We start from the raw sequence: 114484 nt of genomic DNA on the forward strand, positions 1-114484 counted from the left end.
CATCCCCTGAGCTGGGGTGTTGCGACGATCACTAGAACTCAAGAAGCCGGGAGGGGCCGTTGAGGTCGGTGCGCTTCGTGCTTCAGTGCGAGCTGAGCACCGCCGGGCGCCGTGCCGCGATGACCCTCTTCGCCAGCGACTTCGGGCTGGTCAGGAAGCCCCAGCCCCAGCACATGTGCATGGTGGCCAGGGCCACCGGGATCTGCAGCCGGGCCTTCAGGGGCAGCCCCTTGCCCGCCGGGACGGAGCCCGCGGCGATGGCCGCCAGATAGCCTGCGGGGACGACGAGGCCCCACGGGGTGAGCGCCGCGCCGGCCACGATCCCGGCCGCCATCGCGCAGACCGCCGTCGGCGGGGCGAGGTAGCGCAGGTTGATGGAGCCGGAGTGGTAGCGGGCCACGACGTGCCGCCAGCGGCCGTAGTCCTTGTACTGCTTGGCCAGCGCCCGCACCGAGGGCCGCGGCCGGTACGACACCCGCAGCTCGGGCGAGAACCAGACGAGTCCGCCCGCCTCCCTGATCCGGAAGTTCAGCTCCCAGTCCTGGGCGCGGATGAACTCCTCGTTGTAGCCGCCCTGTTGCTCCAGGGCCTCGCGGCGAAACACGCCGAGGTAGACGGTCTCGGCCGGGCCCGCCTCGCCACCTGTGTGGAAGGCGGCGTTGCCGACACCGATCTTCGAGGTCATCGCGGCGGCGACCGCGTGCTCCCAGTCGTTCTCGCCCTCGGCGTGCATGATGCCGCCGACGTTCTGCGCGCCCGTCTCCGTGAGGAGCCGGACAGCGGTGGCGATGTAGTTCGGCGAGAGCATGCCATGGCCGTCGACGCGGACCACGATCGGGTGCCGGGAGGCCTTGATCGCGGCGTTCAGCGCGGCGGGCGTGCGGCCGGAGGGATTCGGGACGGTGTGGACGCGCTTGCTCTTGTCGGATGCGGTTTCGTGCACCAGCTCGGCCGCGATCTCGTCCGTGCGGTCCGTGGACGGACCGAGGGCGATGACGACCTCCAGCTCGCCGGCGTACTCCTGCGCGAGGATCGCTTGGACGGCCCCGCGCAGGTGCCGCTCCTCGTTGAGAACGGGCATGATCACGGATACAGCGGGGAGCCGCACGTCGGGCTTGGCGTTCATAGGGGGCCCACGTTACCGCGAACGGGGGACACCGGTGCGCGCCGCCGGGGCGTAGCCCCGGGCTGGAGATCGTATCGGCCTACGGTGCTCACGGATCCCACGTACGGCCTCGTCCGGAGGTGTCCTTCTTGGCCAGCCCGCCCCGGTCCCCCGCGCGTCCGCAGCGCCGACCGCAGCCGCCCCGCCGTGTGCCGCGCCCGCCCGCGCGGCCGGCGCGGTCCGTACGACCGCCGCGGCGGCCCCGCTGGGCGATGCGGGCGTTGACCACGCTGTCCGTGCTGGTGCTCGCCTCCGCCGGGATCGGGCACGCGGTGATCAGCAGCCTGGACGCGGGCATCGCCCGGGTCGACGCCTTCAAGGACATGAAGAACCGGCCCAGCGCGGGCCACGGCACGAACGTGCTGCTGGTCGGCACCGACGGCCGCGACAAGATCACCGAGCAGGAGCGGCGGCAGTTCCGGCTGGGCGGGGTGCCCTGCCACTGCACGGACACGATGATGATCGTGCACATCTCCGAGAACCGGGACCGGGCCACCGTGGTGAGCCTGCCGCGCGACTCCTTCGCCGAGGTGCCCGAGCGCACCGACGACACCTCCGCGGAGCCGCACGCATCGCATCCGATCAGGCTCAACGCGGCCTATGCCGAGGGCGGCCCCGGGCTGACGATCCGTACGGTCGAGAACATGACCCATGTGAAGATCGACCACTATCTGGAGGTCGACTTCAACAGTTTCATGAAGACCGTGGACGTCCTCGGCGGGGTGAAGATCTGTACGGCGACCCCGCTGAAGGACTCCTACACCGGCCTCGACCTCGCCCCCGGCACCCACACCCTCACCGGCGGGCAGGCCCTGCAGTACGTGCGGGCCCGGCACATCGACGGAGCGAGCGACCTGGGCCGGATGAAGCGGCAGCAGCAGTTCCTGGCCGCGCTGATCGAGCGGGCCACCTCCTCCGGGGTGCTGCTGAACCCGATGCGGTTCCGCGACGTCACCCGGGCGGTGCTCGGCTCGGTCCGCGCCGACGAGGGCTTCGGCGCGGACGAGCTGCTCGACCTCGGCCGGGCCATGCGGGACTTCTCCCCGTCCTCCTCCGAGTTCACCACCGTGCCCATCGCGCAGATGAACTACGACGTCAAGGGCATCGGCTCGACCCTGAAGTGGGACCAGGCCAAGGCGGACCAGCTCTTCACGGCCCTGCGCGACGACAAGCCGCTCACCGCGGACCAGCCGCACCACCCCCACACCCCCGCGCCGGCGTCGGTGGACGTGGACCCGCGGCAGATCCGGGTCCAGGTGGCGAACGGCACCGGTACGGTCGGCCTCGCGGGGCGCGTCGACGCGGCGCTCGCGGCGACCGGCTTCGCCACGACCCGCCAGCCGGTGACCGCCCCCGCCCATGTGCCGCACTCAGTGATCTTCTACGACCCCCGCTGGGACCGCTCCGCCCGCGCCCTGGCCGCCGCCCTGCCGGGCAGCGAACTGCACCCGGCCCCGGGCCAGGGCCCCTTGCTGAAGGTGACCGCCGGAGCCGACTTCAAGGACGTCCACAAGGTCCGCTTCGACGACCCGGCACAACCCCAGCAGAACGTGCTGCGCGGCGACGAAGTGCTCTGCTGAACGCTTCGCTGTGAGTGCCGCGATGTCCGTCGATCGTCTGCGGCACCGTCGTGGCAGGTCGCGCAGTTCCCCGCGCCCCTTCCCGGCGCTGCCCCTCGGGGTGCTTAGTCCTGAAGCCCCTCCGCCGCCCTCTTCTCGCGCAGCTCGCGAATGGCGCGGCGGCGGGCCAGGCGGTGGGTGCGGCGGATCTGGGCCTCCTGGTTGCGGCGGCGGTCGCGGTCGGTCTCCGGGACGACCGGCGGCACCGGGCGCGGCTTGCCGTCGGCGTCGACGGCGGCGAAGACCAGGTAGGCGGAGCCGACCTGGGTGGCCGGGGTCGACTCGTTCCAGCGCTCGGCGAGGACCCGTACGCCGACCTCCATGGAGGTCCGTCCGGTCCAGTTGACCTGCGCCTTCACATGAACCAGATCACCGACGCGGACCGGCTCCAGGAAGGCCATCTCGTCCATGGACGCGGTGACGGCGGGGCCGCCGGAGTGCCGGCCCGCCACGGCGCCCGCCGCGTCGTCGACCAGCTTCATGATCACCCCGCCGTGCACCGTCCCCAGGAGGTTGGTGTCGTTGTGGGTCATGATGTGGCTGAGGGTGGTGCGCGAGGCGGACGTCGGCTTGCCGGGGATGTCCGGTTCCGGGTCCGTGACCTGGTCTGTCATGCCCTCCACCTTATGCCGATGTGACAATCGCGGAATTTGTGTTGGCTTCGCAACAGCGCCGCTCCTATTTTCCGACAGCCCTTGTACGGCACACGGCCGAGCCCTGCACACTAAGGCGCATGAATGACTGGCCCGAGGGATGGTCCGACAACAATGGCGGACCCCGGTACGGACGCGGAAGCGCCGGCGCGCAGCCGGAGGGTGCGCGCGCGATGCGTCAGGTGCGGCGCGGCCCGGCGGTACCGCCCGGGCAGCGCTCGTACGGCGACCCCGGCCCGGCGGCACCGCCGTACGGGACCGCTGTTCCGCAGCAGCCGTCGTACGTGGACGGCCAGGGATACGGCGAGGGCGCCGACTACGACAGCGGCTACAACACCGGGCAGGTGTACGGCGGCGGCCGCCGCGGCGGCGGTGGCTTCGTGCCCAACGACAACGACCCGGACCCGGAGCTCGCCCAGTACCGGCCGCGCCCGAACTGGCGGCGCCGGATCAAGTGGACCGTGATCACGCTGGCGACCGTGCTCATCGTCACATCCGTCGCGACCTACTTCTGGGCCGACTCCAAGCTGCGCCGCGAGGTCGACCTGTCTCAGGTCATCGACCGGCCGGCCTCAGGCTCCGGCACCAACTACCTGATCGTCGGCTCGGACAGCCGCGAGGGCATGTCCAAGGCGGACGAGCAGCGGCTGCACACCGGTTCCGCCGAGGGCAAGCGCACCGACTCGATGATGATCCTGCACGTCGGTGACAACGGCGACACCCTGGTCTCGCTGCCGCGCGACTCGAACGTGACCGTCCCGTCGTACAAGGGCTCCACGTCCGGGAAGATCTTCCCGGCGCGGGGCCGGCAGGAGAAGCTCAACGCGACCTACGCCGAGGACGGCCCGACGCTGCTGGTCCGCACGATCGAGGCCAACACCGGTCTGCACATCGACCACTATGTGGAGATCGGCTTCCAGGGCTTCGCGAACATCGTGGACGCGGTCGGCGGTGTCGACATCAACATCGACAAGGGCTTCAAGGACAAGTGGTCCGGCGCCGACTTCCAGGCGGGCGAGCAGACCCTGAACGGCCAGCAGGCCCTCGCCTTCGTCCGCACCCGGCACGCGTTCGCCGCGTCCGACCTGCAGCGCACCAAGAACCAGCAGAAGTTCCTGTCGGCGCTGGCCCACCAGGTGGCCACCCCGTCGACGGTCCTCAACCCCTTCACCTTCTACCCGGTGATGGGCGCGGGCCTGGACTCCCTGATCGTCGACAAGGACATGTCCCTGTGGGACCTGGCCTCGATGTTCTGGGCCATGAAGGGTGTCCAGGGCGGTGACGGCACGTCCCTGAACATGCCGATCTCCGGCTCCGTCGGCGGCAACCTCGTCTGGGACAAGGCGAAGGTCAAGACGCTGGTGGACGAGCTGAACAACGACCAGAAGGTCACCGTCTCGGGCAACTGACGGACACCGGCGAAACCGACGTCGAGGGCACCCGCGCGGGTGCCCTCGCTCGCGTCCGGGCAGGCTTCACATCTTGGCGCCCGCCATGGCGCGGCACATCTCCGCCGCACGGCGACACGCCTCCGCGCAGCGCATCATCTGCGGGTCGTCCGGCATCGCCATACACGCGTCGGCACACATGTCGCAGGCCTTGGCACACATCGCGCACATGTCGCCCGACATGGGCGAGCGGCGCATCATCATGTCGGCGCACATACGGGTCGTCTCCGAGCAGTCCATGAGCGCGCGCATGATCTGCATCTGGGCCTGGCCGCCCTTGTGCATGCAGGAACTCATGGTCTCCTCGCACATGGTGTGCGCGGCCATGCAGGCGTTGACGCAGTCCTGCATCTGCTGGGTCATGGGCGTCATCGTTCCGGGCTGGGTCATGGCTCCTCCTCGGAGGCGGGGACCCGGGACGGGTCCCGTGTGCTTCCGTCCTACGTCCCCGCAGCCCGCCCCGCATGTGACCGACCGGTCGGCAGGTGTGCCCGGCCAGCGGAAAGGCGCCCCGGAGGGCGCCTTTCGACGAGCGGGTGACTCCCTTGCCGCTACGGCAGGTTGCGGGCCATGACGATCCGCTGGACCTGGTTGGTGCCCTCGTAGATCTGGGTGCTTTACAGGTCATATGGCGTTGACCTGCACGAACATACCCCTCAGCAGGTACTCCCCCAGCATTTCCCCATGATCACCACCGAGGGGTGCACCGACATCGCTTGTCACGTGAGGGAGGCCACCGCATCCGCTATCAGGGAACGTGCCGCTGCTCCCCTCGCGGCCACCTGCGAGAGCCGGTCAAAGGCTCGGGCGTACAACTCGACCTGGCTGGGCTGCGTGAGGGTGGCAGCAGCATCCAGCGTGTCCGCGTGCACCCTGGTGTCGTCGAAGATCGTGAAGGTGGGCATCGGCCACATAGTCCGCTGGGTCGAGAACGGGACGATCCCCACGGCAACGTTCTGGAGATCCATGACCCCGAGCAGATGACCAAGCTGCGCTGCCATCGTCTCTGCGCTGCACAGCCGGTACCGCAACACCGACTCCTCCAGTACAAATGAGAACCGGCGTGTGCCATTGCTCAGCACCCCGTTACGCCTCATGCGGGCCGCCACAGCGTCACTCACGTCATCCGGGGTTCCTCGGAAGTCTGCGATGGATGACAGCAGCGCAGTGGCGTATCCGGGCGTCTGGAGGAATCCGGGAATCACGTCGGAGACGTAGATCCGGAATAGCTTGGTTTGTTGGTACAGATCGCCTGTCGACTCTTGCAGGCGACGTAGGCCGCTCCGCTGGAGTCGTTTCCACTGCACGTGAGCATCAGCGGACTGTCTGTTAGCCGCGATCAAGTCGGGGACCTGATCATCAGCGGCGCAGGCTCGGCACCACGCTCTGATGTCCCTATCGGAGGGAGGCGTCTTCGCGTTCTCGATCCTGGATGACTTCGACTCTGACCAACCGCACCTGACGGCCAGCTCCCGCCCGCTGATCCCCGCATCCTTCCGAATCTCACGCAGACGGCCGGCCAGCTCTTCGCGGGCCTGCTGAACGCGTGAAGACGGGTGTGTGGGCACGGAGCTGGCTTTCGTCAGACCTTGTACAGGTGGTGCGGGATCGCTCGCTCCCAGACTGCTTCGAAGGCGGCGGAGCACAGCTTCACGGCTTCTGAGTCCGCCGTAATCTCGTCCTCCACCACCGCACCGTCACCTGAGAAGTGGTGCACCCGGAGCAGCGCACCATCGAACAGCCAGAAGTCGTTCCCTGGCAGAGGGATGCTCGTGGCCCGTCGCCGGGGCAACCACCGCACTTCCTCACCGGCCGTGATGTTGGCGCGAGTGACGTAGTGCTCCCAACGGATGTAATCCGATACCGGCTCGGAGACCACCCGGGCTCGGCGAATGGTCACGCCTCGGGCCACGGTGTCCGTGATCAATTGGTCGTAGGGGTGCCACCAGGATTCGCGGTCCTCCCAGTTGATCCGCTCGCCCCGCTTCCATGCCTCGAACCGATCCGTTGGTGCGTAGGCGTCACGCAGCTCCAGGTGGGCAGCGGACCGCTCGCACTGGCCAAGCAGCTCAGCGAAGCTGGGCACGCTCGACGGCATCACACGCCTCCCTGATCATCGGGATCATCCGGGCCGGAATCCTCACGATGGCTTCGTTCTCGGGCACCGGACCGTTCGCGGGGCTGATTGCCTCGCAGTCCGCCTGAGTCTCCGTGCTCGGTTTCCACCCCTGCAACAAGATCTCCTGAGCTTCGGCGTCTGCCCACACGGTGGGGCAGTGGTCCCGGTCCGTGTCGGGGTCGATTCCGATGAACTCTACGGCCATGGCTGGCTCCCTGGTCTAGGTGCTTGCTCGGGCTTGCATCAGCTTCGTTGACCTGTGGAGACAGCGTCAATATGGCTACTAGCCACGAGAATTGGCGTGCAAGCTCGTGCAAGTTTGTGGAGCCCGGCAGTCGTCACTTCCTACGGTCGGCACATCGACGCGGAAACGATCGGGAGGGCGCGGTGTGATGGGCGAAAGCAGGGCGCGGGGCACCGAACCGGCTGATCATCTGGGCAGTAGTGAGGCCCGACAGTTCCTATCCCGTCTCTCCGATGCATTCGGCGTAGGCGGCGTGCTCATGGTGCACAAGGCCGATCCTGGCCCCGAAGGCACCGACATGGCGCCCAGTTCGGCCTTGCGCTGGCCCCGGTGTGAGTGCGGGAGCCCGAAGTGTCCTGACTACAAGACCCCGCCGTAGGGGCCGGCTGTGAGCATCAGAACGGCCATGCGGTACGTGATGCACAGGATCACCGAGCACCCGGATACGGACGTGACCTTTGAGGCTGAATGCCTGCACTGCAAGTGGAAGGCGACACCTTCCACCGAGTCGGCATCCGTCGATGTGGAGTGCATGAGCCACACGGGCCGCTCTGGTCACGCCGGTTTCCGACGTATCAGGACCTCGTTCGCCATGGTCGTTCGCGCCGAGTAGAGCCCCTGCCGCAGTTGTGGGGGACCTGGACTCCCGCCCGCTACGGGCGGCGGCGGTCAGTCATGGCCGCGATTAGTTGAGCCGTATGCGACAGCCTCAGTTGAACTGACGCTATCCGGCTCCGAGACAGGCTCAACAACCGTCACGGGCTCAGGTTCATTCGGTGTGATCTGACTCTCAGACGGAGCGCCCAACGCATCGCAGAGGTAACGACCGAATGTGACGTCGTGCTCCAAGCACAGATGCCACGTGTCTTTGCCCAGCGTCAGAGATGACGTGGCCTCTACCTCAGAACCGTCACGCGCAATGTGCGCATCGCAAAAGGTGTACTCGACCGGGACAAGAACCGTTTTGCGCATGACGAATAACCCCCAGGAATAGATACGACTGGATAGAAGCAGTCAGGCCCGCTGGAATCAGTCCATCAGCGCGACCACCGCTCCGCATTTCATTCCCTGCGAAGCGATGTATCCACCTTATCAAATACGGGAGTGAATTCCGAGAATACCAATAACGTTCCGATAGCTTGAATTCTCGGTGGCGAGAGAAATCGGAGAGTAATGAAAGATGCATCGTCGCAGGTCATAGGCATGACTGGTGGCCAGTCAGCACCTGGGGGTAATATCTTGAATTCCTTTTTGAGGACCCGACGGGGGCGCCATCCTTCGACCGCGTTTGCCAATCAAAATGTGGGGCTTGATGCGCTAGCTTTGCCAAAGAAGGCATCCATGATGTCATCGAAGTCACTCGATGATCGAGTCCAACGGATTGGATCCGTGGTGAAGTCTCGACTGTGAGCTTCCCGGAGCTGATCGGTGTATGACAGACGCAAATCACGAATTTGCTCTCGATTGTCAGGGGCGCGCTTACCCGGGAAGGATTGGACAAACCATCGGCGGCGTTCCGGGGCGGCCAGCTCTTGGCAGACGGCTTCAACGCGCCGAATGGTCCTGACGCACTCCTGGTGTGCGTCCTGGTAGCTCTCCAGAAGCCGTATCTCTCCGAGCGGAGTTCCTCTCCGGTAGGTGATCTTCTGAAACTCCCTGCGCATGATCCATTGCGGGAGGGGGGCATCTGACTTGCTTTGGTTGCAGTCGTCGCAGGCTGGCACGAGGTTCTGCGTGCTGTGCTTGCCTCCGCCTGCGAGCGGGATCACGTGGTCCATCACTTCGGACTCTGCGCCGCAGTAGACACAGCGGCCGTTGTGGGCTGTGAGAACCATCATGTGTACCCAGAGATAGAACGACTTCCGTGCCACTTTTCCCCTCCCACGATCTCGGAGCGGACCCTATCTCTGGGCACTGACACTCAGTTGGCTACTCCCTCTGACACTCGAAGCACCGAGAGGGCACGTGGTGGTGGTCGTCGTCCTCCCACGGGCGGTCCTTGCCGGTCGCCAGCCAGGCAATGTCCACGGAGAACTCCAGGAGGCAGCTAGGGCACTGAGGGTCGACCCAAGGGCACTGGACACCGGGCCTGTGCTGGCCGTCGTGCGCGGTGGCTGCCCCAGCCTTGGTGGCTCGCCGGGCACTCACTGAGCATCTCCCTCGAAGGCCCAGCCGAGGCGCTTCATGCCCTCTGCGGTGAGGCCTAGGGCCCCGGCAAGGTGACGGAACTCCATCTGATGAGTGCTGGTGGCAGTGCCATCAAGGATGGTGCCGAAGTAGGTGAGCATCACAGCCACGGTCGGGATGAACGACTCGTCCCACATGGCGGCTTGCGGAGACTCCCACCACTGCCGCCACTGATCCCGTTCAGCCTCCGTCCAGTCCCGGACAGCCGGCATGTCCGGCACGGGAAGCCCGTGGCCGGAAGGCAGCTCCACCACACCCCTATATCTGGAATGGGGACTATTCGGGTTTCGGAACTTCGGCATCTCATCACCTCTCAAGCAAAACAAAGGCCCCCTGCTACATGCAGGGGGCCGGTTCAACAGCGATTGTCAGACGGCATCTTCCTCAGGCGTTGCGACGAAGTCTCCGAACTCAGCCCGTTGCCTCGATACGGATCGATGAGCCCCAAATCCTTGGCGCTCTCGAAGGTGAGTCGGCCGTCTGACGTGGTCCGCCAGGCATTCACCTCTTCCCCAAGAGCCCCCGAGAATCCACGCCACTTCGGTCGGGTCAGCTCACCCGCAGTTGTGGCCCACAGAAACCGGCTGACGCTACCTGCCAACTGTGCGCGGGCCGCTTCTGCCTTGGTGATTGCTGCCCGGTACTGCTTCAGCGCACGCTCAGACTGCTCGAACCCCTGGCGGGCCAGTTCCGGCAGTTCCTTCGCAATGGCGTCTGTTACTGCGGATTCGGCCTGCTCCACAGCACGGGCCAGGGCAGGCTCTACCCGCTCATACTCCTTGCCCCTGGAACGGACCTCGGCCAGATACTCATCCCGATCGGGAAGCGGTCTGCCGTCAGCTACGGCCTGCATCTCCTGCTCCCTGAGTTCCTTATCCGCCTTGCGCAATGCGGGAACGTAGTAATCACGAGTAGTGCGGCCGTGGCTGTCATCGATGTACTGGCGAGCGCAGTCCGCATTCACCATTCTGTACTCGCGGTGGCGTTCCTCCAGCTCGTCGCGCTTGCGAATCAATTCCAGAGTCTCGTCAGACAGCTGGAATGCAGACAGGTCAAATCCCCTGTGAATGATGGGCATCGGGTCTCCTCGAATTTCAGTTACGGCCGAACAGTAGGTCGTCAAAATGGCCCTCGCGTCGGGCCTGGGCAATCTGCTTCGGCGACATATGGGCGAGATCGTCCCGCGTGTACTGCGCGGGCCCTAGCCTCTTGCATCGCCTTCAAGATCTCGTCTCGGATCATTGCGCGCATCGGGTCATCGTTCATCGTTCTTCTCCTTGGCTATTCGGTAAATCCCGGGGTATTCACTCTCACGATCCTTCAGCTCTGGCGGCCGGCATGGCCTCGGAAAAGGTTCTGCGTCGCTCATTGCGACACCCCCTAGAGAACTTAACGAGAGAAGAAGATGTAGTAGAGAGAAGGGCCGCTCTCAGGCCGCCCTATAACTCACAACAGGACAACGTAAGAGAAGACAGGTCCCTTACCCCGCACATTTACTTCACAGGGTGTGGGACTGACTCTGTGTTGTCACTGCTGTGTCTCACAGGCAGGTATCCGCAGAGCTGCATTCGAGCACCTTCACAACATGCTCTGGACTTCAGACAGGCCCGGACTCTCGTCCGCGTCGACGGTTCACCGCCCAGTGAACGCCAACTCCAAGGGAAAGCTCCCTCACTCCTATAAAAAATCGGACAGGCCCCGTCCTCACTCGCCGATGACGAACGGTTCCATGCGTTCCACGGGTCCCCTCGTGCACAGGAGTGTCCCAGGCCGGTTCGCCTCTCTCCAAGGGCGAGCAGAACCGATGACGGCTATCTTCCGATCCCGTCTCGCTGTCTGGCCCAGGTAGTCCCCTATCTTGGCGGCCCGACTGTCCTGAAACCATCTCTCTACTGCCTTCCGGTCTTCCTCGTTTGAGTACATAAAAGTGCTGTCTACGTCGGTCTTGTCATCGCTCCGCCACTCGTCCCAGAGGTAACGATGATTTCCCTCATGGAGATCTGTCGACGGGCAACTGCGCCACCAAGGTCGTTCGACAACATCCTGTCGGACGGATTCTTCCTGCACTGTCAGGTTGTCCGCTGCGGCCGGTGGGCGGATGTTCCACGCTTCGTAGGCGATTCCCTGACGCTCTTGCTGGCGACGGATAGCGCGGTTCTGGTTCTGTCGCTTCACTCCGCACTGGGGGTGATTTGGATTCGTCACCGGGTTTGCCCCACGCCTCCCTTTGGGGCGGAGGAACGTCCATTCCTCCTTGCACCATGCGCAGATCAATTGAACGCGCTTCGTTTCTACTGCTGCCATTCCATCCTCGCGTCGGAAACAGAAAAGCCCCCGGTTTGCCTCGGGGGCATTCACTTCTCGCGGTTCTTCAGTTCTGGTCGTCCAGCCACTTTTCCAAGTCGACCGGTCGGCAGCGGAGGGACTGCCCTACCTTCCGGAACGGGATCTGTTCGGCCTTCCAGTTCCCGTACACCCAGGAACGAGGCTTGTTGAGATAGTCGGCTACGTCATCAACGGTCATCAGCTTGGCTAGCGTCATCCGTCCTCCAAGAAACAAGAAAGCCCCCGAAGACCCTCGGGGGCTCATGCGTATGAAGTGCTAGGTAGTTCAGCCGCCTTGGCTACCTGCTTCAGCCATTTCCTCAAGTACTGCTGTGGCCTTGTCCGTCAACTCTCCACCCGCCTTACCGGCAACTGTGGTCAGGAAGCCGTCCCTTCTGGCCCGCTTCAGGTGATCCTTCACCGTCTCAGGTCGCCGACCGATGAGCCGTGCCAGCCACGGAATGGGCGCAGGAGCCCCAAAATCCGCCATGGCGGTGTACGTGGCAACAAGCAAGGCCAAGTACCGCCCTGAGACGCCTTCTCCCTCCAGGGCGAGCCCCGCCGCCTCTCCCATCCCATTCAGCTTCCCTGCCACCTCCTCCAACGTCCGCTGGGCTTCGGGAGCCTGCTTGGCCAACTCCAAGGCTGCGGCTACATCGAGCCTGCGCAGGACGGTGGTCGAGATGCCCCGCGCCAGCTCACGAGCAGGGGCATCTTCGGCCGGCTCGATGGTGATCCGCTGTGGTCCCCCGTTGACCGGCCCCACTGGCCACCACATGCGGACCACCCAGGCGCCTTGCTGCTGAGTGATCTCGAACCCGCCGTCATCCGCTTCCATATCGCTCAAGTTAGCACACCCAGGGGGTTCCACCCTGTGTTGACAACCCAGGGTGGCCCATGGCCAAACTTGAAACGCCGGGGAGTGACCGGCGCGACGACGGGGCGGGCCCGTACGTCGGCAGCAGCAGGAGGGGGCCGCTTCAGTGGCAAGGGCTTGGGTTGCGCGGTCAAAGGACGACCCGAAGAAGTGGACGACGTTCTGGTACGACCCGGACGGCAAGCAACGACAGAAGACGTTCGAGACCAAGAAGCGGGCTGACGACCAGCGCAAGCGCAAGGAGCAGGAACTCGACGCCGGGACCTACCTGGACGACCGCTTGGGCAAGCAGCCCTTGACGGCCGTGTGGGAGCAGTGGACGAATCAAAGGAAGCTGGAGAACAGCACCAAGAAGCAGTACCGGTCGATCCTCAACACGACCATTGAGCCGTTCTTCAAGGCCCGTTCCATCGTGTCCCTGAAGGTCGCTGATGTTGAGCAGTGGCTCTTGTGGATGGAGCAGGACCGGAAGCTGTCCGCCCGCACACGGCGTCAGCGGTTCTCGTTCTTCTCCGGGATGATGGACTGGGCTGTCGTCAACGAGATCGTCGGCCGGAACCCGTGCAAGAAGGTCAAGGGCGCGGGCAGCCGCGCCAAGGAGATCCGGGAGCAGAAGAGCACCGCAAGGCGGCTCACAACGCGGGAAGTTCTGGCGATGCTGGATGCCGCTCCTCCGCGATACCGCGCGATGCTGTGGCTCATGGCCGGGTGCGGCCTGCGGTTGGGTGAGGCCATGGCAGTGTCCCGCGATCAGATCGACTTCAAGGCCGAGACGCTTCGGGTCGACTTCCAGATTGCGGAGGACGGAGACACCGAGTCGGGCAAGAACAGCGCGATCCAGCGTCGGCACATCAAGGCTCGTGACGAAGGCGAGCCAGGGCGTTCCGTCCCCCTCCCGCCGAACGTCGCCTTCGAGCTTCGGCGGCACATCAAGAACCACGGCGTATGGGGGCCGGAGCGGCTTCTCTTCCCCAACGTGACGCGGACCGGCTACCTCTACGCGTCGTACTTCTACCCGAAGATCTGGATGGAGGCTCTGGGCAAGGGACAGGTGAAGTACTGCAAGGCGCACTCACTCCGGCACTACTACGGGTCGCGGCTGCTGTACGCCGGAGTCCCCGAGAACGATGTGGCCGACTGGATGGGCCACAGCAGTACGGACGTGCTGAGGGAGCACTACCACTACATCTTCGAAGGGGCCGAGCAGCGCGGTCGGGCCGCCATCGCGACGATGTTGACGCCCGGCGCCGACGACCCGACGGAGGCATCAGAGGTCGCCTGATACGCGTACGACAACAGCCCCCGGCGTCGCGCCGGGGGCTGTGTTGTTTGTGCAGGTCAGTGGCTGTTTTCAGTCCGGCATCTGCCCAGGATTCCCCCAGCATGACGCCCAGGAACGGCCCTGATCGGGCCGCAACGGGCAGAAAGCCGAGGGGGTCCCTCCGGACCTTCGAAACAGCTTCTGACCTGCAAAAACCCTGCTAGGGAAGGTTCCTTGCCATCACGATCCGCTGAACTTGGTTCGTGCCCTCATAAATCTGGGTGATCTTGGCGTCGCGCATCATGCGCTCCACCGGGTAGTCACGGGTGTAGCCGTAGCCGCCGAGCAGCTGGACGGCGTCCGTGGTGACCTCCATCGCCACGTCCGAGGCGAAACACTTGGCGGCGGCCCCCAGGTAGGTGAGGTCGGCATCGCCGCGCTCGGAGGCGGCGGCGGCCTGGTAGGTGAGGGCGCGGGCCGCCGAGATCTTCATCGACATGTCGGCGAGCATGAACTGGATGCCCTGGAAGTCGGCGATCGCCTTGCCGAACTGCTTGCGCTCGTGGACATAGCCCTTGGCGTAGTCGAAGGCGCCCTGCGCGACACCGAGCGCCTGCGCGGCGATGGTGATGCGGGTGTGGTCCAGGGTCTTCATGGCCGTCATGAAGCCCGTGCCCTCCTCGCCGATCATGCGGTCGGCGGGGATGCGGACGTTGTCGAAGTAGACCTCGCGGGTCGGGGAGCCCTTGATGCCGAGCTTCTTCTCCGGGGCGCCGAAGGAGACGCCCTCGTCCGACTTCTCGACGACGAAGGCGGAGATCCCCTTGGAGCGCTTCTCCGGGTCGGTCACGGCCATGACCGTGTAGTACTCGGAGACGCCGGCGTTGGTGATCCAGCGCTTGACGCCGTTGAGGATCCAGTGGTCGCCGTCGCGGACGGCCTTGGTCTTCATGCCGGCCGCGTCGGAGCCCGCCTCCGGCTCGGAGAGGCAGTACGAGAACATCGCGTCGCCCTTGGCGAGCGGGGTCAGGTACTTCTTCTTCAGTTCCTCGCCGCCGGAGAGGATCACCGGGAGCGAGCCCAGCTTGTTCACGGCCGGGATCAGGGAGGAGGAGACGCAGGCGCGGGCCACCTCCTCGATCACGATGACCGTGGCGAGCGCGTCGGCGCCGGCGCCGCCGTACTCCTCGGGGACGTGTACCGCGTGCAGGTCGCCCGCGACGAGGGCGTCGAGGGCCTCCTGCGGGAAGCGGGCCTCCTCATCCACGGCCGCGGCGTACGGCGCGATCTTCGCCTCGACCAGGGAGCGGACGGCGTCGCGGAGCATGTCGTGCTCCTCGGACGGGCGGTACAGGTCGAAGTCAGCCGATCCGGCCACGGTGTCTCACGCTCCAAAGACGCAGTGATAGTGACGCTAATTACCGTTAAGTAACTCAAATTTTAGAGGCCAGCCCGCAGCACGCCTACGTGAGCTACGCGACAGCGGGGAAATTGCCCGGTGGACGGCCCGACTATGCTCGGCTCCGCATCACCGACGTACCCGATCTGGAGCACATCCATGAGCCTGAAGATCACCGTGATCGGCACCGGTTACCTGGGCGCCACGCACGCCGCGGCCATGGCCGAGCTGGGCTTCGAGGTGCTGGGGCTCGATGTCGTACCGGAGAAGATCGCCATGCTGGAGCGCGGCGAGACCCCGATGTACGAGCCGGGTCTCGAAGAGCTGCTGCGCAGGCATGTCGCCGGTTTCGAGGGGTCCACGGGACGGCTGCGCTTCACCACCGACTGGGCCGAGGTCGGCGCGTTCGGCGATGTGCACTTCGTCTGCGTCAACACCCCGCAGAAGCACGGCGAGTACGCCTGCGACATGTCGTACGTCGACTCCGCGATCTCCTCGCTCGCCCCGCATCTGCACGGTCCGGCCCTGGTCGTCGGCAAGTCGACCGTGCCGGTCGGCTCGGCCGATCGCCTCGCCGCCTACCTGTCCGAGCACGCGCCGGCGGGCAGCGACGCCGAGCTGGCCTGGAACCCGGAGTTCCTGCGCGAGGGGTTCGCCGTCCAGGACACCCTGCACCCGGACCGGATCGTGGCGGGCGTGCGCGGCGAGCGCGCCGAGAAGCTGCTGCGGGAGGTGTACGCGACCCCGATCGGCGAGGGCACGCCGTTCGTCGTCACCGACTTCCCGACCGCCGAGCTGGTGAAGACGGCCGCGAACTCCTTTCTCGCCACGAAGATCTCCTTCATCAACGCGATGGCGGAGGTGTGCGAGGCCGGCGGCGGTGACGTGGCGAAGCTGGCGGAGGCCATCGGGCACGACGACCGGATCGGGGCGAAGTTCCTGCGCGCGGGGATCGGCTTCGGCGGCGGCTGTCTGCCGAAGGACATCCGGGCGTTCATGGCGCGGGCGGGCGAGCTGGGCGCGGACCAGGCGCTGACCTTCCTGCGCGAGATCGACTCCATCAACATGCGCCGGCGTGGCCAGATGGTGGAGATGACCCGGGAGGCGCTCGGCGGCGGCTCCTTCCTCGGCAAGCGGGTCGCGGTGCTCGGCGCCACGTTCAAGCCCGACTCGGACGACGTCCGCGACTCGCCCGCGCTGAACGTGGCCGGCCAGATCCACCTGCAGGGCGGCCAGGTCACCGTGTACGACCCGAAGGGCATGGCCAACGCCCGCAAGGTCTTCCCGACCCTCGGCTACGCCGACTCGGCGCTGGAGGCGGTACGCGGCGCCGACGCCGTCCTCCACCTCACCGAGTGGCGGGAGTTCCGCGAGCTGGACCCGGCGGCGCTCGGCGAGGTCGCGTCGGCCCGCCTGATCCTGGACGGCCGCAACGCCCTCGACCCCGAGCTGTGGCGGCGGGCGAGCTGGACGTACCGGGCGATGGGCCGTCCGACGGCATAACCGCGGTACGGACGACGCCGGTTCGGCCGAGGCTCAGTCGGCCGAACCGGCGTCTTTCCGCATTCTGCACCACCGGACACGGGCGCGGCCGCCGAACTGCCTGTGTCTTACCCCTCCTTGGCCCGGTATCGCCGCATCTTCGCCCGCGCCCCGCACACCTGCATCGAGCACCAGCGACCGCGTCCGGCCGGGCTGCGGTCGTAGTACGCCCAGTGGCAGTCGTCGGCCTCGCAGGCCTTCAGCCGCATCCATGTGCCTTCCGCCAGTCCCTCGGCGACGGCCGCGGCGACACGGGAGAGCAGCGGGGCGTCCGGGGCGGGGGCGAGGGCCGCGGAGCCGTCGCGCTCGTCGACGGTGACGTACAGCGGCGCACGGGACAGCAGCTCGCCGAGCGGGGTCACCTCGCGGTGCGGCGGGTGCCCGGCGTGCGCGAGCAGCGCGGCCCGCAGCGACTCCCGCAGCTCCCGCGCCTCGGCCAGTTCCTCGGCGGCGACCCCGAGGCGCGCCCGGCCGTCCGCCGTGGCGAGCGAGTCATGGCTCGTCTCGATGTCCAGCGTGTTGACCAGGGACTCGACCAGCGCCAGCGCTCCGGGGGCGGCCGATCTCTCATTCATGCTTGCGACGTTACCTCCAGTGCGGGAGCATGCAGTAACCGTTACCGGTTGCCCGCCGCTATGGGTAACCCGAGGAGGTAGTCATGGCTCTCGCCAAGCTCGGTGTCGTGGTGCTGGACTGTCCCGATCCCCGTGCGCTGGCCGGTTTCTACGCCGGGGTGCTGGGCGGCACGGTGGAGGGAGACGGTGGGTGGGTGGACCTGGCGGTGCCCGGGGGGCCGGCGCTGGCCTTCCAGCGGGCGCCGGGGTATGTGCCGCCGAAGTGGCCCGCACCGCTGGAGTCCCAGCAGTTCCATCTGGACCTGACGGTGGAGGACCTGGACGCGGCCGAGAAGGGCGTGCTGGAGCTGGGGGCGCGGCCGCTGGACGCCGAGGACCGGGAGCGGACCTTCCGTGTGTACGCCGACCCCGCGGGGCACCCGTTCTGCCTCTGTGCCTGCTGAGCCGACCCGGAGGAGGACATCATGACGCCGGTCGCCCGTTTTCGTAACGTCGTGCTCGACTGCCCCGATCCGCATGCGCTGGCCGCCTTCTACGCGGCGGTGGCCGGGGGCAGCCCGCAGGCCGAGGACGACGAGTGGGTCGTGCTGCAGGTGCCGGACGGGCCGCGGCTGGGCTTCCAGCGGGTCGAGGGGTACACCCCGCCGGAGTGGCCCCGCGCGGACCGCAACGGCCAGCAGTTCCATGTCGACTTCGACGCGGGCCCGACCTGGGCGGATGTCGACGCGGCCCATGAGCGGGTGCTCGCGCTGGGGGCGCGGCCGCTGGACCTGGAGGACCGGGAGACCAAGGACTTCCAGGTGTACGCGGATCCGGCCGGGCATCCGTTCTGTCTGTGCCGGATCGAGTAGCCGGAAGGACTCGCCCAGGGCCTGTCCGGCTCCGCGGTCGTCAGGCCTCCCGGGCTGTCCGGATCACCTCGTCCAAGGTCTCCCGGGAGCGTCTGAGGTCGGCGATCATGCGGTCGATGCGGTCGCGTTCGGCGGTGAGGTCGGCGACCAGCCGGGGGGTCGCGACCGAGGAGGGTCCGCCGTCGCGGTCGCGCATGCAGGGCAGCAGCTGCCGGATCTTCTCGCTGTGCAGCCCGGCCGCGTACAGCTCCTGGATCCGGATGACCCGGTCGACGGCGCGCTCCGGGTAGTCGCGATGGCCGCCCGGGGTGCGCTCGGCGGTGAGCAGCCCCTGGGCCTCGTAGTAGCGCAGCGAGCGCTCGCTCACGCCGGTGCGCCGGGCCAGTTCACCGATCCGCATGTCCGTCTCCGCCGGGAAGAGGGCTTGAATCTGACATCAGTGTCAAGTTCTACCGTGCCGGCATGACGCAGACAACGCACTCCACGGACTTCCTGTCTCCCGCCCGGCTCGGCCGGTTCGATCTCCCCCACCGTCTGGTGATGGCCCCGCTCACCCGGAACCGCGCCGAGGCCGACGGCACCCCGACCGATCTGATGGTGACCCACTACGCCCAGCGCGCCTCGGCCGGGCTGATCATCGCCGAGGGCTCCACGCCGAACCCGGTCGGGCAGACGTACCCGGACATCACCGCGATCCACACCGACCGGCATCAAGAAGGCTGGCGGCGGGTCACCGACGCGGTGCGGGCGGGCGGCGGGCGGATGTTCCTCCAGCTTCAGCACGGCGGGCGGGTCAGCCATCCGGCGACCACGGGACTCACCCCGGTCGCCCCGTCCCCTGTGCCACTGCCGGAGACGATCTTCACGCCCGGCGGGCACCAGCCGGCCGTCGTCCCACGGGAGATGACGGCGGACGACATCCGCGCCACGATCGCCGACTTCTCCGCCGCCGCGCGCCGGGCCGTCGAGGCGGGCTTCGAGGGCGTGGAGGTGCACTCGGCGAACGGGATGCTGCTGCACCAGTTCCTCGCGGACAACACCAACCGTCGTACGGACGCCTACGGCGGCTCTGTCGAGCGGCGGGTGCGGTTCGCGGCGGAGGTGACCGAGGCGGTGGCCGACGCGATCGGCGCGGACCGGGTGGGCATCCGCGTCTCCCCCGCCTCGACCGTCAACGGTGTCCGCGAGGACGACACCGACGGCCTGTACGCCGCGCTCCTCGACCGGCTGAAGGGGCTGGACCTCGCCTATCTTCACCTGGTGCGCTCCGACCCGGCCACCGGCTGGTACCGGCGGATCCGCGCCGACTGGCCGGGCGTCCTGATCGGCAACCCGGACCTGACCGACCTGACCACCGAGGCCGTCACCCACGCCGTACGGGAGCTGCTGGCGGCCGGTGCCGACCTGGTGGCGCTCGGCCGGCCGTTCCTCGCCAACCCGGACCTGGTCGAGCGGCTGCGCCTCGGCGCACCCCTCAACCCGGTCCGGGACCGGTACTTCATGTACGTGGGCGGGGCCGCCGGTTACAACGACTACCCCGCCCTCGGCGGTCAGGCGGCGCCGCTGTCGAGTGACTCGATGGTGGCGTTGGACGGCGCGCGCGTGGCCTGAAGATCACGGGCCACGTCCTCCGCCGCGCCCAGCACCCGCACCGCGTTCTGCCAGGTCAGCTTGGCCAGATCGGCCCTGGACCAGCCGCGGTCCAGCAGCTCGGCGAGCAGGTTCGGGTAGCCGGAGACGTCGCTGAGGCCGTCCGGGGTGAACGCGGTGCCGTCGTAGTCGCCGCCGATGCCCAGGTGGTCGATGCCGGCCACCTCGCGCATGTGGTCCAGATGGTCCGCCACCGTCGACACCGTGGCGATCGGACGCGGAGTGCGCTCCTCGAACGCGTGGTGCACCTTCATCGCCTCGGCGCTGGTGTCGAGGTGGTGGAAGCCGTGGGCGCGCATGTTCTCGTCGGCCGCCGTCGTCCACGCGACGGCCGCCTGGAGCACGAACTTCGGCACGAACGTCACCATCGCCACACCACCGTTAGCGGGCAGCCGCTCCAGCACGTCGTCAGGGATGTTGCGCGGGTGGTCGCACACCGCGCGGGCGGAGGAGTGCGAGAAGATCACCGGCGCGGACGTGGCGTCCAGCGCGGCGCGCATCGTCGTGGGCGCCACATGGGACAGGTCGACCAGCATGCCGAGGCGGTTCATCTCCCGGACCACCTCGCGGCCGAAGGCCGACAGGCCGCCCACCTTCGGCTCGTCGGTCGCCGAGTCCGCCCAGTCGTTGTTGTCGTTGTGGGTGAGCGTCATGTAGCGCACGCCCAGCTCGTACAGACCGCGCAGGGTGCCGAGGGAGTTGTCGATCGAGTGCCCGCCCTCCGCGCCCATCAGGGAGGCGATACGGCCCTCCGCCCGCGCCGCCTCCATGTCGGCGGCGGTCAGCGCGGCCCGCAGGTCGGCGGGGTTACGGGCGATCAACTGCCGTACGCAGTCGATCTGTTCGAGGGTCGCCGGCACCGCTCCCGGAAGGTCCGAGCGCACATACACCGACCAGTACTGCGCCCCGACCCCGCCCTCGCGCAGCCGCGGGATGTCGGTGTGCAGATGGGCGTCCTGGTGTCCGGAGATGTCGCGGGCGTCGAGGTCGTAGCGGACCTGTTCGCGCAGCGCCCACGGCAGGTCGTTGTGGCCGTCGACCACCGGGAACTCGCGCAGCAGGGACCGTGCTTCGTCCAGTGAGGTCATTACGTCTTACTTCCCGAAGCCGAAGCCGCTCGACCCCTCGACCTTGGCGCGCAGCCGCTTGCCCTTCTCGGTGGCCTGGTCGTTGAGGTCCTGCTGGAAGTCGCGCATCTTGTGCAGCAGTTCCTCGTCGTGCGTGGCGAGGATACGGGCCGCGAGCAGGCCCGCGTTGCGGGCACCGGCGACGGAGACCGTGGCGACCGGCACACCGGCCGGCATCTGCACGATGGACAGCAGCGAGTCCATGCCGTCGAGGTACTTCAGCGGCACCGGCACACCGATGACCGGCAGCGGGGTCACCGAGGCCAGCATGCCCGGCAGATGGGCGGCGCCGCCCGCACCGGCGATGATCACCTTCAGACCGCGGTCGGCGGCCTGCTCGCCGTACGTGACCATCTCACGGGGCATGCGGTGCGCGGAGACGACGTCGACCTCGTAGGCGATCTCGAACTCGTCCAGCGCCTTGGCGGCGGCCTCCATGACGGGCCAGTCGGAGTCCGACCCCATGACGATGCCAACAACAGGGCTCATTCGGTGATCGTGCCTCTCAGATAGCCGGCTGCGTGACGGGCGCGCTCCAGCACGTCGTCCAGGTCGTCGCCGTAGGTGTTGACGTGTCCGACCTTGCGGCCGGGCTTCACGTCCTTGCCGTACATGTGGATCTTGAGCTGGGGGTCGCGGGCCATGCAGTGCAAGTAGGCCGAGTACATGTCCGGGTAGTCGCCGCCGAGGACGTTGACCATCACGGTCCACCTGGCGCGCGGGCGCGGGTCGCCGAGCGGGAGGTCGAGGACCGCGCGGACATGGTTGGCGAACTGCGAGGTGATCGCGCCGTCCTGGGTCCAGTGACCGGAGTTGTGCGGGCGCATGGCGAGTTCGTTGACGAGGATGCGGCCGTCGAGGGTCTGGAACAGCTCGACCGCGAGATGCCCGACGACGTCGAGCTCCTTGGCGATGGTAAGGGCCATCCGCTCGGCCTGCAGCGCGAGGGAGTCGTCCAGGTCCGGGGCCGGGGCTATGACCGTGTCACAGACGCCGTCGACCTGCCGGGACTCCACCACCGGGTAGGCGACGGCCTGGCCGTGCGGGGACCGTACGACGTTGGCGGCCAGCTCCCGGACGTAGTCGATCTTCTCCTCGGCCAGGACCGGGACGCCGGCCCGGAACGGGTCGGTCGCTTCCTCGGGGGTCTCCACGACCCACACGCCCTTGCCGTCGTAGCCGCCGCGGACGGTCTTCAGCACGACCGGGAAGCCGTCCCCCTCGGCCGCGAACCGGACCACGTCCTCCGGGTCGGTGACGATCCGGTGCCGCGGGCACGGGATGCCGATCGCGTCGAGCTTCGCCCGCATCACGCCCTTGTCCTGGGCGTGCACCAGCGCGTCGGGCCCCGGGCGCACGGGGATGCCGTCCGCCTCCAGGGCCCTGAGGTGCTCGGTCGGCACATGCTCGTGATCGAAGGTGATCACGTCACAGCCGCGCGCGAAATCCCGCAGCGTGTCCAGATCGCGATAGTCGCCGATGACGACATCGCTCACGACCTGCGCCGCGGAATCCTGAGGGGTGTCACTGAGGAGCTTGAACCTGATGCCCAACGGGATGCCCGCCTCGTGCGTCATACGCGCGAGCTGCCCCCCGCCGACCATGCCGACTACCGGGAACGTCACACCCCTAGCGTATCGGCCACGCCGAGGGGACCGGATCACGTCCCTCGGACGATCTCTTACCCGCCACTTTCCACGCTCTTTCCGACCTGTTTCCGGGTTATGACCCAGTCCGGAGGCGTCGGCTACTCCGTCTGGTTAGCATGGCGGGGCTGACAAAACCTACCGACGGGAGCTGCACGGCCATGGAACCTCGTTCCTCGGGGCTGCGACGGCTCGGACGCGAGGTGGCCAAGTTCGGCACCGTCGGCGTTGCGGGCATCTTCGTCAATCTCGGCGTGTTCAACCTGGTACGCCACGTGTCCGACCTGCCGGTCGTGCGCGCAAGCATCATCGCGACGGTGGTCGCGATCGCGTTCAACTACGTGGGCTTCCGCTACTGGACGTACCGGGACCGCGAGAAGAGCGGCCGCACCAAGGAACTCACGCTGTTCCTCCTCTTCAGCGCGATCGGCCTGGTGATCGAGAACGGCGTGCTGTACCTGGCGACCTACGGTCTCGGCTTGGACAGCTCGCTGCAGAGCAACATCTCCAAGTTCGCCGGCATCGGCATCGCGACCCTGTTCCGTTTCTGGTCGTACCGCACCTGGGTGTTCCGTGTGCAGCCGGCGCAGGAGGCGGAGTCCATCCTGGTGGCCGAGTCGAAGAGGCCGCACTCCGAGCCCGAGCCGAAGTCCCAGCGCGTTCCGTAACCGGCACTTCGTGGGAGGACCGGCTCAGCGAACCGTTGGCCGGTCCTCCTCCGCTTTGCGGGTCGGCGGTGTACGCGAGAGGAACAGGCCGAAGACCGGCGGCTGGGCCTGGAGGAGTTCCAGGCGACCGCCGTCGGCCTCGGCGAGATCCCGGGCGACGGCCAGGCCGATCCCTGTGGAGTTCCGTCCGCTGATCGTCCGCTCGAAGATCCGCGCGCCGAGGTCGGCCGGGACACCGGGACCCTCGTCGGTGACCTCGACCACGGCCTGGTTGCCGGTGACCCGGGTGCGCAGCGCGACCGTGCCGCCACCGTGCATCAGGGAGTTCTCGATCAGCGCGGCCAGTACCTGGGCGACCGCCCCCGGCGTGCCGACGGCCTGCAGATGCCGCTTGCCGGAGCTGACGATGGCCCGGCCGGAGCTGCGGTAGGCGGGCCGCCACTCGGCGAGCTGCTGCTGGATGACCTCGTCCAGGTCGAAGGTGACGGCGGAGCCGGTGCGCGGGTCGCGGGAGTTCGTCAGCAGCCGCTCGACCACGTCCGTGAGCCGCTCGACCTGGGTGAGCGCGACGTTCGCCTCTTCCTTCACGATGTCCGGGTCGTCGGTGAGGGTGATCTCCTCAAGCCGCATGGACAGCGCGGTCAGCGGGGTGCGCAGCTGGTGGGAGGCATCGGCGGCCAGCCGCCGCTCGGCCGTCAGCATGCGGCCGATGCGCTCGGCGGAGGAGTCCAGCACATCGGCGACCCGGTCCAGCTCGGGGACGCCGTACCGCTTGTGCCGGGGGCGGGGGTCGCCGGAGCCGAGCCGCTCGGCGGTCTCCGCGAGGTCGGTCAGCGGGGAGGCGAGCCGATTGGCCTGCCGTACCGCGAGCAGGACGGCAGCGACCACCGCGAGCAGCGCCACCAGACCGATGACCAGCAGGGTCCGGCCGACCTCGCGGGTCACCGCGGAGCGCGGCTCCTGCACGCTGACCGTCTCGCCCTCCTCGCCCTGCTGGGTGGCGTGAATCACGTCACCCTGTGGCTTGGTGCCGATCTCGATCGGGTCATGGCCCGGCATGCGGATCACCGCGTACTGGTCCTTGCTGACCGGGTTGCGCAGCACCTCCGCGTTGACGTTCTCCGCGGCGAGGATCCTGCTGTCCACGATGCTGGCCAGCCGTACCGCCTCGGAATCCACCCGCTCCTGAGCGCTGTTGCTGATCGTCCGCGACTCGACGATCACCAGCGAGATGCCGAAGACGCCGATCACGACGAGGACGACGGCGAGGGTGGACTGGATGAGACGTCGACGCATGTTCCGTTACCTGGGGTGATCGCTGGGCCCCGGGGGAGGGGCTCAGCTCTTTTCGAAGCGGAAGCCCACGCCGCGGACCGTCGCGATGTACCGGGGGTTCGCCGCGTCGTCGCCGAGCTTCTTGCGCAGCCACGAGATGTGCATGTCGAGGGTCTTCGTGGACGACCACCACGTGGTGTCCCAGACCTCGCGCATCAGCTGGTCGCGGGTCACGACCCGGCCGGCGTCCCGCACCAGCACCCGCAGCAGGTCGAACTCCTTGGCGGTGAGCTGCAGTTCCTCGTCGCCCATCCACGCCCGGTGCGACTCGACGTCGATCCGCACTCCGTGCGTGGCCGGCGGCTGCTGCGGCTCCGCGGCGCCGCGCCGGAGCAGCGCCCGCACCCGGGCGAGCAGTTCGGCGAGCCGGAAGGGCTTGGTGACGTAGTCGTCGGCGCCCGCGTCGAGGCCGACGACGGTGTCCACCTCGTCGGCCCGCGCGGTCAGGATGAGGATCGGCACGGTGTGGCCGTCGGCCCGCAGCCGGCGGGCGACCTCCAGGCCGTCCATGCCGGGCAGGCCCAGGTCCAGTACGACCAGATCGACGCCGCCCTGCATTCCGGCGTCGAGCGCGCTGGGTCCGTCCTCGCGCACCTCGACCTCGTAACCTTCCCGGCGCAGGGCGCGAGCCAGCGGCTCCGAGATGGACGCGTCGTCCTCGGCGAGCAGTACACGGGTCATGAGGTGATGGTAGACCGCCCGCGTACGGTGCTGGGGTGTGATCGCTTACAGGAACTCTTACCTTCGTACGCTGCTGGTACGAACCATTGCTCTGGGGATGCGATCGTAGGAAGGACCTTCGAATGCGGTCCTGCGGTTCCGCCGACACCTGTGATCCGCGTCTCAAGTCCTTCCATATCCGGCGGTGTCCTGCCGTATGGTGACCTGAACGCCTGTAGCACACCGGGGACCTTTGGCGAGCAGTTGACGCTGAGGGTCTCTTTTGTGTGCGGGCTGATCACGATCAGCCTTGAAAGGAATGACCTCTGGCCGGGCTCCGGACGCATCGACGCGTCACGTGGCGTGGATCCCGGTGGTCGCCGTCCACCGCCTCCGCGATCCGGAGACGGACTCCCCCTGGGCGTGGGGGTGGATGACCGACCTGCCGGTGCCGGCCACACCCCCACCGGGCGCGCCACGCTCCAGCAGCGCGTCCCGACCAGCAAGGAACGACCATGGCGTCCAGCCTGACGAAGGACTCGGTCCGCCCGGGCACCCCCGGCTCCGAGAAGACCTTCTTCGGCCACCCCCGCGGCCTGGCCACTCTCTTCATGACCGAGATGTGGGAGCGGTTCAGCTTCTACGGCATGAGGGCTCTGCTCGTCCTGTACTTGGTCGCCCCGGCGTCCAAGGGCGGGCTCGCCTTCGCCGCCGCCACCGGCGCGGCGATCTACTCGGTGTACAACGCCACCGTCTACCTGCTGGCCATGCCGGGCGGCTGGATCGGTGACCGGCTCTGGGGTCCGCGCAAGACCGTGGCGATCGCCGGCACGATCATCATGATCGGCCACTTCCTGCTCGCCGTGCCGGTCAAGGCGTCCTTCTTCGTCGGCCTGGTCTTCATCGCCGTCGGCTCGGGTCTGCTGAAGGCCAACATCTCCACGATGGTCGGCCACCTCTACCCGGACCGGAACGACGCGCGCCGCGACGGCGCCTTCACGGTCTTCTACATGGGCATCAACCTGGGCGCCTTCGTCGCCCCGCTGCTCATCGGCTGGGTCGCCGACGCCACCAACTGGCACTTCGGCTTCGCGCTGGCGGGTGTGGGCATGGCGCTGGGCCTGACCCAGTACGTGCTCGGCACGCGCCACCTGAGCCCGATCAGCAGCGAGGTGCCGCAGCCGGTGGACGCCGCCGAGCGGTCCGCCCTGCTGAAGAAGGCGGGTCTGTGGGCCGCGGCCGCTGCGGTCTTCTACGGCGTCGTGGTCGCCACCGGCTCCTTCACGATCGACTGGGTCCTGTGGCCGCTGTCCCTGGCGGGTCTGGCGCTGCCGGCCTTCTACTTCACCCGGATGCGCCGGGACAAGGACCTCACGGCGGACGACAAGTCCAAGATCACCGGCTACGTCTGGTTCTTCGTCGTCGCCGCGGTCTTCTGGATGATCTACGACCAGTCCGGCTCGACGCTGAACCTGTTCGCCAGCGACCACACCGCGAACAAGCTGTGGAGCTTCGGCTTCCCGGCCAGTTGGTTCCAGTCGCTGAACCCGCTCTTCGTCATGGCCCTCGCTCCCGTGATCGCGGCCCTGTGGATCAAGCTGGGCCGGCGCAACCCGAGCACCACGGTCAAGTTCGCCCTCGGTCTCTTCGGCATCGGTGTCTCCTTCGGCGTGATGATGCTGGCCATGGCCTCCGCCTCCGGCAATGCGAAGGTCACCCCGCTGTGGCTGTGCTCCGTCTACCTGATCCAGACGGTGGCCGAGCTGTGCCTGTCCCCCGTCGGCCTGTCGGTCACCACCAAGCTGGCGCCGCAGAAGTACGCGAGCCAGATGATGGGTCTGTGGTTCCTGGCGGTCACCGCCGGCGACTGCCTGGCCGCGCTGACCCAGCTCGCCATCGGGGACTCGTTCCTGTCGACGACGTCCTTCGCGATCCAGGGCGTGATCGCCGCCGTGGGTGGCCTGGGCTTCATCGCCTACCGCAAGAAGGTCATCAGGCTCATGGGCGACGTGCACTGATCTCCGTGCGCTGACACCACAACGGCACACAACGAAGGCTGCCCGGGAACATCTCCCGGGCAGCCTTCGTGTTGGTCAGCGCCTGAACGCGGTCAGCGCTTCAGCCGCACTTCACGCCCCACAGGGCGGCGACGGCGCAGCCGAGGGCGTAACCGCCCTGACCGCTCTGCCACTTGCCCGGCGAGTTCTCACCGTATCCGGCAGCGCTGGCCGTGCCCGCGCTGCCGAGGGCGATGGCACCGGCCAGGGTCAGAGCTGCGAGAGCCCCCGTGAACTTCTTGCGCATGATTCTCCCCATAAGAGCCGGACTGCCCGCTGATGCACCTCTGGTCAGGAGATCACGGAAGGACAGCCGGATTTACCTTGTCCGGAAACAGCCGCTGAATGGCTTGTTCCGGGATGGAAACCTAGCCTCATACGGGATCAGCATGCCAGTCGAAGTCGGCGTTCTGAGCAACATTTGAGGTCCGTTTCCCGAGGTCAGCGCGTCGGTCGCCGCGGCATGAACGTGAACACCGCCGCTCCCAGCAGGATCGCCGTGCCCGACACCAGACCGAGGGCCTCCAGAGCGCCGTGGTCGCTCGCACCGGTCTGGGCGAGGCCGCCGGAGCCGCTGCTGCTGCCGCCCGTGCCGCTGCCGCCGGTCGTGCCACCGGAGGTGGACGTTCCGCCGGACGAGCCGCCCGGCTGCCCGCTGGTGTCCAGGGTGAGCGAGACTGCGGTCTTGGTCGGTGTGCAGGTCGTGGTCGTGCCGAGCGCCTTGACCGTCAGGACGCCCGGGGACAGGGTCGAACTGCCGCTCGCGCCGGGCTTGTAGGTGCCGGTGAGATCCGGGATCTCGATCGGGTCGCCGGACTTGATGGGCTTGGCGTTCGTCGGCCCCTCCACATGCACGGTGCCCTTGTCGGCGCCGCCCAGCACCACCTCCATGGACGGCTTCACGGAGTTCGCCGGGATGTCGGCGGGGCTGTTCATCACCGACTTCTTGAACTGCACGGTGACGCCGAAGTCCCCGCCGTTCTTCCTGGCGTTGATCTGCACCGGCGAGGTCGCGTTCTTGTCGCCGATCGGGGTCCTGCAGGCGTAGGGGATCTGCACCTCCTTGCCGGTGAAGTCGGTCTGGCCGCCGCTGCCGCCGGAGGACGTGGCCGTGGGGGTGGCCGAACCGGTGGGCGTGCTCGACTGGGTCGGGGTGGTCGTCGGGGTCTGGGTCGGCGTCGTGGTGGGTGTGCCGCCGCCACCGCCCGTCACCTGGACCGTCGCCGCCTTCTGCACGGTCTCCTTGGGCGTGCACTTGGTGTCCGTGGACATCGCGTTGACGGTGTACGCGTCCGGGGTCAGCGTCACCTCGCCGGCCGTCGTCAGCTTGATGCTGCCCTTCATGTCGGACAGCACCATGTCGCCGCCCTTGGGGATCGCCGGGTTCTGCCGCGGCCCCTGCATCGCGATGTCGGCGACCTGCGCGCCGGCCGCCTTGAGCACGCCGGACGGCTGGACCGAGTTCGCGGGCAGGTCGATGATGTCGGGGTTCTTGGACGCGGCCTGGACGAACTTCCAGACGACGTTCACGGTGTCGCCCACCTTCGCCGTGGCCGGCGCGGTGATCTCGACCTTGGTGGTGCCGTCGACGGGGCTGATGCCCGCCGGCGGCACACAGTGGGTGGCGAACGCCACCTCGGCCGCCTGCGCGGGGGCCGCGGCGAGGCCCAGCAGGACGCCCGCACCGCTCAGCGCCAGCGCGGCGCCCGCGGCCGTACCTCTCCTTCGGATGCTCACGTGGGTCGTCCCTTCCTGGTGGGAGTCGTAGGACTCGTCGGGCTGTCGGGGTGCGGTGCGGAGAGCCGGCCGGCCGGGTCGCCCGGGACGGAGTCCTGGGCGAACCACGGCAGGGTCGGGGTCGAGGGGGGCGGTTCAGCGGTGCGAGAGCGCGGCAGCGACAGCGGCAGCCGCAGGGCGGGCCGGCGCAGTCGCCGGTGGGCACTGCGGGAAGCGCCGCCCGGGCGGCGGGGCCGTACCCGGTCCACCACGGCCATGCCGATACGGAACAGCGCGGCCGGTACGACCACGCAGAGCAGGAGCCAGAACAGCGTCACGCCCCAGGGGCGGCCCACGCCCCACGGCTGTTCGGCGAGGACCTTGCCGTCGTACTTCAGGGAGACGGTGTAGTCGCCGTGGGCCCCGGCGGACAGCTCGACGGGCAGGCTGACCTCGGCCTTCCTGCCGGGCGCCAGGGTGCCGTGCCACTGCCGGTCGTCCCACTGCGGGGCGAAGACGCCGTGCGCGGAGCCGACCTGGAAGAGGGGGTCCTTGATCGTGCCGGTGCCGGAGTTGCCCACGGTGAAGACCAGGGCGCGGCTCGGCGGGGCGCCGAACCAGGTCAGCAGGGAGCCGGAGCCGGTCAGCCGGGTGTCGGACAGGACCGACAGCCGGCCGTCGGTGTTCTCGGCGGGCAGCGGGGCGACGGGATGCCCGGCGACGTCGAGCACGGCATCCGCCTCCGCCTTCGCGCCGGTGACCGTGGCCACGTGCACCACACAGGGGCAGGGCACGGGCGGTTCGGCGACCGGGAGTTCCTTGCTGAAGGCGCCCTTGGCATCGGTGGTCACGGCCCGGCCGTCGCCGTTGGCACAGGAGTTGGTGCCGCCGATGACACCCCGGGACGGTGTGGCCTGCCCACACACCAACAGCATCAGCAGCGTGTGCGGCCGCCAACCAGTGCCGGTGGCGGTGATCGAGCCGCCGGTCCCGGCCTGGGCCGCCGACAGCTTCACGACCGGCCCGTCCACGGCGGTCGCCGGGCCCGCGAGCGGCAACAGCAGCAGCGCGAACGCCGCCACCAATGCCGCCGAAACCCGCAAGATCCTTGCCTTCCCGCTCACTTCACCGCGCCTTCCGTGAACGCACCACCGGGCCACAGATCCTCGGCAGCGACAGCGCCGTCGCAAGGGCCACCTGCCGTCGCACCGTCTGATGCCGGAACACCGGACGCCGATCCGGCTGATGCCGGGCCCTCCGGCGTCGGGTCGCCTGACCGTGCGCCGCGTCGGCGGCGGACAGCGAGCAGCGCGGCCGTCCCGGTGAGCAGGGCGGCGGCCGCGCCCGTCACCGTCGGCCACGGTATGAATCGGACCGACGCGGTTGCCGTGTCGTGGGCACCACCGGGGGCCGTGACCGTCAGCCGTACGTCGACGGCGTCCAGCGCGGGGCGATCGGGCCAGGGCTCGGTGAGCTTCAGCCGGACACCCGGGCGCAGGTGAACGGGAAGGGTGCGGGGCGCGCGGTCCAGGACCCGGCCGAGCACGCCGTCCGCGCGCACCGCGAGCCTCGGCACAAGGACGGTCGTACCCCGGTTGACCAGCTCGTACGTGATGTGGTCGGCGTGTACGGCGAGGTGCTCGACGGTCAGCGCGGCGAGCGCCGGGCCACCGACGCGCAGCCGGATCGGGACGGTCTCCGTACGTCCCCGCGTGTCCCGCGCGACGACGGCACCGGAACGATCGCCGGGCGCGGCCCCGTTCGGCACCGTCACCGTGAACGGCACCTCGGCGCGGGTGCGGGCCGGGACGCGTATCCCGTTCCCGGCCTTCTCGGCGAAGACCGTCCGCAGGCCGGTGCCGGACAGCCGTACGACGACGGGGGCCCGCCCGGGGTTGGTGACGGACACCGTGTCCTGCAGGACCGTTCCGGGCGGACCCTCGGCGTAGAAGGACGGGCGGCCGCCGCCCGCGGGCGCGACCGACCAGCCCGTGGCGGCATGGGCGCGGGGTGCGGAGCCCAGCACAGCCCACAGCGCGGCGCACAGGCACAGGGCCGCGGGCAGGGCGGCGCGGGCCGGGAGCGGTGCGCGGGCCCGGGACGGGCGCCGGTGGCGGGTCAGGGCGCGGGCGGCGACGGACGGCATGGGCGGCTCCAGCGGGTGGCCTGGGGTTCGGCGAGGACCGACGGCCGAAGGCCGTAGGCCCGGGTTCAGCGAAGGCCGGGGGTCGGGGGTCGGCGGTCCGCGGGCGGCGGTCCGGGGGCGGCGGCCATCGGTCCGGGGAGCGGCGAAGGCCGAGGGCCGGTGGCCCGTGGGCCGGTGGGCCGTGGGCCGGTGGGCCGTGGGCCGGTGGGCCGTGGGCCGGTGGGCCGTGGGCCGGTGGGCCGTGGGCCGTGGCCCGAAGGTCGTGGGCCGTGGCCCGAAGGTCGTGGGCCGTGGCCCGAAGGTCGTGGGCCGTGGCCCGAAGGTCGTGGGCCGTGAGCCGTGAGCCGATGGCCCGAGGGTCGTGGGCCGTGGGCCGGTGGCCGGTGGCCCGAGAGCCGTAGGCCCGTGGCCCGGGGGCCGTTAGCCGGTGACCCGAGGCCCGAGGGCCGTGACCCGAGAGCCGTGGGCCGGTGGCCCGAGGCCCGGGGGCCGTGAGCCGGTGACCCGAGGCCCGAGGCCCGGGGGCCGTGACCCGAGGCCCGGGGGCCGAGGGCTGTGGGCCGGTGGCCCGGTGGCCGGCGGTCGGCGGTCGGCGGTCGGCGGTCCGGGGTCAGCGGCGGGCCGGCTGGCCGCGCCGGGTCAGCCAGAGTGCGCCCGCCGCACCGGCGAGGAGCACCGTGCCGCCGAGGGTGCCGAGGGCGATCGCGGAGTCCTCCGGGCCGGTCTGCGGAAGCTGGCCGCCCGAGGACGACGACGAGGAGGAACCACCGCCCGAGGACGACGAGCCGCCGCCTGCCGCGGTCACGTCCAGGGTCAGCCCCGGTTTCGGGTCGTTGGTCGGCGTGCACGTCGTCGTCGTACCGAGCGCCTTGATGATGAGCGTGCCCGGCGTGAAGGTGACCTTGCCGGTCTTCTTCGGCGTGTACGTGCCGCTCAGGTCACTGATCTTGATGGGCGTGTTGGCGGGGATCGCGGCCGCGTTGGGAGGACCGCTGACCGGCAGCGTGCCGCTGTCGGCGCCGCCCAGTTCGATACTGGCGCTCGGGGTCATCGCGCCCTTGCCCAGCTCGACGGGGCTGGAGGAGACGCCCTTCTGCCAGGACATGGTGATCTTGTAGCCGCTGCCGCTCCTGACGCCCTGCATGTCGATGGGCGAGACGGCGCTCTTGACACCGATCGGGGTCTGACAGCGGTAGTTGACGTCGACGACATCGGCGTGGGCCGCCGGCGCGGCCAGCAGCACCGCCGCGCCGGCCAGGGCCGCGGCGGACGCGAGCGCGGCGGTTCGTTTCGGGTACGACACGTTCGGTCCACCCCATTCATTCCCGACGACAGTTCCTGACGGCGGCGCCGTCCAGCATTCCTGACGACACATCAGATTTGGCCGTCAAGGTACGCCGGGGGTCGTGAGGAAGGAAGACGCGTCACACGCCGGAGTTGTGGCGATCCGGCGTGCGCGGCGAGATGCCGGAGTGGAGACGGGGGGCCCGGGAGTCGGCCCGGCCCCCACGAGCTCCCGAGCCCCGGGACCTCACGGCCTGCGCAGCACCTCCGGCAGCCCCCAGCGCCGCAGCACCTCGGGCACGGCGACGGTGCCGTCGGGCCGCTGGTGCTGCTCCAGCAGCGCCGGCACCAGCCGGCTGGTGGCCAGGCCCGAGGCGTTGAGGGTGTGGACGTACGCCGCCCTGCCGCCGCCGGCCGGGCGGTACCGGATGCCGCCGCGCCGGGCCTGGTAGTCACGGGCGTTCGACACCGAGCTGACCTCGGCGTAGGCGCCCAGGCTGGGCAGCCAGACCTCGACGTCGTACGTCTTGGCCTGCGCGGCACTGGTGTCCCCGGCGGCGAGCCGGGTGACGCGGTAGTGCAGACCCAGCCCGGCGACCAGCTCCTCCGCCCGGGCGAGGAGTTCCAGCTGGGCCGCGTCCGAGTCGGCCGGCCGGGTGAGCTGGAACAGTTCGACCTTGTTGAACTGGTGGCCGCGCAGGGTGCCCCGCTCGGCGGTGCGGTAGCCGCCGACCTCCTTGCGGTAACAGGGCGTGTAGGCCACGTACTTGAGCGGCAGCTCGTGCTCGTCGAGGGTCTCGCCGTGGTGCAGGGCGGCGAGCGCGGTCTCGGCGGTGGGCAGCAGGAAGCGTTCGGGACGGCCGTCGGCCGCGCGGTCCGTGACGAAGACGTCGTCCGCGAACTTCGGGAACTGTCCCGCGGTGTAGCCGGTCTGCCAGCTGAGCAGGTGCGGCGGCAGCACGAAGGTGTAACCCGCCCGGCGATGGCTGTCCAGGAAGTGGTTGAGCAGCGCCCACTCCAGCGCCGCGCCCTCGCCCCGGTAGACCCAGTGCCCGCTGCCGGCGAGCGCGGCACCGCGCCGGTGGTCGACCAGTCCGAGCTCCTGGGTGAGCCGCACATGGTCCCGGGGCGCGCATCCGGGCTCCGGGCGGGTGCCCTCGGTGCGGACGACCTCGTTGCACTCCTTGCCGCCGGCGGGCACGTCCGGGTCGGGCAGGTTGGGCAGCGCGTCGAGGAACTCGCGGTGTTCCGCCTCCAGTCGGGTGTGCGCGGCGGTGGCCTCGGTGACCGCGTCGGCCAGGTCCGCGGCCAGGGCGAGCGGTTCGTCCGCCGGTTCACCCGCCCTGCGCCGGGCCGCGATGTCCGCCGAGACGCGGCGCCGCTCGGCGCGCAGCCGCTCCAGGGCCGTACGGGCCTCGCGCAGCCGTGCATCGAGGTCGAGGAAGTCGTCGAGGTCCACGTCCAGGCCGCGTTTGCGCAGTCCGGCGCGGACCTGTTCGGGATGCTGTCGGATGAGGGTGACGTCGAGCATGGCGCTCTGCTCCGTGTGTGCGGCGGGGCGGCAGCGTCCGCCCCGGGGTCGTCCCTCGGGGCGTGGGCGAGAGGGTGCTCGCGGTGCCACCACGCCTTCGCCGTCGTACGACGGCCTCGTCGGGCCCGATGACGGGGGCCGGCCGGCGGGGCATGGGGGCCGCCATGACGCGGCGGTCCGTTCCTCCCCGCACTCGGGAGGGGATTCACATCGGGGTGCGAGGCCGCCTTCACAGCGGCTGGCGGCTCTCTCGGCTCGCTGGTCCCGGGCTACTCGTCTCCGTCAGCGCATTGCGCACAGCGTACGGAGTGCCGCAGCCTGCGCAAAGTGAATTTCCGCGCGCCGCCTCCGGACAGGAAGCGGCAGGACACGGTCGGACTACCCCGGGGCGCCCAGCTCCGCCCACACCGTCTTGCCCGGCCGGCCCGTGGGGCGGACGACACCCCAGTCCAGGCACAGCCGCTGCACGATGAACATGCCGTGGCCACCGGGGCGCCCGGCGCGGTGCGGGGTGCGCGGGGCCGGCTGGCCGGCGCCGCAGTCCGACACCTCCACCCGGATCACCTTGTTGTCGCAGGCCAGGAGCAGTTCGTCGGGGCCCTCGGCATGCAGGCAGGCGTTGGTGACGAGTTCGGAGACGACGAGCAGTACGTCCTCGGCGGCGGCCCGCTGGTCGGCGCCGGCGGCGGGCAGCCAGCCCCATGCGTACAGCGCCTGGCGGGTGAAGTCGCGCGCGAGCGGGACGACCCCGCTCTCCCCCTGCAGGCGGATTCTGCGGACCTGCGGCCCGCCGATGTCCTGGGTGCCACCGGGGGTCCCGGACGGCACGGACGGCGCGGCTGCCCCCGCGGGCACGCCTGCCGTCGGCGCACCCCCCTCGGACGCCCCGGAAGCGCCGCTGGGCTCCGGGCCGCGGTCGCCCGGCGAGTAAGGCCGGGTGGTGCTCATCAGCGCTTCACCTCACCGATTCACCAGTTCACGATTCAAAGGTCCGGCTCCGGTCCGTGCCGGCCGGTCCGTACGCCGTCTGTATGTCTTCCGCACACGGTGCGTACGTCCGCCCCGCGGTCCACGCGGGATGTGCAGCTCGCCCGTCCGTCGCACGTACGTCCGTCCAGTCGTCGCGCCGGTCCCGGGGCGGTCCGGACCGGCTGTCGTCGGGATGTGTCCCGCTTCCCCTGCCCTCTCCTGCCCGGCCGATCCGGCACAACACCCCTGTTTTCGGCGTGACGGACGAGGGCGCCCGTGGCCGGCGGCGCGGTAAAGGGCGGGGGCGGCGGACTCAGTCGGCGCCGTCGGGCAGGGCCGCCTCCACGGAGTCGTGCACGGTGAAGACCGCCTCGGCTCCCGTGATCTCGAACACACGGGCCACCACCGGCTGCATGCCGGCCAGGTGGACCCCGCCTCCGGCGGCCTCGGCCTTCAGCCGGGCGCCGAGCAGGACGTTCAGACCCGTGGAGTCGCAGAACTCCAGGCGCGTGCAGTCCACGACCAGGCGTGAGAAGCCCTTGGCCAGAAGATCGTCGAGGGGTTCACGCAAAAGATCGGCGGTGTGGTGATCCAGCTCACCCGCAGGTGCCACAACGGCACTGGAGCCCGCTTCCCGCACCTCCACCAGAAGCCGGCCCGACTGTGCGCTGCCGACCGTCCCGTGGTCCATGCCGTCTCTCTCCTGAGGTCGTGGACGCTGACTGCTCTCGAACATTACGCCTTCTATGCGCCCTCCGGCACCCGAAGAACCTCACAGAATCGGACATACCTGAACAGAACGCACTTGCGATCGCCTCGGTCGAGCGGGTAGGCAGGTAAGGACACCTGCCCCTACACGCCGGCTTCGGAGGCGCCGCACACCGCAGTGCACGAATTTGGCTTCGGCAGCCATATGCCGAGAACGATGGAGGACACCCATGTCACCCCGGCTCGACGCAGCGCATACCCGGACCGCGACAACGCACACCCGGACCGCGACGTCGACACCCCCACCGGAACCGCTGGATCATGCCATCGACCCCCTCGACCCCTTCGAGGGACTCCCGGAGATCCCCCCGTACGACGAGATCGGCCCGGTCGATGCGCGGGCCCTGTCCAAGACCCTCTTCGAGCGCCTCACGACGCTGGAGGAGGGGACGCACGAATACTCGTACGTCCGCAACACCCTCGTCGAGCTGAACCTCGCGCTCGTGAAGTTCGCCGCCTCCCGCTTTCGCTCCCGCAGCGAGCCGATGGAGGACATCATCCAGGTCGGCACCATCGGCCTGATCAAGGCGATCGACCGCTTCGAGCTCGCCCGCGGCGTCGAGTTCCCGACCTTCGCGATGCCGACGATCATCGGCGAGATCAAGCGGTTCTTCCGCGACACCTCGTGGTCCGTGCGCGTGCCGCGCCGGCTGCAGGAGCTGCGCCTGGACCTGGCCAAGGCCGGGGACGAGCTGGCCCAGCGGCTGGACCGTGCCCCGACCGTCCCGGAGCTGGCCGAAAAGCTCGGCATCTCCAACGACGAGGTCGTCGAGGGCATGGCCGCGTCGAACGCCTACACCGCCTCCTCGCTGGACGCCCAGCCCGAGGAGGACGAGACGGAGGGCGCGCTCGCGGACCGCATAGGGTACGAGGACCACGGGCTGGAGGGCATCGAGTACATCGAGTCGCTCAAGCCGTTGATCGCCGAACTCCCGCCCCGGGACCGGAAGATCCTCTCCCTGCGCTTCGTGGCGAACATGACCCAGTCGGAGATCGGCGAGGAACTCGGCATCTCCCAGATGCATGTGTCCCGGCTGCTCTCCCGCACACTGGTACGGCTACGCAAGGCGCTGACCGTCGAGGAGTGACCTCAGCGCTCCCGCCGCGGTGACACCTCCGGGCGGCCCGGCCACCGGTGCCGGGCCGCTCCAGTGTCGCCCGTCATCCCGCTTGTCTGCCTTGTCCGCGGGCTGTCGTCCCGCTTTTCCGCCGGCCGTCGCCCCGTGTGCTCAACCGTTATGCGGTTACTCACGGTAACCTCTTTTCCGGCCCGGTCCCCTGGACCACTATGGCCCCCCGTACCGGCTGGTATGCCGGACGGCCGGGGCCGCAACGGTGCGGCTCGGCCGGGGCGCGAGGAGGCGGCACGATGGCTCAGGGGGACGGGGCCGGCACGGGAGGATTCGAGACCGGCGAGGCGGAGTCAGGCGGGGCCGAGGCGGGTGGGTCGTACGAGGACGTGCCGGACGCCCGGCTGATCGACCTGCTGCGCTCCCCCGCGCCGACGGCGTACCCCGCCCTCCAGGAACTGCGCCGCCGGCACCACCCGGCGGTCCTGGCCTACGCCCGGCTGTGCGCGGCGAGCGAGTCAGCCGCGCACCGGCTCGCGGCCGAGGTCGTGACCACGGCGGCCCGCGAGTCGGCCCGGGGCGTCGACCCGGCCGTCCCGCTGCGCCACCGGCTCCTGCTGCTGACCGCCAGGCTGGCGGCGACCTGGGCACGCGACGAGCGCGCCACCGGCCTCGACCCCGCGCTGCTGCTCGTCCTGAACACGTCCCACCTGCCCGACGGCCCCACCCCGCCCCTCCTCTCCGCGTTCCGCTCACTGCCGTCCCGCACCCAGGGCCTGATCTGGTACGGCGTACTGGAGGAGGAACCCCAGGAGCGGACCGCCACCCTCCTCGGACTGAGCCGCACGGACGTGGCGTACGGCACCCCGCAGGCCCTCAAGGCCCTGACCCAGGCCTGCCTCCGCGAACTCCCCCAAGGGGGACCCCCAGCCGCCTCGGACGACCCGCCCTGCACCGGGTACCGCAGGCTGATCGAGGAGGCGGTACGGCCGGACGGCCCGCGCCACAGCGCCGACCTGGACGCCCACATGGCCCGCTGTCCGCACTGCACGGCCGCGTTCCAGGAACTGCGGGCCCTGCGGGACGCACCCCGGCGGACGCTGGCGGAGGGCTTGCTGCCGTGGAGCGGAACGGCGTACATACGCGCCGACGAGCCCCGTCCGCCGGTCCTCGATCCCACGGCCGTGGGCATGAGCTGGCCGCCCCGCCACCGCATCCTGCTGGCCTCGACGGCCCTGGCCGTGGCTCTCACCCCGCTCCTGGTGTTCCTGCTCACGCCGGCGCACACCGACGACCAGCAGCCGGCGGCCGCGACCCCGGCACCCCCACCGGTGACGGTGACGGCGACGGTCTCCGTCACCCCGTCCCAGTCCCCCTCCCCCACCCGCTCTCTGCCGAACTCCACCTCCCCGCAGCCGAGTTCACCCCACCCCACGACCACTCCCTCGCCGTCCCCGCACCCCACGCCCGATCCGACGCCCTCGTTCGCCCCTCCCGGCGCCTCCTTCTCCCAGCTGGTGAACCTGGCGACGGGCCGCTGTCTGGACATCCGCGACGGTGACCTGTCGGAGGGCAACGACGTCGTCACGGCCCCGTGCTCCTCCGCCCAAACCCAGCGCTGGCGGGTCGACACCTACCTGGGCGTGCTGCGCTCGGCGGCCGACGACCGCTTCTGCCTGGACAGCCGGGGCTCGGTCGACCGGGGCGTCGGCATCTGGGACTGCGACTCGGTCTACGGCGACAACGGCGACAACCTGCGCTTCACCGTCGGCCCCGACGGCACGATCCGCCCGAACATCGCCATCGATACGGCGGTGGCTCCGGACGGCCGGCACGAGGTGGCCCTGGATCCACTGGACGGCGAGCCGGATCAGAGGTGGCGGGCGGGGGCCCGGTAACCGCTGACCCGTCAGGGTTCGCCAGTTTCCACGGGGTTCGGGCATCGCAGGCGGGGTGTACGCCGACTCGGGCGCCCACCTGCCGACGACTACGCTGTCCGAGCCCGGTGACCTGCCGCTGGGCGACGACCGCCGCACGCGCCCGGTGCCCGTCCCCTTCGTGGCACCGTCGTCCCCGGTTCCGCAGAGGAGTGCCCATGACCGTCGCCGCGGCCCGCAGCGGCCGGCTGACCGATCTTCCCGTCCTGCTGGTCGCGGTGGTGTGGGGCTCCAGTTATCTGGCCGCCAAGGGTGTCACCACAGAACAGACCGTGCCGGCCGTGCTGGTGCTCCGGTTCGCCGTGGTGCTGCCGGTGCTGGTCGCCGCAGGCTGGCGGCGGCTGCGCGCCCTGAGCGCCGTGCAGTTGCGCGGGGCCGGGCTGCTGGGACTGATCCTCGCCGGGATCTTCCTGCTGGAGACCTACGGCGTGGTGCACACCTCGGCGACCAACGCCGGGCTGATCATCAGCCTCACCATGGTGTTCACCCCGCTGGCCGAGAGCCGGGTGCGCGGCACCCGGCTGCCGCGCGCCTTCATGGCGGCCGCCGGGCTGTCGGTGCTCGGCGTGGCGCTGCTCACCCAGGGCGCCGGTTTCACCGCGCCGAACGGCGGCGACCTGCTGATGCTGGGAGCCGCCGTCGCCCGTACCGTGCACGTCCTCGCCATGTCCCGCATGGAGTCGGTGCGCGGAGCGGACACGCTGTCGCTGACCACCGTCCAACTGGGCGGGGCGGTCGTCGTGTTCACCGCGCTGGTGGCGCTGCCGGGCACCGGTGCCTCGCCCTGGGCGGCCGCGGCCGGCTTCGGCGCCGGGGACTGGCTCGGGCTGCTCTACCTGTCCGCGTTCTGCACCCTGTTCGCGTTCTTCGTGCAGATGTGGGCCGTGCGCCGTACCTCCCCGTCCCGGGTGAGCCTGCTGCTCGGCACGGAGCCGGTGTGGGCCGCGGCGGTCGGCATCGCCGTCGGCGGGGACCGGCCCGGCCGGCTGGGTCTGCTCGGCGCGGTCCTGGTGCTCGCCGGCACGGCATGGGGGCGGTCGGTGGCGGACCGGGAGCGGGGGCCTGGAAAGACCATGGAGGTGGCGACCGCGGGGACGGGAGCCGAGGCCGCGGGGTCTGGGGCCTGTCCGGCGGATCGGGTCGCGGGACAGTGACGGCGCCTCATCAGCGCTGGTGAGCGGGGCCGGTGCGGTCAGCCGCCCGGCAGAGGAGGGCGGCGACGCGATGGGGTGCCACCGCGTCCGCGACAGGATCCGCCGGACAGGCCCTGAGGCCGCGGGGTCAGATCAGGCGCCCGGGCGTTCGGTGAGCTCGATCCGGGCCGTGACCTGGGAGGACCCCCCTGACCGTCCCGCACGCCCGGGCGGTCCGGCTCCCGCTCAGACGACCCGTACGCCGCTGCGCCACACCCCGCTGACCAGCGGCACCCCCGGCCGGTACGCCAGGTGGACGTGGCTCGGGGCGTCCAGCAGGGTCAGGTCGGCTCGGGCACCGGGGGTGAGGTGGCCGATGTCGGTGCGGCGCAGGGCCGCCGCGCCGCCCGCCGTTGCCGACCAGACCGCCTCGTCCGGGGTCATCCGCATGTCGCGGACGGCCAGGGCGATGCAGAAGGGGACGGAGGAGGTGAAGGACGAGCCGGGGTTGCAGTCGGTGGAGAGGGCGACCGTGACGCCTGCGTCGAGGAGGCGGCGGGCGTCCGGCCACTGCGCGCGGGTGGAGAATTCCGCGCCGGGGAGGAGCGTGGCCACCGTACGGCTGTTGGCCAGGGCGTCCACGTCCTCGTCCGTGAGGTGGGTGCAGTGGTCGGCGCTGGCCGCGTCCAGTTCGACGGCCAGTTGGACGCCGGGGCCGTAGGAGAGCTGGTTGGCGTGGATGCGGGGGTGCAGGCCCTTCGCCTTGCCCGCCGTGAGGATCGCGCGGGCCTGGTCGCCGTCGAAGGCGCCCTTCTCGCAGAACACGTCGATCCAGCGGGCGTGCGGCGCGCAGGCGTCCAGCATCTCGCCGGTGACCAGGGCGACATAGGCGGCCGGGTCGTCGGTGCAGTCGGGCGGGACGATGTGCGCGCCGAGGTATGTCACCTCGTCGGTGTGCCGCGCCGCGATGCGCAGGGCGCGGGACTCGTCCTCGACGGTCAGGCCGTAGCCCGACTTCGTCTCGAAGGTGGTGGTGCCCTGGCGGAGGGCCTCCGCCAGGTAATGGGTCAGGTTCGCCTCCAGTTCCGCGTCGGTCGCGGCCCGGGTGGCGGCGACCGTGGTGCGGATGCCGCCCGCCGTGTAGGAGCGGCCGGACATGCGGGCGTTGAACTCCTGCGTGCGGTCGCCGGCGAAGACCAGGTGCGAGTGCGAGTCCACGAAGCCCGGCAGCACCGCCCGGCCGCCCCCGTCGACCCGGTTGTCAGTGGCGGGTGCTTTGCTGGATTCACCGGTCCACACGACATGGTCGCCGTCGATGACGACTGCCGCGTCCTGGATCAGTCCGAGGGGGGATCCCCGTTCCAGGGAGGGGTCGTTGGTGACCAGCGTGGCGATGTTGGTGATGACGGTGCTGCTGCTCATGGTCCCGTCCTTGTGGGGGGCGATGGGGTTCAGCCGCGCAGGGCTTCGACGGCGGCCGACAGCGCCTGCGGCACGTCCGGTACGAGGGTGTGCGCCCCGTCGCGTACGACCTGCCGGCCGCCCACGACGGTGTGCCGTACGTCCGCCGCGGTCGCCGCGAATACGGCTGTCTCGGCGGCCAGCCTGGGCAGCGGCCCCGCTGTCCTGACCGAGTCGAGGGCGATCGTCGTGAAGTCGGCGAGGGCGCCGGCCTTCAGGGTGCCCGCCTCGTCCCAGCCGAGGGCGGCGTGGCCGTCGGCCGTGGCGGCCCGCAGCAGGGCGGCGGCCGTCCAGTGGCCCCGGGTGCGGGTGCGCAGCCGCTCGTTCAGCTCCATCGCGCGCGCCTCTTCGAGCAGGTCGATGACGGCGTGGCTGTCGGAACCGAGGGAGAGCGGGGAGCCGGCCCGCTGGAGGGCGACGGCCGGGCCGATGCCGTCGGCCAGGTCCCGCTCGGTGGTCGGGCACATACAGGTGCCGGTGCCGGAGCCGCCGAGCAGGGCGATGTCCTCGTCCGTGAGGTGGGTGTTGTGCACACCGGTGGTGCGCGGCCCGAGGACGCCGTGGTCGGCGAGCAGCCGGGTGGGTGTGCGGCCGTGGGCGGCGAGGCAGGCGTCGTTCTCGGCGGTCTGCTCCGATAGGTGCACATGCAGCGGGGCCCGCCGCCGCTCCGCCCACCCGGCCACGGTCGCCAACTGGTCCGCCGGCACGGCCCGTACGGAGTGAATCGCCGCCCCGATCCGCGCGTGATCCCGCTCCTTGAGAACTGCACAGCGTTCGGCCCAGGCCTCCGCGCTGCCGTCGGAGAACCGCAGCTGGTGGATGTCGGGGGCCTCGCCGAAGCCGGAGGACAGGTAACAGGTGTCGAGGAGGGTGATCCGGACACCGGCTTCGGCGGCGGCCGCGATCAGCGCCTCGCCCATCGCGTTGGGGTCGGCGTAGGGGGTGCCGCCGTGCGCGTGGTGCACGTAGTGGAACTCGCCGACACAGGTGATGCCGGCCAGGGCCATCTCGGCGTACACCGCGCGGGCCAGGGCGTGGTAGGTCTCGGGGGTCAGGTGGTCGGCGACGGAGTACATCGCCTCGCGCCAGGTCCAGAAGGTGCCGCTGCCGACCTGGACGGTGCCGCGCAGCGCCCGGTGGAAGGCATGGCTGTGGGCGTTGGCGAGCCCCGGGAGTGTGAGCCCGCGCAGCACCTCGGCGCCGGGCGGCGGGGTGGGGACGCCGGTGCGGACGGCGCTGATCCGCCCGTCCTCGACGGCGAGGGCGACGCCCGGCTCGACGTTCGTGCCGAGCCAGGCGTGTTCCAACCAGTAGGTCCGCGTGGTCACCTGCAGGCCAGCCCTTCCAGTACGTCGGCGAGCGCGTGCACCCCGGCCACGCAGTCGTCCTCGGCGGCGAACTCGGCCGGGGAGTGCGAGACACCGGAGGGGTTGCGCACGAACAGCATGGCGGTCGGAATGCTGCCGGAGAGAATTCCGGCGTCGTGTCCGGCCCCGGTCCCGAGGACGGGCACCGTCAGGTCGGTGCCCTTGCCGAGGATGCGGCCGAGTTCGTCGCGCAGGGCGTGGTCGAACTCGACGACCGGGGTGAAGGACTCCCGGACGACGTCCAGGTCGACGCCGTGGGCGTCGGCGTACTCCCGGGCCGCCTTCTCGATACCGCCGACCACCGTGTCCAGGGTGTCCTGGTCGGCGGCGCGGGAGTCGAGCCAGCCGCGCACGAGGGAGGGGATCGCGTTGACCCCGTTGGGCTCCACGGCGATCTTGCCGAAGGTGGCCACGGCGCCCGCGAGCCGGGCCTCGCGGCGGGCGGCGAGCACGGTCTCGGCGTAGGACAGCATCGGGTCACGCCGGTCGACCAGCCGGGTGGTGCCGGCGTGGTTGGCCTCGCCCCGGAAGTCGAACCGCCAGCGTCCGTGCGGCCAGATGGCACTGGCGATGCCGACCCGGTCGCCGGACAGGTCCAGCGCACGGCCCTGTTCGACGTGCAGCTCGACGAAGGCACCGATCCGGGCCAGCCGCTCCGGATCGGCCCCGATGCCCTCGGGGTCGTACCCGGCGGCCTCCATGGCCTGCGGGAGCGTGACCCCGTCCCCGTCGGTGAGCCGATGCGCCTGCTCGACGGTCAGCTGCCCCGCGGTGAGCCGTGAGCCGACGCAGGCGAGCCCGAACCGGGCGCCCTCCTCGTCACCGAAGTTGACGATGGCCAGCGGCCTGCTGAACCGCACGTCCCTGCCGCGCAGTTCGTCCAGGGCGGCGAAGGAGGACACAACTCCGAGAGGCCCGTCGAAGGCCCCGCCGTCCGGCACGGAGTCCAGATGCGACCCCGTGACGACGGCATCCCCGGCGGCCGGATCCCCGAGCCAGGCCCACTGATTCCCGTTCCGGTCGACCTCGTACGCCAGCCCGCGGTCCTCGGCCTGCTGCTTGAACCAGGCCCGGCATTCGCCATCGGCCCCGGTCCAGGCGTAACGCCGGTAGCCGCCGGAGTCGGAGTGCCGACCGATGGGAAGCAGCTCACGCCACATCTCCTGGAACGAGGCACCAGGTACAGGCTGTGGGCAGTCGTTCCGAAGCCGAGACCGGGGGCGGGTGGGCACAGCCGAACCGGCACCCGGCGACGAGGTCTCAGCCCCCACCGGAGAGTCGCCGCTGTGCCCGCCTGCATCCTGGGTCACGCCTCGCCACCCTCACGCATCGGCACCCGGACACCACGCTCGGCCGCAACCGACTCCGCGATGTCGTACCCGGCGTCCACATGCCGGATGACGCCCATGCCCGGGTCGTTGGTCAGCACGCGCCGGATCTTCTCGCCACCCAGCTTCGTACCGTCGGCCACCGTCACCTGGCCGGCGTGAATGGACCGCCCCATGCCCACGCCGCCGCCGTGGTGGATGGACACCCAGGACGCCCCGGAGGCCACGTTGACCATGGCGTTCAGCAGCGGCCAGTCGGCGATCGCGTCGGACCCGTCGAGCATGGCCTCGGTCTCGCGGTACGGAGAGGCCACAGAGCCGCAGTCGAGGTGGTCACGGCCGATGGCCAGCGGAGCGGCAAGCTCACCGCTCGCCACCATGTCGTTGAAGCGCTCGCCGGCCTTGTCGCGCTCGCCGTAGCCGAGCCAGCAGATCCGCGCGGGCAGGCCCTGGAAGTGGATGCGCTCGCCGGCCATCTTGATCCAGCGGGCCAGGGACTCGTTCTCCGGGAACAGCTCCAGGATCGCCTTGTCGGTCTTGGCGATGTCGGCGGGGTCACCGGACAGCGCCGCCCAGCGGAACGGGCCCTTGCCCTCGCAGAAGAGGGGGCGGATGTACGCGGGGACGAAGCCGGGGAAGGCGAACGCCCGGTCGTATCCGGCGAGTTGGGCCTCGCCGCGGATCGAGTTGCCGTAGTCGAAGACCTCGGCGCCGGCGTCCATGAAGCCGACCATGGCTTCGACGTGCCTCGCCATGGACTCACGCGCCCGCGTGGTGAAGCCGGCCGGGTCCTTGGCGGCGGCGTCGGCCATGTCCTCGAAGGCCACGCCCACCGGCAGATAGGACAGCGGGTCGTGGGCGGAGGTCTGGTCGGTGACGATGTCGATGGGGGCGTTCATCGCGAGCAGCTGCGGGACCAGGTCGGCCGCGTTGCCGAGGACGCCGATCGACAGCGGACGGCGGGCGTCACGCGCCTCCACCGCCAGCTGGAGCGCGTGGTCCAGCGAGTCCGCCTTCACATCGAGGTAGCGGTGCTCGATGCGGCGTTCGATGGCGCGCGGGTCACAGTCGACACAGATCGCGACGCCGTCGTTCATGGTGACGGCGAGAGGCTGGGCGCCGCCCATGCCGCCGAGGCCGGCGGTGAGCGTGATGGTGCCGGCCAGGGTGCCGTTGAACTTCTTCGCGGCGACGGCGGCGAAGGTCTCGTAGGTGCCCTGGAGGATGCCCTGGGTGCCGATGTAGATCCAGGAGCCGGCGGTCATCTGGCCGTACATGGTCAGGCCGAGGGCCTCCAGGCGGCGGAACTCCTCCCAGTTGGCCCAGTCGCCGACCAGGTTGGAGTTGGCGATGAGGACGCGCGGGGCCCACTCGTGGGTCTGCATCACGCCGACCGGGCGGCCGGACTGGACCAGCATGGTCTCGTCCTGCTTCAAGCCCTTGAGCGTGCGCACCATCGCGTCGAAGGAGCGCCAGTCACGGGCGGCCTTTCCGGTGCCGCCGTAGACGACGAGCTTGTCGGGGTGCTCCGCGACCTCCGGGTCGAGGTTGTTCTGCAGCATGCGCAGGGCGGCCTCCTGCTGCCATCCCAGGGCGCTGAGCTCCGTGCCACGCGGTGCTCGTACGGGGCGGGGTCCCGACATCGTCTGCCTCCTCCTGTTACTACGTCTATTCACATCCTGTAGGTCTGAATAGAACTAGTCAATACATCGGAGCGACCCTGTTCGCGCGCCGTCGGTGTTTGGCTGGATGTACCGGAGGCGGAACGAGGGGAGAGGCTGTGGAGCGGGACATCGAGGCCGAGGCACAGGAGCGCGCCGCCCGGCGGGACGAGGCGGTGCGCGCCGCCGTGGAGCAGGGACTGCTGGGTCCGCACGCCGCCGTGCTGGGGCTGCTGGACGTGACCGGGATCCAGCAGTCGGCGGCGGCCCTGCGGGCGGCGTTCGACGCCGTCGTGCCGTCCGGGACGCCGGTGCTGCACGCCTTCGCGGTGAAGGCGACCCCGCTGGTGCCGGTGCTGCGGCTGCTGCACGAGGCGGGCCTCGGCGCGGAGGTGGCGAGCCCGGGCGAGCTGGCGCTGGCGCGGGCGGCCGGGGTGCCGGCGGAGCGGACGGTGCTGGACGCGCCCGCGAAGACCTTGGCCGAGCTGCGCGAGGCGCTGGCGCTGGGCATCGCGGTCAACGCGGACAACCCGCAGGAGCTGGACCGGCTCGACTCCCTGGTCCGCCCCCACAGCCCTGAAGGCGTGGGAGGTGCCCCCACGACACCTCTCCGGTCTCCGCTCGGCATCCGGATCAACCCGCAGATCGGCGGTGGCTCGATCGGGGCCACCTCCACGGCGACGGCGACCTCCAAGTTCGGCGTCGGCCTGCGCGACGAGGGGGCGCGCGAGTGGGTCGTGCGGGCGTTCCTGGAGCGGCCGTGGCTGACCCGGCTGCATGCGCACACCGGCTCGCAGGGCATCCCGATGCCACTGCTGGCGCGGGGCGTGGCGGAGACGTACGCGCTCGCGGAGGAGATCAACGCGCGGGCCGGGCGGCGGCAGGTCGACACGCTCGACATCGGCGGCGGACTGTCGGTGGACTTCTCCTCGGAGGTGGCGGCGCCGACGTACGAGCAGTACGCGCGCGTGCTGGCCGATCAGGTGCCGGGACTGTTCGACGGGCGGTACGGGCTGGTGACCGAGTTCGGGCGGTCGCTCATGGCCCGGCACGGGACGGTGGTGGCGCGGGTGGAGTACGCCAAGAGCACGGGCGGGCGGCGGATCGCGGTGACGCACGCGGGCGTGCAGGTGGCGACGCGGACGGTGTACGCGCCCGAGGCGTGGCCGCTCAGGATCGCCGCGTACGACGCCAAGGGGCGGCCCAGGACGGGGCCGGAGGTGGTGCAGGACGTGGCCGGGCCGGCCTGTTTCTCGGGCGACCTGCTGGCCGAGGCGCGCGTGCTGCCCGCACTGGAACAGGGCGACTACGCGGCGGCGCTGGACACGGGCGCGTACTACTTCGCCCACCACTACGCCTACAACTCCCTTGTCCGGCCCGGCATTTACGGCTTCGCGCCGGACGGTGCGGGAGGCGTGGCCTTCGCGGCCGTACGGGAACCGCAGACCGTCGCCGAGGTGGTGGCGGAGTCCGGAGGGGCGCATGCGGGCGCACTCACCACGCTGAGGGTGTCCGGGAGCCGTTGACGCACCACCGGCAGCCGTCGAACAAATGGATCAACTCCCCTGCCACACAGGCCAGTTGACCCACACTAGTACGCCGGACGCATGTTCCACTGGAAAATGCCAAAGGCCTCACCTCTCGTGCGCACGTTGCGTAGTGTCGCTGTCACTCAGCCGGAGTCCCAGGCGGGAGGGGAGCCACGGTGCCCGGAATCGACGAGTGCCTGCTGGAAGCGATGCGGTTGCCCGGTGCCCGGGGAGCGGCGCTGGTGGACTGGACGAGCGGACTGGCCCTCGGCACGGTCGGGGAGGCCCCCGGCGGCGATCACGAGACGACCGCCGCCGAGGCCGCCGAACTGGCCCGGATGGCCGCCGAGCACGGTGCCTTCGCGGCCCAGGGTGACGGACAGCCGCCCGTCGAGGACGTGATCGTCAGCAATCACGACAGCTACCACCTGCTGCGCTTCGTGGACACGTCGTTCGACAGCAGCGTCTTCCTGCATCTGTGGCTCGGCCGTGAGGAGGGCAACCTCGCGCTCGCCCGGATCCGGCTCGGCGAGATGGCGGCCCGGCTGGTGCTGGGATGACCGTGGCGCAGATACCTCCGCCGCCCCTGCCGGTGCGGGACAAGTCGGCCGGCCGGGCGCTGTCGCCGATGCTCACCCGGCTGGCCGAGGAGCGGGCCACCGGCGTCCTGGTCCGCGAGCACGGCACCCTGTATCTCGCCGAGGGCCGGGTGGTGCACGCCGAAAGCCCGCTCGCCCCCGGTCTCGATGTGCTCCTCACGGCTCACGGCACCCTCGCGACCGCCGCCTGGCAGCGGGCCGCAGCCCGGGCCGCCGGCCCGCTGCACGCCGCCGAACTCCTGCTGGACTCGGGGCTGTTACCCGCGGGCGCGCTGGAGCTGTGCCAGCTGGACGCGGTGTACGACGCCGGGTACTTCGCACTGGCCCCGAGCAGCGCCCCGGGCCGTTTCCGTTACGACCACACACCCCGCGTCGGCCCGCTGCCCTCGGTGCCGGTCGTCGCCCTGGAACGCGAGACGCTGCGCCGCCGTCTGCTGCTGCACCGGCTGTGGCGCGACCCGGCCGCCGACAGCGCCCCGCTGATCCGCGCCGACCCGGCGCCGGCCGTGCCCGTCACGCCCCGCCAGCGAGCGGTCCTGGACCGCGTGGACGGCGTCCGCACGGCCACCGGGATCGCCCGGAACCTGGGCCGGCAGGCCTTTCACACCCTGGTCGACGTGCGCCGGCTCGCGGCGGCCGGCCACGTCGTCCCGCTGACACCCGCCGGCACGGCACCTCCCCCGCCGCCCCCACCCCCGGTCACCGACCCCGACATCGCGCTGCTGAAGAGGCTCAGGGATGCACTGGAGGCGCTTTGAACGGCACCGCCCCGCCGAGAGGAGAGAGCTGATGGTGTCCGAGGAGGACCTCCGGACCGTCCTGGACGAGCTGCACCGGCTGCGCGGCCGGGTGCCGCAGCTCACCGGTGCGCTCACGGCCGGCGTCGACGGACTCGTCGTCGCCCACGACACCCCCGGAGTCGACCCGGAGGGTCTCGCCGCCCTCACCGCCGCCGCGCTCGGCGTCGCCCTACGGGTCACCGACGCCACCGGGCACGGCGGCTTCCGGGAGCTGCTGGTGCGCGGCGAGCGCGGCTATGTCGCCACCTACGCGGCCGGCCGCACCGCCGTACTGACCCTGCTGGCCCAGGACCGGGTCAATGTCGGCCGGCTGCACCTGGAGGGCCGCAGGTCCGGCGCCCGCATCGGGGAGTTGCTCGACGCCGCCGAGGAGGCCTCCAGGGCCGCCCGCCGGACCGGCAGGACCACCCCCGCACGCCCCCGCACCACGCGCGCGCCCCGCACGACGACCGCCGAGGCGCGCACCGCAACCGACAGTTGAACACTTCGAGAGGAACCACGATGGCCAACTCCGAGACCGCGCTGAAGGAAGCCCTCACCTCCATCGAGGGCGCCACCGGCGTCGCACTCGTCGACTACACCAGCGGGATGGCGCTGGGCACGCTGGGCGGCAGCAAGAGCTTCGACATGAACGTGGCCGCCGCCGGCAACACGGACGTGATCCGCGCCAAGATGCGCACGATGGAGATGCTGGGCCTCAAGGGTGACATCGAGGACGTCCTGATCACCCTCTCGGACCAGTACCACCTGATCCGCCTGCTCAAGGGCCGCGGCGGCAACGGCCTGTTCCTCTACCTGGTCCTCGACTCGTCCCGGGCCAACCTGGCGATGGCCCGGCACCAGCTGAAGCGGATCGAGGAGGCCCTGGAGGTCTAGGACCTGGCCCAGGGCCGGTCCTGGCGGATCCCGTCGCGGACGCGGGGCACCCCCGGCGGCGTTGTCGTCGGTTGCCGGCACTCCCTCACGCTCACCTGCGCTGATGAGGCGCCGTCGATACCCCGCGACCTGATCCGCCGGGCAGGCCCTACACCGGCGCTGCGGTACGGCGGCGGGCTCCGCCCGGGGCCGCGTCGCCGGCCGCTGTGCCCGTACCGCGCAGGCCCTTCACGTCCTTGCCGGCCGGGCGCCCGCCGCGCCGGTCGAGCCAGTCGACGCGCACCCACAGCAGGGTCTCCTCGGCGCGCTCGCGCCGCCCGAGCCAGGCGGCCTTCAGCCACAGCCCGGTGCCGAGTCCGGCCAGCAGCAGGCCGCCGGCCACGGGCACCGCGAAGGACGAGCCGAGCGCGACGGCGAAGGCCAGCAGCAGCCACCAGCGGTGTCCCCGGCGCCAGGTGCGCACCGTCACCGCCCGGTCCTGCAGTACGTCGTACTTGCCCGCGCGGGCCGCGCCGCGGGCGAGGGCGGCGTACCGGCCCCGGCGCACCAGCGCCACGACCGCCGCGCCGACCAGAAACAGCACGGCTCCGGCGAGCACCCCGATCCGGCGGCCGGTCACCCCGGGCGGCAGCACCCCGACCCCCGCGGCGCACACCCCGGACCACCACAGCGGTGCGGCCCCGGCCCGTACGACGACGGCCACCCGGGCCAGGCCCTGTACTCCGCGTACTCCGCGCACCACGACCCGCCTCCTCGTCGTTCCGCCTCAGTGCTCCCGGCCGGGCACGCTAACGAGCGAACGTGAGACGAGTCTGAGAGCGCCCGCGCAGGCAGGTCACTCCACGAACAGGCCCCGTGCCACCGCCTTCGCGTCGAACTCCTCCAGCCGGGCCTGCGCCTCGGGCAGGTCGTCGCAGAGCGCCTCCAGCAGCACCCGTCCGAGCAGCATCGGAGCGCACGCGGTGTCGAAGGCGAGCCCGGTGCCGACGGCGGCGGGCAGCAGCAGGTCGGAGTACTTGGCGACCGGCGCGAACGCGGAGTCGGCGACCGTGACCGTCGTCAGGCCCACGTCCTTGGCGTAGGCGAGGGTGTCGACGACCTCGCGCGGATGCCGGGGCAGCGCGAAGCACAGCAGCGCGGAGGCGCCCGCGCGGACGGCCGCGTCGATCCGGTCCTGGATCATCGTGCCGCCCTCGTTGAGCAGCCGGACGTCCGGGTGGACCTTGGCGGCGAAGTAGGCGAAGCCGTACGCCTGGGAGGCGGCCGCCCGCAGTCCGAGCACCGGCAGCGGACGGGAGGCGGCGAGGATCCGGCCGGCCTTCTGCACCGGGCGCGGGTCGGCGAGCAGGTCGGCGAGGTGCCTCAGGTTCTCGATCTCGGCCTCGACGGCCTGCTGGTACTCGTTGAAGGCACCCGCCTCGGCGGCCGGTTCGGCCGGTACGACCTCACGCAGATGCCTGCGCAGCGCCGGATAGCCGTCGAAGCCGAGCGCGACGGCGAACCGGGTCACCGACGGCTGGCTGACCCCGGCCAGTTCGGCGAGCTCCACGCTGGACAGGAAGGGCACGTCGGCGGCCCGCCGCACCATGCTGTGCGCGATCCGGCGCTGGGTCGGTGTGAGCCGGTGACCCTCGAACAGCGCCTGCAGCCGGTTCGCGGGACTGTCCGTCACACCTGAGGTGAGACCGCCCAAGGCGACGGCCGCCGCCTCCGACGTCTCGCCGGAGGCCACACCGGTACTCCTGTCCACGCTCATGACGTGCTCCCCCTCCAGATGTCCGTGAACCGGTCGAGCAGTACGGCCGCCTGCGTCACGTCGTCCGTGAGCGGCCGGTCGGCCGGGTCGGCGTCGAGGACCGACTCGGCGAGCGCGAACGCCTCGCCGGCCGGCAGCCCCGGGTCGGGCCGCAGGTCACGCTGGCGCAGCGCGCGGACGGCGGAGACGAGTTCGCAGCCGACCACCAGACGATACGCACCGCACGCGCGCAGGGTCTGCCGCGCGGCCAGCGAGGCGAAGCTCGCCTGTTCCTCGACGCCCCGGGAGAGTACAGCGTGGCCGAGCGAGGCCGGCGCGGAGAAGGCCCGCAGCTCACCGAGGGCGGCTCCGGCCGCGTACTCCAGGATCATCACGCCGGAGGAGGCCGGCTCATGGTCGGCGAGGAAGGGACGCAGCCGGCTGTAGGCGGGCTCGTTGAGCGTGGACAGGCGGGACGTCGAGAGCCGGGCCACCTGGGTGAGCGCGAGCCTGAAGTGGTCCAGGGCGAGGGCCAGTTGGGCCTGGTAGAAGCCGCCGTGGTGGTAGGCGGCGAGGTCCTCGGGGGCGATGAGCGGGTTCTCGGCGGCCGCGTTGATCTCCACGGCCAGCACCTGCTCCAGGGCGTCGGCGGCGTCGTGCGCGGGGCCGTGGATCTGGGGCAGGCAGCGGAAGCCGTACGGGTCCTGGATCCGGCCCGGAGCCTCTCTTTCGGATCTTGCCGGGGTCGGCCGAGAGGCACCGTCGCCCGAAGCCGGCCTGACCCGACAGAGAGGCCCCGGCGGCGGGGTCGGCCGGTCGGCGGCGCCGATCAGCTCCCGCATCCGCCGGGCCACCTCGGCGCTGCCCCGGTGCGGGCCGGCGGCGTGCACGGGGGCGGCGTACGCCTCGTGGGAGCCGTCGACGGCGAGCAGGGACAGCGCCGCGACGACCTGGGTGGCGCCGATGAGCCCGCGCAGTTCGTGCAGGGCGAGCGCGGACTGGCCAAGAGTGAGGGCGTTGCTGCTGATCAGGGCGAGGGCGTCGTTGTTGTCGAGGGGCTGCGGCGCGGGGGCGCCGGCGCCGCGCCAGGGGTGCTCGCCGACGAGCGCGAGCCCGACCTGGGCCAGGGCCGCTATGTCGCCGGTGCCGACCGAGCCGAACTCGTTGACCACCGGATACGCGCCCGTCTCCAGCGCCTCGCACAGGGCCGTGACCACACCGGGCCTGAGGCCGGCGCCACCGGCCAGCAGCTGGTTGGCGCGGACGGCGAGCATCGCGCGCACCTGGCGGGCCGGGAGCTGTTCGCCGATGGCACCGGCGTGGCTGCGCAGCAGGCGCAGGCCGTGTCCGGCGGCGGCCTCGGTGGGCACGTCCTCGTTCCGGTTGGCGCCGACGCCGGTGGAGCGGCCGTAGACGCGCCCGGTGGCCGCGATCTGCCGGGCGGCGTTCCAGGAGTGCTCCACGCGCCGCATCGCGTCGGCCTCGGGGACCGGATGCGCGGTGCCGTCGGCGAGACGGACGACGTCCTCGACGCCGAGTGCGAATCCGTCCAGGACCACGGTCGCGGCGTGCGCGGATGGAACGGACTGCGGTGCGTCCACAATGCGAGACGACATCACGCCCAAAACTCCCCTCAACCCGGACATCTGATCTTGCCCTTCGGTCATCCGTTACAGCGGATTAACGTCGACCCGTTGACAAGCTATTCACACACCAAGAACTCTGCATGACGTTATACAGCCGGGCAAGGGACATCTCATGATCCAGTTCGATGCGGTCCACAAGCGCTTCCCCAACGGCACCACAGCAGTCCACGACCTCAACCTGGAGATGCCGGAGGGCGGCATCACCGTCCTGGTCGGATCCTCCGGTTGTGGCAAGACCACCACCCTGCGGATGATCAACCGGATGATCGAACCGACCTCGGGCACGATCCGCGTCGGCGGCAAGGACGTCACCCGGCAGGACGCGGCCGGACTACGCCGCTCCATCGGCTACGTCATCCAGCAGGCCGGTCTCTTTCCGCACCGCACGGTGCTCGACAACATCGCCACCGTCCCGCTGCTGCTCGGCTGGAACCGGAAGAAGGTCCGGGCCCGCGCCGCCGAACTGCTGGAGACCGTCGGCCTGGCCGCCGAGGCCGGCAAGCGCTACCCGCACCAGCTCTCCGGCGGCCAGCAGCAGCGGGTCGGCGTCGCCCGCGCCCTCGCCGCAGACCCGCCGGTGCTGCTCATGGACGAGCCGTTCGGCGCCGTCGACCCGGTCGTGCGCACCCAGCTCCAGGACGAACTGCTCAGGCTGCAGCAGGAGTTGAGCAAGACCATCGTCTTCGTCACGCACGACATCGACGAGGCCGTCCGGCTCGGCGACCGGATCGCGGTCTTCCGCACCGGCGGCCATCTGGTCCAGTGGGCCCCGCCCGCCGAACTCCTGGCCCGCCCGGCCGACGACTTCGTGGCCGACTTCCTCGGCGCCGAGCGCGGACTGAAGCTGCTGTCCCTGAAGACCCTCGCCGACGTCCCGCAGGGCCCGGCACCCGAAGGCGGCGCCTGGACCCTCGTACTCGACGCGCGGAACAAGCCGCTCCACTGGGCCTCGAAGAACGCCGAGCTCCCGGTCCGCCCGCTCAGGGACACCGACTCCCTCCTCTCCGCCCTCAACGAGTCGGTCGCCTCGCTCACCGGTCTGATCGCCCGCGTCGACGCCGACGGCGTCCTCACCGGAGTCTCCTCCCGCGACGACATCCACGAGCATGCCGGGCGCGCCCACGCCGAAGTGCGGGTGGCCGCATGACGATCGACTGGTCCTGGATATCGGCCCACACCGACGACCTCACCACCCTCACGCTCTCCCACCTCCAGGCCGCGCTCACGGCCGTCGCCCTCGGCCTGCTGATCTCGCTCCCGCTGGCCGTGGTCGCCCACCGGATCCCCCGGCTGCGCGGCTTCCTGCTCGGCGCGTCCAACGTCCTCTTCACGATCCCGTCGATCGCGATCTTCGTACTCCTCCTGCCGGTCAGCGGCCTGACCCGCACCACCACCGTGACCGGCCTGACCGTCTACACCCTGGTCGTCCTGCTGCGGAACACCGTCGAGGGCCTCGACTCGGTCCCCGTGAAGGTCAAGGAGGCGGCGAAGGCGATGGGCACGCGTCCCCTGCGCACGCTCCTCACCGTCGAGTTCCCCCTCGCGCTCCCCGTGATCTTCGCCGGCGTCCGTATCGCCACCGTCATGTCGATCTCCCTCGTCTCCGTCGCGACCTACATCGGCGACGGCGGCCTCGGCCAGCTCTTCACCGACGGCTTCCAGCGCAACTTCCCGACCCCGGTGATCGCCGGAGTGGTCCTCACCCTGCTCCTCGCCGTCGTCGCCGACGCGGCGCTGGTCGCCGTCCAGTACGCCCTCACCCCCTGGACCAGGAGGCGAGCCTGAGATGTACGAGCTCCTGAAGAACCTCGGCGCCTGGCTGACCAGCGGCGCCCAGTGGACCGGCCCCGACGGCATCGCCCACCGCCTCGCCGAACACCTGCAGTACTCCCTGCTGGCCACGCTCATCGCCGCCGCCATCGGCCTCCCGCTCGGCCTGCTGATCGGCCACACCGGCAAGGGCGCGTTCATCGCGATCAACCTCGCCTCCTTCGGCCGAGCGCTGCCGACCGTCGGCCTGGTCGTGCTGGTGTTCCTGGCCGGCGGCCTGTCGATGCTGCCGGTGTACGTCGCGCTGGTCGCCCTCGCGGTCCCGGCGATCGTCACCAACACCTACGCCGGCATGACCGCCGTCGACCCGGACGTGAAGGACGCGGCGCGCGGCCAGGGCATGCGGGGCCACCAGGTCCTGTTCCAGGTCGAACTGCCGCTCGCGCTGCCGCTGATCATGACAGGCCTGCGCCTCGCCCTGATCCAGGTGGTCGCCACGGCGACCATCGCCGCGTACGTGTCCTTCGGCGGCCTGGGCCGCTACGTCTTCGACGGCCTCGCCCAGCGCGACCTGGTCCAGGTGCTCGGCGGCGCGGTGCTGGTCGCCGCGGTCGCCGTCGTCCTGGACGTGGCCCTGGCCGGCCTCCAGCGCTTCCTCTTCCGCCACCGCACCGCGTAGGGATCTTCGAAATGCATCGTCGTACTGTCCTCGGCGGCCTGTTCGCGGTCGCCTCCGTCCCCGCCCTCTCCGCCTGCGCGAGCGGCATCACCTCCCTCAACGGCCAGGGATCCGGCACCGGCGGCGGTGGCTCCAGCAAGGGCGGAGTCACCATCGGCACGGCCAACTTCACCGAGAACCAGGTGCTCGGCTACCTCTACGCGGCCGCCCTGAAGGGCGCCGGCGTGAAGGTGACCGTCCGACCCAACCTCGGCACCCGCGAGATCGTCATCCCCGCCCTCAGGGGCGGCGACATCGACCTCCTGCCCGAGTACCAAGGCGCCCTGCTCAACTACCTCGACCCGAAGGCCACGCCCACCGAATCGGGCGAGATGCAGAACACCCTCACCCAGGCCCTTCCGGCCGGACTCCAGGTGCTGCCGTACGGCATAGCGGAGGACTCCGACGCCTTCGTCGTCACCCGCGAAACCGCGAAGAAGTACGGCCTGACCTCCCTCGCCGACCTGAAGAAGCAGAACGGCAAGCTGGTCATCGGCGCCGCGCCCGAGGTGAAGAAGCGGCAGGTCGGCGCGGTCGGCCTGCAGGACGTGTACGGCGTGGAGTTCAAGGAGTTCAAGTCGCTGGACTCCGACGGGCCGCTGGTCAAGGGCGCGTTGCAGAAGGGCGACGTGGACGTGGCGAACCTCTTCACCACCGACACCGACATCCAGGCCAACGGCTGGGTGGTGCTCACCGACCCCGCGCACCTCATCCCCAGCCAGCACATCGTCCCGCTCATCGCCGACCGCAAGGCCGACGACACCGTCCGCAAGGCCCTCGCCAGGCTGGGCAACCTGCTGACCACGGCCCAGCTCACCGAGCTGAACCGGCAGGTGGACAAGGACAAGAAGGACCCCGCGGACGTGGCCGACGCCTATGCCAGGCAGCACGGACTGGTGAAGTAGGGGGGTTGTCCCCAGTGCGGAGGGCATGAGCGCTCCTTAGTGTGGCTCTCATGAGCGCACTGGACCCTCGGGACACCGACCTGAGGAAAGAACTCGACGCCACCCTCCAGACCCGCAGGGAACTGGGCGAGGAGTACGAGCCGGCGCTGGTCGACTCCTTCCTGGAGAAGGTCGAGCAGCGGATCGACGACGCGGTGGACCGCCGGGTGCGGCGGCATCTGGCCGAGCAGCAGATGGCGAGTGCGCGCGGCACCCGGCGCCCGAAGGACGCCGACACCTGGCCGGAGCGGTTCGGGTTCGCCATCATCTCGCTGGTCCTGGCGATACCGCTGACCGCCGTCGGCGGCGGCATCGCGGGGACGACCGGGACGATCGCCACCTGGGTCGGCATCGTCGGCGTCAACTTCGCCCAGGCGGTACGGCTCAACCCGGAGTTGCTCGGCGGCCGCCGCGACCGCTCCCGCGAGGACGGCTGAGCCGCACGCCTGCCGGATCGGCACGACCATGATCCGGCCCAGGCCGACGTGCCGGGGCGGGCTGGTGGCACAGGCGACGGCGTGCCGGCACCGGCGAACCCACATGCCGGCCGAAAAGACTGTCGCGGGGACCGCCGCACCCCCGTTGCCGGGGGGCGGGACGACGGCGGTCCCCGCGAGGGACGCGGGCCGGGTCAGGGCCGGGCTTGCGCGTCCATGGCGTCCATGGAGGTCCGGGAGCCGCTCCGGAGGTCCTTGGCGCCGTTCGGCGCCGGCCTGGGCGGGGAGCCGCTCCCGCCCCTGCCGACACCCACTAATGTGCCGGACCCGTGTTAAGCGGGTGCTGCGCGCACGTGACGCGCTCGTACCACTTCCGCGAACCCCGCCTCACCTCAAGTGGCTGCCGTGAACCCCCAGTTCACCGGGACTTCGCCGCTACTTCCCGCCCTTGGCCAGGAAGGCCAGCAGGTCCTGCCGGCTGACCACGCCGGTCGGCTTGCCCTCGACCAGGACGATCGCCGCGTCGGCCGAGCCGAGCACGGACATCAGGTCGCCGACCGGCTCGCCGGAGCCGACCTGGGGCAGCGGGGCGCACATGTGCTTCTCCAGCGGGTCGTCGAGGGACGCGCGCTTGTTGAACAGGGCGTCCAGCAGCTCCCGTTCCACCACGGACCCGACGACCTCGGCGGCCATCACGTCCGGGTGGCCGGCGCCCGGCTTGACGACCGGCATCTGCGAGACGCCGTACTCGCGCAGCACCTCGATGGCTTGTCCGACGGTCTCCTCGGGGTGCATGTGCACCAGGGACGGGATGGTCGCGCCCGCCTTGAAGTTCAGGACGTCGGCGACGCGGGCGCTCGGTCCCTCGTCCTCCAGGAAGCCGTAGTCGGCCATCCACTCGTCGTTGAAGATCTTGCTGAGGTAGCCGCGGCCGCTGTCGGGCAGGAGCACGACCACGACGTCGTCGGGCCCGAGCCGCTCGGCGACGCGCAGCGCGGCCACGACGGCCATACCGCAGGAGCCGCCGACGAGCAGACCCTCCTCCTTGGCGAGGCGGCGGGTCATCTGGAAGGCGTCCTTGTCGGACACGGCGACGATCTCGTCGGCGACGGTGCGGTCGTAGGCGGTCGGCCAGAAGTCCTCGCCGACGCCCTCGATCAGGTAGGGCCGCCCGGAGCCGCCGGAGTAGACGGACCCCTCCGGGTCGGCGCCGATGACCTGGACCTTGCCGTCGCTGGCGTCCTTCAGATAGCGGCCGGTGCCGGAGATGGTCCCGCCCGTGCCCACGCCCGCCACGAAGTGGGTGATCTTCCCCTCGGTCTGCTCCCACAGCTCGGGACCGGTCGAGTGATAGTGCGAGAGCGGGTTGTTGGGGTTGGAGTACTGGTCGGGCTTCCACGCGCCCGGGGTCTCGCGGACGAGCCGGTCGGAGACGTTGTAGTACGAGTCCGGGTGCTCGGGGTCCACGGCGGTCGGGCAGACGACCACTTCGGCACCGTACGCGCGCAGCACGTTGATCTTGTCGGTGGAGACCTTGTCAGGGCAGACGAAGATGCACTTGTAGCCCTTCTGCTGGGCGACGATCGCCAGCCCCACACCGGTGTTGCCACTGGTCGGCTCCACGATCGTGCCGCCCGGCTTCAGCTCCCCGCTCTGCTCGGCGGCCTCGATCATGCGCAGGGCGATACGGTCCTTCACGGAGCCGCCCGGGTTGAAGTACTCCACCTTGGCCAGGACGGTCGCCTGGATGCCCTTGGTCACGTTGTTGAGCCTCACCAGCGGGGTGTTGCCGACGAGGCTGATCATCGAGTCGTGGAATTGCACCGTTGTCTCCGGTTGCTGCAAAAGATGTGGTCGTAGTGGTGTCGCCAGCCTAAGGCCAGCTGTGCGGCGGAGGCGGCCGTTCACTCCTCGTTGAGATTGGCGTACGGGCTGTACGGGGCAAGGAGTGGATGTACCGGCTACGAGGAGGTGGCGGCGACGCATGACGAGCATGTCGAGGGCGAGAGTGGCCCGGCGTATCGCGGCCGGAGCGGCGTACGGCGGTGGCGGGGCCGGGCTGATCGGGGCGGCCGCGGTCGGCGTGCTGCTGGCGGAGGTACGGCTGGCCCGCCGCCACGTGGGCAACGGCAGCAGCGGCCGCGTCCCGGTGGCCGACGGGTTGTACGGATGGGAATCGCCTCGCTCGGACAGAGCCGGGAGCGGGGGGAGCGGTGTCGCGTACGGCGTCCCTGATGAACCACCTCTCCGCCTGGCCCTGCTCGGCGACTCGACGGCGGCCGGGCAGGGCGTGCACCGGGCGGGGCAGACACCGGGCGCACTGCTGGCCTCGGGACTGGCGGCGGTGGCGGAACGCCCCGTGGAACTGCGGAACGTCGCCCAGCCCGGGGCCCAGTCCGACGCCCTGGACCGCCAGGTGGCCCTCGTCCTCTCCGCGTCCTCACCCGTCCCCGACATCTGCGTGATCATGATCGGCGCGAACGACGTGACGCACCGGATGCCACCGACCCGTTCGGTACGTCATCTGTCGGCGGCGGTACGACGGCTGCGCACGGCCGGTGCGGAGGTGGTGGTCGGCACCTGTCCCGACCTCGGCACGATCGAGCCGGTGCAGCAGCCGCTGCGCTGGCTGGCCCGGCGGGCCTCCCGGCAGCTGGCGGCCGCCCAGACGATCGGGGTCGTGGAACAGGGCGGGCGCACGGTGTCGCTGGGCGACCTGCTGGGCCCCGAGTTCGAGGCGAACCCGCGGGAGCTGTTCGGCCCTGACAACTACCACCCCTCGGCGGAGGGCTACGCGACGGCGGCGATGGCCGTACTGCCGACGGTGTGCGCGGCACTGGGCCTGTGGCCGGCGGAGGAGGAACGTCCCGACGTCTCCCGCCGCGAGGGCTTCCTGCCCGTCGCCCGCGCCGCGGCCGAGGCGGCCTCGGAGGCCGGCACGGAGGTCACGGCGGCGATGCCGACGGGGCCGCGGGGACCGTGGGCGCTGCTCAAGCGGAGGCGGCGGCGCCGGGTACCGGAGGCCGAGCCCGCACGCCCGTCGGTGTGACCGTCTGGGGCTCCGCCCCCCAGCACCTCTTGGTACGACAGGCACGGAAAAGCAAGCGCTTAGACAATTGCGGTCAGTGTCACACCGCAACACCAGTGACCTGATTCATACGGGCGGGTAACTTCCCAGACGGCCCTGCCCGAGAACAACACCGTCCACTGGAGCCGTGATGCCCGAAGCCGTCATCGTCTCGACCGCCCGCTCCCCCATCGGCCGCGCCGTCAAGGGCTCCCTCAAGGATCTCCGCCCCGACGACCTGACCGCCACGATCATCCAGGCCGCGCTTGCCAAGATCCCCGAGCTGGACCCCCGGGACATCGACGACCTGATGCTCGGCTGCGGCCTCCCCGGCGGCGAGCAGGGCCACAACCTCGGCCGGATCGTCGCCGTGCAGATGGGCATGGACCACCTGCCGGGCTGCACGATCACCCGTTACTGCTCCTCGTCCCTGCAGACCTCCCGCATGGCCCTGCACGCCATCAAGGCCGGCGAGGGCGACGTCTTCATCTCCGCCGGTGTCGAGACGGTCTCCCGTTTCATCAAGGGCAGCTCCGACGGCCTCCCGGACACGCACAACCCGCTGTTCGCCGAGGCCGAGGCCCGTACCGAGGCGGTCGCCCAGCAGGAGGGCACGACCTGGCACGACCCGCGCGAGGACGGCCTGCTGCCCGACCCGTACATCGCGATGGGCCAGACCGCGGAGAACCTGGCCCGTGCCAAGGGCATCACCCGCCAGGACATGGACGAGTTCGGTGTCCGCTCGCAGAACCTGGCCGAGCAGGCCATCAAGAACGGCTTCTGGGAGCGCGAGATCACCCCGGTGACCCTCCCGGACGGCACGGTCGTCAGCCAGGACGACGGTCCCCGCGCCGGCGTCACCCTGGAGGGCGTCGCGGGCCTGAAGCCGGTCTTCCGCCCCGACGGCCTGGTCACGGCCGGCAACTGCTGCCCGCTCAACGACGGCGCCGCGGCCGTCGTCATCATGTCCGACACCAAGGCCCGCGAGCTGGGCCTGACCCCGCTCGCCCGCATCGTGTCGACCGGTGTCTCCGGCCTCTCCCCCGAGATCATGGGCCTCGGCCCGGTCGAGGCGAGCAAGCAGGCGCTCCGGCGGGCCGGCCTCACCATCGACGACATCGACCTGGTCGAGATCAACGAGGCCTTCGCCGCCCAGGTGATCCCCTCCTACCGGGACCTCGGCATCGACATCGACAGGCTGAACGTCAACGGCGGTGCCATCGCCGTCGGCCACCCCTTCGGCATGACCGGCGCCCGGATCACCGGCACGCTCATCAACTCCCTGCAGTGGCACGACAAGCAGTTCGGCCTGGAGACGATGTGTGTCGGCGGCGGCCAGGGCATGGCGATGGTCATCGAGCGCCTCAGCTGACCCACCCTCCGTAGCGTGACGGGCACGTCCCGTCAGGAACCGGCCCGGAACCGAGGAATCCCCGAGGTTCCGGGCCTTTTCGTGATCCAATCTCCCCCAGGATGTGACCTATCTCGCTCGCTGCACCCATCAGTGCAGGTCAGGGCAGGTCAGCGCGGTACGCAACAACATCACGAACCCAAAGTCCTGTCCGTTTCGTGACGTTACGCACTGACAGCTGCTTAGTCCGCCCTTCAAGCTGATGTAGGAAGTCGGGGGTCGACTTTGAACCGGGAGTACGTCAGTGAGCGCCATGCCGATCGCCCTGCTGCTCACCACGGTCGCCACCGGCGCCGTGGGCGTCGCCGTCCTGCGCACTGTCCTGAAGCTGCGCCGCCAGCTGACGGATCTGCAGCAGCAGCTCGCCTACAACCAGGCGGCCACCACCCGTGCCCTGCTGCCGAGCGCCCGCACCCACGCCGACGCCGACCAGATACGCGCGGCCGTGGCCGAGGCGCTCGCCGAGGAGCGGGAGCGGGAGCTGGCCGAGGCGCGTGCCTTCTGGGCCGCGCAGGAGTCCCGTGACGCCTCCGACTCCCCGTCCCTGCTGGGCCTGCCCGAGGCCGACCTGTTCCTGCCCCGGCAGAGCGACTTCGTCGGACTGGAGCCGGTGTCCGAGCCGAGCGCCGACACCGACGAGTTCGCCGGGGGTACCCCCGCTGGGGGTGAGTCCCCGGAACTGGCCGCGGCCCGCCGCCGCCACCCCTCGCACCCCGACTTCGTCCCGGTGCAGTCCCCGGCGGTGAACGACCACGAGCGCACGGTGACCACGCTGGAGCAGCTGGCCGCCGACCGCATCGAGCTCTCCGACGTCCGCCCGGGCCCGCTCGGCACCCTCGACGTCTATGTCTTCGCCGACGGCACCACCCTGTGCATGACCCCGGGCCACCGTGAGACCGCCGAACGCCTGGCAACAGCCGTGGAAGCAGGCGAGGCCCCCTATCTCCTCGGCGGCTCCGGCATCTCCGGCGCCTACACCCTCACCTTCGCCTGTGGCGAGGACACGGTCTACATCCTGGCCGACAGGGTCATAGCGTCACTGTGACGGTCACGAGGACACAGGGCGGGGAACAGCCGACTCAAACCCCCGCCCTCTCCCGCGCCTCCTCCACCACCCGCACCGCCTCGGCGACCTCATCCTCACTCCGCAACACCACCGCCAAATCATGCGCGGCCACGAGGATTTGATCAGCGACGGCGAACATCCCGGCATCCGGCATCTCCCGGGGCTCGGCCCCCGGCTCCTCAACGGCCTGTGCCCGCCGAACCAACTCCCTGGCCAGCGTCAGAGCCTCGGCCGCGGCCCCTCTCTGCAGCCGACTCTGCGGAGCAGCCCGCAATCGGTCGGCAAAGTGATCCACTGCTTGGGTCAAGGGCGTCGTATCAACCACGCGCCGAGCGTAACGTGCCGCACTGTTGCCAATACGCGAACGCTCAGGCACGGTGACGTGAAGGACCGGCTTACATCCCCTTTGCGTTCGGAGGCGCCGATGTCCCAACTCTTCTCCGAGGAGACCCACCGCAATCTGCTCGCCCGCATCCCCCATTGCACCGGTCGTGAAGTCTCCGACTGGTTGCGCACCGTAGAAGAAGGCCCCGCCCTGGTCCGCTTCGAGGAGAAGGTCAGCTGGCTCCGGCACGAGTACGACCTCGCGTACGGTCACGCGAAGGCGATCGTCCATGAGTACGACCTCAGGAGGGCAGCCCGCAAGCTGCTCTAGACGACGGAGGGCCCCGGGTCGCAACCCGGGGCCCTCCTCACATCACGGCCGGCGCGTGCGCTAGTCGTTGTTGGTGAAGATCGCCACCAGCCGCAGCATCTCCACGTAGATCCACACCAGGGTCATGGTGAGGCCGAACGCGGCCAGCCAGGACTCGTTACGCGGGGCGCCGTAGGCGATGCCGTCCTCGATCTGCTTGAAGTCGAGGGTCAGGAAGAACGCGCCGAGCAGGATCGCGATGATGCCGACGAGCGCGCCGAGCGGGCCGAAGCTGCGCAGACCGCCGTTCTCGGCGACGCCGAACGCGACCAGCAGCAGGTTGACCGCCATGACCACCATGAACGCCATGGCGATGGCGATACCGACGCGGGCGTAGCGGGCGGTGACGCGGATCCAGCCGGCCTTGTAGACCAGGAGGGTCGCGGCCGAGACCGCCATGGTGCCGAGCACCGCCTGGAAGGGGGCGCCGCTCCAGCGGCTGTTGTACATCTCGCTGATGACACCGAGGAAGACGCCCTCGAAGGCGGCGTACCCGAGGATCAGCGCGGGCGACGGGGTGCGCTTGAAGCTCTGGATCATCGCCAGTACGAACGCGACGATCGCGGAGCCGATGGCCAGGCCGTAGCTCGTCGTCGAGACCGGCAGCAGCGCCCACGCGAGGACGGCGCCGACGGCGACGGTGCCGAGCGTGAGGGCCGAGCGGACGACGACGTCGTCCATGGTCATCCGGTCGGTGGTGACCGGAGCCTGCGGCGGGGCGCCGTACTGGACGCCGCCCTGCGCGTACGGGTTCTGGGCGTAGGGGTTCTGCGCGTACGGGTTGCCCTGTGCGTACCCGGCCTGCGGTGCGGTGTTGAAGCCGGCGTAGCCGTTGTCGCGGCTGAACCCCCGTCGCGAGAAGACCGGGTTACTGCTCCTCATTTCACTCCTCCATGGCTGCCGTGCGCAGCCTTGGCGTCAAGAGTAATGGATTGGCAAAGGACCGACCATGATACTTGAGGAGGATCTTTCCCCTGCCGTGCTCTCCAACACGCTACGCGTACCGGCGATTCCCGGCCAAGGGTGATCGCGTTCCATGACAAACCTGCTACGCGACCGAGATGTGGCGCTACCCCAGCGGAAACCCGGTGTACGCCTCGGCCAGTTCGGTCTCGGCCGCGCGGGAGGAGGCGATCCGTTCCAGCCGGGCCCGCTGGAGGCGGGCGTCGAAAGGCGTACCGTCCGGGGCCGGATGGAGCATCGTCGTCATGTCGTAGGAGAACCGCTCGGCCTGCCAGACGCGGCGCAGGCAGGTCGCGGAGTAGGAGTCGAGGAGGGCCGGGGAGCCGGTGTCCCTCTCGTGGACCAGGGCACGGGCGAGGGTGACGACGTCACCGACGGCGAGGTTCAGCCCCTTGGCGCCGGTCGGCGGGACGATATGGGCGGCGTCGCCGGCGAGGAAGAGGCGGCCGTGGCGCATCGGCTCGTGGACGAAGGACCGCATGGGCGTGACCGACTTGTGGGTGATGGGGCCGCGCTCCAGTCGCCAGTCGTCGGCCTCGAAGCGCCGCTCCAGTTCCGACCAGATCGCGTCGTCGGTCCACTCGTCGGCGTCCGTGCCGGCGGGCACCTGGAGGTAGAGGCGGGAGACGGACGGGGAGCGCATGGACAGCAGGGCGAAGCCGCGCTCGTGGCGGGCGTAGACGAGTTCGTCGTGCGAGGGCGCGACGTCGGCGAGGATGCCGAGCCAGGCGTAGGGGTACGTCCGCTCGAACGCGCGGGAGAGGCCGGCCGGGAAGGCCCCCCGGGCCACACCCCAGAAGCCGTCGCAGCCGACGGCGTAGTCGCACTCCAGCACGTCCTCGCGGCCCTGGTGCCGGAACGGGATGCGCGGCCGGTCGCCGTCCGCGCCCTCGACCGACAGCACCTCCGCCTCGAACAGCAGCGGTCCGCCCTCCTTCAGCTGAAGGGCGATCAGGTCCTTGCAGACCTCGGTCTGGGCGTACACCATCACCGACCGGCCGCCGGTCAGGCCGGGGAAGTCGACGCGGTGACGGCGGCGGTCGAAGCGCAGTTCGATGCCGTCGTGCCGCAGCCCCTCCCGGTCCATCCGCTCGCCGGCGCCGACTTCGCGCAGCACGTCCACCGTGCCCTGCTCCAGGACCCCGGCGCGCTGGCGGTGCTCGACGTAGGCGCGGTCGCGGCTCTCCAGGACGACCGAGGCGATGCCGGCGCGGTGCAGCAGCCGCGCGAGCAGCAGTCCGGCCGGTCCCGCTCCGATGATCCCGACGGTGGTGCGCATCGACTCTGTCCCTTCCCGCGGCGTCACTGCCTCAGACTGAGGTTCCGGGATTTCCTGGTCTCCCTCTGTTCGTCTGGTGAAATTTTTTTCACTCATCGGTGGGCCGAGTCTGCGCCGGGGGGTATCCGATGTCAATGGGTAGGGCTGCGGCCAAGGCGCGGTTGGTGCCCGGAGCCGGACTTGAACCGGCACGCCCGCGAAGGGGCAGCGAGGTTTAAGCTCGCCGTGTCTGCATTCCACCATCCGGGCAGGCCATGGGCTCCGCTTCGAGGTTCGAGCCTATCGGGACGCATCCCCCGAACAGCGGAAGGGCGGACCGATGTTGTCTTATTTTATTGACGTCTGAGGGTGCATCAGCCCATGGAACGAGCCGTCCGCACTTGCCAACAGCGTGGCGCTGCGTGGATACGCCCGTACGTGAAATGACGGAATTTCACCGTCCGAACGAGGGTGTACCACCCGTTCTGGACGCCGTTCGACACCGATTCGGCCGTGCCGTTCACCCGGCCGTTCGCCGTGCCTTTCGCCATGCCGTTCTCAGGGGCGGGCGTCCTCCCCAGGTATGACACGGCGCCCGCCCGTCCGACCCGAGTCGCCCCCAGGAACCGGAACAGCGACTGACTACACGGCGTCCTGGCGCCGGGACGATGGATCTGTCCCCATGGAACACGTCGTCCCGACAGGAGCACCGTCCCGTGACCACCACACCGACCGCCGCCCGGACCACCACCGTGGCCGCACGCGCCACGGAGCTGTCGAAGATCTACGGGCAGGGTGAGACCCGGGTGGTCGCCCTGGACCAGGTCTCCGTCGACTTCCGGCAGGCCGAGTTCACCGCGATCATGGGCCCGTCCGGTTCGGGCAAGTCCACGCTGATGCACTGTGTGGCGGGCCTCGACACCTTCTCGTCCGGGTCGGTGCGCATAGGCGACACCGAGCTGGGCTCCCTGAAGGACAAGCAGCTGACCAAGCTGCGCCGGGACAAGATCGGCTTCATCTTCCAGGCCTTCAACCTGCTGCCGACGCTGACCGCCCTGGAGAACATCACCCTCCCGATGGACATCGCGGGCCGCAAGGCCGACAAGGCGTGGCTGAACCAGGTGATCGCGATGGTCGGCCTGTCCGACCGGCTCAGCCACCGGCCCGCGCAGCTCTCCGGCGGCCAGCAGCAGCGCGTGGCCGTCGCCCGTGCCCTGGCCTCCAAGCCGGACATCATCTTCGGCGACGAGCCGACCGGAAACCTCGACTCGCGCTCCGGCGCCGAGGTGCTCGGCTTCCTGCGCAACTCGGTGCGCGAACTGGGCCAGACCGTCGTCATGGTGACCCACGACCCGGTCGCCGCCGCCTACGCGGACCGCGTGGTCTTCCTCGCGGACGGCCGGATCGTCGACGAGATCCACGGCCCGACGGCCGACTCCGTCCTCGACCTGATGAAGCAGTTCGACGCGAAGGGCCGTACCAGCTGATGTTCCGCACCGCCCTGCGCAACGTCCTCGCGCACAAGGCCCGGCTCCTGATGACCGTGCTCGCCGTCATGCTCGGCGTGGCCTTCGTCTCCGGGACGCTGGTCTTCACCAACACCATCTCCGACGCCTATCAGAAGAGCTCCGCCAAGGGCTTCGACCAGGTCGACGTCGCCGTGCAGTCCAAGTACCAGGACTCCAGGGGCGACAAGGTCGGCAAGACGCCGGATCTGACCCAGGCCACGCTGGACAAGGCCGCGAAGGTCCCCGGCGCCGCCTCCGCGACCGGTGTCGTCAGCGGCTTCACCGCAGTGGCCGACAAGGACGGCAAACTGCTCGGCGGCGACTGGCAGTCCGCCGGCGGCAACTACTGGGGCACCAAGGACGCCCGCTACCCACTGGTCAGCGGCCACGCCCCGCACGGCAAGGACGAGGTGCTGCTCGACTCCAAGACCGCGAAGCGGGCCGGCTACGAGGTCGGCGACACCGTGCGGCTCTCCGTCGACGGCCCGGTCCTCACCCCGACCGTCAGCGGCATCTTCACCACCGACGACGGCAACGTCGCCGCGGGCGGCAGCCTCGCCCTGTTCGACACGCCGACCGCGCAGAAGCTGTTCGGCAAGCAGGGCGGCTACGACGAGATCGACGTCAAGGCCGCGGCCGGCACCAGCCAGTCCGCGCTGAAGTCCGCGCTGGACTCGGCGCTGCCCTCGCACCTGGTGGAGACCACCACCGGCAAGCAGCTCGCCGACGACCAGGCGAAGCAGATCGCCGACTCCATGAGCGGGCTGAAGCAGTCCCTGCTGGTGTTCGCCGGTATCGCCCTGTTCGTCGGCACGTTCATCATCGCCAACACCTTCACCATGCTGGTCGCCCAGCGCACCCGGGAACTGGCCCTGCTGCGCGCCGTCGGTGCCTCCCGCCGTCAGGTCACCCGCTCGGTCCTCATCGAGGCGTTCGCGGTCGGTACGGTCGCCGGTGTGACCGGTCTCGTCGCCGGCATCGGCATCGGCGCGGGCCTGCGCTCCCTGCTGGGCTCCTTCGGGGCGAGCGTGCCCGACGGACCGCTGGTGATCAGCCCCGGCACCGTGGTGGCCGCCCTCGCCGTCGGCATCCTCATCACCATGCTGGCCGCCTGGCTGCCCGGCCGCCGGGCCGCGAAGATCCCGCCGGTGGCGGCGATGAGCAGCGTGCACGCCAAGGCCACCACCAAGTCGCTGGTGCTGCGCAACACGCTCGGCTCGCTGTTCGCGGCGGCCGGCATCGCGACGGTCGTCGGGGCCACGACGATGGACGCCGACTCCGCCCAGGGCCCGATGGGCATCGGCGCGGTCCTGCTCATCATCGGCGTGTTCATCCTGACCCCGCTGCTGTCCCGGCCGCTGATCGCGGCCGCGGCCCCGGTGCTGCGCGTCTTCGGTGTCTCGGGCAAGCTGGCCCGTCAGAACTCGGTGCGCAACCCGCGCCGTACGGCGGCCACCGCCTCGGCGCTGATGATCGGCCTGACCCTGATCACCGGCATGACCGTGATGGCGGGCAGCCTGCAGACGGCGATCGACAAGATGGCCTCCTCGGCGATCCGCGCGGACTACGTCGTCTCGATGGCCAACCGTTCCCCGCTCTCCCCGGACGTGGCACAGAAGGTCGCCGCCACCGCCGGCGTCACCGCCAGCAGCCCGCTGCGCAACGCCGCGTCCCGTATCGACGGCAAGACCGAGTACCTGACCGGCGTGAACGGCTCGGCCATCGGGCAACTGACGGACCTGAAGGTGGACGAGGGCACCTTCAAGGTGGGCGGCTCGCAGATCGTCGTGGACAAGGACCGGGCCAAGGAGTACGGCTGGACGCCCGGTTCGCACTTCACCGCGCACTTCGAGGACGGCAAGGCACGGACCCTGACGGTCGCCGGTGTCTACGAGGGCAACGACATGATCAGGGGGATCATGCTCGACAACAAGGTCCTCACCCCGCATCTGAAGAACCCGGCCGACATGCAGGTCATGGTCAAGACGGCGAACGGCGCCTCCGAGGCGACCAAGGACAAGCTCGTCCAGGCCCTCGGCGCCAACCCGGCGATCAAGATCCAGGACAAGCAGGACATCTCCAACAGCATCGCGCAGATCTTCACGACGATGCTGAACATGCTCTACGGCCTGCTCGGCATGGCGGTGATCGTCGCGGTCCTCGGTGTCATCAACACCCTGGCCATGTCGGTCTTCGAACGCTCCCAGGAGATCGGCATGCTCCGCGCGATCGGCCTGGACCGCAAGGCGGTCAAGCGGATGGTCCGCCTGGAGTCCCTGGTGATCTCCCTGTTCGGCGGGGTGCTCGGCATCGGGCTGGGCGTGTTCTTCGGCTGGGCGGCCGGACAGCTGCTCGGCACGAAGATGCCGACGTACGAACTGGTCCTGCCCTGGGGCCGGATGGCGATCTTCCTGCTGCTGGCGGGCGCGGTCGGTGTCCTCGCCGCCCTGTGGCCGGCCCGGCGCGCCGCGAAGCTGAACATGCTGGCGGCGATCAAGGCCGAGTAGCCGTACGGCATGAGGAAGGGGGCCTCGCGGTGGCGGGGCCCCCTTCGCCGTACCGGCTGTCAGGTGTTCCAGGTACGGGTGCGCAGCGGCAGCCCGGAGGCGCCGGGCTCGGGAGTGCGGACGGCCAGGACCTGGTTGACGCCGATCCGGTTGCTTTCGAAGGCGAGCGCGCAGGCGGCCATGTACAGCCGCCAGACGCGGGCGCGGCCGGGGCCGGCGAGGCGGACGGCGCGGTCCCAGTCCGCCTCCAGGTTGGCGACCCACTGGCGCAGGGTGCGGGCGTAGTGCTCGCGGAGGGCCTCCACGTCCCGCACCTCGAACCCGGCGCGCTCCAGCTGGGTGACGGTGGTGCCGATGGGCGCGAGTTCGCCGTCGGGGAAGACATACGCGTCGATGAACGAATCGACCTGGTACGCCGTCTCGTCCCGCTGCGGGCGGCGGCCGATCTGGTGGTTGAGCAGCCGCCCGCCGGGCTTCAGCAGGCCGTACAGCTGACGGGCGTACTCCAGATAGCGTTCGGCGCCGACGTGTTCGGCCATGCCGATGGAGGAGATCGCGTCGAAGGGGCCGTCCCTGACGTCCCGGTAGTCCTGGACCCGGATCTCCACCAGGTCGGTCAGCCCCTCGTCGGCGACGCGCTTACGGGCGTACGCCGCCTGCTCCTGCGAGAGCGTGACCCCGACGACGCTCACGCCGTGCTCACGGGCCGCGTGGATGGCCATCGAGCCCCAGCCGCAGCCGACGTCCAGCAGCCGCTGACCGGACATCAGGCCGAGCTTGGCGCTGATGAGTTCGAGCTTGTCGCGCTGGGCGCCCTCCAGCGTCCCGCCGTCCTCCCAGTATGCGCAGGAGTACACCATGGACGGGCCGAGGACGATCTCGTAGAAGTCGTTGCCGACGTCGTAGTGGTGGCTGATGGCCTGCCGGTCGGTGTGCCGGGTGTGCAGACGCCGGCGCGGCCTGCGCACCTCCTCGCGCGGCGGAGCGGGCGGGATCGGCGGCCCGGCCAGCTTCAGCAACTCCCGTACGGCGGCCCGTACGACGGGGTCGCGCAGGCTCTCGACGAGACCGCGGGCGTCGTCCCCGCGCTCCCACACCACTCCCGCCAGTGCCTGCAGCGCGGGGTACAGATCACCCTCGACCTCCAGATCGCCGGAGACCCAGGCGCGGACGAGGCCCAGCTCGCCCGGCTTGAACAGCATGCGGCGCAGGGCACGGCGGTTGCGTACGACGAGCGCCGGTGCGTCCGGCGGCCCGGCCTGTGATCCGTCCCAGGCCCGCAGCCGGACCGGGAGCGGGGCTCCCAGTACCTGCTCGGCAAGACTCCTCAGCCGCGACGCGACGTCGGCCATGGCGCACACCTCCAAGACGACGATCCCGGATGCCGGTAATCACGTAAACACCGTCGGCAGCCATGCGCAGTCCCGCAAAGGAGTTACAACTCAGCAAAATGGATGTATGTGACACATAGCTGGTGGCCCGGGAACGCCGAAGGACCTCCCGCACCACGGATGGCGGGAGGCCCTTCGGTTGGATCAGCGACCGGTGAGGGTCAGGAGGCCTTGGCCTTCGCCTCGGTCTTGCTCGCGGCAGGGACCGGCGCCGGCTTGGCCGCCTCGTAGAACTCCTCGCGCGGGTTCTCCATCGCGCCGAGGGAGACGACCTCGCGCTTGAGGAACATGCCGAGAGTCCAGTCGGCGAAGACGCGGATCTTGCGGTTCCAGGTCGGCATCGCCATGCCGTGGTAGCCACGGTGCATGTACCAGGCGAGGCGGCCCTTGAGCTTGATCTTCATCTTGCCCATGACGATCATCGCCACGCCCTTGTGCAGGCCGAGACCGGCGACCGCACCCTTGTTGGCGTGCTCGTAGTCCTTCTGCGGGAAGCCCCGCATACCGGAGACCACGTTGTCGCCGAGGACCTTGGCCTGGCGCAGCGCGTGCTGGGCGTTCGGCGGGCACCAGGCGTTCTCGTTGCCCGCCTTGCGGCCGACGAGGTCCGGGACCTGGGCGTTGTCACCGGCGGCCCAGATGTAGTCCGTGCCCTTGACCTGGAGGGTCGGCTCGCAGTCGACGTGACCGCGCGGACCGAGGGGCAGGCCGAAGCGGGACAGGGCCGGGTTCGGCTTGACGCCGGCGGTCCACACGATGGTGTTGGAGTCGACCTCAAGGCCGTTCTTCAGCACCACGTGGCCGTCGACGCAGGAGTCCATCGAGGTGGAGAGGTAGATCTCCACGCCGCGGCTCTCCAGGTGCTCCTTGCCGTACTGGCCGAGCTTGGGGCCGACCTCGGGCAGGATCTTGTCGGCGGCGTCCACGAGGACGAAGCGCATGTCCTCACGGGACACGTTGTTGTAGTACTTGGCCGCGTCCCGGGCCATGTCCTCGACCTCGCCGATGGTCTCCGCACCCGCGAAGCCACCGCCGATGAAGACGAAGGTGAGCGCCTTGCGGCGGATGTCCTCGTCGGTCGTGGAGTCGGCCTTGTCCAGCTGCTCCAGGACGTGGTTGCGCAGACCGATGGACTCCTCGATGCCCTTCATACCGATGCCCTGCTCGGCGAGGCCGGGGATCGGGAAGGTGCGGGAGACCGCGCCCATCGCGATGACGAGGTAGTCGAAGGGCAGCTCGTACGCCTCGCCCACCAGCGGGGCGATCGTGGCGACCTTGCGGTCCTGGTCGATGGTGGTGACCCGACCGGTGAGGACCTCCGCCTTCGGCAGCACGCGTCGCAGCGGGACGACGACATGGCGAGGGGAGATGTTGCCGGCGGCGGCTTCGGGGAGGAAGGGCTGGTAGGTCATGTACGACCGGGGGTCGACGACCGTGACGGTCGCCTCTCCGTAGCGCATCTTCTTGAGGATGCGCCGAGCTGCGTACAGGCCTACGTACCCACCGCCTACTACGAGGATCCTGGGACGCTCCGTGGTGCTCATGCCATCGAGTATCCACCCGCTCCCAGGGGGTCGCTCGTGCGCCCCTTCACAAGGTCCGGCAGGGCCTGTGCTACACTCCGCGACTCGCGTGACGCAGATCATGACCGGCCGGGGGAACCGCGGCACCCTTTGGGCCGTTGTCAATGCCGCGTGAGCTGCCTCTCTCGGCGGCGAGCGAGGGCGTGAGCCGCCCGAAACACAGTCGCCGGCACCCGATCCGCAGGCGTCGCACGACTCCCATCTGAACATGTTCAAAGGCCGCTTCGCCCCCCGAAAGGGCCAACAGGCCGCCTTCCGTGCGCCCGCCGGGCCGAAATCCTTGTGAAGAACTTCACGAAGTTTTCCGACGCCACGTCACCGCGAGGCCCCGAAGGACCCCTGGGGAGCCGCTCAAACGTTATCCGACCTGCTCAACCAGCGGCTACCCACAAGTAACAAATGAGAGCCGGGCAACAGGCGGCAGGCGACGGAAACCACCCGGACGGATCGTTGGATGCGGCCCTTTTCACCCGTCAGCCACACACCGCGCGATATCGGATGCAAGCACCCATAGCGTGCCAGCATGAGCACTTCACAGACGGCCTCCAAGAAGGCCCTTTCGCGAATATGCGCGGTCAGCGCGGTCCTGGGCATCGCCCTTGCGACGGGGACGGCTACGGCCGCATCCGCCGTGGCAGTCACACCTGCCCCCCATCACCACACCACCCACGCGGCCGCCCCCGCCGGCGGCCACGATGACGACGACGAAGGTAACAACGGGTGCATCGCCCTCATCGCCCTTCTCTGCTGACTGACGGCCGGCCCGGCTCGGGCGCGAGCGACGGCCCCGGTTCCTGCCGATGAGGGACCGGGGCCGCGCCACGTCACCGCGGGTCAGCGGCCGCCCTTGCCCGCTTCCGCCTCTTCCGCCACCTTGAAGGCGATGCCGTCGAGGATGTCGTGCTCGCTCACCACGACCTCATCGGCGCCGATCCGCTCCATGATCGCGAGCAGGACGAGCGCGCCCGCGCCGATGACGTCGACCCGGCCGGGATGCATGGACGGGATCGCGGCGCGCTCGGCGTGCGTGGAGCGCAGCAGCCACTCGGTGATCTCGCGGACGCGGTCGTACGAGATCCGCGAGTGGTGGATGCGCGCGGAGTCGTACTCGGGCAGCTGCTGGGCGATCGCCGAGACCGTGGTGACGGACCCGGCGAGACCCACGAGGGTGTGCGCCTCGCGCAGCGGCACCGTCTGCTCCGCGTGGTCCAGGGCGGCCTCGATGTCGGCCCTTATGGCGGCGATCTGCTCCGCGGTGGGCGGGTCGGAGACCTTGCCGTCCCGCACCAGGTGACGTTCCGTCATCCGCACACAGCCGACGTCCACCGACCGCGCCGCCCGGACGTGCTCCTCGCCCACGACGAACTCGGTGGAGCCGCCACCGATGTCCACGACGAGATAAGGCTTGGCCAGGTCCTCCCGCCCGGTCAGCTCCCTGGTCGCCCCGGTGAAGGAGAACTCGGCCTCCTGGTCGCCGGTGATGACCTCCGGCTCGACCCCGAGGATGTCCAGCACTCCGCGCACGAAGTCGTCCCGGTTCGAGGCGTCACGGGAGGCGGAGGTGGCCACGAAGCGGAGGCGCTCGGCGCCGTGCTCCTTGATGATCTCCGCGTACGCACGGCAGGCGGCGAAGGTCCGCTCCAGCGCCTCCGGAGCGAGCCGGCCGGTACGGTCGACACCCTGGCCGAGCCGCACGATCGTCATCCGGCGGTCCAGATCGACCAGTTCACCGGTCTCGGGGTGCACATCGGCGACCAGCAACCGGATGGAGTTGGTACCGCAGTCGATGGCGGCGACGCGGGTCATGGTGAGGCCCTTCTTCTCTCTGCTTCACAGCTCTTCGCAACCGGCCGAGCCGGACGGGCTACTTGTCAGCGGCATCGGCACACGGCACGACACACGCCCCCTTGGCCCACCACTCCGGCAGCATCGCGATCGCCTCGTCACCGAGCGGGTTCACACCGGGCCCGGCGGCCAGCGAGTGGGCCACCAGGACATGCAGGCACTTCACCCGGTCCGGCATGCCCCCCGCGCTCGGAAACCCCTTCAGCTCCTCGATCTCGTCCCGCCGCCGGATGTAGTCCTCGTGCGCGGAGCGATACGCGGCGGCCAGCTCCGGATCCGTCCGCAGCCGCTCGGTCATCTCCTTCATCACGCCGTTCGCCTCCAGCGTGCCGATCGCGGAGGACGCCTTCGGGCAGGTCAGGTAGTACAGCGTCGGGAAGGGCGTGCCGTCGGGCAGCCGCGGCGCGGTCTCCACGACGTCGGGCTGACCGCAGGGACAGCGGTGCGCGATGGCCCGCAGGCCCCGCGGCGGGCGGCCGAGCTGCTGCTTGAAGGCCTCGACGTCCGCATCGGTGGGCTCGGTGCGCGGAGTGGGCGGCGGGGGCGTTTCCATGACTGCTTCAGGTTGGCTTTCTATCGATTGCTACTGGTCGGAGGCGTCGGACTTGTCGACCCCGTCCCAGATGTTCGCGTACCAGGGCCGGTGGGCGGCCTTGAGGTCGTAGCGGGACTGCTTGGCCGTGCCCGGGTCGACGACGATGTACCCGGTCTCCCCGGGCATCACATAGTGCAGCCGGAGCCGGATCTGCTGCTCGGCGTAGGAGTCGTCCTGCCAGCGTGCCTTGAGGTCGCGCAGCTGCTCGACCCGCTTGCGGGCCTGCTCCTGCTGCCGCTGGAGGTCGGAGATCTGCGCGCGCTGGGTGACGTACTGCCGCATCGGGTAGGCGAGCGCGACGATCATCGAGCACAGCACCAGCGCGAGCAGGGCGGCCCGGCCGGTGAGCCGGGAGCGGCGGTCCTGCCGCTTGGTCTGCGAGCGGTAGACCCGGGCCGCCGTCTGCTCGCCGAGCAGCCGCAGCCTGGTCGCGGTGGAGAACCGGTCCCGGTCCTTCACGGCCATGTCCCGCCTCCCCTTTGTCCTGTGCGCTGCACACGTCGTCCTGTGTACTGCACACGCGCGTACGTCCCCGCACACGGTACGGGACCGGGTACGGGGACGTACGTACGACTGGCTAGGCCTTACCCACTACGGGCTCAGCCTTTGAAGCGCGGGAAGGCGCTGCGGCCGGCGTACACCGCGGCGTCGTCGAGGATCTCCTCGATACGCAGCAGCTGGTTGTACTTGGCGACACGCTCGGAGCGGGCCGGGGCGCCGGTCTTGATCTGGCCGCAGTTGGTGGCGACGGCCAGGTCGGCGATGGTGACGTCCTCGGTCTCGCCGGAGCGGTGGGACATCATGCACTTGTAGCCGTTGCGCTGGGCCAGCTCGACGGCGTCCAGGGTCTCGGTCAGCGAGCCGATCTGGTTGACCTTGACCAGCAGGGCGTTGGCGGTGCCCTCCTCGATGCCGCGGGCGAGGCGCTCCGGGTTGGTGACGAACAGGTCGTCGCCGACCAGCTGGACCTTGTCGCCGATGCGGTCGGTGATGACCTTCCAGCCGGCCCAGTCGTCCTCGAACAGCGGGTCCTCGATGGAGACGAGCGGGTAGGCCGCGACCAGTTCCTCGTAGTACTCCGTCATCTCGGCGGCGGAGCGCTCCTTGCCCTCGAAGAGGTACTTGCCGTCCTTGTAGAACTCGGAGGCGGCCACGTCGAGCGCGAGGGCGATCTGCTGGCCGGGGGCGTAGCCGGCCTCCTTGATGGCCTCGATGATGAGGTCGAGGGCCTCGCGGTTGGAGCCGAGGTTCGGGGCGAAGCCGCCCTCGTCGCCGAGGCCGGTGGACAGGCCCTTGTTCTTCAGGACCTTCTTCAGCGTGTGGTACACCTCGGCGCCCCAGCGCAGGGCCTCGGAGAAGGACTCCGCGCCGATCGGGGCGATCATGAACTCCTGGATGTCCACGTTGGAGTCCGCGTGCGAGCCGCCGTTCAGGATGTTCATCATCGGCACCGGCAGCAGGTGCGCGTTGGGGCCGCCCAGGTAGCGGAAGAGCGGGAGGTCCGAGGCCTCGGAGGCGGCGTGCGCGACGGCGAGGGAGACGCCGAGGATGGCGTTGGCGCCGAGCGAGCCCTTGTTGTCGGTGGCGTCCAGGTCGAACATGGCCTGGTCGATCAGGCGCTGCTCGGTGGCGTCGTAGCCGACCAGCTCCGGGCCGATCTGCTCGATGACGGCGAGGACGGCCTTCTCGACACCCTTGCCCTGGTAGCGGTTGGAGTCACCGTCACGCAGCTCGATGGCCTCGAAGGCACCGGTCGAGGCGCCGGACGGGACGGCGGCACGACCCGTGCTGCCGTCGTCGAGGCCGACCTCGACCTCGACCGTGGGGTTGCCTCGGGAGTCCAGGATTTCCCGGGCTACGACGACGTCGATGGACGGCACGAGCATCTCCTTCTTGGATGTGACGCTGGAAGTGCGAGGTGGTGTGCCTTACGGCTGTGCCTTGCGACTAGAGCCTAACCGTCTCCGGGGGATCGGCCACCGACCGACCGTCCCGTGGACGGAGAGGGACACGCAGACGGTACCCATTGTTCACCGACGGAACAAAGGGGGCTCCGGTGATGCCGGTCTGAAGAGTGGGGAAACGGAGCGCGAAACAAAAGACCCCGCCCCGGCGCGTACGGGGGAACACGCGCCGGGGCGGGGAGCCCGTGGGGACGGGGGATGACCCTCACGGGGGCTTCAGTGTGGGGGGTCGCGATGTGAGGGCGCTGCGGATCCGGCCGGAGCCGGATGTGTCACTTCAGGTGCAGCTGCTGGCCCGGGTAGATGAGGTTGGCGTCCTCGACGATGTCCTTGTTCAGCTGGAACAGCTTCTGCCAGCCGCCGGCGACGTGGTGCTTCTCGGCGATGGAGCTGAGGGTGTCACCCTTGACCACCTTGTACTCGCCGTCACCCTTCTTGACCGTCTTGCCGGTCGGGGTGGTGACGGTCTTGCTCTTCGCCGGGGCCGTGCGCTCGGCGGAGCGGGTGGCGGCCTGCTGGTCGGTGGAGCGGGTGGTGGTGCTCGACGAGTTGCCGCTGTTCGAGGAGCCGGAGCTGCTGCTCGGGGCGGAGCCGTTGTACGCGGCGGAGGACAGGCCCGTGCCGCAGACCGGCCAGGCGCCCTTGCCCTGCGAGCCGAGGACCTTCTCGGCGACGGCGATCTGCTGTGCCTTGGTGGCCTGGTTGGCGCTCGGGGCGTAGGCGGTGCCGCCGTACGCGGCCCAGGTGGAGGCGGAGAACTGCAGACCGCCGAAGAAGCCGTTGCCGGTGTTGATGGACCAGTTGCCGCCCGACTCGCACTGGGCGACGGTGTCCCACTCGGAGGCGGTGGCGGCGGAGGCGGTGCCGGCCGCCATGAGCGGGGCGGCTACGGCGGCGCCGGTGACACCGACGAGCGCGACGGCCCGGACGGCCTTGGACGGACGGCGGTGCTTGCCCTTGCCGGAGAACAGCATGGATCGATCCCCTCACCGACGCCTGCGAGGTGAGCTGTCGGGTTCGGGCCGGTTGAGTTGCCCGGCCGCACGCCCGCTGTCGCGGGCCTGCGGCTTCACCCCAAGCCGGTTCCGGCGTCAACTGCCGGTTCCAGCACCTACCTTGGGTCCCCCGCTCCTGCCTACGGCGCATGACGCGACGACTGTTCCCGGGCAACCGCTGGCAGGACTCGGCGTTGCGGATGCCGGGGCTCGTGGTGACGAGCGGTCCTGACCGTAGGCAGGTGATCGGCGGAATTTCAAAGACGATCAGGGCTTCTGAGACTCATCCCACACTTTCACCAAACCGGACATTAGGCGCGAAGCGGGGCGTCAACTCCCGCTATCCGGCGTCCTTTTCGCCCGTGACTTTCAGGGTCTGACCGGCGGTGATGTGGTTCGGGTCGGCACCGATGACCTTCTCGTTGGCGGCGTAGAGCGCATGCCATCCGCCGTCGACGCCAAGAGAGTCGGCAATGGAGGCGAGGGAGTCGCCCTCGCGGACGGTGTAGGTGCCCGGTTCACGGTCGGCATGGCGACCGGATCGCGGGGCGTTCTGACCGTTTGCCGCGCTTTCGTCCGCGCTCTCACCACGGTGGCGTCCGCCACTGCTGAGGGCACCGGTGTCGACCAGGCTCCAAGAGCCGCCGGACTGCTGGGAATTGTCCGACTCATCCGTACCGGGGGTCGCCGTGGGCGAGCTGTTGTCCCCCTTCCGGTTTCCATCGCCGTTCGAGCCGGACTTGTCCCCCTTGTCGGACTTGGGGGCGCTCGTGCCGGTGGAGCCGTCGGTCGCCTGCGGGGTCCCGGTGGCACCCTTGCTCGGGCTCGAACCGGGGGCAGGCGTGGCAGTCGCGCTGGGCGAGGAGGAGCCGGAGGAATCCGGACCGGAGGCGGAGTTGGAGCCGGAGCCCGAGTCGGAGCCGGGCCCGGCGTCGGAACTGGAGCCCGAGCCGGAAGTGGAGCCTGAGCCGGAACTCGACCCGGGCGAGGACGAATCCGGCAGACCGGACGAGTCGGAGCCGCCGGACAGGCCGGACCCCTCACTCGACCCACTGGAGCCGCTGACGCCGGGGTCCACGTCGACCGAACCGGAGTGGGAGGTCAGACCGGCGGTCAGCGCACACATGGCCCACGGCTTGGTGCCCTGGTCAGCGAGGATCTTCTCGGCGACGGCTATCTGCTGGGAACGGCTGGCCTGGTCGGCACTGTCGGCGTACTGCGTGCCGCCGTACTTGTCCCAGTCGTCCAGCGAGATCTGCAGGCCGCCGTAGTAGCCGTTCCCGCTGTTCGCGCTCCAGGAACCCCCGCTCTCGCACTCGGCGACCTTGTCCCATGTGGTGCCGTCGGCCGCGTTGGCGCTCGCGGCGCCGAGCAGCGGGATGGCGATGGCGGAGCCGGTCACTCCGGCTGCCACGAGGAGGGCCGGAGCCTGGCGAGGGCGACGGTGACGACCGTTCCCGGAGAGCATGCGGATGCCTTTCGTGCGACAGCAGGACCGGCGCGGCGCCTTGGTGCGCGTCGCCACGCTGATGGGTGAACGTATAGGCAGACGATCACTTGTCACAAGTTAATGCCGCGCAGATAACGTGAAGATCACAGTGTTGAAGACCCTTCGTGTTCACCGTTCCACGGTTCTTCCGGCGGCCGGGGTGAACTCCACGGGCAGGGTGCGCAGGCCCCGCATGATGAGCCCGCCGCGCCAGCGCAACTCGGCCGGATCGACACCGAGCCGCAGGTCGGGCAGGCGGCTGAGCAGGGTGGCGAGCGCGGTCTGGCCCTCCAGCCGGGCGAGCGGCGCGCCGAGGCAGTAGTGGATGCCGTGGCCGTAACCGAGGTGCTGGTTGTCGCGCCGGGACAGGTCCAGCACGTCCGGGTCGGCGAACCGCTCCGGATCCCGGTCCGCCGCCGCGAGCACCACGAGCACCGGATCCCCCGGCGCGATGTCCTGCCCGCCGATGGTGAGCTGCTCGGTGGCGAACCGCCAGGTGGCCAGCTCCACCGGGCCGTCGTAGCGCAGGAGTTCCTCCACTCCGGTCTCCAGCAGGTCCCGTTCCCCGTCGGCCAGGGACCGCTGGAGCCGGGCGTGCTGCTCGGGGTGGGTGAGCAGGGCATAGGTGCCGTTGCCGATGAGGTTGACGGTCGTCTCGAAGCCGGCGAACAGCAGGATGAACGCCATCGCGGCCGCCTCGTTCTCGGTGAGGTGCTCGCCGTGGTCGGAGGCGCGGATGAGGCCGGAGATGAGGTCCTCGCCGGGCGCGGGCTCGGCGGGCAGCGCCTCGCGCTTCTTGTGGATCAGCTCGGCGAGGTAGCCGCGCATCTTCTTGACGGACCGTGCGACGCCGCCGCGCGGCCCTCCGCCGTGGCGGATCATCATGCCCGCCCAGTCCCGGAAGTCGTCCTGGTCCTCGCGCGGGACGCCGAGCATGTCGCAGATGGCGTAGATGGGCAGCGGGAAGGCGAACTCATGAATGAGGTCGGCCGAGCCCCTCGCGGCGAACCGGTCGATGAGCTCGTCGGTCAGCTCCTGCACCCGGGACGCGAACTCGGCGACCCGGCGCGGGGTGAACGCCTTGCTGACCAGCCGGCGCAGCCGGGTGTGGTCCGGCGGGTCGATGTTCAGCAGATGCGTCATCAGCTCGGCCTTGCGCTCGCCGGGGATACCGGTCTTGCCCTTGGCGTGCGCGGGCTCGTCGTGATGCGCCGGATTCTTGCTCAGCCGCTGGTCCGCGAGGGCCTGCTTGGCATCGGCGTACCGGGTGACCAGCCACGCCTCGACCCCGCTGGGCAACCGCGTCCGATGCACCGGCGCGTGCTCGCGCAGCCAGGCGTAGGCCGGGTAGGGGTCGGTGGCGAACTCCCAGGTGAAGAGGTCGGGGGCGGAGTCCGGGAGGGATCCGGCGGCGGTCGGGGGGTGGTGCTGGTCGGTCACCCCCCGACGGTATCCGGACACCACCGCTCCCCCTTTCTCCGGTACCGCGCCCTCGCCGCCCATCGGTTCCCTAGGCCTGCTCCGGTGCTCTGCTGTCCGTGCCCTCCGCCTGGCGTATCGCGTCGCGGTACACCCGTGCCGCCGCTCGGAGTGCGGCCTCCGGGTCGACGCCGGACGCCTCGGCGCGGACCGCGAGGGCGAGGAGTTCGTAGCCGACGCCCTCGCCTCGGGGCAGGGGGACGTCCAGGTCCGCCGTGCGGGCGCGGGAGGCGAGCTTGGCGGCCAGGGCCAGGCCGGGCTGGCCGAGCGGGACGCCCTCCGTGACCGAGGTGCGCCGCTTCTCCTCGGCCTTGGTGCGCAGCCAGTGCTCCTTGACGTCCTCCGGCGTCTCGGCCTTCTCGTCGCCGAAGACATGAGGGTGGCGGTGGACGAGCTTGGCGACGATGCCGCCGGCCACGTCGTCGATGGAGAACGGGGCGTCCGGGTGCTCCTCGGCGATCCGGGAGTGGAAGACGACCTGGAGCAGCACGTCGCCCAGCTCTTCGCGCAGTTCCTCGCGGTCGCCCGCCTCGATCGCCTCGACCAGCTCGTAGGCCTCCTCGATGCCGTACTTGGCGAGGCCCTCGTGGGTCTGCCGGGACGACCAGGGGCACTCGGCGCGGATGCGGTCCATGACCTGCACGAGGTCCAGCAGACGGGCGCCGGGCAGGTCGTACGAGGCCGGCAGCAGCTCCAGCTCCGGCATCGAGACGCGGCCGGAGCCGGCCAGCCGGGCCAGGCCGTCGGTGAGAGCGGGCTCTCCCTCGCCCGTGGCCACGACCACCACCGTGCGCCCGCCCGCGCAGGCGTCGACCAGTTCCTGCGCGGTGGGGGACGCCTCCGCCACCGCTATCCCGGCCTCACGCAGATACGGCAGCTGCGGATGCGCTCCGTCGGCGCACAGCACGGCGTCGGCGGCGCGCAGGGCCTGCCAGGCGGGCCAGGACAGCAGGCCGGGGGCGACGCGGTGACTGGTGGTGAGCAGGACGATGCGACCGGGATCGGCGGCAGGGGCGAGGCCGGAGCTGGATGCGTTCACGATCCGAACGTAACCCACCGCGGCAGGGGACGGATTCAGTTATCCACAGGCGGGGGTGAGTCATGTGATCGTATGACCGGAGCCCGCTCGATCACCCTGGCCCGCGCCGCCGTACGGGCCGGCGTCCGGCCCGGCCCGTCCCGGCGTCAGGCCATGCCCGGCTCTGCGTCAGGCTGTCACCGGCTGGCCGCCGGCCGCCGACGTCGTGACCTCCCGCACCCAGGGCGTCTTGACGTCCACGCGGCTGCTCTTCAGTACGTCCCAGGCGCCGTAGCGCGGGTTGAGGTCGACGTGGAGCTCCTGGGAGGCCTTGGACAGCGCCTTCCAGAAGGCGGGCTGGCTGGGGTCGGTGCCGAGCGTCCTGGCCAGCTTCTGCGCCTCCAGCTGGAGCTGGAGGTTCTCGTCGAGGTGGGCGGGGGCGATGCCGTACTTCTGCAGCCAGGCCGTCTCCAGCCCCTTGGCGCTGCCCGCCTGCTGTTCCAGGTCCGTGCGCATCTGCTGGACCTCCTTGCGGGTGACCGAGACGCCCGCGTCCTGCGCGGCGCGGTGCAGCACCCGGTCGAGGACCATGTTGTGCAGGGTGTCGCGGGTGAGGCTGCTGGTGGAGGCGAGGACCTGCTGGTACTGGGTCTCGTCCGGCACCGCGGCCCGCTGTGCCCTGCGGATCTCGTCGACCCGGCCCTCCAGCTGGGCGACGGTGATCCGCTGCCCTCCGACGACGGCCGCGGCGCCCGGGTGCGCGTCGCTTCCGCAGGCGGTCAGCAGGGGTGCCGCGGCGGCGATCGCGGCGGTGAGGACGAGCGCGGTGCGACGGCGGCGGTGCAAGGGAACCTCCAAGGGGAGATTGTGCGACGGTGCACAAAGTCTTGCGGTGATCGATGGTAGGCAGTGGGCAGCCTGCGGCCAACCCATTCGACCAACGATTCGCATGCGCTTCGGGCACCACCGCGACCCGTGAGGTCACCGGCCTGGCCGTCGGATCAGCCGGTGACGGCCACCGGCGCGTCCCACGCGTCCCGGTCGACGGTGAGCGTGACCCCGCCGTACGTCTCCTTGCTGTCGACCATGTACTGGTGTCCGCGGCTGTGGCCGGTGAACCGGCCCGCCCCCCACGGCCAGTCCGCGGTCGTCGTGTTCTGCCTGTCCCACAGGGCGTACCAGAGGTTGCCCGGCAGGTCCGTCCTGTCCGAGGCCGTCGCGATGGCCTTGGCGCTGGAGCTGGAGAAGCCGTAGTAGCCGCCGCGGTACGTCTTCGCGCGCAGCCCCTTGTCGAAGGCGCGCACATACGTCAGCACGGCGTCGTCGCACGCCTTGTCCGTGACGTCGTACGCCTCCATGTCGAGGTAGACAGGGCTGCCCGCCTTCATGCCGAGCGCGGAGGCCTTGGCCACGGCGTCGGCGGCGTCCTTGGCGCCGAGGGAGGCGGCTGTGGCCGCGGTCAGCTTCTCCGGGCCGGAACCGGACTGGCAGGGCGGCTGGGCGCCGGCGTAGACCGGGACCAGCTTCCAGCCGAGCGAACTGACCGACTTCACCCAGGACGCGGTGAGGTTGGGCTGCGCGCAGCCGCGGTTCCTGCCGCCCACGTAGACGGCGGCGGCGCCGTGGAAGCCGGTGTGCCAGGCCTTCATCGCCGACAGGGAGGGCGCGGCGCAGGTGTCGAACGCGCGGCCGGTGAAGGTGCTCTGCGCGGGCCACGTGGTCGCGGCCATGGAGGTCTGCGCGGCGATCCCGGCCCCGGCGACCACGGCGGCACAGGTCACCGCCCACGTGAGGTGTCTGCGCTTCCTCGACTGCCGATGACCGGCCATGAATCCCACCCCTTGAATACGTCGCCCTTTGCGCGGCGCCTGGCAGAGCGAAGCCGCTCGGCGACCGGCAGAGCGAAGCGCAACGTATCAACCGCCCCCGCTATCCCCGCATCTGCCCCAGCCACTGCAGGGTGCGCCGGATCTCCACGGCCATCGGACAGCCGGGACCTTGCAGCCGCTCCACGTCCATCAGCAGCCGCGCGAGGGTGTCGTGCGCGGACGGCCGGTCGCCGACGGCGAGCAGGAGATGGCCGATGCGCCGGCGGACGTCGTGAGCGAGCTGCGGGTCGCCGGAGACGTACTGGTTCTCGTAGTACGGCAGCAGCGCACGGTACTCGGCGAGCGCCGCAGCCGGTTCGCCGAGCTGCTCCAGGCACTGCGCGGCCTCATAGCGGTAGCGCAGGGACTGCGGGTCGGCCCGGCCGGCCTCGGCGGCGCGTTCGTCGGCGAGCCGGCGCAGTTCGGGCAGCGCGCGCCGGTACTGGCCGTCGTCCATGAGCGTGGCCGCGTACTGCTTGCGCAGGGTGCGCACGACCGGGGAGTGCGCGCCGTGCTGTTCGGCGGCAGCGGGCAGGATCGCACCCAGGACGTCCACGGCCTGGGTGATGCGCCCCTCCCCCAGCAGCCGCTTGACCTCGTCCACGGCCGCGGCGACATCGGGCTTCTCGGCCGCCGGTGACGCCGGTGTGACGGGCGCGGGCTGGGGCGCGGGGGTCAGGGCGCGGTCCGGCCAGGGGGCGTGCGGGCGCAGGAAGGGGCGCGTGGGGTCCAAGGGTGCCCCTGTGGGCGTCCCGCGCGCGGGCAGGAGCGGCGCCAGGTCCTCGTACACCTCCTGCGCGGAGCCCGGACGGTGTTGCGGGTCCTTGGCGAGCAGGCGCAGCACGAGCCGCTCCAGCGCCTCGGGGACCTCGGGGCGGATCCGGCGCACGGGCAGCGGGGGCTCGTAGAGATGCCGGTGCAGCACACCGAGCGCCGTGGAACCCGCGAACGGCACGTCGCCGCTGAGCAGTTCGTGCAGCAGCACGCCGAGCGCGTACAGGTCGGTGTACGGGCCGACCGCGCCGCCCATCGCCTGCTCCGGCGCCATATAGGCGGGCGAGCCGATCGGGGAACCGGTGTGGGTGAGCCGGGTGGTGTCGGTGTCCATCACCGAGGCCACGCCCAGGTCGAGCACGGTGACCGAGCCGTCCTGCCTCACCATCACGTTGCGCGGCTTGAGGTCGCGGTGCACGATCGGTACGGCGTGCACGGCGCTCAGCACGGCGCACAGTTGCGCGGCCACGGCGACCGCCCACGGCCACGGGTACGGGGTGCGCTCGGCGAGATGGTCGGCGAGGTCGGCGCCGTCGACGTACTGCATGACGAGGAACAGCTCCTCGCCCTCGCTGCCCGCGTCGTGGACGGTCACCAGACCGGGGTGATCCACCTGCGCGGTCACCCGGCACTCGCGCAGGAAGCGGCGGCGCAGCTCGTCCGCCTCCTGGCCCGCCACCTTGTCGGGGCGCAGCAGCTTCACCGCCACGCGCCGGTCCAGCCGCCGGTCGTACGCCGTCCACACCTGGCCCATGCCGCCCTGTCCGATGAGCGTGGACAGTTCGTACCGGCCGGCGACGACACGTCCTGTCGCCACACTCACCTTCCGCTCTCGTGGCTGCCGTGCCGGCCGTCGTGCTTGCGCAGGTAGTCGCTCAGCTCGTCCAGTTCGGCACGCACCTGCTCGATGTGGGTGGGTGCCGGGCGCTGCGGCGGCGGGGTGGTCAGCGGCGGACGGGGCACGGGCGTGTGCGGCATCGGGGGCGGGGTGTGCGGGCCGGCCGGCATGGCCGGCGCGGGCGGTACGGTCGCCGTGGTGTAGGGGCTCGCCGGGCCGGGATGGGCGTACGCGGCCTGTGCCGTCCGCTGCGCCGCGTACGCCTGCTCGCGCCGCATGAAGTGCCGGATGTCCACCGCGAGGTAGTACGCGATCGTGGCCACCAGCGTGCCGAGCAGCAGGAACATGGCGAAGTCGCCCGCCGCTGTGCGGATCTCGTCGCCCGGCTCCATCGCCAGCAACGCGATGCTGAGGATGTCGGCTGCCAGCACCGCGATGAACAGGCCCCAGTCCAGCGACCGCCGTGTGACGGCCGCCAGCCGCAGCATCATCGCCCAGGCCAGGAAGCCGACGCTGAACAACCCGATCGCCACGAACAGCACACGCAGCAGAACCAGCCACGCGATGTGCGGCGGCTGCTTCACCGGCTGTCCGTAGCCGTGGCCTTGCATGGCTGCTCCTGATACCTGATGTGGGCGCGCATATCCGCCCGGCGCTCCGGAGGGCGGACGACGCCGGTCGTGCGATGGTCGCTTCGAGCATATGACCCGACACGGACACCCGACACGGACAAGCGTCCCGGTTGTACCGAACCGTTGCCCGGCCCACGCGCGCGAACGCCGGCCGTTCGACTGCCGGTCAGCTGCTCAGGACCGCCGTACGACGGTCATGCGGTCACAGCCGGTGCCGCATCCACACGTTGGGCTCGACGTAGACGGCGTATCCGCGCTCCGGTTCGCAGTGGACCGGGACCAGTGCGCCGGGCACCTCGACGTCCTCGGCGGTGTCGAACGGCAGCCCCGTCCAGCGGCGCCACTCCTCCAGCGAGGCGCCCACGGTCATGGAGGCCGGGGCGATCGAATCGATACGGGCGCCGGCGCGGGCGTGGACGCGCAGCCACGGGTCCTCGGGCAGTCCGTCGGGGCGGACCCGGTGGGCGTACTCGGTGATCGGGGTGTGCGGTTCGCGGTGCTTGGCGCTGGGGCGGACGGGGGCGACGACCTCGCGGAAACCGTGGGCGCGGGCGCCCGCGCGCATCGCCGAGAGCATGACGGCGGACAGGCCGTGGCCCTGGGCGTGCGGGGCGATGGTGACGGAGACGGCGCTCACCGTGTCGGGGCGGGTGCCGCGGCGCAGATCGGCGAAGGCCCAGAGGAGGATCTGGTCCCAGCCGCGCGCGGGCAGGGTGCGCCGGCCGTCGACGTCGAGGGCGAAGGGCACGCTGAAGGTGTGGGCGACGATCTCGCCGTGCTCGTCCTCGGCGAACAGCGCGTACTCCGGCAGTTCGGTGGCGATACGGCCGTAGTGGGCGGTGCCCACAGGGTCGTTGGTCACGAACTCGGGCCATGTGTCGGCCATCTCGAACACCGCCGGCAGCCGGTCGGGCCGCTCGGCGATGCTGCTCACCCTGACGTCCATGATGTTCACGGTAGGCGGCGCGCACCGACTCCGGTACCGGATTTCCGCCGGTCAGCGAGGCGGTCCGGCGGTGTGCGCAAACGCCGGGATCAGCGGGCGCTGAAGCGCTCCGGTGCCTTCGTCGGGTTGCCGCCCGTGGGGAGTTTCTGGTCGGGGCAGCCGGCGAGGACCTTCTTCATGGCGGCCTTCTCGGCGGCCGTGACCCACAGGCCGTACTTCTTCTTGACCGCGACCTGGGTGGCCACATAGGTGCAGCGGTACTGGCCGTTGGGCGGCAGCCAGGTGGCCGCGTCGCCGTCTCCCTTGCCGCGGTTGGTGCTCGCGTCGACCGCGATGAGGTTCAGGGGGTCGTTGGCCAGGGCTATGCGCTTGCTCGCGTCCCAGTACTTGGCGCCCTTCTGCCAGGCGTCGGAGAGCGGGACGACATGGTCGATGTCGACCTGGCTGGCGCCGCGCCGGTAGGTGATCTCCTTGCCGGAGTAGGGGTCGGGTTCGAGCAGGCCGTAGGAGACCCGGCAGTGGCCGCCGGTGTACTTCACGTCCTTCAGATCGCGCTTGAGTATGTCGTCGCGGGTGTCGCAGGAGTTGGAGTCGGTGTCCGCCCAGGCGGTGCCGAACCGTTCCCGCGAGTAACCGGTCGTCGGCGCCCGGCCCTTGACGGTCAGGGAGTCGGCGGCGGCCGACACCGCGCCGCTGCCGCCGCTCTGCTCGGGCCCTGAGGCCCCCTTGGTCTTGTCCTTGGTACAGCCGGCCACGGCGACCAGTACCACCGCAGCGGCGACCGCCCCGCCCCTCAGACGCGTCACGGTGCATCCCCCTCACTCACCCCGGTCCGCCGTCGTACACAGGCGGAATTGTTCCGTCCTTTACGTTAACTGCCCCGAGCCCCACTGCAGATGAGGACCAAAGCGACGTTTTCGGGCAGTGGGCCGTCGAGTTGGGGCATGCGGTACCGCGAGAGGGGAGCACGGCCCACGCTCGTGTGCGCCCGCTCACATCGTGCCGCCGGGAGCTTGACCCTGACGCTGGCGGCAGGGTCCGACGATCCCAGCATGAACGAGACCCCGAACGAGACCCCGAACGAACCCACCCAGGAACCCCGTACCGTCCTCGTCACCGGCGCCGGCACCGGAATCGGCCGGGCCACCGCGCGCGCGTTCGCCGCCGAGGGCGCCCGGGTCGTCGCCGTCGGCCGCCGGGCAGCGCCCCTGGCCGAGACCGCCGACGGGCATCCGGACATCACTCCCCTGACCGCCGACCTGACCGCCGAGGACGGCCCCGAGACCGTCGTACGGGCCGCACTGGAGCGCCACGGCCGGATCGACGTGCTGGTCCACAACGCGGCGGTCGTCAACTCCGACACCCTGCGCACCTACACCCGCACCTCGGTACGGCCGCTGCTGGAGACGAACCTGCTGGCCCCGGTCCTGCTCACGCAGGCCGCGCTGCCCGCGCTGGAGGACAGCCGGGGTGTGGTGGTGAACGTGACGACCGCCGTCGGCCAGCGCGGCTGGCCCGGGAACTCGCTGTACGCGGCCGGGAAGGCGGCCCTGGAGACGCTGACCCGGAGCTGGGCGGTCGAGTTGGCGCCGCTCGGCATCAGGGTCGTCGCCGTGGCACCGGGGGCGATCGAGACCCCGATCGCCGACCACGCCGGCTACACCCCAAAGCAGCGCAGGGCCATCCGCGCGTGGCAGCTCGACCACACCCCGCTCGGCCGGATCGGCCACCCCGAAGAGGTCGCCTGGGCCATCACCCGGCTCGCCTCGCCCGGGGCGTCGTTCGTCACGGGTGTCGTCCTGCCCGTGGACGGCGGGGCGGTCGTCGCCTGAACACCGGGCCCCGTCCCTCGGGTGAGCTCATACGTCGGCCGCCCGCAGTGCCGCCGCCAGGCGGTCCCGTAGCGCCGTCTGGGCCGCTATCCGGGCGTCGAGGACGGCCAGCCGGTCCCGGGCGACCCGCACCCCCTTGACGGAGACGGGACCGGCGGTGACGTCGCCGTCCAGGCACGGGAGGAACACCCGTACGTCGTCCAGGGTGAGACCCGCGTCGAGCAGATACCGGATGTTGCGGACGCGGACGGCCGTACCGGCGTCGTACACGCGATAGCCGTTGGCGGCGCGCCCGGACGCGATCAGGCCCGCCTGCTCGTAGTGGCGCAGGGCGCGCGGTGTCGCCCCCGTCGCCTCCGCCAGTTCACCGATCCGCACGCCGAGCCCCCGCCCGTCTCACCTTGTACGACCCCTCTACGACCCCAGGACGGAGGCGAGGAACTCGCCGACCCAGCCCAGCAGTTCGCGGCCGACGAGCGGCTTGCCGCCGACCTTCGCGGTCTTCGGGCGCGGGACCAGCACCTGGTGCACGGCCGGCTTGATGACCGTGCCCGGGTAGAGCCGCTTGACGCGCAGTTCCTGCGACTCGCGCAACTCCACCGGTGCGAAGCGGATGTTGGTGCCCTGCAGGACGATCTCGCCGACGCCGCACGCGCGCGCGAGCATCCGCAGACCGGCCACCAGCAGCAGGTTCTCCACCGGTTCGGGCAACTTGCCGTAGCGGTCGGTGAGTTCCTCGCGGACGGCCTTGATGTCCTCCTCGCTGTTGGCGGAGGCGATGGCCCGGTACGCCTGCAGGCGCAGCCGCTCTCCAGGGGCGTACTCGTGCGGGACATGGGCGTCGACGGGCAGCTCGATCTTGACCTCGAGCGGCGGCTCCTCCTCGATCTCGCCGGTCTCCAGCTGTCGCCGGTAGTCGGCGACAGCCTCGCCGACCATCCGGACGTACAGGTCGAAGCCGACGCCCGCGATGTGTCCGGACTGCTCGCCGCCGAGCAGGTTTCCGGCGCCGCGGATCTCCAGGTCCTTCATCGCCACGTACATGCCCGCGCCCATCTCGGTGTGCTGGGCGATGGTGGCGAGCCGTTCGTGCGCGGTCTCGGTCAGCGGCTTCTCCGGCGGGTACAGGAAGTAGGAGTAGCCGCGCTCGCGGCCCCGGCCGACCCGGCCGCGCAGCTGGTGCAGCTGGGACAGGCCGAAGGTGTCGCCGCGTTCCACGATCAGCGTGTTGGCGTTGGAGATGTCGATGCCGGACTCGACGATCGTCGTCGAGACGAGGACGTCGAACTTCTTCTCCCAGAAGTCGACGACGACCTGCTCCAGCGTCGATTCCGACATCTGGCCGTGGGCCGTGGCGATGCGCGCTTCGGGGACGATCTCACGCAGCCGGGCCGCGGCTCTGTCGATCGACTCGACGCGGTTGTGGATGTAGAAGACCTGGCCCTCGCGCAGCAGTTCACGGCGGATGGCCGCGCCGATCTGCTTCTCCTCGTACGGCCCGACGAAGGTGAGCACCGGGTGGCGCTCCTCCGGGGGCGTGGTGATCGTGGACATCTCGCGGATGCCGGTGACCGCCATCTCCAGGGTGCGCGGGATCGGGGTCGCGGACATGGTCAGCACGTCGACGTTGGCGCGGAGCTTCTTCAGCTGCTCCTTGTGCTCGACACCGAAGCGCTGCTCCTCGTCGACGATGACCAGGCCCAGGTCCTTGAACCTGGTCTCGGAGGAGAACAGGCGGTGGGTGCCGATGACGACGTCCACCGCGCCTTCCTTCAGGCCCTCCAGGACGGCCTTGGCCTCGGTGTCGGTCTGGAAGCGGGAGAGCGCCTTCACGCTCACCGGGAACTGCGCGTACCGCTCGGAGAACGTCCCGAAGTGCTGCTGCACCAGCAGGGTCGTCGGTACGAGGACGGCGACCTGTTTGCCGTCCTGTACGGCCTTGAAGGCGGCCCGCACCGCGATCTCGGTCTTGCCGTAGCCGACGTCGCCGCAGACCAGGCGGTCCATGGGGACCGACTTCTCCATGTCGTCCTTGACCTCGGCGATGGTGGTGAGCTGGTCCGGGGTCTCGGCGTAGGGGAAGGCGTCCTCCAGCTCGCGCTGCCAGGGCGTGTCGGTGCCGAAGGCGTGGCCGGGGGCGGCCATGCGCGCGCTGTAGAGCTTGATCAGGTCGGCGGCGATCTCCTTGACGGCCTTCTTCGCGCGGGCCTTGGTCTTCGTCCAGTCGGCGCCGCCGAGCCGGTGCAGGGTGGGGGCCTCGCCGCCGACGTACTTGGTGATCTGCTCCAGCTGGTCGGTGGGGATGTACAGCCGGTCGCCGGGCTGGCCGCGCTTGGCGGGCGCGTACTCGACCACCAGGTACTCGCGCGTGGCGCCCTGCACCGTGCGCTGCACCATCTCGATGTAGCGGCCGACGCCGTGCTGTTCGTGGACGATGTAGTCGCCCGGCTCCAGGGTGAGCGGGTCGATGGTCTTGCGGCGGCGGGCCGGCATCCGGGCGCCCTCGCGGCCGGTCGCGCGCTGGCCGGACAGATCGGTCTCGGTGAGCACGGCGAGCTTGAGCACCGGGTCGATGAGGCCGTACTCGATCGAGCCGCAGGAGACGTGCACCACCGAGGGGCTCAGCTCGCCGAGGTCGGCGTCGAGGCGGGCGGCGATGCCCTCGCCGCCGAGCACCTCCACCGTGCGGGCGGCCGGGCCGTGGCCCTCGGTGACGAACACCGCGCGCCAGCCGTCGGCGAGCCAGCCCTTGGTGTCGGCGAGGGCCCGCGCGGTGTCGCCCCGGTAGGTCTCGGGCGCGTGCATGCCGACTTTGAGGGTGTCCGCGTCGCCCACCACGTCAGCCGCATGGGTGAGCGTCTCGTCGGCGGCGAACGGTGAGACGGACCACCACATCATGTCCAGCTCGCGCGCGCGGTTACGGACGTCGGCGATGGACCACAGGGAGGCCGCGCCGACGTCGATCGGGGCCTCGCCGCCACCGGCGGTGGCCGCCCAGGAGGCCTGCAGGAACTCCTGGGAGGTGGCCACGAGATCGGCGGCACGCGTGCGCACGCGCTCCGGGTCGCAGACGACGGCCATCGCGCCCTTGGGAAGGACGTCGAGGAGCAGCTCCATGTCGTCGACCAGGACGGGGGCGAGGGACTCCATGCCTTCGACCGCGATACCCTCGGCGATCTTGTTCAGGAGTTCGCCCAGCTCCGGGTGGTCCTCGGCGAGGGCACGCGCGCGTGCCCGTACGTCGGCGGTGAGCAGCAGCTCGCGGCACGGCGGCGCCCACAGGCCGTGCTCGGCGACCTCGAGAGAGCGCTGGTCGGCGACTTTGAAGTAGCGGATCTCCTCGATGTCGTCGCCCCAGAACTCCACGCGCAGGGGGTGTTCCTCGGTGGGCGGGAAGACGTCCAGGATGCCGCCGCGCACGGCGAACTCGCCGCGCTTCTCGACCAGCTCCACGCGCGCGTAGGCGGCGGCCGCGAGGTCTTCCACCACGTCGTTCAGATCGGCGGTCCGGCCGGTCCTCAGGGACACCGGTTCCAGGTCGCCGAGGCCCTTGACCTGCGGCTGCAGCACGGAACGCACGGGCGCCACGACGACGGAGACCGGGCCGGTCTCCGGGTCGTCGGGGCTGGGGTGGGCGAGGCGGCGCAGGACGGCGAGGCGGCGGCCGACGGTGTCGCTGCGCGGGCTGAGCCGCTCGTGCGGGAGCGTCTCCCAGGAGGGGTACTCCACGACTCCCTCGGCGGGCAGCAGGGAGCGCAGGGCGGCGGCCAGGTCCTCGGCCTCGCGGCCCGTCGCCGTGACCGCGAGCACCGGGCGGCCTGCCTCGCGGGCGAGGGCGGCGACCGCGAAGGGGCGGGCCGCCGGGGGGCCGACGAGGTCGACGTGCATGCGGTTGCCGTCTGCGGCCGCCGTGATCGCTTCCGCGAGGGCGGGGTCCTTGACGACGGCGTCGAGCAGACCGTGCAGGCTCATGGGGGCTTTCCGTCCGGGGGTGGGCAACGCACCCCAGCGTACGACGCTGCCGACGTTGCCGTGGGGCCTGTGGACAACCCGGGCGCTCCGCCCCCTGGCCCCCGTTTCCCGCCCGCCCACCTGAAACCGTCGACCGAGTGGCGAGCGTCGAAAATCAGACAAAAACCCGGTGCCGGAAGATCCCGTAGGACCTTCCGGCACCGGGTTTCCCCCGCAACCCCCGTATGCGGTGGTCGTCGGCCGTACACCCCCTTGTGCGGTGGTCGTCGGCCAGGCTTCGCCGCTAGTCCGTCGCGATGGCGTTCAGGACGTTCATCCGGCCCGCGCGGAACGCCGGGACCAGCGCGGCGAACAGGCCCACGAAGGCCGAGGCGACGAAGACCGTGATGATCGTCGGCCAGGGGATGTCCAGGACCTTCAGTCCCTGGAGGGCGAGGAGCTTCTGGGCGGTCGCGCCCCAGCCCATGCCGAGGCCGAGGCCGAGCAGGGCGCCGAAGAGGGCGATCACCACGGACTCCAGACGGATCATCCGGCGCAGCTGGCGGCGCGAGAGGCCGATGGCCCGCATGAGGCCGATCTCCCGGGTCCGCTCGACCACCGACAGGGCCAGGGTGTTCACGACACCCAGGACCGCGACGATGATCGCGAGCGCCAGCAGGCCGTAGATCATGTTCAGCAGCTGGCCGATCTGGTCCTTCAGCGCCTTCTTGTAGTCGGTCTGGTCGCGCACGGTCAGCTGCGGGTAGCCGTCGTGCAGGGCCGACTTCAGTGCCTTGTAGGCGGCCGCCTGCTGTCCGTCCTTGGCGGTGGCGAAGACCATCTGGTCCAGTGGCATCCTGCCGGCGGGCACGTACTTGGCGAGCGTGGCGAGCGACGTGTACTTGGCGCCCTGGTCGATCACGTCGTCGCTGCTGGTGATCGCGCGGACCGTCAGACGGGCGGTGGAGCCGTCCTTGAAGGCGACGGTGTTCGTCGATCCGAGGTGGATGCCGTGGGCCTTGGCGAACTTCTCGGGGACGGACATCGAGTCGGGCAGGTAGGCGTCCTTGAGGTTTCCGGCGACGGTCTTCTTGCGCAGGTCGGTCGCGTACGTCGGGTCGGCCGCCGTGATGTCCGTGTCCTTGAGCGTCCGACCGTCCGGGGTGGTGAGGTCGGCCTGGGCCGGCCGGTACTCGGTGACCCGTGCCAGCCCCGGGGTGCCCTTGATGAGCTTGACCGCCTGGGGGGTGATGAGCTGCTGGTTGTCCGGCTGGACGATGAAGTCCGTGCCGACGGTCTTGTCGAGCTGGTCGGTGGCCGAGGCCACCATGGAGGAGCCGACCACCGACAGGCAGGCGACCAGGGCGAGGCCGATCATCAGGGCCGCGCCGGTGGCGCCCGTGCGGCGCGGGTTGCGCAGCGCGTTGCGTTCGGCCATGCGGCCGACCGGGCCGAAGATCCGCAGGATGAGCGCGCCGAGGATCCGGACCAGGCCGCCGGCGAGCAGCGGGCCGATGACGACGAAGCCGATCAGCGTGGCCACCACACCGAGGCCGAGCCAGCCCGAGCCGGCCTTGGCCTTGTCGGCGGTGGCGGCGACGTAGAGGCTGAGGCCGCCGGCGCCGGTGAGGAGCAGGCCGATCACGGCCCGGACGACGCCGGCCTTGGCGTCGGCCGGGGCGCCCACGTCGCGCAGGGCGGCCATCGGGGAGACCTTGCCGGCGCGCCGGGCGGGCAGGTAGGCGGCCAGGACGGTGACCACGACACCGAGGACCACGCCGACGGTGGGGGTCGTCCAGGCGATGGTCAGGTCGTCGGTGGACAGGTGCATGCCCATCTGGCCCATGAGCTTCATCAGGCCGACCGCGATGCCGACGCCCGCGCCGACGCCGAGCACGGAGCCGATCACGCCGAGCAGCAGCGCCTCGACCAGCACGGAGCGGTTGACCTGCTTGCGGGAGGAGCCGATGGCGCGCATCAGGCCGATCTCGCGGGTGCGCTGGGCGACCAGCATGGAGAAGGTGTTGATGATCAGGAAGATGCCGACGAGGAAGGCGATCCCGGCGAAGCCGAGCATCGCGTACTTCATGACGTTCAGGAAGCTCTTGACGCTCTTCTGGTTGGCGTCGGCGACCTCCTTGGCCGTCTGCACCTTGTAGCCCTGGCCGAGGGTGGCCGTGACGTTCTTCTTCAGCTGGTCGTTCGTCACGCCCTGGGCGGCGGTGACGTTGATGTTGGTGTAGACGCCGGTCCGGCCGACCAGGGTCTGCTGGGCGGTCTTCGTGTCCAGGTAGAAGATGGCCGCGCCCGGGTTGGTGACCTTGAAGGCGGCGATGCCGGACACGCGCGCGTGGTGCGTGCCCACGACCGAGATCATGTCGATCCCGGAACCGATCTTGAGGTGGTGCTTGTCGGCGGTGTCCTTGTCGACCATGACCTGGTCCGGCCCCTTGGGCGCCGTACCGGAGGTGATCTTCATGGTGCGGGCGTCGTTGCCGTTCCAGCTGCCGACGATGGTGGGCGCGCCGCTGGACGGCGACAGCTTGTCCTTCTGGGCGTCGACGACGGTCACCGAGGTGGAGAAGACGGTGCCCTCGGCCTTGCGCACGCCCTCGGCCCCGCGGACCTCGCCGACGACGGAGGCCGGCAGGACCGGCGGTTTGCCGGTGCGGGACGTCGTCTGGCCGGTGTCGGAGGAGCCCTTCGCGGTGACCGTCACGTCCGCGGACGTGGCCTGGAACAGCTTGTCGAAGGTGGTGTTCATGGTGTCGGTGAACACCAGCGTGCCGCACACGAACGCCACGGACAGCAGCACCGCGACCGCCGACAGCGCCATCCGGCCCTTGTGCGCGAAGAAGTTGCGCATCGAGGTCTTCAGGACGGTCATGACGTACGCCCCCGGGCGTCGAAGTCCTTCATGCGGTCCAGGACCTGATCGGCCGTCGGCTGGTGCATCTCGTCGACGATCCGGCCGTCGGCGAGGTAGAGCACGCGGTCGGCGTAGGAGGCGGCCACGGGGTCGTGCGTGACCATCACGATGGTCTGGCCGAGTTCGTCGACCGAGCGGCGCAGGAAGCCGAGAACTTCGGCACCCGCGCGCGAGTCGAGGTTTCCGGTCGGCTCGTCCCCGAAGATGATCTCCGGGCGGGCGGCGAGGGCCCGGGCCACCGCGACGCGCTGCTGCTGGCCGCCGGAGAGCTGGGTCGGCCGGTGCTTGAGCCGTCCGGCGAGGCCGACGGTCTCCACGACCCGGTCCAGCCAGGCCTTGTCCGGCTTGCGGCCCGCTATGTCCATGGGCAGCGTGATGTTCTCGAGCGCGTTCAGCGTCGGCAGCAGGTTGAACGCCTGGAAGATGAAGCCGATCCGGTCCCGTCGCAGCTGCGTGAGCTTCTTGTCCTTCAGGCCGGTGATCTCGGTCTCGTCCAGGTAGATCTGACCGCCGGTCACGGTGTCGAGCCCGGCGAGGCAGTGCATGAGCGTGGACTTGCCGGACCCCGAGGGGCCCATGATCGCGGTGAACTGGCCGCGTGCGATGTCCACGTCGACGTGATCGAGGGCGACGACACGGGTCTCACCGGACCCGTACGCCTTCACGACCTGCCGCGCCCGCGCGGCAACGGCCGTACTCCCTCCAGTGCCCCCATGCCTGGGAATGGTCACAGCCGATGTCACGGTATGTCTCCTATGTCGGTTGACAGGTCGGTGAGTGGTGCCCCGGTGTGTGCCGGGGTGCCGGTGTCGGGCGCCGGGTGCCGGGTGTCGGGTGTCGTCCGGAGTACGTCGTTGAGTCTCGCGGCCGGCGTGGTCCTCGCGCTCTGGTGCGAAGCCCCCTCTTTCCCTGGGGAAAACCCCACCCCGCCGGTGCGGTCCGCCGCCCCCCAGCGGCGTAAAGCCAGGTTAAGGACCGGGCCCGGTCCCGCTCGTCCTCCGCCGGAACGAACCCTCCCCGAGCCGTAGTACGGAGGGACCCCTAGGGGTGCTCCACCCCGGGGCGGAGCCTTTCTCGGGGTCGTCTCCACCCTTCGACCCGGAAAGCGTCCACCCTCCGGTCGCGTCAGGGTCAAGCTCACGGGCGCGTGGCAAGGTGTCGTACCGGAGATAGATGCAAGGGACACGGGGCAGCATCGGGCAGGGAGTCACGGGGAGGGGTTCGGGGTGGGGAGCACGACACCCGCGACACGCGGCGGCACGGCCGGTCGAGAGGACACCCGGCGACGGGGCGCGGTGGTCGCCGCGCTGATGCTGGCGATGGCACTGGCCGCACTGGACTCCACCGTCGTCTCCACGGCCGTACCGCAGATCGTCGGCGACCTCGGCGGGTTCTCGGTCTTCTCCTGGCTCTTCTCCGGCTATCTGCTGGCCGTGACCGTCACGCTCCCCGTCTACGGCAAGCTGTCCGACACCTTCGGCCGCAAGCCGGTGCTGGTGGCGGGAGCGGCCGTGTTCCTGCTGGGCTCGCTGCTGTGCGCGGGAGCCTGGAACATGGCGGCGCTGATCGCGTTCCGGATCGTGCAGGGCCTGGGCGGCGGGGCGTTGCAGGGCACCGTGCAGACGCTGGCCGCCGATCTGTATCCGCTGGCGGAGCGGCCGAAGATCCAGTCCAAGCTGTCCACGGTGTGGGCGGTGTCGGCGGTGGCCGGGCCGGGACTCGGCGGGGTACTGGCCGCGTACGCCGACTGGCGCTGGATCTTCCTGGTCAATCTGCCGATCGGCGCCGCCGCGCTGTGGCTGATCATCCGTCATCTGCACGAGCCCGAGCGGGAGAAGACGCAGAAGACTCGGGAGACGGGGAAGCCGGGGAAGCCGGGGAAGCCGGGGGGCGGGGAAAACACGGCACGCGCGCGTGTGGACTGGGCCGGGGCGCTCGCGGTGTTCGCGTGCGGCGGGGTGCTGTTGACCGCGCTGGTGCAGGGCGGGGTCGCCTGGCCGTGGCTGTCGGCGCCCTCACTGACGCTCTTCGGCATCGGCCTGGCGCTGGCCGGCGTGGTGGTCGTGGTGGAGCGGCGGGCGGCGCAGCCGATCATCCCCGGGTGGGTGTGGCGGCGCCGGACGATCGCGGCCGTCAACCTGGCGCTCGGCGCGCTGGGGCTGCTGATGGTGGCGCCGAGCGTGTTCCTGCCGACGTACGCGCAGTCGGTGCTCGGACTCGCGCCCGTGGCCGCCGGTTTCGTGCTGTCGGTGTGGACGCTCAGCTGGCCGGTGTCGGCCGCGCTCAGCCAGCACGTCTACCGGCGCATCGGCTTCCGGGACACCGCGCTGCTCGGCATCGGCCTGGCCACCCTGATCCTGTGTGCGTTCCCGTTCCTGCCGTACCCCGGTTCGTGGTGGCAGCCGACGCTGCTGATGCTGCTGCTGGGCGGCGCGCTCGGGCTGTTCCAGCTGCCGCTGATCGTCGGGGTGCAGTCGACGGTCGGCTGGTCGGAGCGGGGCACCACGACTGCGTCCGTGCTGTTCTGCCGGCAGACCGGACAGACCGTGGGCGCGTCGCTGTTCGGCGCCGTCGCCAACGGGGTGCTGGCCGCACGCCTGGGCGGGGCGGGCGATCTGGACTCCGTCACGCGCGCGTTGGACGCCGGTACGGCCCCGGAGGCGACCCGGCGGGCCATCGCCGACGCGGTGCACGCGGTGTACCTCGGCGCGACGGGCGCGGCGGCACTGGCCTTCCTGGTGCTGCTGCTGGTGGCACCGCGACGGTTCCCGGTGCGGCAGGAGTAACGGCATCGCGGCGGTTCCCGGTGTGCGGCAGGAGTGACGCGCCTTCGACCGGTGGCGGGCCGTCCTGACCGTCGCCCGGCGGGCCGTTCTGGTTAACGCGGGTAACACCCCAGGTCGGACCGCGTTTTCGCGTAGTAAGCGCATACCGACCGACCAGTTCGGTGAAAACGCCTCGCGGCCCAGAACTCGCGAGTAGCGTGCGTGGCTCCAATCCCCACCCCCCACCTCCCTGCGGTCCGCCGCCACGGACCCGAGCCATGCAAGGAGCCCCGGGATGTCCTACGACCCGCCGCACCCGTCGTACGACCCGCCCCATCCGTTCTACGACCCACCACGCCCCTTCGACCCACCCCGTCCGCCCTACGACCCCACACACCCGCCCTACGGCACCTCGCATCCGGCCTACGACCCAGCCCGCCCAGCCGCCGACCCACCGCGCCCCTCTCGCCTCACCTACCCCTGGCAGCCCGCGCCTCCACAGCCGCCCCGGCCGGAGCGCCGGCCACCCTGCGAACCCCTCGGCCACCACAGCGACCTGCGCGTGCTGCGCGGCGCCTACCGCTGGCAGCGGCGCACCGCCACGCTCACCGCGCTGGGCTACTTCACCCTGTTCCTGATCCTGTCCGCGAGCGCGCCCGGCGTGATGACGCGCACGGTCGCCGACGGCATCCCCGCCGGCCTGCTGCTCGCCATGCTCCAACTCCCGGTCACCTGGCTGGCGATCGCCCTGTACGAGCGCACCGCGCGCCGACACGTCGATCCGCTCGCGGACCGCATCCGCAAGGTGGCCGAACTGGACGCACGCCGAGGAGCGGCCCGATGAGCGGCGCCGTCGGCACTCCGGCCGTGGGAGGCTTCACCGGTTTCAGCGGCTCGGCCCAGTCCATGTCGCTGATCGCCTTCTCCACCGTCGCCACGGTCACCCTGCTGCTGTGTGTGATGACCGGCCCCGACCACGACGACCTCGACGAGTTCTACACCGGTTACAGCTCCCTGTCCCCGCTGCGCAACGGCCTCGCCATCGCCGGCGACTACATCTCCGCGGCCACCGTCCTCGGTACCGGCGGAGTGATCGCCCTGTGCGGCTACGACGGTGTCGTCCTCGCCCTCAGTACGGCGCTGTCGCTGATGCTGCTGATGTTCCTGCTGGCCGAACCGCTGCGCAACGCGGGCCGGTTCACGATGGGCGACGCGCTGGCCCGTCGGCTGCCGGGCCGCTGTGTGCGCATCACGGCCTGTGCGGTGACGATCGCCGCGCTGCTGCCGCTGATGCTGGTCCAACTCGCCGGAACCGGGCAGCTGATGGCGTTCATCCTGGGCTTCTCCAACGCGTCGCTGAAGACCGCATGCGTCGTGGGACTCGGCGCCCTGATGATCGCCTACGCGGCGATCGGCGGCATGAAGGGCACCGCGCTCATCCAGATCCTGAAGATCGTGATGCTGGTCGGTTCGGGCGCCGTGGTCGCCGTGCTGATCCTGCGCCGCTTCGACTGGGACCCGGGCGCCCTGTTCGCCGCCGCCTCGCGGCAGAGCGGGGCCGGGCCGGCTTTTCTGCGCTCCGGTCTGCAGTTCGGCACCGGGCCGAGGTCCCGGCTCGACATGGTCGCCTCGGAGTTGACCGTGGTACTCGGCGGCGGCGTCCTGCCGCACATCACCATGCGCATGTACACCGCCTCCAGCGCCCGCCAGGTGCGCCGCTCGATGTCCTGGGCGGTGTCGATCGTCGCCCTGTTCGTGCTGGTCATCACGGTGGTCGGGTTCGGCGCCACGGCCCTGGTGGGGCGTTCCGTGATCGCGGGCGCCGATCCGCAGGGCAACACCGCGTATCTGCTGGGCTCGCGGGCGGCGTTCGGCGCCGACGTGTCCACGGCGGAGACCTTCCTGTTCACCATGGTCACGACCGCGATCTTCCTGACCCTGCTCGCCTCGGTCGCCGGGATGATCCTCGCCTGCGCCAACTCCCTCGCCCACGACGTGTTCGCCGCGCGCGTGCAGGAGATGCCGGCCCGGCGCGAGATGGCGCTGGCCCGCGTGTCGGCGCTCGCCATAGGGGTGCCGACGATCCTGCTGGCCACGCTCGTGCAGCACCACAGCCTGCAGCCCCTGGTGACGCTCTCCTTCTGCCTGGGCGCCTCGGCCATCGCGCCCGCCCTGGTGTACGGGCTCTTCTGGCGTCGCTACACCCGCAGCGGGCTGCTGGCCACGCTGATCGGGGGCTCGCTGACCGTGCTGCTGCTCATGCCGGGCACCAACCTGGTCTCCGGCTCCCCCGTCTCGGCCTTCCCGCACGCCGACTTCAACTGGTTCCCCTTCACCACCACCGGCATCGTCTCCATCCCCGCCGGCTTCTTCTTCGGCTGGCTCGGCACGGTCGCCTCGGGCCGAGCCAAGGCGGAACAGCAGCGCCGCCAGTACGAGGCGGTGGAGGGGTGGATCCTGGCGGGCGCGGCGCGGAAGGGGGGTTGAGAGGGGGTGTGGGCGCCGGGGCGTGCGGAAGCGCTCCGCGCGGGGTGTACGGGAGCGGTCCGGCGCGGGGTGTACCGAAGCCGCCCCGCACAAGACGCACGGGGGAACCGCCCGGCACGGGGTGTACCGAAGCCGCCCCGCACAAGACGCACGGGGGAACCGCCCGGCACGAGACGTGCAGGCTCGCGGGCGCGAGGCATACGGGAGCGTGCGGGCACGGGCGCACAGGAGCGTGCGGGCGCGGGCGTGCAGGCTCGCGGGCGCGGGCGTGCAGGAGAGAGTGGGTGCCGGGCGTGAAGGTGCTCGCACGCGGGGCCGTTGGGGTGGTTGGATCGGGATGACCGGCGGGGCTATTCCAGGACCGCTCTGCCCGTCAGCGAGATCAGGCGGCTGCGGACGTGGTCCATGTGCGCCTGCACGTCGTCCCAGGTCTCGCCGTGCTCGCGCAGCACCTGTTCCGTCTCCCCGGCGATGCGTTCCTCGCGCACGCGCGCGTCCGCGACGATTTCGGCGGCACGTGCCTGTGCCTCCTCCTGACTGCGGCGCGCGAACTCCTCGGCCTCGGCGAGGGCCCGCTCGGCCTCGGACAACGCGGCCTCGGCGAGGCTCGCCCGCTCGGCGTGCCGGGCATCCATCGCGGCGATCCGCTCGGCTTCCTCGCGCTCGGCCTCGTCCCAACGCTCGGTGTGCTCCCGGGACTGGTCGGTGAGCATGCCGGTGGTGCGCTGCCGTACCTCGCGCAACGAGCCGAGCGCCGCTCCGCGCCCTTCTTTCACTTCGCGCCGGGCGCCGATGCGGAGGGCGTCGGCTTCGGCGCGCGCGGCGACGAGCAACTGATCGGCGTATTCGTCGGCTTCCGCGCGGAGCGCGTCCGCCGCTTCCTGCGCCTGCCGGCGCGTGTCGGCGGCGCGCGCTTCGGCCTGCGCGACCTGCTCGCTCGCTTCGCGCCGCGTGCGCTCGCAGAGGTCCGCCGCCTCGTCCAGCACATGCTGGAACAAGCCCTGTGCGCGCTCGCCGAGCGCCTCGTACGCCTGCGGTGCGATCTGGGCGACGGCCTCGCGCAACCGCGTGGCCTCCGCCTCCATGTCCTTGGCGAGCACGGTCAGCCGTGCGGCCCTTTCCCACGCGGCGTCACGGTCGTACGACAACGCCTCCAAGGTGGCGTCGACCTGATCGGGGCGGTAGCCGCGCCCCCGGGCGGTCATGAAGCCGTGGGGCGAAATCGATGCGCTGCTCACCTTGGGAACCCCTCTCCACCGGACATACACGACACGACGATTTCGCGCATATCTTGATAGATCGGGCGTAAGTGTTCATAACGCGACACTCCGGAGTCACAACGTGCTCGAAATCCCGCACTTCGCGATCGGCGTGAAGAGGGGGCCGCTCACCCCCTCTCCTCAAGGGTGACGGCCGTACTCCGAACGGGCACCGCCCGCCCGGGAAGGCAGGGCAGGACGCATCGCCCCCACCCCGAAGCCGCCGGAAACGGCACCGGCCCGTCGTGTCCTCCACACGCGCGTGGAGGACACGACGGGCCGGTATCCGGGCGGTGTGCCTACAGCAGCCCGTCCCACATCTGTTCCAGCAGCACCGACCACCAGCTCTCCGGCGAGCCGAGCGCCGCCGGGTCCAGGGCGGCCAGCTGCGCCTGGAAGTCGACGGTCCAGCGGCCGGCCTGCTCCTGGTTCAGCCCATACCGCAGGCGCCACATCCGGCCCAGCAGCGCCAGGCAGCGCGCGAACTCCGGCAGCCCGGTGTTCACGAACTGCGGCGGCACCGGAGCCCCGCCCGGCCCCGCCTCGACGGGCACGGCCACGATGTTCGCCGTCCCGTACTGCACACAGATCGCCCTGCCGAAGTCGGTGCCCATGACGAGGTACGAGCCCGCGTCCGACGCCGGCTGCACCCCGCGCTCGGCCGCCAGCTCCGCCAGCGTCGGCACCGGACGGCCCGGCTGGGCCTGCGCCCAGAAGAACGGCCCCGTGTCCAGCGGCAGGCCGGCCACGACCAGCGTGTGCGCCACGATCGGCGGCACGCCCTGCCGCGACACCGCCTGCTGGTCGAACCGGAAGATGCCCGGCCCGAACGCCGCCGCCAGCTCCTGCGCGATGCCCTCCGGCGGGACCGGAGGCGCGGCCTGCACCGGCGGCAGCGGCGCCCGCACCGGCGCGGGCCGCGCGGGCCCGTCCGCCACCTGGTGCAACTCGCCCTGGTGCGCCAGCAACTGCCGCATGCCCTGCTGCCGGCTCGCGTGGTCCATGCCGTACGGCGCGATGCTCGTGATCCGCGCCTGCGGCCACTGCTCCCGGATCATCCGCGCGCAGTAGGCGCCCGGCAGCTCGCACGACTCCAGCTCCGTGTGCAGCTCCAGCACCTGGTCCGACGGCACGTTCATCGCCCGCAGCTCGTGGAAGATCTGCCACTCCGGGTGCGGCGTACCCGGCGCCGTACGCCGGATCAGCTGCTGCTCCGAACCGTCCTGCGCGCGGTAGCGCAGCACAGCCTGATAACCCGGACCGACCGTCGGCTGCCCCTGCTGGGGATACCCGTACGCCGGCGGCTGCCCCGGCACGGGCGCGCCCGGCGGCATCGGCTGCGGTGCACCCGGGGCGCCCGGCGGTATACCGGGGGCGCCCGGAGCGCCGAGTGCGCTGGGGGCGGGCGGCGGCGGAGGTGCGCCGGGACCGGTCACGGGGGGCGCGGCCAGCATGGTCTCCGCCTGGTGCACAGCCCCGCGCCCGCCCCCTGGAGCACCAGGGGCGCCAGGCGCGCCCGGACCGGCGGGGACGCTCGGCGACTGCGGCGCGCCGGGGAAACCGGGCCCCGCGGGAGCACCCGGAGGCTGCGGTGCGCCAGGCGCGGGCGGCATACCCGGGGCGCCCGGAGCCATGGGCGCCCCAGGCGGGTTCGGCATGCCCGGAGCACCCGGACCGCCCTGCACACCCGGCGCACCCGGGGTGCCCGGCGGCTGCGGCATGCCCCCGCCCAGCTGGCTGGGATCGGCCAGCACCGTGGCCGCGTGGTGCACGTTGCCCGGAGGCCCGGCAGGCGGTTCGGGGGCACCCGGAGCGTTCGGCGCGCCCGGCGCCTGCGCCCCTTCCGCACCACCCGGACCAGTCGGCGCGCCCGCACCACCCTGTCCCTCGGGCCCCTCCGGCCCGAGGGCCGACATCAGCTGCGTCGGCACATACCCACCGGCGGACCCACCCGGCGCGGGCGGCGGCGCACTGCCCGGGCGCGCGCCCGGCATGCCAGGGGCACCCGGCGGCGGAGGCGGCGCCCCCACGCCACCGCGCGCCTTCTTCGGCGGCGGCGCCGCCTTGCTGGTCGCGGCATCCGCGATGTCACCCGCGTTGGGCGCGAGCGGGCGCGCGGGCGCGCCCGGGTCGGCCTGAGGCTGCGGCGCCCCCGGCGCACCGCCCGGCGCCTGCGGGTAGCCGTAACCCGGAGCGGGCTGCGGAGCGCCAGGCCCCTGCGGATAGCCGTACGTGGGGGCGGCCGGGGGCGGCGGGGGCGTGCTGCCCTGCGGCGCGCCCGGTGTACCGGGAACAGCGGGGGGCGGGAGCGGAGCGCCGGGCGCCGCCTGCGGATATGCGGGTACACCCGGCGGAGGCGTGCCGGGAGCTGCCGACGGCTGCGGATAGCCGTACGGCGGCGTGCCGGGCGGCGGAGGAGGCGCACTGCCCTGCGGAGCGCCCGGCGCGGGCGCAGCATCAGGCGCCCCCGGCGCACCACCAGGGGCGGACGAGCCACCCGGCGCGCCCGCCGGGAAGCCCTGCGAGCCCGGCGCGCCCGGCGTGTTCGCAGGATCGAGCGCCGGCGCGACCGCCGTCCGCGGCAGCTGGCTGCCCCCCGACATCAACGCCGTCTTCGCCTCCGGCGTGCTCGCCGGCGGCCGTGGAGCCTCGGCTCCGGGATCACTCAGCGGCGGCGCGAACACCGTCGCGGGAAGCGGCACGGAACGGTCGTCCTCACCCGGGCCCGCGTTCGTGTCGGTACCGGCCCAGGGCGTCGCCCCCACCGGCACATCCGCAGGCGGCGCATCCCCGGGACCAGGCGCCCCGGGCACGCCCGGCGCACCCGAACCGCCCTGCGACCCACCGAGCGCCCCGGAGCCCCCGGACACCCCAGGCGCCCCCGAAGCCCCCGCCGGCACCCCGGCCTGCGTCTCCGCCAGCCCCGCCCCACCGGACGAAGCCCCGACACCGACACCGGCCGCCCCCGCACCAGCGGCAACACCAGCACCGGAACCCGCACCCGAAGCACCTCCACCGGCACCAGCACCGGCACCGGTGCCGACCCCGGCCCCCGGACCGCCCTCGCCCTCCGGCCGCCGGTCACCCCCGATGCCCAGCTTGTCCGCCGCCTCCTGAAGCCACTGCGGAGGAGTCAGCAAGAACGACGTCTGATTCAGGTCCATCCGGGCAGCCGCCGGCGCCGGAACCGCGTCCCGCGACTCATCGGCACGGCCGTACTCCTCCTCGTACCGGCGAATCACCTCACCCACCGGCAGACCGGGCCACAGCGTCGCCTCCCCACTGTCCCGGGCAATCACCAACCGCTGCGCGCCCGCGTCCGAACGCGGACCCTCCGCCCGGTCCTCGCCCCACACCACGAAACCCAGCTCGAACTCCCGCACCCGCACCTCACGATGCTGGTACGTGGGCACGTCACCGTTGATCCACTCCTCGGCGCGCTCCTGCGCCTGCGCGTAGGTCACCATCGCCTGAAGCTCACTCCCCCACCGGGCCGGACGACGCCGAGCCGGCAGACACCGGAACGACATGGGCGAAACCGCCATCGACCATCAGATTCGCCACCGTCTCCAACTCCGGTGGATTCCCCGCCAACCGCGACAGAAAGGCGTCGAAGTCATCACCGCACGGCAGCAGCAGACGCTCCACCCGCTCCGCCGGCAACCACGACGGATCCACGTCACGCACATCGTCGTACGCACAGAACCACACCGAACCCGGCCGCTCGCCCCTCACCTTCACCACGAGCAACCCGCCCTGCACGAACGCCACCCCGAGATAGTCCTTCGTCAGGTGGTCACGCAGACACTTGTTGACGTACACCAGGTCGTTCACGGCCGCCTCGTCCCGCACCGTGAAGAACGGCTGGTCCACCAGCAGACCCAACTCGGCGACCAGCGCCGCACCCACCGGCGCACAACCGCCCGCCGCCTTCAGGAACGAACGGTACCCACCCGGAAGCCGGTAGCCGAGATCCTCCTCGACCCCCTGCACCTGCGCCTCCGTCACCGCCACACCCGACTTCGGCAGCCCGAAATGCGCCGGCCGCGTCTCCTGCAACGGCCGCGTACCGCGCTTGCCGTGATCCACCGGCGCCGTAGCGATCCCACCGTGATGCCGCAGCAGCGCCTTCACCTCGACCGGAATCAACTCCAACCGCCGCGTACCGGCCACGTGATGCCACGTCCAGCCGTGCGGCGTCGCCACATCCGGCACCGTGTCCCACAACTCGTGCCGCTCCGCCGCCAACGCAGCGTTCGCCGACACATAGTCCGTCAGCCGCAGCTCGTCCACGCCGAACCCGTCCGGCGGCTCGGCGATCTCCACCGCCACACGCGCGTACGGAGCAAAATCCGGGTAACCACGCTCGTCGACACGTACCCCTCTCGGGTGACGCGCCGCACGGACCGGATCCGGGAAGTGCACAACCTGCCCGGCATAGGCCGCGTTCGGCGGCGCGGCTTGCTGCCCGAGCCGACCTGTCGTCATGGCGGTAGCCCCCTGCGGCGTTCTCTCTGGCCTCAATCGGCGGTGTCGATCGCGGATGGCGACAGCCTATGCGGTACACGAACCCCGGTCACCGGCCCACCGCATCCCCAGGAAAACCACCCCTCCGCTTCCGTCACCAGCCGTCACCCCACCGTGACGACCTGCCCCGACTAGGGCGTGTCGCACCGCCCCAGCTTCCGCACAGGCCACGGCATTTGGCACCCTGTGTCCTTCGAGGGGATGCCCGGGGAGGGAAAAACGATCATGAATACCTTGCGAACCGGAGGTACCGACGTGCGGGCCGGCGACCCCCGCATCGGCTGGAGCGGCACCGACACACCCCCCGCCCCCACCCTGCGCCACCGCCGCGACGGCATCCTGCCCACCGTCGCCGCCGCCCTCTCCGTCCGCGGCGCCACCCTCACCGGCACCGCCGCCCGCAGCGACCAACCCCCACCCCTGCACCCCCTCGTCCAGGACTTCCTCGACACCCTCACCAGCGGCGAACGCGACCGCTTCACCGGCCGCTGCGCCGAAACCATCCTCATCTCCCGGCACATCACCGCAGCCGACGCCACCCGCAGCAAACGCGCCGCCCGAAAACCCATGACCAACGGCGAAGCCCGCAAAACCCTCAAACACGCCAAACTCACCGCCCGCCGCATACGCGAGGACGGCGACCCCCTCCACGGCAGCTTCGCCACCCCCTGCCGCGCCTGCACCGCCCTCAGCGCCCACTTCGGCGTCCGCATCGTCGACCCCACGGCAACCGACGGCTGACCACCACCGTCCACCCCAGTACCACCCGCCGGCACGACACACGACGAACGAAGGGCAGATGCACCCCGACAACGCCACCACCCCCAAGCCCGCCGCCCGCCACGAGCACGGGGCCACCCCAGCCCGCTTCCCCGTACTCGTCGACGCCGCCCTGCGCGCCGCCGGCTGGCAACCCGGACGCTGGGACATAAAACAGGCAGAAATCTGGGCCGACGCCCTACGCGAACACACCTCACCCGCCGGACACCGGCACACCGTCTTCCCCGCAGCCGTCGAAGCCTGGGCCGAATTCGGCGGCCTCCGCATCACCCCCAGCGGCCCCGGCCGCCAGATCGCCCCCGCCACCCTCCACCTCGACCCCCTGCACGGCCTCCACCACGCCCGCACCCTCGGCGACCTCGGCCGCGCCCTGGGCACCGAGATCTGCCCCCTCGGCGAAGAGACCGACACCGCCGCCGTCCTCGCCATCGACACCGAAGGCCGCGTCTACACCCTCGACCACACCGGCGACTGGTACGCAGGCCCCGACATCGACCACGCCCTCGCCGCCCTCATCACCGGCATCGAACCCGTCCGCCTCACCGCCGGCTGAGACGCCACCGAAACCCGGCCCCCGAGGCAATCAAGGCTCACACCGCCGGAATCACCGCCGACACCCGAAAACCACCCGCATCCGTCGGCCCCGACACAAACACACCACCCAACGCCACAACCCGCTCCCGCATCCCCACCAAACCGTTCCCACCCGACGGCAACCCCGCCGCCGACGCCGACCCCGGCTCCGGCGGCGGCTCGTTCTCCACCTGCATCGCGATCTCCGACACCCGATGCGCAAGACGCACATGCGTCTTCGCACCCGCCGCATGCTTGTGGACGTTCGTCAACGCCTCCTGCACCACCCGGTACGCCGTCCGCTCGATCTGCGCCGCATACGACCGCACCTCCCCCTCCACCGACAGATCCACAACCATCCCCGCCGCAGCCGACTGCCCGATCAACTCATCCAACGCCGACAGACACGGCCCGTCCTCCACCACCGCCCGAGAAGCCGCAGCCGCAACCGCCTCCCGCACCGCCGCCAACGGCACCCCCGCCCCCCGCCGGCCCACATCCTCCCCCGCCCGCAACACCCCGAGCATCTCCCGCAACTCGGTCAACGCCTGCCGCCCCATGTCCCCCACCAGAGCGGCATTCCGCACAGCCTTCTCCGGATCCTTCCGGGCCACCGCCTGCAACGCCGCCGAATGCACCACCATCAGACTCACCCGATGCGCGACGACGTCATGCATCTCCCTCGCGATCCGCGTCCGCTCCTCATTGCGCGCCCACTCGGCCCGCTCCTCCGCCCGCTCCGCCAGCAACTGAAGCTCCCGCTCCAGCGAATCCGCCCGCTCCCGCAAGCTCTCCATCAACCGCCGCCGCGCCCCCACATACAACCCCAGCAACACCGGCGGAGCCGTCAGCCCCAACGCCGTCGTCACCGCCGCGAACGGCACGAACCAGTCACCCAGCGTCAGGTCACCCCGCGCCATGTCCTGCCGCACCCGCACGAACGTCACGACCGCCGTCCCCACCAGCGACATCCCCGCCAACGCCCCGATGATCCGGCGCGGCAACTCACACGAGGCGAGGGTGTACAGGCCGACGACACCCAGCAGAAACCCCATCTGCGCAGGCGTGATCGCGATGGCGACGAGCACGACAGCGATCGGCCACTTCCGCCGCAGGAGCAACACCGACCCGGCGATCAGGCCGAAAACGATCCCCACCGACACCGGGATTCCCGCGTCCCTGGCGAACGGAACCCCCTCCGCGCCGCACTCCACAGCGGACACCAGCGCGAGACTCCCGTCGAGCACCGCACTGCGCCACCTCCCCCACCACCACGGGCCGGTCAGGCCCCTGGCGTGGTCTTCCCCCGTAGTGGTCATGCATCCAGCCTACGGGCCACCGCCGGCCCTTTTCCGGCGACTTACGCGGACCCCTACACACCACACTCCGTAACCGAGCGAACCTGATACCCACAGGTATCCCTCGAACTGGTGAACCCTTCCCGTTCGACCCTGGAACGCACCATTCCGGCCAGACGGTATGCCCATGGCACATTCACCAGGCAAATACGTCGACTTCGAGGGCTTACGGCAGCAGGCGGTCGCCTTGCGCCGGGCCGGCTACAGCCTCCGGCAGATCCGGGACGAGCTGAAGATCTTCAACAACGACATCCTCAACCAGCTGGTCAAGGGCGAGCCCCCACCGGAGTGGACCAAGCGCCCGAACGCGAAGGACGACCTCCGGGCAAAGGCCCGGGAGCTACGGCTCCAGGGCTGGACCTACGACCAGATCGAGGCGGAGCTGGGGTGCTCGCGCAGTTCGGTGTCGCTGTGGGTACGGGACCTTCCGAGGCCCGAACCCCGGTACACGCCGGAGGAGCAGCGCGCACTCATGCGAGAGGGTCTGGCAAGGCGCCGCGCCACAGAGAGGGAGAAGCTCGAAATGACCAAGGTGGCCGCGCTGCGAGAGACCGGAGAACTCACCGATCGCGAGCTCTTCATGGTGGGCGTCGCGCTCTACTGGGCAGAGGGGTCGAAGAGCAAGCCGTACGACCGCCGAGAGCGCGCGATCTTCGTCAACAGCGACCCCGGAGTGATCAAGACCTACTTGGCTTGGCTGGACCTGCTCGAGGTGGACCGCGAGCGCCTGAACTTTCGGCTGCTCATCCACGAGTCGGCGGACGTCGATGCGGCGCACCGCTTCTGGTCAGCCGTCGCCGACGTCGACACGTCGGTGTTCGCCAAGCCGACCCTGAAGAAGCACAATCCCAAGACCGTCCGCAAGAACACCGGGGACGACTATCACGGCTGCCTGGTCATCGGCGTAGCCCGAAGCGCCCACTTGTACAACCGCATCGAAGGCTGGTGGGCCGGAATCGTGGCCCAAGCCGAGACACGTCTCGGGTAAGGTCTGAGGCGCTGTCCCCCGTGGTGTAACTGGCAGCACACTGGTTTTTGGTACCAGCAGGACAAGGTTCGAATCCTTGCGGGGGAGCCACAGCACACAAGACCTAGGTTCGGGCCCTGACCTCCCAGTCAGGGCCCGCTCTCATGTCCCCCACGAAACGCCCCGGTATCCTGCGGCTGTCATCCCCACTCAACCCTCAGCCGAAGGGCAACCCCGTGAGCGCCATCCGCCCGGCCGCCGTCGTCGTTCTCGCAGCGGGTGAGGGCACCCGTATGAAGTCGGCCACACCGAAGGTCCTGCACGAGATCTGTGGCCGTTCCCTGGTCGGTCATGTGCTGGCCGCCGCCCGTGAGTTGGACCCGCAGAACCTGGTCGTGGTCGTGGGCCACGCCCGTGAGCAGGTCGGTGCCCACCTCGCCGAGATCGACCCGGCCACCAGGACCGCCGTACAGGCGGAGCAGAACGGGACCGGGCATGCCGTGCGGATGGGCCTGGAGGAGCTGGGCGGGGTCGTGGAGGGGACCGTCGTGGTCGTGTGCGGGGACACGCCGCTGCTCACCGCCGACACCCTGAAGCAGTTGGCCGGGACCCACGCCGGCGACGGCAATGCCGTGACCGTGCTGACGGCCGAGGTGCCGGATGCGACCGGTTACGGCCGGATCGTGCGGGACGAGGCGACGGGCGCCGTCACCGCGATCGTGGAGCACAAGGACGCGACCGAGGCTCAGCGGGCGATCCGGGAGATCAACAGCGGGGTGTTCGCGTTCGACGGGCAGTTGCTGGCGGACGCGTTGAAGAAGGTGCGGACGGACAACAGTCAGGGTGAGGAGTACCTGACTGATGTGCTCGGGATTCTCCGGGAGGCCGGTCACCGTGTGGGCGCTTCCGTGGCGGGCGATCACCGGGAGATCGCCGGGATCAACAACCGGGTGCAGCTCGCCGAGGCGCGGCGGATTCTGAACGACCGGTTGCTGACGGCCGCGATGCTGGACGGGGTCACGGTCGTCGACCCTGCCTCGACCTGGGTGGACGTGACCGTGACCTTCGAGCGGGACGCCGTCGTTCTGCCGAACACGCTGCTGACCGGGTCGACGCATGTCGGTGAGGGTGCCGAGGTGGGGCCGAACAGCCGGTTGAAGGACACGCGGGTGGGTGCGGGGGCGCGGGTGGACAACACCGTGTCGGATTCTGCTCACGTCGGTCCGAACGCGAGTGTGGGGCCGTACGCGTATCTGCGGCCCGGTACGCGGCTGGGTGCGAAGGGCAAGATCGGGACCTACGTCGAGACGAAGAACGCGTCCATCGGCGAGGGGACGAAGGTGCCGCATCTGTCGTATGTGGGGGATGCGACGATCGGTGAGTACACGAACATCGGGGCGGCGAGTGTGTTCGTGAACTATGACGGTCAGGACAAGCACCACACCACGGTCGGGTCGCATTGCCGTACTGGTTCGGACAACATGTTTGTGGCTCCTGTCACGGTCGGGGACGGTGCGTACACCGCCGCCGGGTCTGTGATCACGAAGGATGTGCCGCCCGGTTCGCTGGCCGTGGCCCGTGGTCAGCAGCGGAATATCGAGGGTTGGGTGGCTCGGAAGCGTCCGGGGAGTGCGGCTGCGAAGGCGGCCGAGGTGGCGTCCCGGCGGGGTGAGAGCGAGGAGTGACCGGAAACGGGTGCGTCGAACTCGGCGTACCGTGATAAGTGCACTTCCGCACTGTGCACCCCGCACCCTTACCAGCTGATTTGGCCTCTCATGCCCAGCCGAGAGGTCGCCGAGCAGCCGGCTGGCTGAGACAACCTCTGAGGAGACTGTGCTGTGACCGGGATCAAGACGACCGGCGAGAAGAAGTTGATGTTCTTCTCCGGCCGCGCCCACCCCGAGCTTGCCGAGGAGGTCGCCCAGCAGCTGGGTGTCGGGGTCGTCCCGACGAAGGCCTTCGACTTCGCGAACGGCGAGATCTACGTCCGTTACCAGGAGTCGGCGCGTGGTGCCGACTGCTTCGTGATCCAGAGCCACACGGCTCCGATCAACCAGTGGATCATGGAGCAGCTGATCATGATCGACGCGTTGAAGCGTGCGTCGGCTCGCTCCATCACGGTGATTGTGCCGTTCTACGGTTACGCGCGGCAGGACAAGAAGCACCGGGGTCGTGAACCGATTTCGGCGCGTCTGATCGCCGATCTGATGAAGACGGCGGGTGCGGACCGGATTCTGACCGTGGATCTGCACACGGATCAGATCCAGGGTTTCTTCGACGGTCCGGTGGACCATCTGTTCGCGCTGCCGCTGCTCGCGGACTATGTGGGTACGAAGGTGGACCGGGACAAGCTGACGATCGTGTCGCCGGACGCGGGCCGGGTGCGGGTGGCGGACCGGTGGTGCGACCGGCTCGGTGCGCCGCTGGCGATCGTGCACAAGCGGCGTGACAAGGACGTGGCGAATCAGGTGACCGTCCACGAGGTCGTGGGTGAGGTCAAGGGCCGGGTGTGTGTCCTGGTCGATGACATGATCGACACGGGTGGCACGATCTGTGCGGCTGCGGATGCGCTGTTCGCGCATGGTGCGGAGGACGTGATCGTGACTGCGACGCATGGTGTGCTGTCGGGTCCTGCGGCGGACCGGCTGAAGAATTCGCGGGTGAGTGAGTTCGTGTTCACGAACACGCTGCCGACGCCTGCGGAGCTGGGCCGGGATCTGGACAAGATCACGGTGTTGTCGATCGCTCCGACCATTGCGAGTGCGGTGCGTGAGGTGTTCGAGGACGGTTCGGTGACGAGCCTGTTCGACGAGCAGTGAGGTGTTCGCGGTCCTGTTGTGAGGGCTAGGCGGAGATCCTTTTGAGTGCGGCCTCCCTGTCCGAGTAGACTGTTGCAGTTGCTCGGCGAGGGAGGCCGTACTTGTGTGTACGGCGGTCCGTTATCGACGCGCTCTTCGTAGCAGGCCGTTCGTGGCCGGGTGACCACGTCCGTTCCGTTCCTGCGAGGAGTGATCGATATGTCCGAGGTGAAGCTCGCCGCCGAGACCCGTACCGAGTTCGGTAAGGGTGCCGCCCGTCGCATCCGCCGTGACAACAAGGTTCCGGTTGTTCTGTACGGCCACGGCACCGAGCCGGTGCACCTGACCCTGCCGGGTCACGACCTGTCGCTGGCGCTGCGTACGCCGAACGTCCTGATCTCCCTGGACATCGACGGCAAGACCAACGAGCTGGCGATCCCGAAGGCCGTCCAGCGTGACGCGATCAAGGGCTTCCTGGAGCACGTGGACCTGCTGCTGGTCAAGCGTGGCGAGAAGGTCACGGTCGAGGTTCCGGTGCACGCCGAGGGTGAGCTGGCTCCGGGTGGCAACCTGCTGGAGCACGTGCTGAACACGCTGCCGGTGGAGGCCGAGGCCACGCACATCCCTGAGGCTGTCACGGTCTCCGTGGAGGGTCTGGAGGCCGGTGCCTCTGTTCTCGCCAAGGACATCGCGCTGCCGAACGGCGTGACTCTGGCCGTGGAGGAGGACGCTGTCGTTCTGCAGGTTCTGCAGGCGCAGGCCGAGGAGGCCGTCGAGGGCGAAGAGGCCGCCGAGGGCACGGAGGCGGCGGAGGCCTGATCCTCCCCGTCGTCATCGACTGTTCAGCCGCCGCTTCCCTCGCCGGGAGCGGCGGCTGGCGCGTATCAAGGAGACATGGACGTGACCACCCCCGCCAGTAGTGATCCCTGGCTGATCGTCGGGCTCGGGAATCCCGGGCCGGAGTACGCCATGAACCGGCACAACGTCGGTTTCATGGTGGTGGACCTGCTCGCGGAGCGGATCGGGGGGAGGTTCAAGCGGGCGGGTAAGGCGCAGGCGCAGGTGCTGGAGGGGCGGATCGGTCCGGTGGGGCCGGCGAATCGGCGGGTGATCCTGGCGAAGCCGATGTCGTACATGAATCTGTCCGGTGGTCCGGTGAACGCGTTGAAGGATTTCTACAAGGTGCCGGTGGCGAACATCGTGGCCGTGCATGACGAGCTGGACATCGACTACGGGGTGCTGCGGCTGAAGCTGGGCGGTGGTGACAATGGGCACAACGGCCTGAAGTCGATGACGAAGGCGATGGGTTCGGATTATCACCGGGTGCGGTTCGGGATCGGTCGGCCGCCGGGTCGTATGCAGGTTGCGGATTTTGTGCTGAAGGATTTCTCGTCGGCGGAGCGCAAGGAGCTGGACTACTTCGTGGACCGTGCGGCGGATGCGGCGGAGTGTCTGGTGATCGAGGGGCTGGAGCGGGCGCAGGGTGCGTACAACTCCTGAGTTGGCGCGTACAACTGGTGACTTGTACGGCTTT

102 protein-coding genes, 2 tRNA genes and 1 riboswitch are annotated in these 114484 nt (G+C 70.4%); of the genes, 41 read left to right on the top strand and 63 right to left on the bottom strand.

Annotated features, from left to right (window positions below):
* Window positions 1-82: 82 nt before the first annotated feature.
* Complete coding sequence (locus tag AV521_RS22440) at window positions 83-1126, bottom strand: glycosyltransferase family 2 protein (protein WP_076090279.1); 1044 nt, start codon at window positions 1124-1126, stop codon at window positions 83-85.
* Between the two features lie 251 nt (window positions 1127-1377).
* Here AV521_RS22440 and AV521_RS22445 point away from each other — a divergent pair, with 251 nt between their 5' ends.
* On the top strand, window positions 1378-2745 hold the full coding sequence (locus tag AV521_RS22445; protein ID WP_076090280.1) for an LCP family protein: 1368 nt from the start codon (window positions 1378-1380) through the stop codon (window positions 2743-2745).
* A gap of 104 nt (window positions 2746-2849) precedes the next feature.
* On the opposite strand, the gene AV521_RS22450 is transcribed toward AV521_RS22445, so the two are convergent.
* Complete coding sequence (locus tag AV521_RS22450; protein ID WP_076090281.1) at window positions 2850-3398, bottom strand: acyl-CoA thioesterase; 549 nt, start codon at window positions 3396-3398, stop codon at window positions 2850-2852.
* A 119-nt stretch (window positions 3399-3517) separates the two neighbouring features.
* Here AV521_RS22450 and AV521_RS22455 point away from each other — a divergent pair, with 119 nt between their 5' ends.
* On the top strand, window positions 3518-4846 hold the full coding sequence (locus tag AV521_RS22455; RefSeq protein ID WP_079249361.1) for an LCP family protein: 1329 nt from the start codon (window positions 3518-3520) through the stop codon (window positions 4844-4846).
* A 66-nt stretch (window positions 4847-4912) separates the two neighbouring features.
* Here AV521_RS22455 and AV521_RS22460 read toward each other — a convergent pair whose 3' ends face one another.
* The 9 genes from AV521_RS22460 to AV521_RS22510 form a co-directional block, all read right to left on the bottom strand.
* Complete coding sequence (locus tag AV521_RS22460; protein ID WP_076090283.1) at window positions 4913-5275, bottom strand: four-helix bundle copper-binding protein; 363 nt, start codon at window positions 5273-5275, stop codon at window positions 4913-4915.
* Between the two features lie 329 nt (window positions 5276-5604).
* The gene (locus tag AV521_RS22465) at window positions 5605-6453 is read right to left on the bottom strand and encodes a helix-turn-helix transcriptional regulator (RefSeq protein ID WP_076090284.1); all 849 of its coding nucleotides are present in this window, start codon (window positions 6451-6453) and stop codon (window positions 5605-5607) included.
* 14 nt (window positions 6454-6467) lie between these two features.
* Window positions 6468-6983, bottom strand: a complete 516-nt coding sequence (locus tag AV521_RS22470; protein WP_076090285.1) for a DUF6879 family protein — start codon at window positions 6981-6983, stop codon at window positions 6468-6470.
* The gene (locus AV521_RS22475) at window positions 6955-7209 is read right to left on the bottom strand and encodes a hypothetical protein (protein WP_076090286.1); all 255 of its coding nucleotides are present in this window, start codon (window positions 7207-7209) and stop codon (window positions 6955-6957) included. The genes AV521_RS22470 and AV521_RS22475 overlap by 29 nt, the downstream gene beginning before the upstream one ends.
* A gap of 1334 nt (window positions 7210-8543) precedes the next feature.
* The gene (locus AV521_RS52740) at window positions 8544-9086 is read right to left on the bottom strand and encodes an HNH endonuclease (protein ID WP_076090288.1); all 543 of its coding nucleotides are present in this window, start codon (window positions 9084-9086) and stop codon (window positions 8544-8546) included.
* Between the two features lie 306 nt (window positions 9087-9392).
* The gene (locus AV521_RS22495) at window positions 9393-9686 is read right to left on the bottom strand and encodes a hypothetical protein (protein ID WP_143658636.1); all 294 of its coding nucleotides are present in this window, start codon (window positions 9684-9686) and stop codon (window positions 9393-9395) included.
* A gap of 104 nt (window positions 9687-9790) precedes the next feature.
* The gene (locus AV521_RS22500; RefSeq protein ID WP_076090291.1) at window positions 9791-10513 is read right to left on the bottom strand and encodes a hypothetical protein; all 723 of its coding nucleotides are present in this window, start codon (window positions 10511-10513) and stop codon (window positions 9791-9793) included.
* Between the two features lie 1293 nt (window positions 10514-11806).
* Window positions 11807-12025, bottom strand: a complete 219-nt coding sequence (locus AV521_RS22505; protein ID WP_305965182.1) for a helix-turn-helix domain-containing protein — start codon at window positions 12023-12025, stop codon at window positions 11807-11809.
* Between the two features lie 21 nt (window positions 12026-12046).
* On the bottom strand, window positions 12047-12598 hold the full coding sequence (locus AV521_RS22510) for a hypothetical protein (protein ID WP_076090293.1): 552 nt from the start codon (window positions 12596-12598) through the stop codon (window positions 12047-12049).
* A 145-nt stretch (window positions 12599-12743) separates the two neighbouring features.
* Here AV521_RS22510 and AV521_RS22515 point away from each other — a divergent pair, with 145 nt between their 5' ends.
* Complete coding sequence (locus tag AV521_RS22515; RefSeq protein WP_076090294.1) at window positions 12744-13919, top strand: site-specific integrase; 1176 nt, start codon at window positions 12744-12746, stop codon at window positions 13917-13919.
* Window positions 13920-14118: 199 nt separating this feature from the next.
* Here AV521_RS22515 and AV521_RS22520 read toward each other — a convergent pair whose 3' ends face one another.
* Complete coding sequence (locus AV521_RS22520) at window positions 14119-15276, bottom strand: acyl-CoA dehydrogenase family protein (protein WP_107480980.1); 1158 nt, start codon at window positions 15274-15276, stop codon at window positions 14119-14121.
* A 180-nt stretch (window positions 15277-15456) separates the two neighbouring features.
* Here AV521_RS22520 and AV521_RS22525 point away from each other — a divergent pair, with 180 nt between their 5' ends.
* The gene (locus tag AV521_RS22525; protein ID WP_076090295.1) at window positions 15457-16800 is read left to right on the top strand and encodes a UDP-glucose/GDP-mannose dehydrogenase family protein; all 1344 of its coding nucleotides are present in this window, start codon (window positions 15457-15459) and stop codon (window positions 16798-16800) included.
* Between the two features lie 107 nt (window positions 16801-16907).
* Here AV521_RS22525 and AV521_RS22530 read toward each other — a convergent pair whose 3' ends face one another.
* Window positions 16908-17414, bottom strand: a complete 507-nt coding sequence (locus tag AV521_RS22530) for a CGNR zinc finger domain-containing protein (RefSeq protein WP_076090296.1) — start codon at window positions 17412-17414, stop codon at window positions 16908-16910.
* Window positions 17415-17497: 83 nt separating this feature from the next.
* On the opposite strand from AV521_RS22530, the gene AV521_RS22535 reads away from it, so the two are divergent.
* Entirely contained in the window at window positions 17498-17857 is a 360-nt protein-coding gene (locus AV521_RS22535; protein WP_076090297.1) for a VOC family protein, read from the top strand.
* 21 nt (window positions 17858-17878) lie between these two features.
* Entirely contained in the window at window positions 17879-18265 is a 387-nt protein-coding gene (locus AV521_RS22540; protein ID WP_076090298.1) for a VOC family protein, read from the top strand.
* Between the two features lie 40 nt (window positions 18266-18305).
* Here AV521_RS22540 and AV521_RS22545 read toward each other — a convergent pair whose 3' ends face one another.
* A complete protein-coding gene (locus AV521_RS22545) occupies window positions 18306-18665 on the bottom strand; it encodes a MerR family transcriptional regulator (RefSeq protein WP_076090299.1) in 360 nt (119 codons plus the stop codon).
* Window positions 18666-18727: 62 nt separating this feature from the next.
* On the opposite strand from AV521_RS22545, the gene AV521_RS22550 reads away from it, so the two are divergent.
* Window positions 18728-19876 carry an alkene reductase gene (locus tag AV521_RS22550; RefSeq protein ID WP_076090300.1) on the top strand — a complete coding sequence of 383 codons (1149 nt, stop codon included), beginning with the start codon at window positions 18728-18730 and terminating at the stop codon, window positions 19874-19876.
* Here the strand turns inward: AV521_RS22550 and AV521_RS22555 are convergent.
* Genes AV521_RS22555 through AV521_RS22565 form a run of 3 tightly spaced genes read right to left on the bottom strand, consistent with a single transcriptional unit; the run spans window position 19816 to window position 22667 of the window.
* Window positions 19816-21003 (bottom strand): dipeptidase, encoded by a 1188-nt coding sequence (locus AV521_RS22555; RefSeq protein WP_076090301.1) that lies wholly within the window; start codon window positions 21001-21003, stop codon window positions 19816-19818. The genes AV521_RS22550 and AV521_RS22555 overlap by 61 nt on opposite strands.
* 6 nt (window positions 21004-21009) lie before the next feature.
* On the bottom strand, window positions 21010-21531 hold the full coding sequence (gene purE / locus AV521_RS22560; protein WP_076090302.1) for a 5-(carboxyamino)imidazole ribonucleotide mutase: 522 nt from the start codon (window positions 21529-21531) through the stop codon (window positions 21010-21012).
* Window positions 21528-22667, bottom strand: a complete 1140-nt coding sequence (locus tag AV521_RS22565; protein WP_076090303.1) for a 5-(carboxyamino)imidazole ribonucleotide synthase — start codon at window positions 22665-22667, stop codon at window positions 21528-21530. The genes purE and AV521_RS22565 overlap by 4 nt, the downstream gene beginning before the upstream one ends.
* A 182-nt stretch (window positions 22668-22849) precedes the next feature.
* Between AV521_RS22565 and AV521_RS22570 the strand changes: the two genes are divergently transcribed.
* Window positions 22850-23356, top strand: coding sequence for a GtrA family protein (locus AV521_RS22570; RefSeq protein ID WP_076090304.1), 507 nt, complete (start codon window positions 22850-22852; stop codon window positions 23354-23356).
* A gap of 24 nt (window positions 23357-23380) precedes the next feature.
* On the opposite strand, the gene AV521_RS22575 is transcribed toward AV521_RS22570, so the two are convergent.
* Window positions 23381-24652 (bottom strand): ATP-binding protein, encoded by a 1272-nt coding sequence (locus tag AV521_RS22575; protein ID WP_076090305.1) that lies wholly within the window; start codon window positions 24650-24652, stop codon window positions 23381-23383.
* A 42-nt stretch (window positions 24653-24694) separates the two neighbouring features.
* Window positions 24695-25372 (bottom strand): response regulator transcription factor, encoded by a 678-nt coding sequence (locus AV521_RS22580; protein WP_023550006.1) that lies wholly within the window; start codon window positions 25370-25372, stop codon window positions 24695-24697.
* A 494-nt stretch (window positions 25373-25866) separates the two neighbouring features.
* On the opposite strand from AV521_RS22580, the gene AV521_RS22585 reads away from it, so the two are divergent.
* The gene (locus AV521_RS22585) at window positions 25867-27369 is read left to right on the top strand and encodes a peptide MFS transporter (protein WP_076090306.1); all 1503 of its coding nucleotides are present in this window, start codon (window positions 25867-25869) and stop codon (window positions 27367-27369) included.
* A 100-nt stretch (window positions 27370-27469) separates the two neighbouring features.
* Here the strand turns inward: AV521_RS22585 and AV521_RS22590 are convergent, their stop codons facing one another.
* The 8 genes from AV521_RS22590 to AV521_RS22625 form a co-directional block, all read right to left on the bottom strand.
* Entirely contained in the window at window positions 27470-27655 is a 186-nt protein-coding gene (locus AV521_RS22590; protein ID WP_076090307.1) for a hypothetical protein, read from the bottom strand.
* 194 nt (window positions 27656-27849) lie between these two features.
* Window positions 27850-29145, bottom strand: coding sequence for a hypothetical protein (locus AV521_RS22595; RefSeq protein ID WP_076090308.1), 1296 nt, complete (start codon window positions 29143-29145; stop codon window positions 27850-27852).
* Entirely contained in the window at window positions 29142-30248 is a 1107-nt protein-coding gene (locus tag AV521_RS22600) for a hypothetical protein (protein WP_076090309.1), read from the bottom strand. The genes AV521_RS22595 and AV521_RS22600 overlap by 4 nt, the downstream gene beginning before the upstream one ends.
* Window positions 30245-31270 carry a hypothetical protein gene (locus tag AV521_RS22605; RefSeq protein ID WP_076090310.1) on the bottom strand — a complete coding sequence of 342 codons (1026 nt, stop codon included), beginning with the start codon at window positions 31268-31270 and terminating at the stop codon, window positions 30245-30247. The genes AV521_RS22600 and AV521_RS22605 overlap by 4 nt, the downstream gene beginning before the upstream one ends.
* A gap of 610 nt (window positions 31271-31880) precedes the next feature.
* Window positions 31881-32573 carry an LPXTG cell wall anchor domain-containing protein gene (locus tag AV521_RS22610; protein ID WP_076090311.1) on the bottom strand — a complete coding sequence of 231 codons (693 nt, stop codon included), beginning with the start codon at window positions 32571-32573 and terminating at the stop codon, window positions 31881-31883.
* Window positions 32574-32801: 228 nt separating this feature from the next.
* On the bottom strand, window positions 32802-34085 hold the full coding sequence (serS, locus tag AV521_RS22615) for a serine--tRNA ligase (RefSeq protein ID WP_076090312.1): 1284 nt from the start codon (window positions 34083-34085) through the stop codon (window positions 32802-32804).
* Between the two features lie 378 nt (window positions 34086-34463).
* Entirely contained in the window at window positions 34464-35033 is a 570-nt protein-coding gene (locus AV521_RS22620; protein WP_076090313.1) for an ATP-binding protein, read from the bottom strand.
* 334 nt (window positions 35034-35367) lie between these two features.
* Window positions 35368-35745, bottom strand: coding sequence for an STAS domain-containing protein (locus AV521_RS22625; RefSeq protein ID WP_076090314.1), 378 nt, complete (start codon window positions 35743-35745; stop codon window positions 35368-35370).
* Between the two features lie 247 nt (window positions 35746-35992).
* Between AV521_RS22625 and AV521_RS22630 the strand changes: the two genes are divergently transcribed.
* The 3 genes from AV521_RS22630 to AV521_RS22640 all read left to right on the top strand — a co-directional run bounded on the left by AV521_RS22630 (window position 35993) and on the right by AV521_RS22640 (window position 39983).
* Window positions 35993-36910 (top strand): RNA polymerase sigma factor SigF, encoded by a 918-nt coding sequence (locus tag AV521_RS22630; protein WP_076090315.1) that lies wholly within the window; start codon window positions 35993-35995, stop codon window positions 36908-36910.
* Window positions 36911-37191: 281 nt separating this feature from the next.
* On the top strand, window positions 37192-38790 hold the full coding sequence (locus tag AV521_RS22635; RefSeq protein ID WP_076090316.1) for an RICIN domain-containing protein: 1599 nt from the start codon (window positions 37192-37194) through the stop codon (window positions 38788-38790).
* A 197-nt stretch (window positions 38791-38987) separates the two neighbouring features.
* Window positions 38988-39983, top strand: coding sequence for a DMT family transporter (locus AV521_RS22640; RefSeq protein WP_079249362.1), 996 nt, complete (start codon window positions 38988-38990; stop codon window positions 39981-39983).
* Between the two features lie 225 nt (window positions 39984-40208).
* On the opposite strand, the gene hutI is transcribed toward AV521_RS22640, so the two are convergent.
* From hutI to hutU, 4 genes are all read right to left on the bottom strand, one after another.
* On the bottom strand, window positions 40209-41384 hold the full coding sequence (hutI, locus tag AV521_RS22645) for an imidazolonepropionase (protein WP_076090317.1): 1176 nt from the start codon (window positions 41382-41384) through the stop codon (window positions 40209-40211).
* A 29-nt stretch (window positions 41385-41413) separates the two neighbouring features.
* A complete protein-coding gene (locus AV521_RS22650; RefSeq protein ID WP_076090318.1) occupies window positions 41414-42751 on the bottom strand; it encodes a formimidoylglutamate deiminase in 1338 nt (445 codons plus the stop codon).
* Window positions 42748-43950, bottom strand: a complete 1203-nt coding sequence (locus tag AV521_RS22655; RefSeq protein WP_179023308.1) for an allantoate amidohydrolase — start codon at window positions 43948-43950, stop codon at window positions 42748-42750. Before AV521_RS22655 ends, AV521_RS22650 begins: the two co-directional genes overlap by 4 nt.
* Before the next feature lie 146 nt (window positions 43951-44096).
* Window positions 44097-45761, bottom strand: a complete 1665-nt coding sequence (gene hutU, locus AV521_RS22660; protein ID WP_076090320.1) for a urocanate hydratase — start codon at window positions 45759-45761, stop codon at window positions 44097-44099.
* Between the two features lie 137 nt (window positions 45762-45898).
* Between hutU and AV521_RS22665 the strand changes: the two genes are divergently transcribed.
* The 5 genes from AV521_RS22665 (at window position 45899) to AV521_RS22685 (ending at window position 49583) form a co-directional block, all read left to right on the top strand.
* Window positions 45899-47305 (top strand): diaminopimelate decarboxylase, encoded by a 1407-nt coding sequence (locus tag AV521_RS22665; RefSeq protein ID WP_076090321.1) that lies wholly within the window; start codon window positions 45899-45901, stop codon window positions 47303-47305.
* Between the two features lie 179 nt (window positions 47306-47484).
* Window positions 47485-47868, top strand: coding sequence for a hypothetical protein (locus AV521_RS22670; protein WP_076090322.1), 384 nt, complete (start codon window positions 47485-47487; stop codon window positions 47866-47868).
* The gene (locus AV521_RS22675) at window positions 47865-48665 is read left to right on the top strand and encodes a hypothetical protein (RefSeq protein WP_076090323.1); all 801 of its coding nucleotides are present in this window, start codon (window positions 47865-47867) and stop codon (window positions 48663-48665) included. The genes AV521_RS22670 and AV521_RS22675 overlap by 4 nt, the downstream gene beginning before the upstream one ends.
* Window positions 48666-48696: 31 nt before the next feature.
* Window positions 48697-49188, top strand: coding sequence for a roadblock/LC7 domain-containing protein (locus tag AV521_RS22680; protein WP_076090324.1), 492 nt, complete (start codon window positions 48697-48699; stop codon window positions 49186-49188).
* A 20-nt stretch (window positions 49189-49208) separates the two neighbouring features.
* Window positions 49209-49583: a hypothetical protein gene (locus tag AV521_RS22685; protein ID WP_076090325.1), complete on the top strand. Its 375-nt coding sequence runs from the start codon at window positions 49209-49211 to the stop codon at window positions 49581-49583.
* A gap of 148 nt (window positions 49584-49731) precedes the next feature.
* On the opposite strand, the gene AV521_RS22690 is transcribed toward AV521_RS22685, so the two are convergent.
* The 3 genes from AV521_RS22690 to AV521_RS22700 all read right to left on the bottom strand — a co-directional run bounded on the left by AV521_RS22690 (window position 49732) and on the right by AV521_RS22700 (window position 52934).
* Window positions 49732-50325: a hypothetical protein gene (locus AV521_RS22690; protein WP_179023310.1), complete on the bottom strand. Its 594-nt coding sequence runs from the start codon at window positions 50323-50325 to the stop codon at window positions 49732-49734.
* A 93-nt stretch (window positions 50326-50418) separates the two neighbouring features.
* Window positions 50419-51339: a MurR/RpiR family transcriptional regulator gene (locus AV521_RS22695; RefSeq protein WP_256725653.1), complete on the bottom strand. Its 921-nt coding sequence runs from the start codon at window positions 51337-51339 to the stop codon at window positions 50419-50421.
* Window positions 51336-52934, bottom strand: a complete 1599-nt coding sequence (locus AV521_RS22700; RefSeq protein ID WP_179023312.1) for an aromatic amino acid ammonia-lyase — start codon at window positions 52932-52934, stop codon at window positions 51336-51338. Before AV521_RS22700 ends, AV521_RS22695 begins: the two co-directional genes overlap by 4 nt.
* Window positions 52935-53076: 142 nt before the next feature.
* On the opposite strand from AV521_RS22700, the gene AV521_RS22705 reads away from it, so the two are divergent.
* Genes AV521_RS22705 through AV521_RS22725 form a run of 5 tightly spaced genes read left to right on the top strand, consistent with a single transcriptional unit; the run spans window position 53077 to window position 56833 of the window.
* A complete protein-coding gene (locus AV521_RS22705) occupies window positions 53077-54111 on the top strand; it encodes an ABC transporter ATP-binding protein (protein ID WP_076090327.1) in 1035 nt (344 codons plus the stop codon).
* Entirely contained in the window at window positions 54108-54749 is a 642-nt protein-coding gene (locus AV521_RS22710) for an ABC transporter permease (protein WP_076090328.1), read from the top strand. Before AV521_RS22705 ends, AV521_RS22710 begins: the two co-directional genes overlap by 4 nt.
* 1 nt (window position 54750) lies before the next feature.
* Complete coding sequence (locus AV521_RS22715; protein ID WP_076090329.1) at window positions 54751-55413, top strand: ABC transporter permease; 663 nt, start codon at window positions 54751-54753, stop codon at window positions 55411-55413.
* Between the two features lie 11 nt (window positions 55414-55424).
* Window positions 55425-56357 (top strand): ABC transporter substrate-binding protein, encoded by a 933-nt coding sequence (locus tag AV521_RS22720; protein WP_076090330.1) that lies wholly within the window; start codon window positions 55425-55427, stop codon window positions 56355-56357.
* A gap of 50 nt (window positions 56358-56407) precedes the next feature.
* On the top strand, window positions 56408-56833 hold the full coding sequence (locus AV521_RS22725; protein ID WP_076090331.1) for a hypothetical protein: 426 nt from the start codon (window positions 56408-56410) through the stop codon (window positions 56831-56833).
* Window positions 56834-57268: 435 nt separating this feature from the next.
* Here AV521_RS22725 and AV521_RS22730 read toward each other — a convergent pair whose 3' ends face one another.
* Window positions 57269-58657 (bottom strand): cystathionine beta-synthase, encoded by a 1389-nt coding sequence (locus AV521_RS22730; protein ID WP_076090332.1) that lies wholly within the window; start codon window positions 58655-58657, stop codon window positions 57269-57271.
* A 160-nt stretch (window positions 58658-58817) separates the two neighbouring features.
* Here AV521_RS22730 and AV521_RS22735 point away from each other — a divergent pair, with 160 nt between their 5' ends.
* The 3 genes from AV521_RS22735 (at window position 58818) to AV521_RS22745 (ending at window position 62356) form a co-directional block, all read left to right on the top strand.
* The gene (locus AV521_RS22735) at window positions 58818-59882 is read left to right on the top strand and encodes an SGNH/GDSL hydrolase family protein (RefSeq protein WP_179023314.1); all 1065 of its coding nucleotides are present in this window, start codon (window positions 58818-58820) and stop codon (window positions 59880-59882) included.
* 169 nt (window positions 59883-60051) lie between these two features.
* Window positions 60052-61272 carry an acetyl-CoA C-acetyltransferase gene (locus AV521_RS22740; RefSeq protein WP_076090334.1) on the top strand — a complete coding sequence of 407 codons (1221 nt, stop codon included), beginning with the start codon at window positions 60052-60054 and terminating at the stop codon, window positions 61270-61272.
* A 283-nt stretch (window positions 61273-61555) separates the two neighbouring features.
* Window positions 61556-62356: a hypothetical protein gene (locus tag AV521_RS22745; RefSeq protein ID WP_076090335.1), complete on the top strand. Its 801-nt coding sequence runs from the start codon at window positions 61556-61558 to the stop codon at window positions 62354-62356.
* Between the two features lie 34 nt (window positions 62357-62390).
* Here AV521_RS22745 and AV521_RS22750 read toward each other — a convergent pair whose 3' ends face one another.
* On the bottom strand, window positions 62391-62702 hold the full coding sequence (locus AV521_RS22750) for a hypothetical protein (protein ID WP_076090336.1): 312 nt from the start codon (window positions 62700-62702) through the stop codon (window positions 62391-62393).
* Window positions 62703-62801: 99 nt separating this feature from the next.
* Here AV521_RS22750 and AV521_RS22755 point away from each other — a divergent pair, with 99 nt between their 5' ends.
* Window positions 62802-63032, top strand: coding sequence for a DUF4287 domain-containing protein (locus AV521_RS22755; RefSeq protein ID WP_067045839.1), 231 nt, complete (start codon window positions 62802-62804; stop codon window positions 63030-63032).
* A gap of 60 nt (window positions 63033-63092) precedes the next feature.
* Here the strand turns inward: AV521_RS22755 and AV521_RS22760 are convergent, their stop codons facing one another.
* The 3 genes from AV521_RS22760 to AV521_RS22770 all read right to left on the bottom strand — a co-directional run bounded on the left by AV521_RS22760 (window position 63093) and on the right by AV521_RS22770 (window position 65562).
* On the bottom strand, window positions 63093-63953 hold the full coding sequence (locus tag AV521_RS22760; RefSeq protein ID WP_076090337.1) for a Bax inhibitor-1/YccA family protein: 861 nt from the start codon (window positions 63951-63953) through the stop codon (window positions 63093-63095).
* 187 nt (window positions 63954-64140) lie between these two features.
* Window positions 64141-65313 (bottom strand): 4-hydroxybenzoate 3-monooxygenase, encoded by a 1173-nt coding sequence (locus AV521_RS22765; RefSeq protein WP_076090338.1) that lies wholly within the window; start codon window positions 65311-65313, stop codon window positions 64141-64143.
* A 162-nt stretch (window positions 65314-65475) separates the two neighbouring features.
* Window positions 65476-65562 (bottom strand) — tRNA-Leu (locus AV521_RS22770).
* Between the two features lie 446 nt (window positions 65563-66008).
* Between AV521_RS22770 and AV521_RS22775 the strand changes: the two genes are divergently transcribed.
* Window positions 66009-66779, top strand: a complete 771-nt coding sequence (locus AV521_RS22775; protein ID WP_076090339.1) for an ABC transporter ATP-binding protein — start codon at window positions 66009-66011, stop codon at window positions 66777-66779.
* Window positions 66779-69307, top strand: a complete 2529-nt coding sequence (locus AV521_RS22780; protein WP_076090340.1) for an ABC transporter permease — start codon at window positions 66779-66781, stop codon at window positions 69305-69307. The genes AV521_RS22775 and AV521_RS22780 overlap by 1 nt, the downstream gene beginning before the upstream one ends.
* Window positions 69308-69366: 59 nt before the next feature.
* Here the strand turns inward: AV521_RS22780 and AV521_RS22785 are convergent, their stop codons facing one another.
* A complete protein-coding gene (locus tag AV521_RS22785) occupies window positions 69367-70659 on the bottom strand; it encodes a cyclopropane-fatty-acyl-phospholipid synthase family protein (RefSeq protein ID WP_076090341.1) in 1293 nt (430 codons plus the stop codon).
* Between the two features lie 200 nt (window positions 70660-70859).
* Entirely contained in the window at window positions 70860-72242 is a 1383-nt protein-coding gene (locus AV521_RS22790; protein ID WP_076090342.1) for an NAD(P)/FAD-dependent oxidoreductase, read from the bottom strand.
* Between the two features lie 562 nt (window positions 72243-72804).
* Between AV521_RS22790 and AV521_RS48695 the strand changes: the two genes are divergently transcribed.
* Window positions 72805-73032, top strand: coding sequence for a hypothetical protein (locus tag AV521_RS48695; protein WP_143658637.1), 228 nt, complete (start codon window positions 72805-72807; stop codon window positions 73030-73032).
* An 83-nt stretch (window positions 73033-73115) separates the two neighbouring features.
* On the opposite strand, the gene AV521_RS22795 is transcribed toward AV521_RS48695, so the two are convergent.
* The 14 genes from AV521_RS22795 to AV521_RS22860 all read right to left on the bottom strand — a co-directional run bounded on the left by AV521_RS22795 (window position 73116) and on the right by AV521_RS22860 (window position 87530).
* Window positions 73116-74087 (bottom strand): Ppx/GppA phosphatase family protein, encoded by a 972-nt coding sequence (locus tag AV521_RS22795; RefSeq protein ID WP_076090343.1) that lies wholly within the window; start codon window positions 74085-74087, stop codon window positions 73116-73118.
* 58 nt (window positions 74088-74145) lie between these two features.
* Window positions 74146-74679 (bottom strand): DUF501 domain-containing protein, encoded by a 534-nt coding sequence (locus AV521_RS22800; protein WP_076090344.1) that lies wholly within the window; start codon window positions 74677-74679, stop codon window positions 74146-74148.
* A 30-nt stretch (window positions 74680-74709) separates the two neighbouring features.
* Window positions 74710-75186 carry a septum formation initiator family protein gene (locus AV521_RS22805; RefSeq protein ID WP_076090345.1) on the bottom strand — a complete coding sequence of 159 codons (477 nt, stop codon included), beginning with the start codon at window positions 75184-75186 and terminating at the stop codon, window positions 74710-74712.
* A 134-nt stretch (window positions 75187-75320) separates the two neighbouring features.
* The gene (eno, locus tag AV521_RS22810; protein WP_076090346.1) at window positions 75321-76607 is read right to left on the bottom strand and encodes a phosphopyruvate hydratase; all 1287 of its coding nucleotides are present in this window, start codon (window positions 76605-76607) and stop codon (window positions 75321-75323) included.
* A 350-nt stretch (window positions 76608-76957) separates the two neighbouring features.
* Window positions 76958-77659, bottom strand: a complete 702-nt coding sequence (locus AV521_RS22815; RefSeq protein WP_076090347.1) for a transglycosylase family protein — start codon at window positions 77657-77659, stop codon at window positions 76958-76960.
* Window positions 77660-77663: 4 nt separating this feature from the next.
* Window positions 77664-77838: riboswitch (cyclic di-AMP (ydaO/yuaA leader) on the bottom strand.
* A 182-nt stretch (window positions 77839-78020) separates the two neighbouring features.
* On the bottom strand, window positions 78021-79148 hold the full coding sequence (locus AV521_RS22820) for a transglycosylase family protein (RefSeq protein ID WP_076090348.1): 1128 nt from the start codon (window positions 79146-79148) through the stop codon (window positions 78021-78023).
* Between the two features lie 150 nt (window positions 79149-79298).
* Window positions 79299-80609: a cytochrome P450 gene (locus tag AV521_RS22825; RefSeq protein WP_076090514.1), complete on the bottom strand. Its 1311-nt coding sequence runs from the start codon at window positions 80607-80609 to the stop codon at window positions 79299-79301.
* Window positions 80610-80679: 70 nt separating this feature from the next.
* Window positions 80680-81687 (bottom strand): nucleoside triphosphate pyrophosphohydrolase, encoded by a 1008-nt coding sequence (locus AV521_RS22830; protein WP_076090516.1) that lies wholly within the window; start codon window positions 81685-81687, stop codon window positions 80680-80682.
* Between the two features lie 168 nt (window positions 81688-81855).
* Window positions 81856-82512 (bottom strand): SurA N-terminal domain-containing protein, encoded by a 657-nt coding sequence (locus tag AV521_RS22835; protein ID WP_076090349.1) that lies wholly within the window; start codon window positions 82510-82512, stop codon window positions 81856-81858.
* A 155-nt stretch (window positions 82513-82667) separates the two neighbouring features.
* Complete coding sequence (locus tag AV521_RS22840; protein WP_076090350.1) at window positions 82668-83495, bottom strand: glycoside hydrolase domain-containing protein; 828 nt, start codon at window positions 83493-83495, stop codon at window positions 82668-82670.
* A 100-nt stretch (window positions 83496-83595) separates the two neighbouring features.
* A complete protein-coding gene (locus AV521_RS22845; RefSeq protein WP_256725658.1) occupies window positions 83596-85089 on the bottom strand; it encodes a serine/threonine-protein kinase in 1494 nt (497 codons plus the stop codon).
* A 38-nt stretch (window positions 85090-85127) separates the two neighbouring features.
* Window positions 85128-85757, bottom strand: a complete 630-nt coding sequence (locus AV521_RS22850) for a hypothetical protein (RefSeq protein WP_076090352.1) — start codon at window positions 85755-85757, stop codon at window positions 85128-85130.
* A gap of 223 nt (window positions 85758-85980) precedes the next feature.
* Window positions 85981-86724: an N-acetyltransferase gene (locus AV521_RS22855; protein WP_179023316.1), complete on the bottom strand. Its 744-nt coding sequence runs from the start codon at window positions 86722-86724 to the stop codon at window positions 85981-85983.
* Between the two features lie 89 nt (window positions 86725-86813).
* On the bottom strand, window positions 86814-87530 hold the full coding sequence (locus AV521_RS22860; RefSeq protein ID WP_076090354.1) for an HNH endonuclease family protein: 717 nt from the start codon (window positions 87528-87530) through the stop codon (window positions 86814-86816).
* Window positions 87531-87776: 246 nt separating this feature from the next.
* On the opposite strand from AV521_RS22860, the gene AV521_RS22865 reads away from it, so the two are divergent.
* Window positions 87777-88556, top strand: a complete 780-nt coding sequence (locus tag AV521_RS22865) for an SDR family NAD(P)-dependent oxidoreductase (protein ID WP_076090355.1) — start codon at window positions 87777-87779, stop codon at window positions 88554-88556.
* Window positions 88557-88583: 27 nt separating this feature from the next.
* Here AV521_RS22865 and AV521_RS22870 read toward each other — a convergent pair whose 3' ends face one another.
* The 4 genes from AV521_RS22870 to AV521_RS22885 all read right to left on the bottom strand — a co-directional run bounded on the left by AV521_RS22870 (window position 88584) and on the right by AV521_RS22885 (window position 96179).
* Window positions 88584-88934, bottom strand: coding sequence for a MerR family transcriptional regulator (locus AV521_RS22870; RefSeq protein WP_076090356.1), 351 nt, complete (start codon window positions 88932-88934; stop codon window positions 88584-88586).
* A gap of 36 nt (window positions 88935-88970) precedes the next feature.
* A complete protein-coding gene (gene mfd / locus AV521_RS22875) occupies window positions 88971-92528 on the bottom strand; it encodes a transcription-repair coupling factor (protein ID WP_076090357.1) in 3558 nt (1185 codons plus the stop codon).
* 283 nt (window positions 92529-92811) lie between these two features.
* Window positions 92812-95394 carry an ABC transporter permease gene (locus AV521_RS22880; protein WP_076090358.1) on the bottom strand — a complete coding sequence of 861 codons (2583 nt, stop codon included), beginning with the start codon at window positions 95392-95394 and terminating at the stop codon, window positions 92812-92814.
* Window positions 95391-96179, bottom strand: a complete 789-nt coding sequence (locus tag AV521_RS22885; RefSeq protein ID WP_076090359.1) for an ABC transporter ATP-binding protein — start codon at window positions 96177-96179, stop codon at window positions 95391-95393. The genes AV521_RS22880 and AV521_RS22885 overlap by 4 nt, the downstream gene beginning before the upstream one ends.
* A gap of 483 nt (window positions 96180-96662) precedes the next feature.
* Here AV521_RS22885 and AV521_RS22890 point away from each other — a divergent pair, with 483 nt between their 5' ends.
* The 3 genes from AV521_RS22890 to AV521_RS22900 all read left to right on the top strand — a co-directional run bounded on the left by AV521_RS22890 (window position 96663) and on the right by AV521_RS22900 (window position 100688).
* The gene (locus AV521_RS22890; RefSeq protein WP_076090360.1) at window positions 96663-98222 is read left to right on the top strand and encodes an MFS transporter; all 1560 of its coding nucleotides are present in this window, start codon (window positions 96663-96665) and stop codon (window positions 98220-98222) included.
* Window positions 98223-98496: 274 nt separating this feature from the next.
* Entirely contained in the window at window positions 98497-99045 is a 549-nt protein-coding gene (locus AV521_RS22895) for a DUF485 domain-containing protein (protein ID WP_076090361.1), read from the top strand.
* Window positions 99042-100688, top strand: coding sequence for a cation acetate symporter (locus AV521_RS22900; protein WP_076090362.1), 1647 nt, complete (start codon window positions 99042-99044; stop codon window positions 100686-100688). The genes AV521_RS22895 and AV521_RS22900 overlap by 4 nt, the downstream gene beginning before the upstream one ends.
* Before the next feature lie 350 nt (window positions 100689-101038).
* On the opposite strand, the gene AV521_RS22905 is transcribed toward AV521_RS22900, so the two are convergent.
* The 3 genes from AV521_RS22905 to AV521_RS22915 form a co-directional block, all read right to left on the bottom strand.
* Window positions 101039-101893 carry a cellulose-binding protein gene (locus tag AV521_RS22905; protein WP_076090363.1) on the bottom strand — a complete coding sequence of 285 codons (855 nt, stop codon included), beginning with the start codon at window positions 101891-101893 and terminating at the stop codon, window positions 101039-101041.
* Between the two features lie 353 nt (window positions 101894-102246).
* The gene (locus tag AV521_RS22910) at window positions 102247-105414 is read right to left on the bottom strand and encodes an SUKH-4 family immunity protein (protein WP_076090364.1); all 3168 of its coding nucleotides are present in this window, start codon (window positions 105412-105414) and stop codon (window positions 102247-102249) included.
* Window positions 105415-105424: 10 nt separating this feature from the next.
* A complete protein-coding gene (locus AV521_RS22915) occupies window positions 105425-106435 on the bottom strand; it encodes an SMI1/KNR4 family protein (protein WP_076090365.1) in 1011 nt (336 codons plus the stop codon).
* 264 nt (window positions 106436-106699) lie between these two features.
* Here AV521_RS22915 and AV521_RS22920 point away from each other — a divergent pair, with 264 nt between their 5' ends.
* Window positions 106700-107215: a YwqJ-related putative deaminase gene (locus tag AV521_RS22920; RefSeq protein ID WP_107480982.1), complete on the top strand. Its 516-nt coding sequence runs from the start codon at window positions 106700-106702 to the stop codon at window positions 107213-107215.
* A 58-nt stretch (window positions 107216-107273) separates the two neighbouring features.
* On the top strand, window positions 107274-107807 hold the full coding sequence (locus AV521_RS22925) for an SUKH-3 domain-containing protein (RefSeq protein ID WP_076090367.1): 534 nt from the start codon (window positions 107274-107276) through the stop codon (window positions 107805-107807).
* Window positions 107808-107844: 37 nt separating this feature from the next.
* Here the strand turns inward: AV521_RS22925 and AV521_RS22930 are convergent, their stop codons facing one another.
* Window positions 107845-109146: a sensor histidine kinase gene (locus tag AV521_RS22930; RefSeq protein ID WP_076090368.1), complete on the bottom strand. Its 1302-nt coding sequence runs from the start codon at window positions 109144-109146 to the stop codon at window positions 107845-107847.
* A 166-nt stretch (window positions 109147-109312) separates the two neighbouring features.
* Between AV521_RS22930 and AV521_RS22935 the strand changes: the two genes are divergently transcribed.
* From AV521_RS22935 to pth, 6 genes are all read left to right on the top strand, one after another.
* Window positions 109313-110173: a helix-turn-helix domain-containing protein gene (locus AV521_RS22935; protein ID WP_076090369.1), complete on the top strand. Its 861-nt coding sequence runs from the start codon at window positions 109313-109315 to the stop codon at window positions 110171-110173.
* A gap of 14 nt (window positions 110174-110187) precedes the next feature.
* A tRNA-Gln gene (locus AV521_RS22940) sits at window positions 110188-110263 on the top strand.
* Between the two features lie 125 nt (window positions 110264-110388).
* The gene (gene glmU / locus AV521_RS22945) at window positions 110389-111837 is read left to right on the top strand and encodes a bifunctional UDP-N-acetylglucosamine diphosphorylase/glucosamine-1-phosphate N-acetyltransferase GlmU (protein WP_076090370.1); all 1449 of its coding nucleotides are present in this window, start codon (window positions 110389-110391) and stop codon (window positions 111835-111837) included.
* 153 nt (window positions 111838-111990) lie between these two features.
* A complete protein-coding gene (locus tag AV521_RS22950; protein ID WP_076090371.1) occupies window positions 111991-112971 on the top strand; it encodes a ribose-phosphate diphosphokinase in 981 nt (326 codons plus the stop codon).
* A gap of 198 nt (window positions 112972-113169) precedes the next feature.
* Window positions 113170-113769 (top strand): 50S ribosomal protein L25/general stress protein Ctc, encoded by a 600-nt coding sequence (locus AV521_RS22955; protein WP_076090372.1) that lies wholly within the window; start codon window positions 113170-113172, stop codon window positions 113767-113769.
* A 75-nt stretch (window positions 113770-113844) separates the two neighbouring features.
* Window positions 113845-114450, top strand: a complete 606-nt coding sequence (gene pth, locus AV521_RS22960; RefSeq protein ID WP_076090373.1) for an aminoacyl-tRNA hydrolase — start codon at window positions 113845-113847, stop codon at window positions 114448-114450.
* The last annotated feature ends 34 nt before the right edge of the window (window positions 114451-114484 follow it).

It is taken from the genome of Streptomyces sp. IMTB 2501 (genome assembly GCF_001953885.1).
GTDB lineage: Bacteria > Actinomycetota > Actinomycetes > Streptomycetales > Streptomycetaceae > Streptomyces.

Coding starts and splice junctions, on each gene's coding strand:
- AV521_RS22440 (WP_076090279.1), bottom strand. CDS start 1,126: ATGAACGCCAAGCCCGACGTGCGGCTCCCCGCTGTATCCGTGATCATG.
- AV521_RS22445 (WP_076090280.1), top strand. CDS start 1,378: ATGCGGGCGTTGACCACGCTGTCCGTGCTGGTGCTCGCCTCCGCCGGG.
- AV521_RS22450 (WP_076090281.1), bottom strand. CDS start 3,398: ATGACAGACCAGGTCACGGACCCGGAACCGGACATCCCCGGCAAGCCG.
- AV521_RS22455 (WP_079249361.1), top strand. CDS start 3,518: ATGAATGACTGGCCCGAGGGATGGTCCGACAACAATGGCGGACCCCGG.
- AV521_RS22460 (WP_076090283.1), bottom strand. CDS start 5,275: ATGACCCAGCCCGGAACGATGACGCCCATGACCCAGCAGATGCAGGAC.
- AV521_RS22470 (WP_076090285.1), bottom strand. CDS start 6,983: ATGCCGTCGAGCGTGCCCAGCTTCGCTGAGCTGCTTGGCCAGTGCGAG.
- AV521_RS22475 (WP_076090286.1), bottom strand. CDS start 7,209: ATGGCCGTAGAGTTCATCGGAATCGACCCCGACACGGACCGGGACCAC.
- AV521_RS52740 (WP_076090288.1), bottom strand. CDS start 9,086: ATGATGGTTCTCACAGCCCACAACGGCCGCTGTGTCTACTGCGGCGCA.
- AV521_RS22500 (WP_076090291.1), bottom strand. CDS start 10,513: ATGCCCATCATTCACAGGGGATTTGACCTGTCTGCATTCCAGCTGTCT.
- AV521_RS22505 (WP_305965182.1), bottom strand. CDS start 12,025: ATGAGCCCCCGAGGGTCTTCGGGGGCTTTCTTGTTTCTTGGAGGACGG.
- AV521_RS22510 (WP_076090293.1), bottom strand. CDS start 12,598: ATGGAAGCGGATGACGGCGGGTTCGAGATCACTCAGCAGCAAGGCGCC.
- AV521_RS22525 (WP_076090295.1), top strand. CDS start 15,457: ATGAGCCTGAAGATCACCGTGATCGGCACCGGTTACCTGGGCGCCACG.
- AV521_RS22530 (WP_076090296.1), bottom strand. CDS start 17,414: ATGAATGAGAGATCGGCCGCCCCCGGAGCGCTGGCGCTGGTCGAGTCC.
- AV521_RS22535 (WP_076090297.1), top strand. CDS start 17,498: ATGGCTCTCGCCAAGCTCGGTGTCGTGGTGCTGGACTGTCCCGATCCC.
- AV521_RS22540 (WP_076090298.1), top strand. CDS start 17,879: ATGACGCCGGTCGCCCGTTTTCGTAACGTCGTGCTCGACTGCCCCGAT.
- AV521_RS22545 (WP_076090299.1), bottom strand. CDS start 18,665: ATGCGGATCGGTGAACTGGCCCGGCGCACCGGCGTGAGCGAGCGCTCG.
- AV521_RS22550 (WP_076090300.1), top strand. CDS start 18,728: ATGACGCAGACAACGCACTCCACGGACTTCCTGTCTCCCGCCCGGCTC.
- AV521_RS22555 (WP_076090301.1), bottom strand. CDS start 21,003: ATGACCTCACTGGACGAAGCACGGTCCCTGCTGCGCGAGTTCCCGGTG.
- purE (WP_076090302.1), bottom strand. CDS start 21,531: ATGAGCCCTGTTGTTGGCATCGTCATGGGGTCGGACTCCGACTGGCCC.
- AV521_RS22570 (WP_076090304.1), top strand. CDS start 22,850: ATGGAACCTCGTTCCTCGGGGCTGCGACGGCTCGGACGCGAGGTGGCC.
- AV521_RS22575 (WP_076090305.1), bottom strand. CDS start 24,652: ATGCGTCGACGTCTCATCCAGTCCACCCTCGCCGTCGTCCTCGTCGTG.
- AV521_RS22580 (WP_023550006.1), bottom strand. CDS start 25,372: ATGACCCGTGTACTGCTCGCCGAGGACGACGCGTCCATCTCGGAGCCG.
- AV521_RS22585 (WP_076090306.1), top strand. CDS start 25,867: ATGGCGTCCAGCCTGACGAAGGACTCGGTCCGCCCGGGCACCCCCGGC.
- AV521_RS22590 (WP_076090307.1), bottom strand. CDS start 27,655: ATGCGCAAGAAGTTCACGGGGGCTCTCGCAGCTCTGACCCTGGCCGGT.
- AV521_RS22605 (WP_076090310.1), bottom strand. CDS start 31,270: ATGCCGTCCGTCGCCGCCCGCGCCCTGACCCGCCACCGGCGCCCGTCC.
- serS (WP_076090312.1), bottom strand. CDS start 34,085: ATGCTCGACGTCACCCTCATCCGACAGCATCCCGAACAGGTCCGCGCC.
- AV521_RS22620 (WP_076090313.1), bottom strand. CDS start 35,033: ATGAGCACCACCCGGCCTTACTCGCCGGGCGACCGCGGCCCGGAGCCC.
- AV521_RS22625 (WP_076090314.1), bottom strand. CDS start 35,745: ATGGACCACGGGACGGTCGGCAGCGCACAGTCGGGCCGGCTTCTGGTG.
- AV521_RS22630 (WP_076090315.1), top strand. CDS start 35,993: ATGTCACCCCGGCTCGACGCAGCGCATACCCGGACCGCGACAACGCAC.
- AV521_RS22635 (WP_076090316.1), top strand. CDS start 37,192: ATGGCTCAGGGGGACGGGGCCGGCACGGGAGGATTCGAGACCGGCGAG.
- AV521_RS22640 (WP_079249362.1), top strand. CDS start 38,988: ATGACCGTCGCCGCGGCCCGCAGCGGCCGGCTGACCGATCTTCCCGTC.
- hutI (WP_076090317.1), bottom strand. CDS start 41,384: ATGAGCAGCAGCACCGTCATCACCAACATCGCCACGCTGGTCACCAAC.
- AV521_RS22655 (WP_179023308.1), bottom strand. CDS start 43,950: ATGTGGCGTGAGCTGCTTCCCATCGGTCGGCACTCCGACTCCGGCGGC.
- hutU (WP_076090320.1), bottom strand. CDS start 45,761: ATGTCGGGACCCCGCCCCGTACGAGCACCGCGTGGCACGGAGCTCAGC.
- AV521_RS22675 (WP_076090323.1), top strand. CDS start 47,865: ATGACCGTGGCGCAGATACCTCCGCCGCCCCTGCCGGTGCGGGACAAG.
- AV521_RS22680 (WP_076090324.1), top strand. CDS start 48,697: ATGGTGTCCGAGGAGGACCTCCGGACCGTCCTGGACGAGCTGCACCGG.
- AV521_RS22685 (WP_076090325.1), top strand. CDS start 49,209: ATGGCCAACTCCGAGACCGCGCTGAAGGAAGCCCTCACCTCCATCGAG.
- AV521_RS22695 (WP_256725653.1), bottom strand. CDS start 51,339: ATGAGCGTGGACAGGAGTACCGGTGTGGCCTCCGGCGAGACGTCGGAG.
- AV521_RS22700 (WP_179023312.1), bottom strand. CDS start 52,934: ATGTCGTCTCGCATTGTGGACGCACCGCAGTCCGTTCCATCCGCGCAC.
- AV521_RS22705 (WP_076090327.1), top strand. CDS start 53,077: ATGATCCAGTTCGATGCGGTCCACAAGCGCTTCCCCAACGGCACCACA.
- AV521_RS22710 (WP_076090328.1), top strand. CDS start 54,108: ATGACGATCGACTGGTCCTGGATATCGGCCCACACCGACGACCTCACC.
- AV521_RS22715 (WP_076090329.1), top strand. CDS start 54,751: ATGTACGAGCTCCTGAAGAACCTCGGCGCCTGGCTGACCAGCGGCGCC.
- AV521_RS22720 (WP_076090330.1), top strand. CDS start 55,425: ATGCATCGTCGTACTGTCCTCGGCGGCCTGTTCGCGGTCGCCTCCGTC.
- AV521_RS22725 (WP_076090331.1), top strand. CDS start 56,408: ATGAGCGCACTGGACCCTCGGGACACCGACCTGAGGAAAGAACTCGAC.
- AV521_RS22735 (WP_179023314.1), top strand. CDS start 58,818: ATGACGAGCATGTCGAGGGCGAGAGTGGCCCGGCGTATCGCGGCCGGA.
- AV521_RS22740 (WP_076090334.1), top strand. CDS start 60,052: ATGCCCGAAGCCGTCATCGTCTCGACCGCCCGCTCCCCCATCGGCCGC.
- AV521_RS22755 (WP_067045839.1), top strand. CDS start 62,802: ATGTCCCAACTCTTCTCCGAGGAGACCCACCGCAATCTGCTCGCCCGC.
- AV521_RS22760 (WP_076090337.1), bottom strand. CDS start 63,953: ATGAGGAGCAGTAACCCGGTCTTCTCGCGACGGGGGTTCAGCCGCGAC.
- AV521_RS22765 (WP_076090338.1), bottom strand. CDS start 65,313: ATGCGCACCACCGTCGGGATCATCGGAGCGGGACCGGCCGGACTGCTG.
- AV521_RS22780 (WP_076090340.1), top strand. CDS start 66,779: ATGTTCCGCACCGCCCTGCGCAACGTCCTCGCGCACAAGGCCCGGCTC.
- AV521_RS22785 (WP_076090341.1), bottom strand. CDS start 70,659: ATGGCCGACGTCGCGTCGCGGCTGAGGAGTCTTGCCGAGCAGGTACTG.
- AV521_RS22790 (WP_076090342.1), bottom strand. CDS start 72,242: ATGAGCACCACGGAGCGTCCCAGGATCCTCGTAGTAGGCGGTGGGTAC.
- AV521_RS48695 (WP_143658637.1), top strand. CDS start 72,805: ATGAGCACTTCACAGACGGCCTCCAAGAAGGCCCTTTCGCGAATATGC.
- AV521_RS22795 (WP_076090343.1), bottom strand. CDS start 74,087: ATGACCCGCGTCGCCGCCATCGACTGCGGTACCAACTCCATCCGGTTG.
- AV521_RS22800 (WP_076090344.1), bottom strand. CDS start 74,679: ATGGAAACGCCCCCGCCGCCCACTCCGCGCACCGAGCCCACCGATGCG.
- AV521_RS22805 (WP_076090345.1), bottom strand. CDS start 75,186: ATGGCCGTGAAGGACCGGGACCGGTTCTCCACCGCGACCAGGCTGCGG.
- eno (WP_076090346.1), bottom strand. CDS start 76,607: ATGCTCGTGCCGTCCATCGACGTCGTCGTAGCCCGGGAAATCCTGGAC.
- AV521_RS22815 (WP_076090347.1), bottom strand. CDS start 77,659: ATGCTGTTCTCCGGCAAGGGCAAGCACCGCCGTCCGTCCAAGGCCGTC.
- AV521_RS22820 (WP_076090348.1), bottom strand. CDS start 79,148: ATGCTCTCCGGGAACGGTCGTCACCGTCGCCCTCGCCAGGCTCCGGCC.
- AV521_RS22840 (WP_076090350.1), bottom strand. CDS start 83,495: ATGGCCGGTCATCGGCAGTCGAGGAAGCGCAGACACCTCACGTGGGCG.
- AV521_RS22850 (WP_076090352.1), bottom strand. CDS start 85,757: ATGCAAGGCCACGGCTACGGACAGCCGGTGAAGCAGCCGCCGCACATC.
- AV521_RS22855 (WP_179023316.1), bottom strand. CDS start 86,724: ATGGACGTCAGGGTGAGCAGCATCGCCGAGCGGCCCGACCGGCTGCCG.
- AV521_RS22865 (WP_076090355.1), top strand. CDS start 87,777: ATGAACGAGACCCCGAACGAGACCCCGAACGAACCCACCCAGGAACCC.
- mfd (WP_076090357.1), bottom strand. CDS start 92,528: ATGAGCCTGCACGGTCTGCTCGACGCCGTCGTCAAGGACCCCGCCCTC.
- AV521_RS22880 (WP_076090358.1), bottom strand. CDS start 95,394: ATGACCGTCCTGAAGACCTCGATGCGCAACTTCTTCGCGCACAAGGGC.
- AV521_RS22895 (WP_076090361.1), top strand. CDS start 98,497: ATGTCCTACGACCCGCCGCACCCGTCGTACGACCCGCCCCATCCGTTC.
- AV521_RS22900 (WP_076090362.1), top strand. CDS start 99,042: ATGAGCGGCGCCGTCGGCACTCCGGCCGTGGGAGGCTTCACCGGTTTC.
- AV521_RS22905 (WP_076090363.1), bottom strand. CDS start 101,893: ATGACCGCCCGGGGGCGCGGCTACCGCCCCGATCAGGTCGACGCCACC.
- AV521_RS22910 (WP_076090364.1), bottom strand. CDS start 105,414: ATGGTGACCTACGCGCAGGCGCAGGAGCGCGCCGAGGAGTGGATCAAC.
- AV521_RS22915 (WP_076090365.1), bottom strand. CDS start 106,435: ATGACGACAGGTCGGCTCGGGCAGCAAGCCGCGCCGCCGAACGCGGCC.
- AV521_RS22920 (WP_107480982.1), top strand. CDS start 106,700: ATGAATACCTTGCGAACCGGAGGTACCGACGTGCGGGCCGGCGACCCC.
- AV521_RS22925 (WP_076090367.1), top strand. CDS start 107,274: ATGCACCCCGACAACGCCACCACCCCCAAGCCCGCCGCCCGCCACGAG.
- AV521_RS22930 (WP_076090368.1), bottom strand. CDS start 109,146: ATGACCACTACGGGGGAAGACCACGCCAGGGGCCTGACCGGCCCGTGG.
- AV521_RS22935 (WP_076090369.1), top strand. CDS start 109,313: ATGGCACATTCACCAGGCAAATACGTCGACTTCGAGGGCTTACGGCAG.
- AV521_RS22955 (WP_076090372.1), top strand. CDS start 113,170: ATGTCCGAGGTGAAGCTCGCCGCCGAGACCCGTACCGAGTTCGGTAAG.
- pth (WP_076090373.1), top strand. CDS start 113,845: ATGGACGTGACCACCCCCGCCAGTAGTGATCCCTGGCTGATCGTCGGG.